Source organism: Variovorax boronicumulans NBRC 103145 (assembly GCF_001591345.1).
Classification (GTDB): domain Bacteria; phylum Pseudomonadota; class Gammaproteobacteria; order Burkholderiales; family Burkholderiaceae_C; genus Variovorax; species Variovorax boronicumulans.
In genome coordinates, this window is record NZ_BCUS01000001.1 from 1 (window position 1) to 111,165 (window position 111,165).

Below are 111,165 nucleotides of genomic sequence, written 5' to 3' on the forward strand. Positions count from 1 at the left end.
GCCGGCGTGACGGCGCTGGCGACCGCCACGGCCGCCGCCGCGCTGGCGGTGCGGCTCTGGCCGCGCCAGGCAACGTAGTCGCATCAGCCGCGGGCTAAAGCCCGCCTCCCCAGTCCGGTGCACCCGGACTGGCACGTCGCTTGCATAACCTGACCAGTTGCTCTGATTGATTGGTCAAATTCATGCACGTCCGCGTTGCCTGCCGTCTGTCGATGGAAACCAGCGCCCCCGCAGGCCCGGCGGAGGCGCGTTTCGCATGAACGCGCCCGCGCTGCTGGACAACGCACGGCTGCCGCGCTGGCTGCTGCCCGCCGACTGGCCGCAGCGCCACGGAGTGCCCGAACTCGCACGCATCGGCATCGAAGCCGGCCGCGTCCGCTCGGTGCAGCCCGCGAGGGACATCACGCCGGGCGCCGGCTGGGACCTCGCCGGCACGCTCGCCCTCCCCGCCTTCGTCGACGCGCACACGCACCTGGACAAGGCATTCACGCTGGCGCGCATGCAAAAGGTGCAGCCCGGCCTGCTCGGCGCAATCGACGCGATGCTGGCCGACCGCGTGCACTGGACGCCCGCCGACGTGCGCGAGCGTGCGTCGCGCGGCCTGCAATGGGCCTGGGCATGCGGCACCGCCCATGTGCGCACGCACGTCGACTGGTGGGAGCCCGATGCGCTGCCCACGGCCTGGCCCGTCATGGCCGAGCTGGCGCAGGAATGGGCCGGCCGGGTGCGGCTGGAGCAGGTCGCCCTCATCAAGCTGCCCCTGTTCGAAGACGCGTCGCAGGCGCTGCGCCTGGCGCGGCTGGTGAAGGCCACCGGACCGCACGCATTGCTCGGCGGCTTCGTTCACTCCACCAATTGGAGCGAGAACGCGCTGCGCAACCTGCTGCTGGCGGCGCAGGCCTGCGAGCTCGACATCGACCTGCACGTGGACGAGGAACTCGACGCCTCGGCCGTGGGCCTGCAGACCACCGCGCGCCTGCTGCGCGAGATCGGCTACGAAGGCCGCGTGGTCTGCGGCCACCTCTGCGCGCTGGCGGCCCAGCCCGAGGCGCAGGCCTTCGCCACGCTGGACGCCGTGGCACGCGCGCCGATCACCGTGGTGTCGCTGCCCGCGACCAACCTGCTGCTACAGGACGCCGTCACCGGGCGCACGCCGCGCCAGCGCGGCATCACGCTGGTCAAGGAAGCGCATGCGCGCGGCATTCCATTGCTGTTCGCGAGCGACAACGTGCAAGACCCGTTCTGCCGGCTCGGCAGCTTCGACCCCGTCGAGGCGCTGGGCACCGCTGCGCTGGTGGCACAGCTCGACGACCCCTTCGACACCTGGTCGCAGGCGCTGTGCCGCAGCGACTGGCTGGAACGCGCGCCCGCCACGACGACGCCCACGCTGGTCGGCGCGAAAGCCGACCTGGTGCTGTTCACGCAGGCCGACCGCCACGGCTGGCCCTCGCGCAGTGCCACCCGCGTGGTGCTGCGCGACGGCCGCGTGACGCACGGCGATGCATCGCCTTTCTTCCCTGAATAAAGAACAAGCAAGGACCCCCATGCTCCACGGCTACATCCCGCCCCACCGTTTCCTGCCCTACCTGAGCTGGACCGAAATCGCCGCGCTGCCCGACCGCGAGAACACCGTCATCGTGCTGCCGTGCGGCGCGATCGAGCAGCACGGCCCGCACCTGCCGTGCTCGGTCGACAGCGTGATCGCCTCGGGCGTGATGGGCAAGGCGCTGGAGAAGCTGCCGGCCGAGGTGCGCGCCTTTGCCCTGCCGCCCATCACCTACGGCAAGTCGGAAGAGCACCTGCACTTTCCCGGCACGGTGACGCTCACGGGCACCACGCTGCTGTCGACCGTGATCGAGATCGGCGAATCGGTGTACCGCTCGGGCTTTCGCAAGCTGCTGTTCGCCAACGGGCACGGCGGCCAGCCGCAGGTGCTGGAGATGGCGGCGCGCGAACTGCGCCTGCGCCATGGCGACTTCGTGATCGTGCCGCACGGCGTGTCGCGCCTGCCCAGCGCGGCGAGCCGGCAGGTGAGCGAGCAGGAGAAGAAGCTCGCGATGCACGCGGGCCATTCCGAAACCGCGCTGATGCTCGCGCTGGCGCCCGACACCGTGCACATGGAACGCGCGGTGGCCAACTTTCCGCCGCCCTTCCCGATCAAGCTGCTGTCGGCCGACGGCCGCCCGGCCTGCGCCTGGACCGCGCGCGACTTCGGCCCCAGCGGCGTGATCGGCGACCCGACCAGCGCCACGCGCGAACAGGGCCTGGAAATCCTGGACACGCTCTCGGACAGCTGGGCGCAGGCGCTGACCGAGCTTCATGCGCTGCGCTGGGTCGTGCGCGAGGAAGCCACCTGGGAGCGCGGCCACCAGCAGGGCTTCATCCAGCAGTCGTTCGTGCCGGCCTGAGGCGCGCTCCTTGCAACGGCTTCGTTCTTCTTTTTCATCCCGCCTTCGAGAGGTCCCCACCATGCGTTCCTTCGCTCTTTCCCTGGCCGGCGCCGCCGCGCTTTCGCTCCTCACGGCCGTTGCACCCGCACAGGCCCAGGACAAGTTCACCTACATGACCAACTGGTACGCGCAGGCCGAGCACGGCGGCTTCTACCAGGCGGTGGCGCAGGGCATCTACAAGAAGCACGGCCTGGACGTGACGATCCGCATGGGCGGCCCGCAGGTCAACATCACGCAGATGATGGCCGCGGGCCAGGCCGACTGCATCATGGGATCGAGCGACATCCAGATGATGCAGGTGCGCGAAGGCGGCGTGCCGGTGGTCAACGTGGCGGCCTTCTTCCAGAAGGACCCGCAAGTGCTGATCGCGCACGACGACGTCAAGAAGTTCGAGGACCTCAAGGGCAAGACGCTCCTGATCGGCGCGCAGGCCAACCGCGGCTACTGGCCGTGGCTCAAGGCCCGCTTCGGCCTGAAGGACGAACAGACGCGCCCCTACACCTTCAACATCCAGCCCTTCGTGGCCGACCCGAACACCGCGCAGCAGGGCTACCTGACCTCCGAGCCCTACGCCATCCAGAAGGCCGGCGTGAAGAGCACGGTGCTGATGTTCAGCGACCACGGCTATCCCTCCTACGCCGTCACCGTGTCGTGCATGGACAAGACGGTGAAGGAGCGCAGCAAGCAGGTCGCCGCCTTCGTGAAGGCCTCGGCCGAAGGCTGGAAGAGCTACCTGGCCGACCCGGCGCCGGCCAACGCGCTGATCAAGAAGGACAACCCCAACATGACCGACGACCAGCTGGCCTACAGCGTGGCCAAGCTCAAGGAGATGGGCATGGTCACCGGCGGCGACGCGGCCAAGCTGGGCATCGGCGTGATGACCGATGCGCGCGCCAAGGCGAGCTACGACTTCCTGGTGAACGCGAAGCTGCTCGACCCCGCCAAGGTCGACCTGGCCAAGACCTACACGACCGAGTTCGTGAAGGACGCCAAGGTGCTGCCCTGAACTTCGTCGCCTCTTCTTCATGAACCGCATCGACCCCCACACCCTCGCACCGCCGACCACCCCCGCCGTGCCGGCGGTGGAAGTGCTCTCGGCCGAGAAGACCTACGCCAACGGCACGCAGGCGCTGCTGCCGGTGGACCTGTCGATCGCCGAAGGCGAGTTCGTCACGCTGCTCGGCCCCTCGGGCTGCGGCAAGAGCACGCTGCTGAAGATGGTGGCGGGCATGCTCGAACCCAGCGACGGGCGCCTGCTGGTGTGGCGCAAGCCCGTGGCGCAGTTGCACGACTGCCCGCACAAATTGTCGTTCGTGTTCCAGTCGCCCACGCTGATGCCTTGGGCCAGCGTGCAGACCAATGTGCGGCTGCCGCTGGACCTGGCGGGCGTGCCCCGCAAGGAGGCCGATGCGCGGGTGACGGAATCGCTCGCGCTCGTGGGGCTGGAGAAGTTCGCCAGTGCGCTGCCGCGTGCGCTGTCGGGCGGCATGCAGATGCGCGTGTCGATCGCGCGCGGCCTGGTCACGCAGCCCGACCTGCTGCTGATGGACGAACCCTTCGGCGCACTCGACGAGATCACGCGCCACAAGCTCGACGCCGACCTGCTCGAGCTGTGGCGCAAGAAAAAGCTCACGGTGATCTTCGTGACGCACTCGATTCACGAGGCGGTGTTCCTCTCAAGCCGCGTGGTGATGATGGCCGCGCGGCCAGGTCGCGTGGTCGAGCAGTTCCAGATCGACGAGCCCTACCCGCGCCAGGCCGACTTCATGGTCACGCCCGCGTTCGCGCGCCACGCGAAGCAGTTGCAGGACAGCCTGCTGCGCGCCAGCACCACAGAAGAAGAGGAGGCCGCGCCATGAAGACAGCGACAAAGCCCGCGACGCCCCTGTTGAGTCAGCCGCGCGTGCAGCGCGTGCTCTACCCGGTGCTCATCGGCGTGGTGCTGGTCGCGCTGTGGCAGTGGATGGTGGTGGCCATGGAGCTGCCGCCCTACCTCGTGCCCTCGCCCTGGCTGATGATGCAGACGCTGGTGACCGACTGGGCGCCGCTGGGCAGCGCGCTCCTGGTCACGCTGAAGATCACGGTGCTGTCGTTCGCGCTGGCCACGGTGGCGGGCGTGCTGATCTCGTTCCTGTTCGTGCAGAGCAAGCGCATCGAGACCGCCCTCTTTCCGTACGCGGTGCTGCTGCAGGTGACGCCCATCGTGGCCGTGGCGCCGCTGATCATCATCTGGGTGAAGAACCCGGTGGCGGCCATGACGGTGTGCGCGGCGCTGGTGGCGCTGTTTCCCATCATCAGCAACACCACGCTGGGCCTGCGCAGCATCGACCCCGACCTGCAGAGCTACTTCAAGCTGAACCGCGCCACGCGCTGGCAGCAGCTGGTGCGACTGCGCATTCCGAGCGCGCTGCCCTACTTCTTCGGCGGGCTGCGCATCTCCAGCGGCCTGGCGCTGATCGGCGCGGTGGTGGCGGAGTTCGTGGCCGGCACGGGCGGCTCGGGCGCGGGGCTGGCCTACCAGATCCTGCAGGCGGGCTTCCAGCTGAACATTCCGCGCATGTTCGCGGCCTTGTTGCTCATCTCCCTCACCGGTGTCGCGCTCTTCGTGCTGATGGCCTGGCTCACCAAGGTGGCGCTGGGCTCGTGGCACGCGAGCGAACTTTCCCAGGATTGAAATCGACCATGAACGCTCCCGCTTGCGCCATCGAACAACTGCTGCTCGAACTCCCCGACCTCGACTGGATCACCGACGAAGGCCGCGTCACGCGCCTCTCGCAGGACTTCTCCTGGTTCAGCCCGGTGCTCACCCGCCAGCTGAAGGACAAGCGCGCCGACGTGGTGGTGCGCCCGCGCACCGAAGAAGACATCCGCGCGGTGGTGGGCGCCTGCGCGCGCCGCGGCGTGCCCATCACCATCCGCGGCAGCGGCACCGGCAACTACGGCCAGACCACGCCGCTCGCCGGCGGCGTGGTGCTCGACATGACGGGCTACAACGCCTGCCTGTGGGTGCAGCCCGGCGTGGCGCGCGCGCAAGCCGGCATCCGCCTGGGCGAACTCGAGAAGCAGACGAAACCCACCGGCCAGGAGATGCGCTGCGTGCCCTCGACCTACCGCAGCGCGACGCTGGGCGGCCTGTTCGGTGGCGGCTTCGGCGGTGTGGGCTCGATCAACTACGGGCCGCTGGGCGCCCCCGGCAATGTGCTGGGCATTCGCGCGATGACCATCGAGGCCGAGCCGCAGGTGATCGAACTGCGCGGCGCCGAGGCGATGCGCATGCACCACCTGTGGGGCACCAACGGCCTCGTGCTGGAGCTGGAGATCGCGCTGGCGCCCGCGCATCCGTGGCTCGAGACGCTGGTGACCTTCGACGACTTCGAGAACGCGCTGAACTTCGCGGACAAGCTCGCGCATGCGCCGGGCATCGTGAAGCGCGGCGTGACCTTCTTCGCCGCGCCCATCGCCGACCACCTCGCGCAGCTGGCGGCGCACCTGCCGAAGGGCTGCCACACGGTGCTGTCGCTGGTGGCCGAGCAGAGCGAGCCGGCCATGATGCTGCTGGTGCAAGCGCACGGCGGCACCGTGAGCTACCGCAAGACGGCCGCCGAAGTGCAGAAGAGCAACCGCACGCTGATGGAGTTCACCTGGAACCACACGACGCTGCACGCGCTGAAGATCGACCCGACGCTGACCTACCTGCAAAGCGGGTTCATCCCCGGCCGGCATGTCGAGCAGGTCATCGAGATGGAGAAACTGCTGGGCGGCGAGGTCATGATGCACGTCGAGTTCCTGCGCAACGCGGCGGGGCTGCTGACCTGCAGCGGGCTGCAGCTGGTGCGCTTCAGCACCGAGCAGCGGCTGAACGAGATCATCGACATCCACCGCACGCACCAGGTGCACATCAACAACCCGCACGTGAACATCGTGGAAGACGGCAAGGCCGGCGGGCCGCTGCCGCCGGAAGTCATCGAGGTGAAGCAGCGCTTCGATCCGATGGGCTTGCTGAACCCGGGCAAGTTGCGCGACTGGCCGGTGAAGGCGGCGACCGCGGCCTGAAAACGGCCTCAGCGAGCGTCCGTCATCCCTTGCGCGCCGCGCTGCTTCGCTGCGCCGGCGCCAGTGCCTTGAGCGCCTGCACGAACTCCTCGAGGAGTGGGGAGCGGTAGGTATTCGGACGTGAGAAAAGCGAAATGCGCCTCGGAATCGACAGCGCGTCGACGGGAATCACCTTGACGCCACGCGCCTGGGGCAGCGCGAGCACGGAGACCGGGACGATGCCCATCAGATCGGTCGCTGCAAGCACCGGCAGCGACCATGACGCATTGAAGTGCACCTCGATCGCGCCTTGCGGCGGCGTCGCGCCCGCGCAGCGAAATACCTCGTCCAGCTTCGCGCGTGCAGCCGAGTGAACGGACGGCAGCACCCAGGAGAACTTCGACAGATCGCCCATCGTGAGACGGCGACGCGCGAAGACCGGATGCCCCACGCGCGCCACGGCGACGAGCGCATCGGTCAGCAGATCCTCATGCACCAGGCCGTGCGGCATGGATTCATAGGTCGGAATCACGGCGACATCGAGCAGGCCCTGGCGCGTCCAGTCGATCAACTCGTCCGAAGACGCCACTTCCAGGCGCACATGCATGCCCGGGCGACGGGGCTGCAGGGCCGCAAGCGCCGGTGAGAGCACGGCATCCAGAACCGCCAGCGTCGCGCCCACGCGGATGAGCCCGGCACGTCCCGCGCGGACGTCGCCCGCATGACGAAGCGCCTCGTCGTGCTCGGACTTCATGCGTTGCGCACGTTCGCGGAACGCGACGCCGAACGGCGTGAGCGTCATGCCGTGGCCCGAGCGCTCGAAGAGGCCGAGCCCCATCTCGTCCTCCAGCCGGCGGATCGCCTTGGAAAGCGCCGCGGCCGTCACCGTCAGGCTGGTTGCTGCACGGGACAGCTGCCCATGGCGCGCCACTTCCAGGAAGTAGTCGAGGTCGCGTGCCGAGAAGGACATGAATAAAAGTTAACAAAGATTTCCCAATTGGAAACACCCGAATCCTAGCCGTTCCTAGACTGCAGTCGCAATGAGTCCCTCCATGAACCCACCCAACATCGTTCTCATCCTTGCCGACAACCTCGGCTGGGGCGAGCTCGGCTGCTACGGCGGCGGAGCGCTGCGGGGCGCGCCCACGCCACGCATCGACGCGCTCGCCAGCCAAGGCCTTCTGCTGCAGAACTTCAATGTCGAGAGCGATTGCGTGCCGACGCGCTCCGCGCTGATGAGCGGGCGGCACCCGATCCGCACGGGCTGCCTGCAGTCGGTGCCGCCCGGCCTGCCTCAGGGCCTGGCACGCCGCGAGATCACGCTGGCGCAGCTGCTCTCGGCACAGGGCTATGCGACTGCGCACTACGGCAAGTGGCACCTGGGCGATGTGGAAGGCCGTTTCCCGAGCGACCGGGGATTCGACGAGTGGTACGGCATTCCGCGCACCACGGACGAGAGCCAGTTCACGGCCAGCGTCGGCTACGACCCGAGCGTGGCGGACATCCCGTACATCATGCAGGGCCGTGCCGGTGCGCCTTCGCAGAACGTCGAGGAATACAACCTGGATTCGCGCCGGCGCATCGACGAGACGCTGACGAACCGGGCCCTGGCATTCATCCAGCGCAACCACGCGGTACAGAAGCCGTTCTTCCTTTACCTGCCGCTCACGCACCTGCACTTTCCCACCCTGCCTCACCGCGATTTCGCGGGCCGCACCGGCCATGGCGATTTCGCCGATTCCATGGTGGAGATGGACCACCGCGTGGGCCAGGTCATCGACGAGATCGAGCGCCTCGGCATGTCAGAAGACACCCTCTTCATCTTCGCGAGCGACAACGGCCCCGAGTTCCGCGCTCCGTACCGCGGCACGGCCGGCCCCTGGCGCGGCACCTATCACACGGCCATGGAAGGCAGCCTGCGCGTGCCGTGCATCGTGCGCTGGCCGGGCAAGATCGCCGCGGGTCGGGTGAGCAACGAGATCGTGCACGTCACGGACCTCTTCTCCACGCTGGCACGCGCGGGTGGCGCCCGCATTCCCGAGGACAGGCCGATCGACGGCATGGACCAGATGCCCTTCTTCCTCGGCGAGCAGAAGTCCTTGCGCGAGGGCTTTCTCTTCCATATCAAGAACGAGCTGCGCGCAGTGAAGTGGCGCGACTGGAAGCTGCATCTCTACTGGGAGCCCGAGGTGAACGAAGGCAAGGGCAAGCTCGAGTCGCCCTATCTCTTCAACATCACGCGCGACCCCAAGGAGGAGTCGGATGTGCTCGTCTACAACACGTGGGTCCTGGGGCCGATCCAGCGGATGGTCCGCGCCTTTCATCAGAGTGCGGCAGCACATCCTCACACGGCGCCGGGAGCGCCGGACTGAGGCCGCGGAATCCCCGACGCGCTCGCGCATCTCTCCACCGTCCCAGAAGGCTCACCCCATGTCCAAGCATCCAGGCGGCCGCCGAGGCCTCTTTCTGATCTTCTGCGCACTCACGGCGCTGGCGTCTTCTGCGACGCTCGCGCAAGAGAAGTACCCCTCGCGAGCGATCACCTGGGTCGTCGGCTACCCCCCCGGGGGCAGCGTCGATGTTGTCACGCGCCTCGTCGCCCGCAAGCTGGAAGCGACGCTCGGCCAGCCCATCGTGGTCGACAACAAGCCCGGCGCCACGGGCTCGCTCGCGCTGCGGTATGTGGCAACCCAGCCGGCCGACGGCTACACCCTGGTGACGGTTCCCGGCCCGGTGCTCACGAGCATCCCGATGCCGCAGATCGGCAAGGAGATGAGCGCCATCGCCATGCTCGCCAAAGGCTCCACCGTCCTCGTGGGACCGGCACGGCCCGATGCACCCAAGGACCTCAAGGCCTTGCTCGCAGACGCATCCGCCCACCCGGACAAGTACAGCTACGGCTCCTCCGGCAACGGCACCGGCCAGCACCTGACCGGGGAACTCATCCAGGCACTGACAGGCGTGACGATGACGCATGTGCCCTACAAAGGCGGCAACCAGGCGGTGACCGACGTGATCGGTGGACAGATCCCGCTGGCGGTACTGGGCATCACGCCCGTGCTCCCGCACATCAAGTCCGGCAAGCTCAAGGCGTACGGGGTTTCCACGGCGACCCGCTCTGCCTCCTTGCCCGAAGTGCCGACACTCAGGGAAGCGGGCATCGCCAACTTCGAGGCCAGTCAGTGGTTCGTCCTCGCTGCGCGCGCAGGCATCCCGGCAGACCGAAGCGATCGCCTCAACGAAGCGGTGGCACAAGCCCTGAAGGACCCGGAGGTGATGAAAGGCTTCGAGAACGTCGGCATGTTTCCTGAAGTCCACAGCGCGAAGCAGACCGCCGACTACATCCACACCGACATGCGGCGCTGGGCAGACCTCGTGAAGAAGAACAAGATCGCGATCGACTAGCTAGCGTGTGGAGTGAACCCCATCGACGGGACTGCAGGGGTCGTCATCCAGACGCAGACATCCCGAGTGAGACGGCGAAGCACAGTCAACAGCCGCCTGGCCAATGAAAAAGGGCGTTCACTGAATTTCAGTGAACGCCCTAGGTCGTTGTGTGGTGGAGCTGGGGGGATTTGAACCCCCGTCCGCAAGCCTTCATCGCGCAGTTCTACATGTGTAGTGATCTGATTTAAGTCTCGCTTCCGGAGTCGCGCAGTCACACGCTAAACCGGACGCCAGCACCCTATTTTCTCGCCCCGACCCAAGGTACCCGGATCGGAGCCAGCCCATGTAATTATCCTTGCAGCCGGGAGGTCAGGATTGCTCCAGACCCCCTTGCCCAGCCCATCGGCCAACTGTTGCAAGGCTCACTGGCAATTAAGCAGCGAGTGCGAAACGTTCGTCGTTTGCAGTTAGTTTGTTTGAATCTGTTTTACGAGCGCATTCAGCTCGACATGCCCCGCTGCGACTCCGAACCCACGTCGAAACCAGTGCAGCCCCAAGCGACTCATTTTAGGCGCTATTGAGTAACTTCAAGAGCTCCAGGGGCGAAGAGATTGAGGCATCGGCTTTCCACAGCGCCGCATCGGCCTGCGAACCCATGTAACCGTAGGTGGCCGCCACGGTTCCCATGCCCGCGGCGCGGCCCGCGATGATGTCGCGCTCGTCGTCCCCCACGTAGATGCAGGCCTCGGGCGCCACGCCGAGGCGACGCGCCGCCTCGTGCAACGGCTCGGGGTGCGGCTTGGCGAACGGCGTGGTGTCGCCGCTCACGATCGCGCCGGCGCTCGCGAAGAGCGGCATCGCGGCGGTCAGCGGTTCGGTGAAGCGGGCCGACTTGTTGGTGACCACGCCCCAGCGCAGGCCGCGCTCGCGGATCGCCTCGATCAGCGGCGCCACGCCGTCGAACACCAGGGTGTTGAGCAGCATGCGGCGCTCGTAGCCGACGTAGAACTCCTCGCGCAGCGCATCGAACTCCGGCGCCTCGGGCGTGATGCCGAAGGCAATGCCGAGCATGCCGCGTGCGCCGGCGCCGGCCATCGGGCGGTAGCGCTCCAGCGGATAAGGCGCCAGGCCGCGGTCGGTGCGCATCTTGTCAGCCGCCGCACCCAGGTCGGGCGCGCTGTCGATCAGCGTGCCGTCGAGGTCGAACAGGATGGCCTGTGTGGTCGCGCTCCCGATCTTCATCATCCCTGCGCCTCCGGCAGCGCCGGCTTCTGGGTCGCGAAGAGGTAGTTGACGCTGGTGTCGGCACTGAGCCAGTAGCGGCGGGTCAGCGGGTTGTATTCCATGCCCCGGGTGTGGCGCAGGTCCAGGCGGGCAGCGCGGCAGTAGCCGGCCAGTTCGCTGGGGCGGATCAGCTTCGGATACTCGTGCGTGCCGCGCGGCAGCATGCCCAGGACGTACTCGGCGCCCACGATCGCCAGCATGAAGGACTTCAGGTTGCGGTTGATGGTCGAGAAGAACACCCAGCCGCCCGGCTTCACCAGGGTGGCGCAGGCCTGGATCACCGATGCCGGATCGGGCACGTGCTCCAGCATTTCCATGCAGGTGACCACATCGAAGCTGCCAGGCTGCTCGGCCGCGAGCGCCTCGGCACTGATTTCGCGGTACTTGACGCCGCGCGTCCCGGCTTCGAGAGCGTGCAGTTGGGCGACCTTGAGCGCCTTGGTCGCGAGGTCGACGCCCAGCACGTCGGCGCCCTTGCGCGCCATCGAATCGGCCAGGATGCCGCCGCCGCAGCCGATATCGACCACGCGCTGGCCCGAAATAGGTGCAATACCGTCAATCCATTCCAGCCGCAATGGATTGATTTCGTGCAGCGGGCGGAATTCGCTCTCCAAATCCCACCACCGGTGTGCGAGTTCCGAAAACTTGGCCAGTTCGGCCGGGTCTGCATTCACGTTTTCTGTCATGGGGCAATTATGAAGCGAGCAAAGCCCGGCTCGAACGCAATGGGCTTGCATCAGGCACGGCCGCAAATACGGCAGGCATAAAAAAACCCCGCCGAGGCGGGGTTTTCATTCGTCGATGGAATCGATCGATCAGTTGGCGCGGGTGCCAACCACTTCGATTTCCACGCGACGGTTCTTGGCGCGGCCTTCCTTGGTGCGGTTGTCAGCCACAGGCTGCTTCTCGCCCTTGCCTTCGGTGTAGACGCGGTTGCGTTCGATGCCCTTCGAGACCAGGAAGGCCTTGACGGCTTCGGCGCGACGCACCGACAGACGCTGGTTGTAGGCGTCGGTACCGATGGAGTCGGTGTGACCCACAGCGATGATGACTTCGAGGTTCACGCCACGGATCTTCTCGACCAGGTCGGTCAGCTTGGCGCGACCTTCGGGCTTCAGCACCGACTTGTCGAAGTCGAAGAAGGCGTCAGCAGCGAAGGTGACCTTCGAAGCAGCGACTTGTGCGGCAGGCGGAGCGACCGGAGCGCCAGGCGTGGGAGCCACAGCAGCCGGAGCAGCCGGAACCAGAGCGCCGTCGCAACCGGCGGCAGCCGTTGCGGGCGTCCAGTTGGCATCGCGCCAGCACAGTTCGTTCGTGCCGTTCTTCCAGACCAGTTCGCCGGTGCCGTTTTGCCAGTTGTCGATCGTAGGACCGCCGTTCGCAGCGGTGACACGGGTCTGCGCGCCGGCGGCAGTGGCGAGCGCAGCGACTGCAAACATCATCGCCACTTTATTCAGTTTCTTCATGGTTCTCCTCTTGGGGAAAAAGCCGCAGCCGCGCTGCGAATCAAGGACGCTTTAAGTGACCACCACCCAAAACGTTGAGACGATTGTGCCATAGGGTCTTTGGCAAACAGGCCGCTGGACGCCCCTGAAGCGTAGGACGGAGGCGGAATAGAGCCCTTGTGTTGCGGCGGTGCGACACCCCTCACAGCGTAAAATTTCGCCTTCCTGCCGCCAGCCTCTTGCTCATGACCTCCTTCGCCAAAGAAACCCTGCCCATCAGTCTCGAAGAGGAAATGCGCAGCAGCTACCTCGATTACGCCATGAGCGTGATCGTCGGCCGGGCGCTTCCTGACGCCCGCGACGGCCTCAAGCCGGTGCACCGGCGCGTGCTGTACGCGATGCACGAGCTCAACAACGACTGGAACCGGCCGTACAAGAAGTCGGCCCGTATCGTCGGTGACGTGATCGGTAAGTACCACCCGCACGGCGACCAGTCGGTCTACGACACCATCGTCCGGCTGGCCCAGGACTTCTCGATGCGCCACATGCTGGTCGACGGCCAGGGCAACTTCGGGTCGGTCGACGGCGACAACGCCGCCGCAATGCGTTATACGGAAATCCGGCTGGCCAAAATTGCGCACGAAATGCTGGCCGATATCGACAAGGAAACTGTCGACTTTCAGGACAATTACGACGGCTCCGAAAAAGAACCGAAAGTTTTGCCCAGCCAGCTGCCGAATTTGCTGGTCAATGGCTCCGGCGGTATTGCGGTCGGCATGGCCACCAATATCCCGCCGCACAACCTGAATGAAGTGGTGGATGCCTGCCTGTATCTGCTGCGCAATCCGCAGGCGAGCATCGACGAACTGATGGAAATCGTGCCGGCGCCCGACTTCCCCACCGCCGGCATCATCTACGGCATCAACGGCGTGAAGGACGGCTACCGCACCGGCCGCGGCAAGGTCGTGATGCGCGCCAAGTGCCACTTCGAGGACATCGACCGCGGCCAGCGCCAGGCGATCATCGTCGACGAGCTCCCCTACCAGGTCAACAAGAAGACGCTGCAGGAGCGCATGGCCGAGCTGGTGCACGAGAAGAAGATCGAAGGCATCAGCCACATCCAGGACGAGTCCGACAAGTCGGGCATGCGCCTGGTGATCGAGCTCAAGCGCGGCGAAGTGCCCGAGGTGGTGCTCAACAACCTCTACAAGCAGACCCAGCTGCAGGACACCTTCGGCATCAACATGGTGGCGCTGGTCGACGGCCAGCCCAAGCTGTGCAACCTGAAGGACCTGATCGAGGTCTTCCTGCAGCACCGCCGCGAAGTGGTCACGCGCCGCACCGTCTTCACGCTGCGCAAGGCCCGCGAACGCGGCCACGTGCTCGAAGGCCTGGCGGTGGCGCTGGCCAACATCGACGAGTTCATCCGCATCATCCGCGAATCGCCCACCCCACCGGTCGCCAAGGCCGAGCTCATGACCCGCAGCTGGGACAGCAAGCTGGTGCGCGAAATGCTCACGCGTTCGCGCGCCGACGGCGGCGTGATCAACGCCGACGACTACCGCCCCGAAGGCCTCGAGCGTGAATACGGCATGGGCGGCGACGGCCTGTACCGCTTGTCGGAAACGCAAGCGCAGGAAATCCTGCAGATGCGTCTGCAGCGCCTGACCGGCCTCGAGCAGGACAAGATCGTCGCCGAGTACAAGGACGTCATGGCCGAGATCGACGACCTGCTCGACATCTTGGCCAAGCCCGAGCGCGTCTCGATCATCATTGGCGACGAACTCGGCGAGATCAAGCAGGAATTCGGCCAGTCGAAGATCGGCGCGCGCCGCAGCCTGGTCGAGCACAGTGCCTACGACCTCTCGACCGAAGACCTGATCACGCCGACCGACATGGTCGTCACGCTCTCGCACAGCGGCTACATCAAGAGCCAGCCGCTGGGCGAGTACCGCGCGCAAAAGCGCGGCGGGCGCGGCAAGCAGGCCACGTCCACCAAGGACGACGACTGGATCGATCAGCTCTTCATCGCCAACACGCACGACTACATCCTGTGCTTCTCCAACCGCGGCCGGCTGTACTGGCTCAAGGTGTGGGAAGTGCCGGCGGGTTCGCGCGGTTCGCGCGGACGCCCCATCGTCAACATGTTCCCGCTGCAGGAAGGCGAGAAGATCAACGTCGCGCTCGCCCTCACCGGCGAGAAGCGCAACTTCCCGGCCGACCAGTACGTGTTCATGGCGACCTCGATGGGCACGGTCAAGAAGACGGCGCTCGACGAATTCAGCAACCCGCGCAAGGGCGGCATCATTGCCGTGAACCTCGATGAAGGCGACTACCTCATCGGCGCGGCGCTGACCGACGGCAAGCACGACGTGATGCTCTTCAGCGATAACGGCAAGGCCGTGCGCTTCGACGAGGAAGACGTCCGCCCGCTGGGCCGCAACGCCCGCGGCGTGCGCGGCATGTCACTGGAGCCGGGCCAGGGCGTGATCGCCATGCTGGTGGCCGAGGACGAGCAGCAGAGCGTGCTCACCGCCACCGAAAATGGTTACGGAAAACGCACAAGCATTACCGAATACACGCGTCATGGCCGCGGAACCAAAGGCATGATCGCGATTCAACAGAGTGAGCGCAACGGCAAGGTCGTTGCCGCCACGCTCGTTCATGCGGACGATGAGATCATGCTCATCACCGACAAGGGTGTGCTCGTGCGCACCCGTGTGGCCGAGATTCGCGAACTGGGTCGGGCGACGCAAGGCGTCACGCTGATCGGGCTCGACGAAGGCGCCAAACTCAGCGGGCTTCAACGCATCGTCGAAAACGACGCGAACGGCGAAGGTGAGCCGGACGCAGACGACACTTCCACATCTTCAACGGAGAATCCTCAGTGAAAAAACAACTCAAGCTCGCACTCCTGACCGCTGCCCTCGCCGGCTCGTCCATGGCCGCCATGGCCCAGGACAAGGCCACGCTGATCAAGCAGTTCATCGAGATCCAGCGCCCCGGCATCGAGTCGCTGGCACGCGGCCTGATCGAGCAGTCGAGCGCCCCCATCGCGCAAGCCGGTTCGCAGTACCTGCAGACCCAGGTGCCCGAAGCCAAGCGCGAATCCGCCGCCAAGGCCGCTGACGCCGAGCTGAAGAAGTACTTCGACGACGCCTACCCGCTGGTGCGCGACAAGGCCGTGCAGATCGCCCCTGGCGCCCTCACGCCCATCCTCGAGCAGAACTTCAGCGAAGACGAGCTCAAGCAGCTGCTGGCCTGGATCAACTCGCCCCTGAGCAAGAAGTACCAGGAACTGAACCCGAAGATGCAGACCGCTCTGACGGAAAAGCTGGTGACCGAAACCCGCGCCACCATCGAACCCAAGATGCGCGCACTCGACACCAACGTCGCCAAGGCCCTCGGTGCTCCGACCGACGGCGCAGCAGCTCCCGCCAAGGCACCCGCTGCCAAGGCTCCCGCCAAGAAGTAAAGCAACGTGACCCAGCAGCAGACGCCGGCCGGCAAGCGCCCCTACAACTTTTCGGCCGGTCCGGCTGCCATGCCGGAGGCGGTGCTGCAACGCGCCGCTTCCGAAATGCTCGATTGGCAGGGCAGCGGCATGAGCGTGATGGAGATGAGCCATCGCGGCAAGGAATTCGGTGCCATCTGCACCCAGGCCGAAGCCGACATCCGTACGCTGCTGGCCATCCCCTCGCACTTTCACATCCTGTTCATGCAGGGTGGCGGCCTCGGCGAGAACGCCATCGTGCCGCTGAACCTGTCACGCGGCGGCGTTGCCGACTTCGTCGTCACCGGCAGCTGGAGCGCCAAGTCGCACAAGGAAGCGCAGCGCTACTGCACCGCCCGCGTGGCGGCCAGCAACGCCGACAACCAGCACACGAAGCTGCCCGATCCCGCCAGCTGGCAGCTGTCCGCCGAAGCCTCGTACGTGCACGTGTGCAGCAACGAGACCATCAACGGCATCGAGTTCCAGCAACTGCCCGACCTGGCCGCGCTCGGCAGCAAGGCGCCGCTGGTCATCGATTTTTCTTCCCACGTCGCCTCGCGCAGCGTCGACTGGAGCCGCGTCGGCCTGGCCTTCGGCGGCGCCCAGAAGAACCTCGGCCCCGCCGGCCTGACCATCGTGGTCGTGCGCGACGACCTGCTGGGGCACGCGCTCGAGATCTGCCCGAGCGCGTTCAACTACAAGACCGTGGCCGACAACCACTCCATGTACAACACCCCGCCGACCTGGGGCATCTACATGGCGGGGCTCACGTTCCAGTGGCTGCTGCAGCAGACCGAAGGCGCGCTCACCGGCGTTGCCGCCATGGAGCAGCGCAATGTCGAGAAGGCGAAGCTGCTGTACGACTTCATCGACGGCTCCGACTTCTACGCCAACCGCATCGACGCCAACTGTCGTTCGCGCATGAACGTGCCGTTCTTCCTGGCCGACGAGGGGCGCAACGAGGCCTTTCTGGCCGGCGCGCGCGAAGCCGGACTGCTGCAGCTCAAGGGCCACAAGTCGGTCGGCGGCATGCGCGCAAGCATCTACAACGCCATGCCGCTGGCAGGGGTGCAGGCCTTGGTGGCCTACATGAGAGAATTCGAGCGATCGCATGCGTAGGCGCATGCCCTGTTGCTCGCACCGATGACCGCCTCTGCCCCCACACCACCCACCACCCCCGACAATTCCGAAAGCCTGGCCGGTCTGCGCGTGCAGATCGACTCCCTCGACCAACGGCTGCTGAGCCTGCTCAATGAGCGTGCCCATGTGGCCGAGTTGGTCGGCGAGGTCAAGAAGCGCGAAGGCACACCCTTCTTCCGCCCCGACCGCGTCGCCGCGGTCATCGACAAGATGCAGAAAAGCAATGGCGGTCCGCTCAAGGACCTCCATGTCGCGGCCATCTGGCGCGAGATCATGTCGGCCTGCCTGGCACTCGAATCGCCCCAGCGCGTGGCGGTGCTTGGCCCCGAGGGCACCTTCTGCGAACAGGCCGCCATCGAGTACTTCGGCGGCGCCGCCGACCTGATCTACTGCGCCAGCTTCGATGAGGTGTTCCACGCCACCGCCGCGGGCAGCGCCCAGTACGGCGTGGTCGGCGTCGAAAACTCGACCGAAGGCGTGGTCACGCGCTCGCTCGACCTGTTCCTGCACTCGCCCACCCATGTCGTCGGCGAAGTCAGCCTGCTGGTGCGCCACCACCTGATGCGCAGCAGCAATTCGCTCGAAGGCGTCGAGGCCGTGCTGGCCCACCCGCAGGCACTGGCGCAGTGCCAGACCTGGCTGTCCAAGCACCTGCCCAACGCCGAGCGGCGCGCCGTGTCGAGCAACGCCGAAGGCGCGCGCCTCGCGGCCACCAACCCGGCCTGGGCCGCGCTGGCCGGCGAACGCGCCGCCACCCGCTTCGGCCTGCACATCGTGGCGCACGCCATCCAGGACGACTCGTACAACCGCACCCGCTTCTCGGTGATCTGCCTGCCGCAGACGCTGGCCATGCCGCCGGCCTCGGGCAAGGACTGCACGAGCCTGATCGTCTCGGTGCCCAACCGCCCCGGCGCGGTGCACGACCTGCTGGTGCCCCTGAAGGCCAACAACGTGTCGATGACGCGCTTCGAGTCGCGCCCCGCGCGCACCGGCCAGTGGGAGTACTACTTCTACATCGACCTCGACGGCCATCCCTCGCAGCCCAACGTGGCCGCGGCGCTGGCCGAACTGCGCGGCCTCTGCGCCTTCTACAAGGTGCTCGGCGCCTACCCGATCAAAGCCTGAGCCGAACGGACCGACGCGATGTTCGAGCAACTGGGATTGATCGGCTGCGGCCTCATGGGCGGCTCCTTTGCGCTCGCGCTCAAGCGCGCGAAGCTGGTGAAACGCGTGGTGGGCTACAGCAAGTCGCCCTCCACCACCGAACGGGCGCGCCAGCTCGGCGTGATCGACGTGGCGGCGCCCTCGGCGCTGCTGGCGGTGTCGGGCGCCGACATCGTGCTGCTGGCCGTGCCGGTGGCCGCCTCGGAAGCCACCTTCAAGGCCATCCGCCACGGCATCTCGGCCGACACGCTGGTGATGGACGTGGGCTCGACCAAGGGCGACGTGATCGAGGCCGCGCGCAACGGCCTGCAAAAGCAGTTCGCCAGCTTCGTGCCGGCGCACCCGATCGCCGGCAAGGAAGTCTCCGGCATCGAGCATGCCGAAGCCTCGCTGTTCACCGGCCGCCAGGTCGTGCTGACCCCCGTCAAGACCACGCTGCGCTCCAACGTGCAGCGCGCCTCGCAGGTGTGGAGCGGCATCGGCGCCAACGTCGTCACCATGACGCACGAAGAGCACGACGCCGCCTTCGCCGCCGTGAGCCACCTGCCGCACCTGCTGGCCTTTGCCTACACCAACGCCCTCATCGGCCAGCCGCAGGGCGACCGCTTCCTGAGCCTCGCGGGACCGGGCTTTCGCGACTTCTCGCGCATCGCCGCCAGCGACCCCGTCATGTGGCGCGACGTGCTGCTCGCCAACCGCGAGCAGGTGCTGCAGCAGTCGCAGGCCTTCCGCAAGGCGCTCGACGACCTCGAGACGCTGATGACCGCCGGCGACCTGCAGGGCCTGGAGCAATCCATCGCCGCCGCCAGCAAGGCACGCGCCGCCTGGCGGCCGAATTCGAGCACCGACGCTCTGGCCCAGCAGGACAGCTGACATGTTCTCGACCGCCTTCCTCGACCTCCCGCCCCTCGCGGGCGCCGCCGGCACGGTCCGGCTGCCGGGCTCCAAGAGCATCTCCAACCGCGTGCTGCTGCTGGCGGCGCTCGCCAGCGGCACCACCACGATCCACGACCTGCTCGATTCCGACGACACGCGCGTGATGCTCGACGCCCTGCGCGCGCTGGGCTGCGGCATCGAGCCGGCCGGCGCCTCGCTGCGCATCACGGGCCTGGGCGGCCAGCTGCCGCCGTCGCTGGGCGCGACGCTGCTGCCGCTGTTCCTGGGCAATGCCGGCACCGCCATGCGTCCGCTGACGGCGGCGCTGTCGCTGCTCGGCGGCGAATTCGAGCTCAGCGGCGTGCCGCGCATGCACGAGCGCCCGATCGGCGACCTGGTCGACGCCCTAACGCAGCTCGGCTGCCGCATCGACTACCTCGGCAATCCCGGCTACCCGCCGCTGCGCATCCACCCGGTGTCGCACGACGAGCTGGCGCTGGGCGCACCGATCCGCGTGCGCGGCGATGTGTCCAGCCAGTTCCTGACCGCCCTGCTGCTGGCGCTGCCGCTCGCGGCGGCCGACGACATCGTGATCGAGGTCGTCGGCGAGCTGATCTCCAAGCCCTACATCGAGATCACGCTGAACCTGCTGGCGCGCTTCGGCATCACGGTGCAGCGTGACGGCTGGGAGCGCTTCACCATCCCCGCCGGCAGCCGCTACAGCTCGCCGGGCGAGATCCACGTCGAGGCGGACGCCTCCTCTGCTAGCTATTTCATAGCACTCGGCGCCATTGCGACGGGCGTCTCGGGCCAGAACGGCATCCGCATCGAAGGCGTCGGCGCGGCCTCGATCCAGGGCGACATCCGCTTCATCGACGCTGCCCAGCAGATGGGCGCGCGGGTCGACAGCGGCCCGAACTGGCTCGAAATCCGCCGCGGCGCCTGGCCGCTCAAGGCCATCGATCTCGACGCGAACCACATCCCCGACGCCGCCATGACGCTGGCCGTCATGGCGTTGTACGCCGACGGCCCCACCACGCTGCGCAACATCGCGAGCTGGCGCGTGAAGGAAACCGACCGCATCGACGCCATGGCGAACGAGCTGCAAAAGCTCGGCGCGACGGTCGAGGCCGGGCCGGACTTCATCCGCGTCCACCCCCTGCCCGCCGCCGGCTGGCGGCCCGCCAGCATCCGCACCTACGACGACCACCGGGTCGCCATGTGCTTCTCGCTCGCGGCCTTCAACCCGGCCGGCGTGCCGGTGCGCATCCTCGAGCCGCACTGCGTCGCCAAGACCTTCCCCGACTACTTCGAGACCCTGTTCTCGGTGGCCGAGGCCGCCGAAGTGCCCGTGATCTGCATCGACGGCCCGACCGCCTCGGGCAAGGGCACGCTGGCCGCCGAGGTGGCGCGCCTGCTGGGCTACCACTACCTCGATTCGGGCTCGCTGTACCGCGTGACCGGGCTTGCCGCGCGCCGCGCCGGCCTGGAGGCCAACGCCGCGAACGAAGCGCAGATCGCCGCCCTCGCCGCCGTCCTGCCCCTGCGGTTCACCGAGGGCAAGGTGCTGCTGGCCGGCGAAGACGTGAGCGACGACATCCGCACCGAAGCCGCCGGCATGGACGCCTCGCGCGTCTCCGCGCTGCCCGCCGTGCGCGAGGCGCTGCAAGACCTGCAGCACCGCTTTCGCCGCCTGCCCGGCCTGGTGGCCGACGGGCGCGACATGGGCACCGTGATCTTCCCCGACGCAGCGCTCAAGGTGTTCCTCACGGCGGGTGCCGCCCAGCGCGCCGAACGGCGGCATAAGCAGTTGATTTCAAAGGGTATTTCGACTACACTCGACAGTCTTCGCTCCGACTTGGAAGCACGTGACGCCCGGGACTCTTCCCGCAGCGTTGCACCTCTGAAGCCGGCGCAGGACGCTCGCCACCTCGACAACTCCCAGCTGTCCATCGAACGCTCGATCGACACGGTGTTGAACTGGTGGCAGCAGGTTCAACCGTTCAAGTCCGCTTGAGCGGATTGAAGTGCAGCCTTTCAAGTCCGCTTGAAAGGCTTGCGTCTCCCGGGTGTTCCGGGTGGCGCCTACCGCTCCAGCAGGCTCCTTCCGCGCGACAGCGCACCGGCCTGCTGGTTGTTCAACCAACCGGGCTCACGCCCACAACCTAACCGCCGTCTACAGACCCACAGCAGCCGCACGCAATTTCGCAAGAGCGCCTGCCAACCCTGCCTGACGGAAGGAACCATAAATGTCTGAATCTTTTGCCGACCTATTCGAAGAGTCCCTGAAGCGTTCCGAAATGCGCAGCGGCGAGGTCATCACCGCCGAAGTCGTGCGCGTCGAACACAACCACGTCGTCGTCAACGCCGGTCTGAAGTCCGAAGCGTATGTGCCGATCGAAGAGTTCAAGAACGACAAGGGCGAACTCGAAGTCCAGGCCGGCGATTTCGTTTCCGTTGCCATCGGCAGCGTTGAAAACGGCTACGGCGACACCATCCTCTCGCGCGACACCGCCAAGCGTCTGGCTTCGTGGCTCGCCCTCGAGAAGGCCCTGGAATCGGGCGACTTCGTCACCGGCACCACCAGCGGCAAGGTCAAGGGCGGTCTCACCGTCCTGGTCAACGGCATCCGCGCGTTCCTGCCGGGTTCGCTGATCGACACGCGTCCGATCAAGGACCTGACCCCGTACGAAAACAAGACCCTCGAATTCAAGGTCATCAAGCTCGATCGCAAGCGCAACAACGTCGTGCTGTCGCGCCGTGCCGTGGTCGAAGCCAGCATGGGCGAAGAACGCGCCAAGCTGATGGAAACCCTGAAGGAAGGCGCAGTCGTGCGCGGCGTGGTCAAGAACATCACCGAATACGGTGCGTTCGTGGACCTCGGCGGCATCGACGGCCTGCTGCACATCACCGACATGGCATGGCGCCGTGTCCGCCACCCGAGCGAAGTCGTTCAGGCCGGCCAGGAAATCACCGCCAAGATCCTCAAGTTCGACACCGAAAAGAACCGTGTCTCGCTGGGTCTCAAGCAAATGGGTGACGACCCGTGGATGGGCGTTTCGCGCCGCTACCCGCAATCGACCCGCCTGTTCGGCAAGGTCACGAACATTGCCGACTACGGCGCGTTCGTCGAACTCGAACCCGGCATCGAAGGCCTGGTGCACGTCTCCGAAATGGACTGGACCAACAAGAACATCGCTCCGAACAAGATCGTCTCGCTGGGCGACGAAGTCGAAGTCATGGTCCTGGAAATCGACGAAGACAAGCGCCGCATCAGCCTGGGCATGAAGCAGTGCAAGGCCAACCCGTGGCAAGAGTTCGCCCAGAACACGAAGCGTGGCGACCGCGTCAAGGGCCCGATCAAGTCGATCACCGACTTCGGCGTGTTCGTGGGCCTGGCTGCCGGCATCGACGGCCTGGTTCACCTCTCGGACCTCTCGTGGAACGAAACCGGCGAAACCGCCGTTCGCAACTACAAGAAGGGCCAGGAAGTCGAAGCGATCGTGCTGGCTGTCGACGTCGACCGCGAACGCATCTCGCTGGGCATCAAGCAGCTCGACAGCGATCCGTTCACCACGTTCACCACCGTGAACGACAAGGGCCAGATCGTGACCGGCAAGGTCAAGACCGTGGACGCCCGCGGCGCTGAAATCGACCTCGGCGAAGACATCATCGGCTACCTGCGTGCTTCGGAAATCTCGCGCGACCGCGTCGAAGATGCCCGCAACGTGCTCAAGGAAGGCGACGAAGTCACGGCCATCGTGGTGAATGTGGATCGCAAGACCCGCAACATCCAGCTGTCGATCAAGCAGAAGGACATGGTCGACGAACAAGGCGCCATGGCCAGCCTGAGCCAGCAGTCGGCACGCGAAAACGCGGGCACGACCAGCCTGGGCGCCCTGCTGCGCGCCAAGCTCGACAACAGCGACAACAAGTAAGCTGAGTCCGAAGACAGAGGCAGGCCCCCGGGGCCGCTCTGTCTTTTTTTTCGTCCACGTTTTTCGTTTATGTTTGGCCTATGACCCGCTCAGACCTCGTCGAAGAACTCGCAGCCCGTTTCGCGCAGCTCACGCACCGCGATGCCGAATACGCCGTCAAGACCATCCTGGACGCCATGAGCGACGCGCTGGTGCGCGGCCACCGCATCGAGATCCGTGGCTTCGGCAGCTTCTCGGTTAACCGCCGTCCGCCGCGCATCGGCCGCAACCCGCGTTCGGGCGAGAGCGTGCAGATTCCCGAGAAGCGCGTGCCGCACTTCAAGCCGGGCAAGGCGCTGCGCGAAGCCGTCGACGCGAAGACCGCCGAGCTCGATGCAGGCAAGGAAGCCGCCGGCCGCAAGGCCTGATGCAAATGAATGCAAACGTAGAATGCTCCCGGCAACGGGAACAGCTATGAAATACCTCCTGTGGCTGCTCAAGGCAGCCATTTTTTTTACGCTCTTCGCCTTCGCGCTGAACAACCAGCACGACGCGACCGTCTACTTCTTCTTCGGAACCCACTGGCGCGCGCCGCTGGTGCTCGTCGTGCTCGCGGCCTTTGCCGGCGGGCTCGTGGTCGGCGCGCTGGGCATGCTGCCCGGCTGGTGGAAACACCGCGCCGCCGCGGCGCAAGTGCCTGCGACCACCGAAGCCCCCTCGCCCGCACCGCTGGCCACTGCGACCGCCTCCGCGGCAACGCCGTCCATCTCCGCCACCGACCTTCCCGCCGTACGTCAACATGGACTTTGATCCCAGCTGGCTGCTGATCGGCCTGCCCGTCGCCTTCGTGCTGGGCTGGCTCGCATCGCGCTTCGACATCCGCCAGCTCAAGCTCGAGAACCGGCAGGCGCCCAAGGCCTACTTTCGCGGCCTGAACTTCCTGCTCAACGAGCAGCAGGACCAGGCCATCGACGCCTTCATCGAGGCCGTGCAGAACGACCCCGACACGCAGGAGCTGCACTTCGCGCTCGGCAACCTGTTTCGCCGCCGCGGCGAGTACCAGCGCGCGGTGCGCGTGCACGAGCATCTGCTGGGCCGCGGCGACCTGAGCCGTGCCGACCGCGAGCGCGCGCAGCACGCGCTGGCGCAAGACTTCCTGCGCGCCGGCCTGCTCGACCGCGCCGAAGCGGCGCTGCAGAAGCTCGAAGGCACGCGCTACGAGAACGAGGCCCGGCTCGCGCTGCTGGCCATCTACGAACGCTCGCGCGAATGGGCGCAGGCCGCCGACGTGGCGCAAAAGCTCGACGAGTCCGACCAGGCCAGCTACAGCACGCGCCGCGCCCACCACCTGTGCGAGCAGGCCAACGAACGCGTGGCGGCCGGCGACCTGCAGGGCGCCGGCGACCTGCTCACGCAGGCCCGCGCCCTGGCGCCGCAGGCACCGCGCCCGGCCATCGACACCGCCACCTTGCAGCTGCGCAACGGCGAAGCCGCCGCGGCCTTCGACACGCTCGAAGGGCTCAGCGACACGGCGCCGCTGGCGCTGCCGCTGTACGCCGCGTCGCTGCAGAAGGCCGCCGTGGCCGCGCAGCGCGAAGGCGAGGCGCTGGCGCTGCTGCAGCGGCGCTATGCCGAGTCGCCGTCGATCGACGTGCTCGAGGCGCTGATCGCGCTCGGCGGCACGCCGGCCCGCACGGCATCGGACACGCCCGCCGAAGAAGCACCCGCCCCCACGCCGCGCGACAGCTACATCGCCCACCTCGCGCACCAACCCTCGCTGGTCGCGGCATCGCGCTGGCTGGCCGGCGAGCGCTTCGAGCACGAGCAGTTCCACCCGCAGGTGCAACGCGCACTCGACCAGGCGACCCGTCCGCTCATGCGCTACCGCTGCGCGGCCTGCGGCTTCGAGGCGCACCAGTACTTCTGGCACTGCCCCGGCTGCCAGGCCTGGGACAGCTATCCACCGCGGCGCGTGGAAGAACTCTGACCACGGTTCAGAACAATCGTCACACGGGGCCTCTGGCCCCGTTTTCACGTCAACTGCCGCGCGCGCCCTCTCGTTGAGCCGAAGCCGATATTCCTGTCGGCATAGCCATACCAACGATTGAAGAGGGAGTTTTCACCATGTTCAAGAAAGTCATCGCCACGCTCGCCATGTGCTTCGCGGCCGTCTCGTTTGCCGCCGTCGACGCCAACAAGGGCAGCGCCGCCGACCTCGACGGCCTCAAGGGCGTCGGCCCGTCGCTGTCCAAGCGCATCCTCGACGCGCGCAAGGAAGGCGAGTTCAAGGACTGGCCCGACCTCATGCAGCGCGTGAAGGGCGTGAAGGAAAAGAGCGCGGCCAAGCTGTCGGCCGAGGGCCTGACGGTCAACGGCCAGAGCTTCAACGGCGCGGCGGCACCGGCCAAGGCAAGCAAGGCCGCCAAGGTGGCCGAGGCGAAACCCGCCAAGCAGTGACGCCGACCTGAACCGAAGAAACCGCCCTCGAGGCGGTTTTTTCATGCCCGCACCGGGTGCCGCATCGACACCACATGGCAGGGAAATGCCTCAGCGAATGGCCCGGAATTTGCACGTATGCTTTTCTTTCATTCAGCTTTGACTACATTCCGGAGCGCGTCCATGAATCACAAGTTCGGCATTGCCCTGGCGGGCCTCACCCTTGGCGCCGCCGCCTTCGCGCAAACCAAGTGGGACCTGCCCACCGCCTACCCCGCGACCAACTACCACACCGAGAACATCACGCAGTTCGCCAAAGACGTGGACGCGGCCACCGGCGGCAAGCTGAAGATCACGGTGCACGCCAACGCGTCGCTGTTCAAGGCGCCCGAGATCAAGCGCGCCGTGCAAAGCGGCCAGGCCCAGGCCGGCGAGATCCTGCTGGCCAACTACGCCAATGAGAACCCGATCTACGCGCTGGACGGCGTGCCCTTCCTGGCCACCACCTATCCCGAAGCCCGCAAGCTCTACGACGCTTCCAAGCCCGCGATGGACAAGCTGCTGGCCGCGCAGGGCATCAAGGTGCTGTTCGTGGTGCCCTGGGCGCCGCAGGGCATCTACACCAAGAAGGAGATCGGCTCGGTGGCCGACCTGCGTGGCATCAAGTGGCGTGCCTACAGCCCGGCCACGGCCAAGATCGCCGAGCTCATCGGCGCGCAGCCCGTGCAGATCCAGCAGGCCGAACTCAGCGCCGCCATGGCCACCGGCGTGATCGAGAGCTACATGAGCTCGGGCTCCACCGGCTATGACACCAAGACCTTCGAGCACATCAAGAACTTCTACGACACGCAGGCCTGGATTCCGAAGAACGCGATCCTCGTGAATGCCAAGGCCTTCGACGCGCTCGATGCCGCCGGCAAGGCCGCCGTCACCAAGGCTGCCGCCGACGCGGAAGCACGCGGCTGGAAGGTCGCGCAGGAGAAGAACGACGAGTACAAGCGCCTGCTGGCCGAGCGCGGCATGAAGATCCACAAGCCCTCGCCCAAGCTGGACACCGACATGCGCCAGGTCGGCGGCATCATGCAGGCCGACTGGCTCAAGGCCGCGGGTGCCGACGGCGCCGCCATCGTCGACGCCTACAAGAAGAAGTAAACCGTGAGGCGCTTCCTAGACCGCCTGTACAACGGTGCCGGCGCGCTCGGTGCGTTCTGCGTCTTCCTGATCTTCGTGCTGATGATCGTGGCCGGCGTGGGCCGGCAGATGAACTGGCACGTGAGCGGGCTCAATGACGCGGTGGCGTGGCTGTGCGCGGCGGCGGCCTTCTTCGCGATGGCGCATGCGTTCCGGCACGGCGACTTCGTGCGCGTCACGCTGCTGCTCGATGCCGTGCCGCCGAAGGTGCGCCGCGTGCTCGACGTGGCCTGCCTGCTGGTCGCCGCCGTGTCGGTCGCCTACCTGACCTACTGGGCCACCAGCTTCACCTACGAGAGCTACGAGTTCAAGGAGATGGCCACGGGCCTGCTCGTGATCCCGATCTGGATTCCGCAATCGAGCTTCGTGATCGGCTGCTGGCTGCTCTTGATCGCCATGGTCGATGAGCTGGTGGGCGTGGTGCGCGGCGAGAAGCCCAGCTACCAGCGCGCCGTCGAAGAGCGCCACGCGGCGGGCGACTTCTCTTCCGACGTCTGAACGACAACAACAAAGACACCGATGCTCGAAACCCTTTTGATGGGCGCGCTGCTGCTCGGCATCATGCTGTTGCTGCTCGCCGGCGGCGTCTGGATCGCCATGACCCTGGCCATCGTCGGCTGGGTCGGCCAGGCCTTCTTCACCAACACGCTGCCCGGCAAGAACCTGTTCTCGGCCTTCTGGGAAAGCAACGCGAGCTGGGAGCTGGCGGCGCTGCCGCTGTTCATCTGGATGGGCGAGATCCTGTTCCGCACCAAGCTCAGCGAGGAGATGTTCGAAGGCCTGCGCCCGTGGCTCAACCGCGTGCCCGGCCGGCTCATGCACACCACCATCCTCGGCTGCGGCGTGTTCGGCTCGGTCTCGGGCTCCTCGGCCGCCACCTGCGCCACCATCGCCAAGGTGGCGCTGCCCGAGCTCAAGCGCCGCGGCTACAACGAGAAGCTGGCCATCGGCTCGCTGGCCACCGCCGGCACGCTGGGCATCCTGATCCCGCCCTCGATCACCATGGTGGTGTACGCGGTGGCGGCCGATGCTTCCATCATCCGCATCTTCCTGGCCGGCTTCCTGCCGGGCTTCCTGCTGATGCTGCTGTTCTCGGGCTACATCGGCTGGTGGAGCCTGCGCCACCCCGACCAGGTGCCGCCGGCCGACCCGCCCACCACCTTCAAGGAAAAGATCCGGCTGTCGGGCAACCTCATTCCCTGTGCGCTGCTGATCGTGTTCATCGTCTGGGTGCTGGTGGCCGGCTGGGCCACGGCCACCGAGTGCGCGGCCTTCGGCGTGCTGGGCTCGCTGGCCATCGCGGCCTACGGCAAGAGCCTGACCTGGCAGAACTTCAAGGACGGGATCATGGGCGCCACGCGCACCAGCTGCATGATCATGTTCATCCTGGCCGGGGCCGCGTTCCTCACCAAGACCATGGCCTTCACCGGCATCCCGCGCGAGCTGGCCGAGTGGGTCGACAGCATGCACCTGTCGCCCTACGCGCTCATCGGTGCGCTGGTGGTGGTGTACCTGGTGCTGGGCACGGCGCTGGACGGCATTTCGATGATCGTGCTGACCAGCGCCGTGGTACTGCCGATGATCCAGAAGGCGGGCTTCGACCTGGTCTGGTTCGGCATCTTCGTGGTGCTGCTGGTCGAGATCGCCGAGGTCACGCCGCCCGTCGGCTTCAACCTGTTCGTGCTGCAGAACATGACTGGAAAAGACAGCAACGTGATCGCCAAGGCGGCGATTCCGTTCTTCTTCTGCCTTGTGCTGTGCATCGCGCTGATCACGCTGTTCCCGGGTATCGTCACGATCCTGCCCGACCTGGTGATGGGCAAGGAGAAATGACAGTGCGACGACGACAAGGGAACGGATGCCTCCTCTATTGCCGGTTCTAGCGATCTGCGTGGGCGCCTCGTGCGGCGCCCTCGCCCGCTGGGGCCTGGGCCTGTGGCTCAACACCGGCGGCCCCGTGCCCTACGGCACGCTGGCCGCCAACCTCGTCGGCGGCTACCTCGTCGGCGTGGCGGTGGCCGTGTTCCAGGCGCTGCCGCAGCTCGACCCGGTGTGGCGGCTGCTGCTCATCACCGGCTTTCTCGGCGGGCTCACGACCTTCTCGAGCTTCTCGGCCGAAGTGGTCGCGCTGCTGCTCGGCGGACGACCGCTGCTGGCGCTGGGCACCGGCCTGCTGCACCTGTGCGGTTCGCTGGTGCTGACCTGGCTGGGCATCCGCAGCGTGCAGCTCGTGCTGGCTTCGTGACAGCGACAAAACTGCCCGTGCTCCTGCGGTTATAGACAGGGGCTCCCCAGAGGGTCGGTCGATAGAATCGACCCCCGATGCCCCTCGCCCTTCTCGTCGCACTCCCCTTTCTTGCCAGCGTGCTGGCCGCGTTGATGCCGTCCAACGCGCGCAACCGGGAGTCGACCCTTGCAGGGCTCGTCGCATTGGGCTGCGCGATCCAGGTCGCCTGGCTCTTTCCGCAGATCGCGCACGGCAACGTGCTGCGCCAGGAGATCGAGTGGCTGCCCGCCCTCGGCCTGAACCTCGTGTTCCGCCTCGACGGCTTCGCGTGGCTGTTCTGCATGCTGGTGCTGGGCATCGGCGCGCTGGTGGTGCTCTATGCGCGCTACTACATGTCGGCCTCCGACCCGGTGCCGCGCTTCTTCTCGTTCTTCCTCGCGTTCATGGGCGCGATGATGGGCGTGGTGCTCTCGGGCAACCTGATCCAGATGGTGCTGTTCTGGGAGCTCACCAGCCTGTTCTCCTTCCTGCTCATCGGCTACTGGCACCACCGGCGCGACGCGCGGCGCGGTGCGCGCATGGCGCTCACCGTCACCGGCGCGGGCGGGCTGTGCCTTTTGGCCGGCGTGCTCGTGCTGGGCCGCATCGTCGGCAGCTACGAGCTCGACATCGTGCTGGCCTCGGGCGACATCATCCGCGCACACGCGCTGTACCCGGTGGCGCTGGTGCTGATCCTGCTCGGCGCGTTCACCAAGAGCGCGCAGTTCCCGTTCCACTTCTGGCTGCCGCGCGCCATGGCCGCGCCCACGCCGGTGTCGGCCTACCTGCACTCGGCCACCATGGTGAAGCTGGGCGTGTTCCTGATGGCGCGGCTGTGGCCCGTGCTCTCGGGCACCGAGCAATGGTTCTGGATGGTGGGCGGCGCGGGCGCGATCACGCTGCTGCTGGGCGGCTTCGCGGCCATGTTCCAGCGCGACCTGAAGGCGCTGCTGGCCTACTCGACCATCTCGCACCTGGGCCTCATCACGCTGCTGCTGGGCCTGAACAGTCCGCTGGCGGCCGTCGCGGCCGTCTTCCACGTGATGAACCACGCGACCTTCAAGGCCTCGCTGTTCATGGCGGCCGGCATCATCGACCACGAGACCGGCACGCGCGACATTCGCAAGCTCAGCGGCCTGATGCGCCTCATGCCCATCACCGGCACGCTGGCCATCATCGCCAGCGCCTCGATGGCCGGCGTGCCGCTGCTCAACGGCTTTCTCTCGAAGGAGATGTTCTTCGCCGAGACCGTCTTCATCCAGGCCACGCCCTGGATCGACCTCAGCCTGCCGGTCATCGCCACCCTCGCGGGCATCTTCAGCGTGGCGTACTCGGCGCGCTTCGTGTTCGACGTGTTCTTCGGCCCTCCGTGTGGCCCCGACGTGCCCAAGCCCCCGCACGAGCCGCCGCACTGGATGCGCGTGCCGGTCGAGTTGCTGGTGCTGGTGTGCCTGGTGGTGGGCGTGGCGCCGGCCTGGTCGGTCGGCCCGATGCTCGCGGCCGCGGCCACGCCGGTGGTCGGCGGCACGCTGCCCGTCTACAGCCTGGCCGTGTGGCACGGCTTCAACCTGCCGCTGATGATGAGCTTCGTCGCGCTGGCAGGCGGCGCCGTGCTCTACCTGCTGCTGCGCCGTCCGCTGGGCAGCGGGCGCCTGGAGCACACGCCGCTGCTGCACCGCTTCGACGGGCAGCTCATCTTCGAACACCTGATCGCACTGCTGAGCGAAGCCGGCCGGCGCAGCCGCCGCCTCTTCGGCACGCGCCGCCTGCAGTGGCAGCTGCTGTGGCTGGTGGTGGTGGCCGTGGCGGGCGCCGCGGCCTCGCTGTGGGCCACGCCGGCCGATCGCGGCACGCGCGAGCTGCTGCCGTTCTCGCCGATGTTCGCGATGACCTGGCTCATCGGCTGCACCTGCGCCGTGGCCGCCGCCTGGCAGGCCAAGTTCCACCGGCTCGCGGCGCTGATGCTGGCCGCGGGCGCCGGGCTGGTCTCGTGCGTCACCTACATCTGGTTCTCGGCGCCCGACCTGGCGCTCACGCAGCTGGTGGTCGAGGCCGTGACCACCGTGCTGATCCTGCTGGGCCTGCGCTGGCTGCCGATGCGCAGCAAGGACGTGGTGCAGCCCGCGCGCATGCGGCTGCGCCCCTGGGGCCGCCGCGGGCGCGACCTGCTGGTGGCCACCATCGCCGGCTGCGGCATGGCGGCGCTGGCCTGGGCCATGATGACGCGCACCTTCCCGCAGAGCATCTCGCCCTTCTTCCTCGAACGCGCGCTCACCGAAGGCGGCGGCACCAACGTGGTCAACGTGATGCTGGTCGACTTCCGCGGCTTCGACACCTTCGGCGAGATCACGGTGCTGGGCATCGTGGCGCTCACCGTGTATGCGCTGCTGCGGCGCTTCCGCCCGGCCATCGAATCGATGGCGCTGCCCATTCAGCAGCGGCTGCAGGTCGACGACGGCAGCAGCGACCTGCTGAACCCGCGCCGCGCCACCGACTCCGCCATCGGCTACCTGATGGTGCCGGCCGTGCTGGTGCGCCTCGTGCTGCCCGTGGCCGTGCTGGTGTCGGTGTACTTCTTCATGCGCGGCCACAACGCGCCCGGCGGCGGCTTCGTCGCGGGGCTGGTGATGTCGGTCGCGCTGGTACTGCAGTTCATCGTCTCGGGCACCGAGTGGGTGGAAGAGCACCTGCGCATCTACCCGCGCCGCTGGATCGCCATCGGCCTGCTGTTCGCGCTCGCCACCGGCGGCGGCGCGATCGTGTTCGGCTACCCGTTCCTGACCACGCACACCGCGCACGTGCACGTGCCGCTGCTGGGCGACATGCACGTGCCCAGTGCCCTCTTCTTCGACATCGGCGTGTTCGCGCTGGTGCTCGGCGCCACCATGCTGATCCTGACCGCGCTGGCCCACCAGTCCATCCGAAGCCACCGCTGGGCCGACGAACAAGAAGAGAAAGAAGCGCAGGCCCGCGCGGCCGCCGAAGCCGAAGAAGCGGCTGCCGCCACCGGGGGGGCCCGCTGATGGAAATCGTGCTGGCCATCGCCATCGGCGTGCTCACCGGCTCGGGCGTGTACCTGCTGCTGCGCCCGCGCACCTTCCAGGTCATCATGGGCCTCACGCTCATCTCTTACGCGGTCAACCTGTTCATCTTCAGCATGGGCCGGCTCAAGGTCGACAGCGAGCCGGTGCTGGTCGAAGGCTTCAAGGCCACGCTGGCCAACACGGCCGACCCGATGCCGCAGGCGCTGGTGCTCACCGCCATCGTGATCGGCTTCGCCATGACCGCCCTGTTCCTCGTCGTCATGCTCGCCTCGCGCGGCCTGTCGGGCACCGACCACGTGGACGGTGAAGAGCGGGAGGCCGTCGAATGAACGACGTGTTCCACCTGCTCGACCGCTTCCTCGAGTTCAGCATGCCGCACCTGGTGGCGGTGCCCATCCTCGTGCCCATGCTCACGGCGGCGCTGATGCTGCTGATGAACGAGAACCACCGGCGCACCAAGTCCTTCCTCAGCGTGGTGTCGGGCCTGGTCGGCCTGCTGGCCGCGCTCGCGCTGCTGCGCTGGGTGAACGCGGCCGACACCGGCGGCGGCCCGGGCTCCATCGGCGTGTACCTGCCGGGCAACTGGCGCGCGCCCTTCGGCATCACGCTGGTGGCCGACCGGCTCTCGACCATGATGGTCGCGCTCACGGGCGTGGTGGCCTTCGCGGCCTCGATCTATTCCACCTCGCGCTGGGACCGCGCGGGCGTGCACTTTCATCCGCTGCTGCAGCTGCAGCTCATGGGCCTGAACGGCGCCTTCCTCACGGGCGACCTGTTCAACCTGTTCGTGTTCTTCGAGGTGATGCTGGCCGCCTCGTACGGTCTGCTGCTGCACGGCTCTGGCCGGCTGCGCGTGCGCGCCGGGCTGCACTACATCGCGATCAACCTCGCGGCCTCGTCGCTGTTCCTGATCGGCGCGGCCATCCTGTACGGCGTGACCGGCACGCTCAACATGGCCGACCTGGGCGCGCGCATCGCCGAACTGGCGCCGGGCGACCGCGGCCTGGTGCATGCGGCCGCGGCCATCCTGGCCACTGCGTTCTTCGCCAAAGCGGGCGCGTGGCCGCTCAACTTCTGGCTGGTGCCGGCCTACAGCGCGGCCGTGTCGCCGGTGGGCGCGGTGTTTGCGCTGCTCACCAAGCTCGGCGTGTACACCGTGCTGCGCCTGTGGACCGTGCTGTTCGCGCCCGACACCGGCGCCTCGGCCGCCTTCGGGCAGGCCGCGCTGGTGGGCGTGGGGCTGGCGACGCTGTTCGTGGGCGCCATAGGCATCGTCGGCACGCAGCGGTTGTCGAACCTCGCGGGCTTCAGCGTGCTGGTGTCGGCGGGCACGCTGCTGGCCGCCGTCGGGCTGGGCGATCCGGCCGTGTGGGCGGGCGCGCTGTACTACATGCTGAGCTCCACGCTCGCGGTGGCGGCCTTCTTCCTGCTGATCGACATGATCGAGCGCTGGCGCAACGCGGGCATGAGCGTCGCGCCGCACGAGGCGGCGGGCAACGCGCCCTTCCTGGCCGAAGACCTGCGCGCGCTCGACGACGTGAACCTCGACGACGATGCCCAGGCGCTCTACGGCCGCGCCATCCCGGCGGGCGTGGCCTTCCTGGGCCTGAGCTTCATGCTGTGCACGCTGCTGCTGGCGGGCCTGCCGCCGCTGTCGGGTTTTGTCGGCAAGTTCGCGATGCTCTCGGGCCTGCTCGACGGCAGGGCCGTGGCCTCGGCCGGCTGGACCTTCCTGGGCCTTCTGATCGTCTCGGGCTTTCTCTCGCTGATCGCGCTGAGCCGCACCGGCATCCGCCATTTCTGGACCCAGCACCACCCGACCATGCCCTCGCTGCCCGCGCTCGAGGTGCTGCCGGTGGCCGCCCTGCTCGCGGCCTGCGTCGCGCTCACCGTCTGGGCCGAGCCCGTGATGCAGCACGCGCAAGCCACCGCCGGCGGCCTGCGCACGCCCACCGCGTACCGCAACGCCGTGCTCGGTGCCAAGCAGGTGCCCAACCCGGTGCCCGCGAAAGCGGAGGCGAAGCCATGAAGCGCCTGATGCCGTCCCCGCCGCTGTCGTTCGCGCTGTTCGTCATCTGGCTGCTGCTCAACCAGTCGCTCGAAGCGGCCACGCTGCTGTCGGCCGCGCTGCTCGCCATTGCGGTGCCGCTGATCACCAAGGGCCTGCGCCCCGCCACCGTGCGCATGCGCCGGCCCGGCGTGGCGCTGCGGCTGTCGTTCCTCGTCACCTTCGACATGCTGAAGTCCGCGTACGACGTGGCGCGGCTGCTGCTCACGCGCCGCACCGCCGACATCTCGGCGCGCTTCGTGCAGATTCCGCTGGACATGCGCGACCCCAACGGCCTCGCCGTGCTCGCGATGATCATGTGCCTCACGCCCGGCACGGCCTGGGGCGAGGTGTCGTTCGACCGCACCACGCTGCTGATCCACGTGTTCGACCTCGAGGACGAGGCGGCCTTCATCGCCCTGATCAAGACCCGCTACGAACGTCCGCTGATGGAGATTTTCGAATCATGACGCCTGTTCTCTTCTGGGCCCTGAAGGCCGCGCTCTTCCTGCTGGCCGTGGCGATGCTGTGCGCGCTCTTTCGCCTGCTGGCCGGCCCGTCCGCGCAGGACCGCGTGATGGCGCTCGACTGCCTGTACATCAACGGCATGCTGATGATGCTGGTGCTCGGCATCAACTACGCGAGCAGCGTGTACTTCGAGGCGGCGATGCTGGTGGCGTTGTTCGGCTTCGTCGGGTCGACCTCGATCGCCAAGTTCTTGCTGCGCGGGGAGGTCATCGAATGAGCGCCACCGCACTTCCTCTTTGGGCGGAGATCATCACCGCCGTGTTCGCGGTGCTGGGCGCGGCCTTCGCGGCCATCGGCTCCTTCGGCCTGGTGCGCATGCCCACCTTCTTCCGCCGCATCCATGCGCCCACGCTGGGCGCCACGGTGGGCGCCTGGTGCCTGACGGTGGCCACCATCGCCTACTTCTCGGTGCAGGGCTTCAGCCTGTTCCTGCACGCGGTGCTGATCGTGCTGTTCATCGTGCTGACGGCGCCGATCACCACCATCTTCCTGATGCGTGCCGCCCTCTTCCGCGAACGGCAGAAGGGCAACACGAAGGTGCCGCCCTCCTCCGAGTCGCGCTGAAGCGGCTTCTTCCCATCAGTTGGGCGCCATGCGCACGCCCTTGTCGAGGAACTCGTTGGTGAACAGCGTCGCCGGGTCGTAGGCCTTGTCGATGCCGATCAGCGAGGACACGAGCTCGTAGTCGGCCTTCACGCGCGCACCGTCGAAGGCGCCGAGCGCCACCTTGGTGGTGGTGTCGTCGCGCATCAGCTGCTTGATGCGATTCCACTGGTCGCGCTGGTTGTCGGGCGTGAGGCCGCTCACGCTGGCCTGCAGCGCCTGCAGGCAGGGCTCGAAGCTCTTCACGCAGGCGTCGTAGGCGCGCTGGGTCACGGCCACGAACTTCTTCACCTGGCCGGGGTTCTTCGCGAGATACGGGCCGTTCACGATCAGCGAGTTGCCGTACACGTTCACGCCCGCGTCGCGCCACGGCTGGAAGCCCAGGTCGGCGCCGAACTCCCGCACCTTCAGGTCGTGCTCGTTGTAGAAGTCGCTGATGATGTCGACCGACTTGCTCTTCAGCGCCGCCACCTTGGCCTGCGGGCTCACGTTGACGAAGGTCACGCTGGCCGGGTCGAGCCCCACCTTCTTTGCGAAGGCCGGCCACATGAGGCGCGCGGCGTCGCCCGGCGGGTTGCCGATCTTGCGGCCCGCGAAATCTTTCGGCCCGTTGATGCCCGACGACTTGAGCCAGTAGAAGCCCTGCGGGCTGTTGGCGTAGATGACCATCACGGCCTTCACGTCGGCGCCCTTGCCCTTGGCCTGGATCGTGGTGGGCAGGTCGGAAATGCCCAGGTCGCTGCCGCCGGTGCCCACGCGCTGCGCCGACACGGCCGAGCCCTTGCCGGCCTCGATGTTCAGGTCGATTCCCGCCTCGGTGTACCAGCCCTTGGCCTTCGCGAAATAGATCGGCGCATGATCGGCCGTGGGTGTCCAGTTGAGCATCAGGCTCATGGCATCGGCCGCGAACGCGGCAGGGGCCGAGGCCATGAGCAAGGCGGTGGCGCCGGCGGCCGACAACAGCTTTTTCATGCGGAACACTCCAAAAGAAGGTAAAAACAGGTCCTGAAATTCATATTACCAACTGTTTGGTTGACAGGCAATCCAGATCATCCAGACTGCGTTGCCCCTGCCGGGAGAATCAAAAACACCATGACCGCCACCAAGCCCGCGAGCCCCGCCACCCCCGCCCGCACCGCCGTCGCCACGAAACGCGAGCGCGATCCCGTCGCCGCCAAGCAAGCCCTCATCGCCGCCGCGGTGGCCGAGTTCGCCACCAAGGGCTTCGCAGGCGCGCGCGTCGACGAGATCGCCGCCAACGCCGGCGTCAACAAGCAGCTCGTGTACCACTACTTCGACAGCAAGCAGGGGCTGTACCTGGTGGCGCTCGAGTCGGTCTATGCCGAGATCCGCGAGAAGGAACAGAAGCTCACGCTCGATGCACTCGAGCCGCTGGAGGCCATGAAACAGCTGGTGGCCTTCTCGTTCGACTACCTGGCCGAGCACCCCGAGTTCATCGCGCTGCTGGCCGACGAGAACCGCAACCACGGCGCGCACCTGCGCGAGTCGGAGCGGCTGCAGAAGATGCACTCGCCCTTCATCGAGATGCTCGAGGCCACGCTCGAGCGCGGCGTGGCGGCCGGCGTGTTCCGGCCCGACTTCGATGCGATCAACCTCTACATCTCGATCGCCGGCATCTCGTACTTCTTCTTCTCCAACAACCACACGCTGTCGGCCATCTTCGGCAAGCCGCTCGACGCGCGCGGCGCGCTGCTGCAGCGGCGCCGGCACGTGATCGAGTTCGCGCTCAACGCCCTGCGGCCCGACAAGGCTGTCGCATGAAAATTATCAACTAGTTGGTTGACTCGGGTCGTGGCGACTCCTATGATTCGCCGCATTGCTTCTTCCCTGACCCAGGAACAGACATGACGGCACCCGACGGCGCGCTGGCGCCCCTCGCTTCCACGCCCCTATCGGGCGAGCGCCCCGAATGGCAGCGCTGGTCCCTCGTGGTCGCGGTGCACCTGGCGGGCATCGTGCTGTGGGAACTCGCGGTGCGGGTCTTCGCGATCCAGCCCTTCATCCTGCCGGCGCCCTCGAAGGTGCTGGCCACCCTGGCCAATCCGAACTACAGCTGGCTCAAGAACACCGGCGTCACCGCGCTCGAAGTGTTCGGCGGCTACGCGCTGGGGCTGGTGCTCGGCATTCTTTGCGCGCTGCTCTTCATCACCAGCAAGCGGCTGATGCTGCTGGTGTTCCCGCTGCTGGTCACGCTCAACATGATCCCGAAGGTGGCGATGGGGCCGCTGGTGATCGTGTGGTTCAGCTACGGCATCGGGCCGAACATCCTGATCACGTTCAGCCTGTGCTTCTTCCCCATCTTGCTGACCACCATCCGCGGCCTGAACGAGACCGAGCCCGAGCTGCTCGACCTCGTGCGCGCGCTCAAGGGTTCGCGCTGGCAGCTGTTTCGCTACATCCAGCTGCCGGGCTCGCTGCCGTACGTGTTCTCGGGCATGAAGGTCGCCACCATCCTCGCCGTGGCGGGCGCGGTGGTGGGCGAATTCATCGCCTCGGAACGCGGCCTGGGCTATCTGATGATCCAGGTCCAGGCCTCGCTGGACACGCCCGCGGTCTTCATGGCCGTGCTGCTCATCACGGGCCTGGGCGTGCTGCTCTATCTGCTGGTGCTTCTGCTGGAGCGCCTCTTCATCACCCAGGACGCAAGAATCCAATGACCTCCACGCCTGTCCTCGACGACCTGCCCTTTCCCGAGCGCTTCGAGAGCGAAGCCACGCTTGAAGACTACCTGGCCACGCCCTCGCGCGACCTCGTGCGCGACATGGCCCGCCTCGACGGCGACCTGATGATCCTCGGCGTGGGCGGCAAGATGGGCCCCACGCTGGCCCGCCTCGCGAAGAACGCCATGCCCGGTCGCCGCGTGATCGCCGTCGCCCGCTTCAGCGAGGCCGGCGTGCGCGAGGCGCTCGAAGCGCACGGCATCGAGACCATCGCCTGCGACCTGCTCGACCGCGCCGCCATCGCCGCGCTGCCGCCGTGCGCCAACGTGGTCTTCATGGCCGGGCGCAAGTTCGGCGCCGACGCCGACAACCCGCTGACCTGGGCCATGAACGCGCACGTGCCGGCGCTGGTGGCCGAGCACTTCCACGCCTCGCGCATCGTCGCCTTCTCGACCGCCTGCGTGTATCCCTTCGTGCCCGTGACCAGCCAGGGCGCGAGCGAGAGCGACGCACCCAACCCGCCCGGCGAGTACGCCAACTCGTGCGTAGGCCGCGAGCGCATGTTCGAGTACTTCTCGCAGCGCCACGGCACGCCGGGGCGCCTGTTCCGCCTGAGCTACGCCATCGACCTGCGCTACGGCGTGCTGGCCGACGTGGCGCTCAAGGTGTGGCGCGGCGACCCGGTCGACGTGACCATGGGCCACGTCAACGTGATCTGGCAGGGCGACGCGAACGCGCAGGCGCTGCGCTGCCTCGCGGCGGCCACCGTGCCGACCTCGCCGCTCAACGTGAGCGGGCCCGAGACCACGTCGATCCGCTGGCTCGCCGAAGAGTTCGCGCGCCAGTTCGGCAAGCCCGTGACGATCAGCGGGCAAGAGGCGCCCACTGCCTGGCTGATGAACACCGGCGAAGCCGAGCGCCTGTTCGGCTACCCGCGCGTGCCGCTGGCACAGCAGATCCGCTGGGTGGCCGACTGGATCTCGCGCGAGCAGCGCCAGTACGGCAAGCCAACGAAATTCGAATCGCGCGACGGCAAGTACTGAGCCCATGACCATGCCCGCCGTCGAAGCCTTGTCGTCGATCACGCCCGGCATTGCCCCGATGCTGGACGCGCTGGTCGCCGCGAGCGGCTGGAACCAGACCGCGCACGACTGGCGGCTGTTCGAGCGGCTCGGCACGGTGCATGGCGTGCGCGACGGCGAGGGCCAGCTCGTCGCCAGCGGCGCCGTGCTGCCGATGGACGGCGTGGCCTGGATCAGCATGATCCTCGTGATGCCCGCCGCGCGCGGACAAGGCCTGGGCCGCGCGGTGTTCGCGCGGTGCCTAGAGCAGGTGAAGGCCGCCGGCCTCGTCGCCATGCTCGACGCCACGCCCCAGGGCGAGCCGCTCTATGCGAGCTTCGGCTTCACGCAGCTGTGGCGGCTCACGCGCTGGCAGCGCGAGGCCGCGCCCGCCACCGCATCGCTCAGCGCCGACAAACCCGCCCTCGACAACCTCGCCGCACTCGACGCGCAGGCGCTGGGCTTCGCGCGCCCCGCGGTGCTCGCCGACCTGCTCGGGCGCGAGGACAGCCGCTGCGTGCGCAACGGCCTGGGCTTCGGCCTCGTGCGCGCAGGCCGCACCGCACACCACATCGGACCGCTGCTGTCGTCCGACGAAGCTGTCGCCGCCGCGCTGCTGACGCAGGCCGCACGCGGCATCGACGGCCGCATCTATGTCGACGTGCCCGACGACCGCAAGGCCATGACCGCCGCATTGCGCGCCGCCGGCTTTACTCCGCAGCGCAGCTTCGCGCGCATGGCGCTGGCCACGCGCGACGGCGCGCAGCCGCCCACCGGACACCCCGCCTTCATCCACGCCATCGCCGGCCCCGAGTTCGCCTGAGGACCTTCGCCCATGCCATTGAACCGCTCCGACCTTCCCGCCGACGTGCTTGCGCTGCTGTCGCAAGGCACCGTCATCCCGGCGCACCCGCTCGCACTCGACGCGCATCGCCAGCTCGACCGCCAGCGCCAGCGCGCGCTCACGCGCTACTACGTCGATGCCGGCGTGGGCGGCCTCGCGGTGGGCGTGCACACCACGCAGTTCGCGATCCGCGAGCGCGGCCTGTACGCCACCGTGCTCGAGGCCGCGATGCAGGACCGCCTGGCCTGGAACGACCGCCCGATGGCGATGATCGCGGGCCTGTGCGGCCCGACCGCGCAGGCGCAGGCCGAGGCGCGCACCGCCGTCTCTTTGGGGTACCACGCGGGGCTGCTGAGCCTGGCGGCGCTGGCCGGTTCGTCGGAAGACGCGCTCATCGCCCACTGCGAGGCGGTGGCGCAGGAGATTCCGCTGATCGGCTTCTACCTGCAGACCGTGGTCGGCGGCCCGATCCTGTCGAGCGACTTCTGGCGCCGCTTCGCGCTCATTCCGAACGCGCTGGCGATCAAGGTCGCGCCCTTCAACCGCTACCGCAGCATCGACGTGGTGCGCGGGCTGGTCGATGCATGCGCCGAGGAGCGCGTGTTCCTCTACACCGGTAACGACGACCACATCGTGCTCGACCTCGCGCTGCCCTTTGCCGCGATGCGCGACGGCGCGCCCGTGCAGGTGCGCTTTCGTGGCGGCCTGCTGGGCCACTGGTCGGTGTGGACGTCGAGTGCGGTGCACCAGCTGCAGCAGATCAAGGCCGAGCTGGCCGCCAGCGGCGGCGCGCTGAGCCCCACCCTGCTCGCACTCGATTCGCGCGTGACCGACTGCAACGCCGCCTTCTTCGACGTGGCGAACAACTTCCACGGCTGCATCGCGGGCTGCCACGAGGTGCTGCGGCGCCAAGGTCTGCTCGAAGGCATCTGGTGCCTCGACCCCGAAGAAGGCCTGGGCCACGGGCAGTCGGCGGAGATCGACCGCGTCTACCGCCAGCACGGCGACCTGTCCGACGACGCCTTCGTGCGCGACAACCTCGCACGGTGGCTGGCATGAGCGCAGTACTCGCGCCCGCACAAGAGGCGCCGCTGATCCGCATGCGGCAGCTGCGCAAGGTCTACCGCAAGCGCAACGAAGAATTCCTCGCCGTCTCCGACGTCACGATGGACGTGCATGCGGGCGACATGATCTCGCTGGTCGGTCCCTCGGGCTGCGGCAAGTCGACGCTGCTGAAGATTCTCTCGGGCCTGCACGGCCACGACGGCGGCACGCTCGAGATCGGCGGCCCCGGCGGTGCGGGCTTCAACCCGGGCCGCGACGTCGGCATGGTGTTCCAGCAGCCGCTGCTGCTGAAGTGGCGCACCATTCTCGAGAACGTGCTGCTGCCCGCCGACATCCTCGGGCTGGACCGCAAGGCCGCCAAAGCGCGCGCGCACGAACTGCTCGACATGGTCGGCCTCACGGGCTTCGCCGACAAGCTGCCCTACGAACTCTCGGGCGGCATGCAGCAGCGCGCCGCGATCGCGCGTGCGCTCATCCACGACCCGAAGCTGGTGCTCATGGACGAGCCCTTCGGCGCGCTCGACGCGCTCACGCGCGAGAAGATGAACCTAGAGATGCTGCGCATCTGGGAGCGCAGCCGCAAGACCTTCATCGTGGTCACGCACAGCATCCAGGAGGCGGTGTTCCTGGGCTCGCACTGCGCCGTGCTCACGGCCGGGCCGGCGCGCATGGCCGACTTCTTCCGCATCGACCTGCCCGAGCCGCGCAAGCTGCACGTGAAGACCAGCCCGGCGTTCGGCGAGTACGTGCGCCGCATCTACGACCTGCTGGGCGTGGACTGAGCCTCGCGCAGCAGGTCGGTTCAGCTCAGCTCGGTTGCAGCTGCTGGATTTCCTTGGCGCGCGCCACTTCGACTTCGCGCGGCAAGGTCACCGCGTTCTTCACCGCCAGGATCTCCGCCATCACGCTCACCGCGATTTCGGGCGGCGTCTTGCTGCCGATGAAGATGCCGATGGGCCCGCGCAGGCGCGCGAGCGACTCGGCCGTCTGGTCGAAGTGCTCGATCATGCGGTCGCGCCGCGCGTCGGCGTTGCGGCGCGAGCCGATGGCGCCCACGTAGAAGGCCTCGCTCTGCAGCGCTTCGAGCAGCGCGAGGTCGTCTAGCTTGGGGTCGTGCGTGAGCGCGACCACGCAGCTGCGGCGGTCGGGCTTAAAGGCCAGCACGGCGTCGTCGGGCATCTCGGTGGTGATCGTCACGCCGGACAGCGTCCACGCGGTGCGGTACTCGGCGCGCGGGTCGCACAGCGTCACGGCGAAACCGCTGAACTTGGCCATGGTCGCCAGGTACTCGGCGAGCTGGCCGGCGCCGATGAGCAGCATGCGGTACTCGGGGCCGAAGGTGTTGGTGAGCTCGGTGTCGTTCACCGTGAGCTCGTCGGGCGCGGTCGCCTCGGCCAGCCGCACCGCGCCGGTGGCCAGCGTCACCGTGCGGCGCATGAGCTTGCCGCGTTCGAGTTCGGCGACCAGCGTGTCGAGCGCATCGGCGTCGGGCGCGTATTCGAGCAGCAGCTCGAGCGTGCCGCCGCAGGGCAAGCCGAAGCGGTGCGCCTCGTCGGCCGTGATGCCGTACTTGACGAGCGCGGGCGGCGCACCCAGCGGCACGTCTTCGCCCTTGCCGTGGGCATGGCTGTAGCGCGCGATGAGGTCGTCCTCGATGCAGCCGCCCGAGACCGAGCCGACCACGGCGCCGTCCTCGGCCAGCGCCATGATCGAGCCCACGGGCCGCGGCGACGAGCCCCAGGTGCGCACCACGGTGGTCAGCAGCGCGCGCTTGCCGGCACGCCGCCAGTCGCGCAGCGTGCGCAGCACCATGACGTCGAGGTTTTCCATGGCAGGACCCTGTGCGTCAGGCGGCGTCGCCCGGAGTGGAGGCGTCTTCGCCGTCCTTCTTGCCGAAGCCCATCTTCTTCATGAGACCCGACATCACGCCGGCCTTCTCGGCGGGCGCCTCGGCCGCCGCTTCCGCGGGCGGTGCGGGCGGCGGGCCGTAGCGGCTTTGCATCTCGGCCTCGAAGCGCTTGAAGAAATCGTCGGCGGTGGACTTGGCCGCGCCGTCGATCAGGCGCTGGCCGAGCTGGGCGATCTTGCCGCCGACCTGGGCCTGCACGGTGTAGTCGAGTTCGCAGCCGGCGGGTGCCGCAGCCACGGGGGCGGCTTCGGCAGCAGGTGCGCCCTCTGCGATGGGTGCGCTGTCGGCCACGGCCACCGGCTTGAGCGACACGCTCGACGAGCCCTTGGCAAACCCCGCCACGCCGCCCTGCCCCTCGAAAGTGAGCTTGTAGCCGTCGGGCGCGACGATGTCCGACAGCATCACCTTGCCGCTGAACTTGGCCGACACCGGGCCGATCTTCACGGCCAGCGCCACGCTGTAGGTGTTGTCGCCCGTGAGCTCGAACTTGTCGCAGCCGGGGATGCACTTCTTGAGCGTCTCGGGGTCGTTGAGCGCGTCCCAGGCCTGTTGTTGGGTGACGCCGAGGCGGCGGTTTCCGAGCATTTCCATGGTGGGTTTCCTTTGTTCCTTCCTGAGTCCGGTCCTAGCGACTGGCGCGCATCAGCGCGGCCAGGCTGGCGGCCAGCTGTTCGAGTGCATTCAGATTGTGGACCGCCAGCATCGCGTCCGCATGGCGGTGCAGCACGGCGGCCCCACGCGCCAGAGGGGCGTAGCCCTCGAAGCGCAGCAGCGGGTTGAGCCACAGCAGCCGGCGCGAATGGCGCTTCAGCCACTGCAGTTCGGTCTCGAGCTGCGCGGGCTCGCCCGTGTCGAGGCCGTCGCTGATCACCAGCACCAGCGTACGGCGGCCGATGAGCCGGCGTGCATGCGACTGGCGCAGCTCGGCCAGCGAACCGCCCAGCCGCGTGCCGCCCGCGAAGTCGTCGATGGCCAGGCTGGCGGCCCCCAGCATGGCGTCGGTGTCGGCCAGCCGGAAAGCCGGCGTGAGGTCGGTCAGCCGCGTGCCGAAGGCGAACACGTCGCGCCGGCCGGCGCGCCGCGTGGCGGCATGCAGAAAGGCCAGCAGCAGGCGCGCGTAGCGCTCCATCGACCCCGACACATCGACCAGCACCAGCAGCGGCAAGGGCTGCTCGCGCCGCGCCAACCGAGGCAGGCGCAGGATCTCGCCGCCGGTGCGTGCCGCTTCGTGCAGCACGCCGGGCCAGTGCATGCGGGCGTGCGCGCTGCCTGCGTCGCCGGCCGGGCGCAGGCGGCGCGTGGGCAGTTCGGGCACCGGCAAGCGGATGTCGCGCGCCAGCCGCTCGACCAGCCGGTACTCGGCCGCGCCCAGCGCGTTGAAGTCGGCATGCTGCAGCCGCTGGCGGTCGCTGGCAGTCATGGCGGCGTCGAACTTGATCTCTTCGTCGGGCTTGGTCGGTGCTGCGGGCTTCACGGCGTCGCGCGGCGGGCTCAGCGCCTCGCGCACGCGCGGGCGGCGCTTGGAAGGTTCGGCCTTGCCTTCGGCGCTGGGCAGCATCTGGGCGAGCAGCTTGTTGGCCAGCTCGGGGTCGCGGAACCACGCGTCGAAGAGTTCACGGAACACCAGCCGGTCCTGCTCGCGGCTGACCATCACGGCTTCCATCGCGGCGCTCAGGTCGAGCTTGTCTTCGACACCGACCAGCGTGACCGCCTCGGTCGCGAGTGCGATGCGCATGGCGTCGGTGCGCACGCCGGCGCGGCGCAGTGCGCGGCCGAAGGCGGCGATGTTGCCCGCCAGCTTGCCGCTGCGCACGTCGCCGAGTTGCTGGATGCCGGCCATGTAGGTGCCTCGGCCGCGCTCAGCTCGCGAGCGGTTCCTCGGGCCTCAGCAGGTCGGAGGCCAGCTCGTGCGTCAGCGCCGCCACGTCGTCGCGCTGCTTGAACAGGATGCCGGCGGTGTCGACGACCACTTCGGGGTCGAGTTCGACAGTGTCGAGCGCGATGAGCGCCCGCGCCCACTCCACGCTTTCGGCGATGCCGGGCGCGCGCTGGAAGGCGTTGACGAACGGCGCCGAGCGCAGCCGCGCGACAAACGCCGCCACCTGCGCCGACAGCACCTCGCCGGCCTGCGGTACCTGCGCGCGCACGATGGCGAGCTCGCGCTCGCGCTCGGGGTAGTCGAGCCAGTGGTAGAGGCAGCGCCGCTTCACGGCGTCGTTGAGTTCGCGCGTGCGGTTGCTGGTGAGCAAGGTGACCGGCGGCACCACGGCGCGCACGGTGCCCAGCTCAGGAATGCTGACCTGGTACTCGCCCAGGTATTCGAGCAGGAAGGCTTCGAAGGGCTCGTCGGCGCGGTCCACCTCGTCGATCAGCAGCACGGCACCGGGGGCCGGCGTCTGCAGCGCCTGCAGCAGCGGGCGGCGGATCAGGTAGTGCGGCTGGTAAACCTCGGCCTCCACGTCGCGCGCCGCACCCGTGGCCTCGGCCGCGCGCATGTGCAGCAGCTGCGCGGCATAGTTCCATTCATAGAGCGCCTCGCGCTGCTCCATGCCGTCGTAGCACTGCAGGCGCAGCAGCTCGCGGTTCAGGGCCGTCGACAGCGCCTTGGCCAGCTCGGTCTTGCCGACGCCGGGCTCCCCTTCGAGCAGCAGCGGGCGCTGCAGCTTGAGCGCGAGGAACACTGCAGTGGCCAGGCGGCGGTCGGCAAAGTAGCCGGCCTGCCGCAAGCCGTCGGAAAGGGCGTCGATGGTCGGGAAGATCATGGGCAAGCGTAGCGGAAGACGCGAGGGTGTCGCGCCTTCCGGTGGGCGGCGGCGCTGGGCTGCTTCAGCCGAGTGCTTTGGTGACGGCGCGCTGCGTCAGCACGCTGATCAGGTTCGCGCGGTAGGCGGCCGAGGCATGCAGGTCGCTGTTCAGGTCGCTCGCGTCGATCTTCACGGCCGCGGCGGACGCGGCGGTGAAGCTCTTGTTGAGCGCATCTTCGAGCCCGGCATGGCGGAACACGCCGTTGCCCGCGCCGGTGACGGCCACGCGCACGCCGCTGTCGTACTGCGCCAGGAAGATGCCGACCAGCGGGAAGTTGGAGGCCTTCTGGCGCAGCTTCTCGTACACCGCGCGCTTCGGAATCGGGAAGCGGATGGCGACGATCAGTTCGTCTTCTTCAAGTGCCGTGGTGAACAGGCCCTGGAAGAAGTCGTCGGCCGCAATCTCGCGCTTCGAGGTGATGACGGTCGCGCCCGAGGCCAGCACCGCGCTCGGGTAGCACGCCGCCGGGTCGTTGTTGGCCACCGAGCCGCCAACGGTGCCCATCGCGCGCACCTGCCGGTCGCCGATGCGCGACGCGAGGTCGGCCAGCGCGGGGTACGCGGCCTTCACGTCGGCGTTGTTCGCCACGTCGAGATGACGCGACATGGCGCCGACGGTGATCGCGCCGCCGTCCTTCTTGATGCCGGTGAGTTCCTTGATGCCGCCGAGGTCGACGAGCTGCTCGGGCGCCGACAGCCGCAGCTTCATCGAGGCCAGCAGGGTCTGTCCGCCGGCCAGTGGCTTGCCGCCCGCGGCGATGAGCCGGGCCGCGTCCGCCACGCTGGCGGGCCGTTCGAGTGTGAAGGCATACATGGGGTGATTCCTTCTCTGTTATTTCTTGTGTCGTTCAGGGCTTGGCGGCGGCCTGCATCGCTTCCCAGACGCGGCTGGACGAAGCGGGCATGTCGAAATCCTTGACGCCCAGCGGCGCCAGCGCGTCGAGCACGGCGTTGATGACGGCCGGCGGCGACCCGATGGCACCCGCCTCGCCGCAGCCCTTGGTGCCCAGCGGGTTGTGGGTGCAGGGGGTGCAGACGGTGTCGAGCTTGAACTGCGGGAAGTCGCCGGCGCGCGGCATGGCGTAGTCCATGAAGCTGCCGGTGAGCAGCTGGCCGGTTTCGTTGTCGTACACGCAGTTCTCGAGCAGCGCCTGGCCGATGCCCTGCACCAGCCCGCCGTGCACCTGGCCCTCGACGATCATCGGGTTGATGATGGTGCCGAAATCGTCCACCGCGGTGAAGCGGTCGACCTTGACCTCGCCGGTCTCTTTGTCGATCTCGACCTCGCAGATGTAGGTGCCGCCCGGGAAGGTGAAGTTGGTCGGGTCGTAGAAGGCGGTTTCGTTCAGGCCGGGCTCGAGCTTGTCGAGCGGGTAGTTGTGCGGCACGTAGGCCGTGAGCGCCACCTGGCCGAACGGGATCTTCTTGTCGGTGCCCTTGACCGTGAACTCGCCGTTGGCGAACTCGATGTCGGCGTCGCTCGCCTCCATCAGGTGCGCGGCGATCTTCTTGGCCTTGGTCTCGATCTTGTCGAGCGCCTTCATGATGGCCGCGCCGCCCACCGAGATGGAGCGCGAGCCGTAGGTGCCCATGCCGAAGGGCACGCGGCCGGTGTCGCCGTGCACCACGTCGACGTTCTCGACCGGAATGCCCAGGCGCGCGGCCACGACCTGCGCGAAGGTGGTTTCATGCCCCTGGCCGTGGCTGTGCGAGCCGGTGAACACCGTCACGCTGCCGGTCGGGTGCACGCGGATCTCGCCGCATTCGAACAGGCCCGCGCGCGCGCCGAGCGCCCCCGCGATGTTCGACGGCGCGATGCCGCAGGCCTCGATGTAGCTCGAATAGCCCATGCCGCGCAGCTTGCCCTTGGCCTCGGTCGCCGCCTTGCGCGCGGCATAACCGTCGACCTCGGCCAGCACCCGCGCCTTGTCCATGCAGGCATGGAAGTCGCCGGTGTCGTACTGCAGCGCCACGGGCGTCTGGTACGGGAAGCTGGTGATGAAGTTGCGCTTGCGGATTTCGTCCTGGCCCAGGTTCATTTCCCAGGCGCAGCGCGACACCAGGCGCTCCAGCAGGTAGGTGGCCTCGGGCCGCCCGGCCCCGCGGTACGCATCGACCGGCGAGGTGTTGGTGAACCAGGCATCGACCTCGACGTAGATCTGCGGCGTCGTGTACTGGCCCGCGAGCAGCGTGGCGTACAGGATGGTCGGCACCGCGGTCGAGAAGGTCGACAGGTAGGCGCCCAGGTTGGCGTCGGTGTGCACGCGCATGGCCAGGAACTTGCCGTCCTTGTCCATCGCCATCTCGGCGTGGCTCACGTGGTCGCGGCCGTGCGCGTCGGACAGGAAGCACTCCGAGCGCTCCGCCGTCCACTTGATGTTGCGGTTGAGCTGCTTGGCCGCCCAGGTCAGGCACACGTCTTCGGCGTACAGGAAGATCTTGGAGCCGAAGCCGCCGCCCACGTCGGGCGCGATCACGCGCACCTTGTGCTCGGGCAGGCCCAGCACGAAGGCCGTCATCAGAAGGCGCTCGACGTGCGGGTTCTGGTTCGACACGTAGAGCGTGTAGTCGTCGGTGCCGCGGCTGTAGCTGCCGATGGCCACGCGCGGCTCGATCGGGTTGGGAATCAGGCGGTTGTTGACGAGGTCGAGTTGGGTGACGTGCGCCGCCGTGGTGAACACGTTGTCGACCGCCGCCTTGTCGCCGAGCACCCACTTGTAGCACTGGTTGTCGGGCGCCTCGTCGTGCAGGGTGACGCCGCTGGCCTTCTTGGCGGCGTCGGCCACGCTCACCAGGGCGGGCAGCACGTCGTAGTCGACCACCACGGCCTCGGCCGCGTTCTTGGCCTGCTCGACCGTCTCGGCCACCACCATGGCGACGTGGTCGCCCACGTAGCGCACCTTGTTGATCGCCAGGATCGGGTGCATCGGCTCCTTCATGGGGGTGCCGTCGGGGTTGTTGATGAGCCAGCCGCAGGGCAGCCCGCCCATCTTTCCTTCGATGTCCTTGCCGCTGAAGATGCCGACCACGCCGGGCATCTTCGAGGCTTCGGCGATGTCGATCGACTTGATGACGGCATGCGCGTGCGGCGAGCGCACGAAAACGGCGTGGCTCTGGTTGGCCAGCGTGATGTCGTCGGTGTAGTTGCCCGCGCCGGTCAGGAAGCGGTAGTCTTCCTTGCGCCGCAATGCCTCGCCGATGTGCGGCAGGTTGGAGAAGTCGGAAGCGCCCATGTCGCTCTCCTCAGGCCGTGACCGTGGTTTGCTGGGTCGGCACCGGATTGCCCGATGCCATGGCCTCGCCGCCCATCTTCACGGCCTTGACGATGTTCTGGTAGCCCGTGCACCGGCACAGGTTGCCCTCGAGCAGCTCGCGGATTTCCGATTCGCTCGATTTGGGGTGGTGGGTGCACAGGTCGATGGCGCTCATGACCATCCCCGGGGTGCAGAAACCGCACTGCAGGCCGTGGCATTCCTTGAAGGCCGCCTGCATGGGGTGCATGGTGCCGTCGGCGGCGGCCACGCCCTCGATGGTGGTGACATCGGCGCCGGCCGCCTGCGCGACCAGGATGTTGCACGACTTGACCGCGCGGCCGTTCAGGTGGACCGTGCAGGCGCCGCACTGGGCGGTGTCGCAGCCGACGTGGGTGCCGGTGAGGTGGAGGTGCTCGCGGATCGCGTGCACAAGGAAGGTGTTGGGTGGGGCGTCGACCGTGACCGGCCGGCCGTTGACCTTGAAAGCGACCTGCATGTGGCTGTCTCCGTGAAAGGTGATGGCTGGTTCAGCGAGGCATCTTGGATGCCGCCCTTTCGCACTATCCTAGGCAAAAACCCTTGACACTTGCACAGAGCGCGGGAAATTCTCAAAATGAAACAGCTTGCCAACCGGCCGGCCCGCAAAAGCAGCCCTCCCCGCGCGAAGAAGAACTTTCACGATGATGTCCGCTTCCGCCGTCCCCCCTCCTGCTGAGCGCTCGCTGGCCATTGCGCAGGCGCGCCGCGAGCTGATCGACGGCGACGGCCCCCGCCCGCGCGGCAGCGTGCGGGTCGACCCGGGCATCACGCGCTCCTGGCAGCGCTGCCTGGAGGCCGGCCGCCGGCCCCAGCAGCGCGTGAGCTTCGAGCCCGTGAGCCGCACCGCCAGCCGCGAGGTCACGGAATGCAACCGGGCCCTGGTCACGGCGGCGCGTCCGGTGATCGAACGGCTCTCGCGCGCCATCGCCGACACCCGCTATTTCGCCATCCTGACCGACGCCCGCGGCATCGTGGTCGACGTGGGTACCTTGCCCGACGGCACCGACCCCGCCGCCCGCTATGCGCGCGACATCGGACGCATCGGCGTCGACCTGTCCGAAAGCGCCATCGGCACCAGCGCGATCGGCACGGCGCTGGCCGAGCAGGAATCGGTGTGGCTGCACCGGGGTGAACACTTTTTTGACGACACCAGTGTGTACAGCTGCGCCGGCGCCCCGCTCTTCGGGCCCCGGGGCGACTGCATCGGCATGCTCGACCTCACGGGCGTGCAGGTGGTCGAGCGGCCCGAGTTGCGCCACCTGGCCACGCTGTCGGCGCGCAGCATCGAGAACTTGCTGGTGCAGCGCGAACCCTGCGAGCTGCTGCTGCGGCTGCTCTGGCCCGGCTGCCCGAGCAGCGAGACCACCGAGGGCCTGCTGTGCATCGACGCCGCCGGCCATGTCACCGGCGCCAACGCGGCCGCCCGACAGATGCTGCACCAGCCGCTGGCCTGCCATGCCGGCGGCCTGCATTTCAACGACCTGTTCGCGCTGCCGCTGCACATGATGTTCGACGCCGCCCGGCGCGGCGACGCCATGCTCGAGGTGCCGCTGTGGTCGGGCCTGCGGGTGCAGGTGCGGGCCCAGCGCGGCGGCAGCGAGCATGGCGGCGTGCCGGGCATGCCCGGCGACGCCACCGACGGCCGCCCCCGCCTGCGCGACGTGGAAACCGCGCTGATCCGCAAGGCGGTGAGCGACGCGCGCGGCAATGTCGCCGAGGCGGCGCGCACGCTGGGCATCAGCCGCGCCACGGTCTACCGCAAACTCTGGCGCGGCCGGCCGGCGGGCGACTGACCCGCCTTATTCATCACGCGCCTGCGGGCACGCGGTCGAGAAAGCCCGTCACCGCGCGCAGCTTGCCCCCGTCGAGCTGGGCGAAGTCGGTGCCCTGGATCAGGTCGTCGGCGCCGCTCGGGCCCAGGGTCCACGAGAAGCGCAGGTTGTCGCCGTGCGCCTCGGCCTTGCCCAGCAGGTGGAAGCGAAAGCCCGGATAGCGCTGGTGCACCGCGCCGACCAGCGCGCTGATCTGCTCGCGGCCGCTGGCCTGCGCCATCGGGTCGACATAGCGGGCGTCGGCGGTCCAGCCGGCGTCGATGAGCGCGGCGCGGCGCGCGGCGTCGGTCTCGTTCCAGACGGCGATGTAGCCCGTGGCGATGGCATGGGCGTCGTGGGCGGCGGTGTTCATGGCGACTGTTCCTTTCGAGGGTTCGACCCGCAACAGCACGGGGTGAAGGAATGGTCGCGGGGCACGCGCCGCGCGTCGATGACGTGGCAGGTTATGCCGGCGCGTCCATCGCCGCGTTCGCATCGAGCGGAAACACCGGCCGGCGCACCTGGCTGAACGGGAACAGGCTGTAGTCCGAGCTCGTCACGCCCGGGCTGTCGCACTCCACCAGCGCCGCCGACAGCGGCTCGAACACCGGCCGGCAGTACATGCGCGACTTCAGCAGCAGGAAGCGCTCGGTGCGCGGGTCGAGCCCGGCGCACTCGAACACGCCGATGTCCCACGGCTCCTGCGTGCGCTCGGTGACGACGATGCGCGCCGCGCCGATGTCGAACAGCACGGTGCGTCCCATGCTGCTGCGCTGGCCGGTGTAGGTGGGGCCGGTGATCACGTACTCGCCGTCGCTGATGGTTCGCACCATGCCGGTCAGCCGCACGGGCGTTTTCTTCAGGCCGATGCCTTCCAGCGACACCTTGTTGCCCAGCGCCACCGTCACTTCGGCGCCCTCGCCCGCCGCGACCAGTGCGGCCACCGCCTCGGGGTCGCACAGCGGCCCGACGCCGATGCCGTCCAGGCCCTGCGCCAGCGCTTCCTGCAGCACGTCCATGGTGTCGCAGCTGCCGCCCGACATGCAGTTGTCGCCGTGGTCGAGCAGCAGCACCGGGCGCGTGGCACCGCCCGCGATGAGTTTCGCGCGCGCGACCGATTCAGCCAGCGGCTCGCTGCGGTAGATGAAGGCTTCGCGTTCGGCCCACATCTGCGCCGCGATGCGGTCGGCCGTGGCCTGCGCGCGTACGGGCGATTGCGCATCGACCGCGATCACGCTCATGCACGGCGCCGTGATGTCCGACAGCGAGAAGCCCGCCAGGATCGACACCGCCAGCGACTCGGATTCCTCCGCCGCGCGCGCCGCCTCGATGGCCCGCTGCATCGCGCCGGTGAACGAGGCGCTGCGCAGCGTGTGTGCCATCAGCGGCAGCTGGCGCCAGCGCATGTGCGGCTGGCTGCGCCCGGCCAGCAGGTCGAACAGCAGGCGGCCGGCGTGCTCGCCGGTCTCGTACATGTCGACGTGCGGGTAGGTCTTGAAGCCGACGATCACGTCGGCGTTCTCCACCATCGCGGGCGTCACGTTGGCGTGCAGGTCCAACGCCACGCCGATCGGCACGCCGGGCGCCGCGGCGCGCAGGCGCACCAGCAGGTCGCCTTCGCCGTCGGTGCTGTTCTGCGCCACCATTGCGCCGTGCAGGTCGAGCAGGATCGCGTCGCAGCCGGGCGCCGCATCGACGATGCATTGCGTGAGCGTGGTGTAGGCCTGCGCATCGACCGGCCCGCTCGGGTTGGCCGAGGCCGACACCGGCGTGACGAGCTGCGCGCCTGCCGCTTCGGCCAGGTCGATGAAGGCCGACATCGCGGTGCGCATGCCCTTGTTGTCGGTGTAGGCCTGTTCGCCGAAGGTCGGGCCGTCGGGCCCGAAGGCCGCGAGCGGCGTGGGCACGGGCGAGAAGGTGTTGGTCTCGTGGTTGAGACGTGCGATCAGGACTTTCATTGGGCAAACTTTCCGGCGCTGCCCAGCATGGTGATGTCGCCAAAGCTGGAGCCGTTGCGGTTGTCGGGACGGAACGCGACCGTGAAGCCATTGAGGTTCATGGGCGGCGAGTTCTCGATGCTGCGGCGCAGCGATTCGGTGGTGATCGGCCCCTTCACGCGCTGCAGCGATTCCGCAAAGGCCTTGGCCGTGATGTAGCCCTCCAGCCCCAGGTAGGAGCCTTCGCCTTCGCTGCCCGCGGCCTTCCTCGCGCGCTGGTATTCGTCGACGATGGGAAAGCGTGTCTTCCAGAACGGCGGTACCACCTGCGACAGCACGATGCCGCGGCTCTTGTCGCCGAGTTCCTTGTACAGAAGGAACGAGCTCGCCACCGAGTTCGTGTAGATCTGCGGATGGATGGGCGCGGCCACCAGCGAGCGGATGATGTTGATCGCCGGCGTGCCGGCCGCGATGACGTACACCGCCTGCGCCCCGCTCGCGATGACCTGCTGCGCGATGGCGGGATGGTCCTTTTCCTTCGGATCGAAGCGCAGCGACAGCAGGGCCGGCTGCCTGTTCTTCTCGAGCGCGGCCAGCGCGTCCTTCTCGATGCCCTTGCCGTAAGCGTCGTCGCTGGAGACGATGGCGATGCGCGTCACGCCGATGGTCGTCAGGTGGTTCATCACACGCGAGACCTCGTCGGCATACGACTCCCGCACGTGGTAGATCGGCACCTTCGGCCCGCGCAGCACCGCCGCGCCGGTCAGCCCGCCGAAGATGAAGCTGTCGTACTTCGCCGCCACCGGCACCATGGCCGCGCCGATGCCCGTGCCCATGGTTCCAAACAGGCAGACGACGCGGTCCGTGCCGAGCAGCTTCTCGGCATTGGCCGCGGCCTTCTCGGGGATGTAGGCGTCGTCGTAGGTGATCACCTTGACGGGCCGGCCACCGACGCCGCCCGCCTTGTTCAACTGGTCGAGGAACAGCGTCTGGCCTTCCATGAACGCGAGGCTGTTCGGCGTGAACGGGCCGGTGAGCACCGCAGACTGGCCGACCAGGATCGGCTCTCCTGCAGCGAGGGCGGCCGTCGACGCCGCGATCATGCCCATCGCCAGCACGCACTGAAGGCCGATGCGGCGAAGCGCCGCCTTCACGCGGCCACTCCCGCGCTCTGCAGCATCGCCTGCAGCAGCACGTTGCAGCCGGCTTCGAGGTGGTCGGGCTGCGCGTCCTCGATCTCGTTGTGGCTGATGCCGTCCAGGCAGGGCACGAAGATCATCGCCGCGGGGCACACGCGCGCGAGGTACACGGCGTCGTGGCCGGCGCCGCTGATCACGTTCATCCACGTCATGCCCTGGTCCTGCGCGGCCTCGCGCACGGCCGAGACCAGTGCGGGCGTGAACGGCTGCGGCGGGAAGTACACGACCTGTTCGGCCGTCGCCTCGACCTTGCCCTTCGTCGCGATGCGCTGCACGGCTTCCTTCAGTGCCGCGTCCATGGCCGACAGCACCACGTCGTCGGCCGCCCGCAGGTCGACGCTGAGCTTCACGCGGCCCGGGATCACGTTGCGCGAGTTCGGGTAGTTGTCGATCCAGCCGACCGTGCCGCGCCCGTGCGGCGCGTGTGCGAGCGCGATGCGGTTCACCTCGACCACGAGTTCGGCGGCGGCCAGCAGCGCATCTTTTCGCAGCTCCATCGGCGTGGGGCCGGCATGGGCTTCCATGCCCTGCACCACCACGTCGTACCAGCGCTGGCCCAGCGCGCCCTCGACCACGCCGATGACGCGCTCGTTGGCTTCGAGCACCGGGCCCTGTTCGATGTGCGCCTCGAAGTAGGCGCCGACCGGCGACGCCGCCGCCGAGGCGGGCACGGCCCCCGCATAGCCGATGGCCGACAGCGCATCCGCCACGCTCACGCCCTCGGTGTCGCGCTGCGCGAGCGCGTGCTCGAGCGTGAAGGCGCCGGCGAACACGCCCGAGCCCATCATCACGGGCACGAAGCGCGAGCCCTCTTCGTTGGTCCACACCGCCACTTCGAGCGGTGCCTCGGTTTCGATGCCCGCATCGTTCAGCGCGCGCACCACCTCGAGCCCCGCAAGCACGCCGTAGTTGCCGTCGAACTTGCCGCCCGTGGGCTGCGTGTCGATGTGGCTGCCGGTGGTGATGGGTGGCAGCGCGTTGTTGCGGCCCGCGCGGCGCGCAAAGATGTTGCCGATGGCGTCCACGCGCACCTCGCAGCCGGCCTCGCGCGCCCAGCGCGTGAAGAGGTCGCGGCCCTGTCGATCGAGGTCGGTGAGCGCGATGCGGCACACGCCGCCCTTCTCGGTGGCGCCGAGCTGCGCGAGCTGCATCAGCGAGTCCCAGAGACGCTGGCCGTTCACGCGCAGGGCGCGCACGTCCGTGGCGGCGGAAAGTTCGTTCGTTGTGTTCATGATTTTTGTGACGAATGAAGGGCGGTTCAGGCGAGACCGACGCCGAGGTATCTGTCTTTCACGTCGTAGTCGGCCATGAAGGCGGCGTTGCCGGCCTCGTGCACGATCACGCCCTGCTCCACGATGTAGTGGCGGTCGGCCAGCTGCACGCAGACCTCGAGGTTCTGCTCGACCAGCAGGATGGCCACGCCCGCGGCCTTGATGGTCTTGAGCTGCGCGACGATCTCTTCCACGATCACCGGCGCCAGGCCTTCCACGGGCTCGTCCAGGATCAGCAGGCGCGGGTGGTTCATGAGCGCGCGGCCGATGGCCAGCATCTGCTGCTCGCCGCCCGAGAGCTGCCCGCCGCCGTTGCGCCGGCGCTCCTTCAGGCGCGGAAAGATGCGGTAGATGTCGGCCAGCTGCCAGGGCGAATCGCGCCGCAGGCCGAGCAGCAGGTTCTCTTCCACCGTGAGCAGCTTGAAGATGCCGCGGTGCTCGGGCACGAGGCACACGCCGCGCGTGGCGATGCGGTGCGGCGGCTGGCCCGCGATGTCCGCGCCCTGGAAGCGCACGCGCCCTTTCGTGGGCGTGACGGCGCCGGCAATGCTCTTGAGCGTGGTCGACTTGCCCGCGCCGTTGCGCCCCAGCAGCGTGACCAGCTCGGCCTCGCCCACCGTGAGCGACACGCCCTGCAGCACATGGCTCTTGCCGTAGTGCGCGTGCAGGCCTTCGACTTCGAGGATGTTGCTCATGCCTTGCCTCCGGTGATCATGTTGCCCAGGTACGCGGTGCGCACGCGCGCGTCCGAGCGGATGTCGCCCGGCAGCCCCTCGGCCAGCACGCGGCCCAGCTGCATGACGGTCACGGTGTCGGAGATGTCCATCACGATGTTCATGTTGTGCTCGATCAGCACCACGGTGTGCCGGTCGCGCAGGCCGCGGATGAGATGCTTCATGTCGTCGAGGTCGTCGATGCCCATGCCCGAGGTCGGCTCGTCCAGGAAGATGGCCTTGGGCTTCGCAGCCAGCGCCATGCCCACTTCGAGGCGGCGCTGCTGGCCGTGCGAGAGCACGCTGGCGGGTGTGTCGGCCAGTCGCTCGAGGCCGACGCGCGCGAGCACCTCGGCCACCGTGTCGGCACAGGCGCGCTCGCCGATGGGGGCGCGCCAGCAGTTCATGGCCTGGCGCGGCGCAACGCCCTGCGCCGCCACGCGCAGGTTCTCGCGCACCGACAGGCTGGGGAACAGGCTCGTGACCTGGAACGAGCGCGCCATGCCGCGCTGCACGCGCTGGTGGTCGGGCTCGCGCGTCACGTCGTGGCCGTCGAACAGGATGCGCCCACCCGTGGTGGTGCCGGTGCCCGTGAGCATGTGAAAGAGCGTGGTCTTTCCCGCGCCGTTGGGCCCGATCACCGAGTGCACGGTGTTGCGCCTGATCTTCAGGTCGACCCCGCCGAGCGCGGCGAACTTGCCGTAGTGCTTGGTGACGCCGATGGCTTCGATGAGGATGTCGCTCATGCCTGTTCTCCTTGCACGGCCGGCGCCTTGGCCTCGGCCGCCGTCTTGCGGAACACCCGGCGCCAGGCGCTTTCGCCCAGGCCCCAGAGGCCGCGTTGCATGCCGATGCTCACGCCGATCAGCAGCAGGCCCAGCAGCAGCAGCCAGCGCGGCCACAGCGTGGAGAGCCAGTCGGCCAGCAGCACGTAGAAGGCCGAGCCCAGCACCGAGGCAAAGAGGTTGCCGGTGCCGCCGATCACGGTGATGACCAGGATCATCTCGCTCGTGTGGTACTCGGCGTTGGACAGCGGCGCGATGCCGGTCATCATGGCGTGCAGGCCGCCGGCGAGGCCGGTGACGGCGCCCGAGATCACGAAGGCCAGCAGCTTGAAGCGCTTCAGGTCGTAGCCCACGGCGGCGGCGCGGTCCTCGTTGTCGCGGATGGCGAGCAGCGTGCGGCCGAAGACCGAGTCGGTCACCTTGAGCAGCAGCGCGAACGCGGCCAGGAAGATCACCGCCACGAAGGCGTAGTACTTCCACGGCGTGTCCATGAAGGCCGGGCGCGGCACGTCGAGCAGGCCGTTGTCGCCGCCCGTGAGCCCCGAGGCCGTGTAGGCGATGAAATAGAACATCTGCGCGAAGGCCAGCGTGAGCATCACGAAGTAGGTGCCGCGCTGGCGGATGGCGACCCAGCCGACCACCGCCGCGCCCAGCGCGCCCATGCCGATGGCGGCGAGCAGCGCGAGCGGCATCGGCAGCTGCAGCCGCGTGAGCAGGATCGCGATGGTGTAGCTGCCCAGCCCGAAGAAGATGCCCTGGCCGAACGAGAGCAGCCCCGTGTAGCCCAGCAGCAGGTTGCAGCCCAGGGCCGCGAGCGCGTAGATGAGCACTTCGCTCGCGAGCGAGCCCGAGCGCATGAACAGCGGCAGCGCGAGTGCGACGATCAGCGCCAGCAGGAAGGTGTATTTCTTTGGCATGGCGCGTTCATCCTCTGCGGCCGAGCAGGCCATGCGGGCGCAGCAGCAGCACGGCGCCCATCGCGATGTAGATCATCAGGCTCGCCCCCGGCGGCCAGATAGTGCTCATGAGGCTTTGCACGATGCCGATCAGCACGCCGCCGACCAGCGCCCCGCTGAAGCTGCCGAGCCCGCCGATCACCACGACCACGAAGGCCACGCCCAGCGCCTCGACGCCCATGAAGGGCTCGGCCCCGCGGATGGGCGCGGCCAGCACACCGGCCAGCGCCGCCGTGGCCGCGCCGAGCGCGAACACCAGGCTGAACACGCGGAACACGTTGATGCCCAGCAGCGAGACCATCTCGGTCGATTCGCTGCCCGCACGCACCGCGCTGCCCAGGCGCGTGCCTTCGAGCACCCACCACAGCCCCACCGCGAGCACGGCGGTGAAACCGATCACGAAGAGCCGGTACTTCGGGTAGATGAAGCTGCCCCACATCACCACGCCCTGCAGCAGGTCGGGCGTGGGCACGCTGTTGCCCAGCGGGCCCCAGAACACGATGACGATCTCCTGCACCGCGAGCGCCAGGCCCACGGTCACGAGGATGTGGAACTCGTGCGGCTTGGCGTAGACGCGGCGCAGCAGCAGCTTTTCGGCCAGCCAGCCGAGCGCGCCGACGAACAGCGGCACCAGCACGAGCGCGGCCCAGAAATTGAGCCCCCACTGCATGGCCTGGAAGCACAGGTAGGCGCCCAGCAGGTAGAAAGCGCCGTGCGCGAAGTTCACGAAGCGCAGCAGGCCGAACACGATGGACAAGCCAACGGCCAGCAGGAAATACAGCATGCCGATGCCGATTCCGTTGATGGTCTGGAGCAGGTAGACGGACATAGGTGTCGTGGGGGTGGCAAACGTGCAGGCGGCACGCGCCCTGCCCGCGCCCAAAAACGGCGCGGGCGCGGCGCGAAGCCGGGCGGCGTCAGGCCAGCTTGCAGCCGGTCTTGTCGATCGGCAGGAACGACTTGCCGGAACTGACGACGTCCACGTAGTCGGCCGGGTTGGCCATCTTCGACTTCGCCTTGCCCTTGAGCAGGTAGTAGTCCTTGATCACCTGGTGGTCGGCCTTGCGGATTTCTTCCACGCCCGTGAGGCCGTCGAACTTCATGCCTTCGAGCGCGGCGATCACGGCCTTCTGGTCGACCGTGCCGGCTTTCACGATGCCGTCGATGAGGATCTTGGTGCAGATGTACGAGCCGGCCAGGCTGTAGTTGGGCACGATCTTCAGCTTGTCGGCGGTGCGCTTCACGAGGTCCTTGTTGAGCGGCGTGTCGACCGTGTGCCAGTACTGCGCACCGAAGTAGACGCCGTCGCACAGGTCGGCGCCCAGCTCGTCGAACTGCTCCAGGCCCGAGGCCCAGGCCATGAGGATCGTCATGTTCTTGTGCATGCCGAAGCTCACCGCCTGGCGCAGCGCGGCCGACGACTGCGCGCCGAAGTTCAGCAGCAGCAGCACGTCGGGCTTGGCGGCCATCGCGTTGGTGAGGTAGCCGCTGAACTCCTTGTCGTTGAGCGAGTGGTAGCTGTTGCCCACGTGCTCAATGCCCTTCTCCTGGAAGATGGTCTTGGCCGCGCTCAGCAGGCCGTCGCCGAACACGTACTGCGGCGTGATCGTGTACCAGCGCTTGGCCTTGGGCATCGACGCGATCAGCGGGCGCACCGTCTGCTCGATCGCACCGAAGGTGGGCACCGACCAGCGGAAGGTGGCGGGGTTGCAGTCCTTGCCCGTGATCTCGTCGGCGCCTGCGGTGGTGATGAACAGGCCGCCGGCCTTCTCGGCCTCCTTGCCCATGGCCAGTGCTTCCGACGACAGGATGCCGCCAGCGAAGAATTTCGCGCCCTGCTGCTGCGAGGCCTCCTGCACCTTGCGCACGGCGGTGGCCGGCTTGCCTTCGGTGTCCAGCAGCGTGTAGGCCAGCGGCCGGTTCAGCACCTTGCCGTACTGCTCGATCGCCAGCTTGGTGCCCAGGTCGGCGAACTTGCCGTTGGCCGCGAAGGCACCCGACATGGGCACCGGTGCACCGAAGCGGATCACGTCGGTGGCCTGGGCGATGGCCGAGCGGCTCATCAGGAGCGAGGCCGGGGCGGCCGACAGGGCGGCGAGCTGAAGAAGTTGTCTGCGTTGCATGGGGTTCTCCGGTCGTGGTGGGTGGAAAGTGGGGAAGAAAACACAGTGCCTGCGATCGCCGGCAATTTAAGCGGATAAATAGGATTAATATGTTGGTAAAAACCCGTTAGCAAGCCCCGTGCCCAAACCCAACCCGACCCTGCCGATGACGCCGTTAAGATCGCGCGCTGTTGCGCATCCCGCGCATCTCCCGATGTGCATGGATGGAGCGTTTTGATGAGAGTGGGGCACAACCCTCCGAAGCGGCAAAAGCTCTCGGACGTCATCGTCGAAGACGTCAAGCGATGGATCGTTGCCGAGCGCAAGCAGCCCGGCGACCGGCTACCGAACGAGAAGGAACTGATCGAGCTCTTCGGCTATTCGAAGAGCACGGTGCGCGAGGCGCTGAAGGCACTCGAGGTGCGCGGGCTGATCTCGATCCGCACCGGCCCCGGCGGCGGCGCGTACCTGCAACAGGTGTCGGTCGACCACGCGTCGGAGCCGCTGCGCAACTTCCTGCACTTTCACCACCTGGACGGCCACCACATCTACCAGCTGCGCAAGGCGCTGGAGCCCGAGCTGGCCGTGAGCGTGGTCGGGCGGCTCACGCCCGAGCAGTTCGCGCGGCTCGAAGACAACGTGCGCCTGTGCACCGTCGAGCCGACCAACGAAGACGAATTGCGTACGCAGCGCGAGGCCGAGCTGGCCTTTCACACGATGCTGGCCGAGGCCTGCCCCAACCCGGTGCTGTCCTTCATGTGCCGCTTTCTCAACGACCTGCTGCGCGACCTCGTCGTCTACAAGAAGGCGCTGGACCACCACCACTTCGGCGAGACCAACGTGGACTATCACACGCAGCTGCTGGCGGCCTACCGCAAGGAAGATGCGGACGAGGTGCGGCGGCTGATGGTGGAGCACATGGTGGATGCGGAGCACCACATGCATGAGATGGAAGCGCACATTGGCGCTAAGCATTTGTTGCTGCCCAGCGGGCAGCGATAGCACCACAAAGGTCTAGAAGACCTTGCGGAACCGCTCGGCGCTGCCGAAGCGCACGGCGACGGTGCCGTTCGCCTCGAACCCACAGCGCAAGTAGAACGACCCGGCGTGCGGATTGCCGGTGACGTGGAGTGCCGACGCACCCTGGCGCCGGGAAAGCTCGACACAGTGCGCGACCAATGCCTTGCCGATGCCGCGACGCCATGCCTCGGGCTCGACGAACAATCCATCGAGTTCGGCGCTGCCGTCATCGTTGGGCAGCACGACAGCGAATCCCGCCGTCACGCCATGGATCTCTGCCACGAACACCCGGCCATCGACGATCTGGGCCAGAGGCAGTTCGATGGCGTCCGGGTCGGACTGAATCGCCTCGCGATCGCCAGGGTTCGCGAGCGATGCGCGCCGCTGCAAGTCTTCGAGTGCCCGGTGTTCCGACGCAAGTGCAGGTCGAATACGCAGTGGTGTTTCGGTCATTTGGGGTGGTTTCAGTGCCTTCAGATCTTCGCACCGCCATGCGCCTGCTCCAGGCACGCCTGAAACGCCAGCACCGCCCGCGAAGGCTTCGGCGACCGCCGCAGCAGGCTCACGAACCGGCACGCATAGTTGAAGCGCGCCGGCAGCACCGCCTTCATCAGCCCGCGCTGCTCGAACACCTGCGCGTAGTGGTCGGGCAAGAAGCCCAGGAAGCGCCCCGACAGGATCAGCGTCGCAATCGCCTCCTGGTCGAACCCCGTCGCCTTGCGCGACAGCCTCGCCCGGTGGCTCAGCTCCATGTTCGGCGAGTGATACCCCAGCCCCGCGAAATGGTGCTCGCCCAGCTTCGACCACGTGAGCTTGCCGTGCGGGCTGTCGAACAGCGGATGCCCCTGGCCGCAGTACAGCAGCATGGTCTCGTCGAACAGGTCGGCATACACCAGGCTCTTCGAGCTGCGGTGCGCCGGGATGATGCCGATCTGGAAGTTGCCCTCCAGCACGCCCTGCTCGATGGCGTTGATGGAGCCCACGTGCACCGCCAGATTCACCTCGGGCGCGATCTCGGTGAAGCGGGCAATGGCCTCGCCGATGCGCGCCTTCGGGTTGGTCGCGGTCTTGTCGAACAGCGCCACGTCGAGCTGGCCGCCCATGCGGTTGTGGATGTCGTCGATGCTGCCGCGAAAGGCGTCGACCGAGGCCAGCAGCCGCAGCGTCTCGTCGTACACGCGCTGGCCCTCGGCCGTGAGCGCAAAGCCCGCCCGGCCGCGCCGGCACAGCACGAGGCCCAGGCGCGTTTCCAGGTCTTTCACGTGGCGGCTCACGGTCGAGGTGCCTATGTTCAGCTCCAGTTCGGCCGCCGCCATGCCGCCGCAGTCGACCACGCTCTTGAACACCTTGAGCAGGCGCAGGTCCATGTCGCTGAGCTGCCCCAGCACGGCGCGGTTGCGGGTGCCCTGGGCAGCGGTTTCGTCGGCGGGCGAGGCCTTGGCCTTTACTTGCATGAATCGTCAAGTGAACATTGATATTGCGCCATTCTCCACACTGAAGGGTCTGCGAACAATCGGCGCATCCCTTCACCCCTCGGAGCCCGCCTTGCGCGGGATGCGCCATGACCCTCGCCACACCCGCTATCGAACCCACGCCCACCGCGCGCACCGACGCCGCCTGGCTCGAGGCGCACTGGATGCCCTACACCGGCAACCGCAACTTCAAGGCCGATCCGCGGATCATCGTGGAGGCCAAGGGCGCCTACTTCACCGACAACGACGGCCGCAAGATCTTCGACGGCCTGTCGGGCCTGTGGTGCTCGGGCCTGGGCCATGGCCGCCCCGAGATCACCGAGGCGGTGAGCCGCCAGATCGCCAAGCTCGACTACTCGCCCGCCTTCCAGTTCGGCCACCCGCTCTCGTTCGAACTGGCCAACAAGATCAAGGAACTGACGCCCGCCGGCCTGGACTACGTGTTCTTCACCGGCTCGGGCTCCGAAGCCGCCGACACCTCGCTGAAGATGGCGCGCGCCTACTGGCGCACCAAGGGCCAGGCCGGCAAGACGCGCCTGATCGGCCGCGAGAAGGGCTACCACGGCGTGAACTACGGCGGCATCTCGGTGGGCGGCATCGCGGCCAACCGCAAGCTGTTCGGCCAGGGCGTCGAGGCCGACCACCTGCCGCACACGCAGCTGGCCAGCAATGCCTTCTCGCGCGGCATGCCCGAAAGCGGCGCCGAGCTGGCCGACCGCCTGCTCGACCTCATTGCGCTGCACGACGCCTCGACCATCGCGGCCGTGATCGTGGAGCCCTTCGCGGGTTCAGCCGGCGTGGTGATTCCGCCCAAGGGCTACCTGAAGCGCCTGCGCGACATCTGCACGGCGCACAACATCCTGCTGATTTTTGACGAAGTGATCACCGGGTTCGGCCGCTGCGGCGCGCTCACGGGCGCCGATGCCTTCGGCGTCACGCCCGACATCATGAACATCGCCAAGCAGGTCACCAACGGCGCGCAGCCGCTGGGCGCCGTGGTGGCCAGCAAGGACATCTACGACACCTTCATGGCCGCCGGCGGCCCCGAGTACATGCTCGAGTTCCCGCACGGCTACACCTACGGCGCGCACCCCGTGGCCTGCGCCGCCGGCATCGCCGCGCTCGACGTGCTGCAGAAGGAAGACATGATCGGCCGCGTGCAGACGCTGGCCCCGCACTTCGAGAACGCCGTGCACAGCCTGAAGGGCAGCAAGCACGTGGCCGACATCCGCAACTACGGCCTCGCCGCCGGCATCACCATCGCCGCGCTGCCGGGCGAGCCCGCACGCCGTCCCTACGAGATCGCGATGAACTGCTGGAAGAAGGGCTTCTACGTGCGCTACGGCGGCGACACGATCCAGCTCGCACCGCCCTTCATCGCCGAGAAGGCCGAGATCGACCGCATGGTCAACGCCCTCGCCGACGCCCTCGCCGAAACCAACTGATCCCCTTTCGAGACATCCACACATGCAACACGACAAGAACGTCACCGCCACCATCGGCCACTTCATCGACGGCAAGCACGTCGGCGGCGGCAGCCGCGTGCAGCCGGTGTTCGACCCCGCCACCGGCCTGTCGGCCAAGAGCGTCGCGCTCGCCGACAAGCTCACGGTCGAGCAGGCCATCGCTTCGGCGCAGGCCGCCTTCCCGGCCTGGCGCAACACGCCGCCGCTCAAGCGCGCCCGCGTGATGAGCCGCCTGAAGACGCTGCTCGAAGAAAACGCCGACACCATCGCCGCGCTGATCACCGCCGAACACGGCAAGGTGCTGGCCGACGCGCACGGCGAGCTGCAGCGCGGCATCGAGAACGTCGAGTACGCCAGCTACGTGCCCGAGCTGCTCAAGGGCGAGCACAGCAAGAACGTCGGCCCGTCGATCGACTCGTGGAGCGAGTTCCAGGCGATGGGCGTGGCGGCCGGCATCACGCCGTTCAACTTCCCGGTCATGGTGCCGCTGTGGATGTGGCCGATGGCCGTGGCCTGCGGCAACACCTTCGTGCTCAAGCCCTCGGAGCGCACGCCCTCCTCCACGCTGTTCATGGCCGAACTCGCGCTTCAGGCCGGCCTGCCGCCGGGCGTGCTGAACGTGGTCAACGGCGACAAGGAAGCGGTCGACACGCTGCTGATGGACCGCCGCGTGAAGGCCGTGAGCTTCGTGGGCTCCACGCCCATCGCCGAATACATCTACACCACGGGCACGGCCCACGGCAAGCGCGTGCAGGCACTCGGCGGCGCCAAGAACCACGCGGTGGTGATGCCTGATGCCGACATCGGCAACGCCGTGAGCGCGCTCATGGGCGCGGCCTACGGCTCGTGCGGCGAGCGCTGCATGGCGATCCCGCTGGTGGTGGCCGTGGGCGACGCCACGGCCGACGCGGTGGTCGAAGGCCTGAAGGTCGAGATCGCCAAGATGAAGGTCGGCCCCGGCACCGACAACGGCAACGACATGGGCCCGCTGGTCACCCAGCCGCACTTCGAGAAGGTCAAGGCCTTCGTCGACGCGGGCGTGGCCGCCGGCGCCAAGCTGGTGGTCGACGGCCGCGGCATCCAGGTCGAAGGCCACGAAGGCGGCTACTACCTGGGCGCCTGCCTGTTCGACCACGTCAAGCCCGGCATGACGATCTACCAGGAAGAAATCTTCGGCCCGGTGCTCGGCGTGGTGCGCGTGAAGACGCTGCAGGAGGCGATGGACCTGATCGACGCGCACGAGTACGGCAACGGCACCTGCATCTTCACGCGCGACGGCGAGGCCGCGCGCTGGTTCAGCGACAACATCCAGGTCGGCATGGTCGGCATCAACGTGCCGCTGCCGGTGCCCGTGGCCTACCACTCGTTCGGCGGCTGGAAGCGTTCGCTGTTCGGCGACCTGCACGCCTACGGCCCCGACGCCGTGCGCTTCTACACCAAGCGCAAGACCGTCACGCAGCGCTGGCCCTCGGCCGGCGTGCGCGAGGGCACGATGTTCTCGTTCCCCTCGAACCGTTGATGCGGTCTCCGCAGGTCAGGCCTTATCAGCCTTGCCTGCGGCGTTCGCGAGCTTGCTGAGCATGCGGTCCACCAGCCATGGCTGGCGGTCCTCATCCTCAGCGCGTTCCTTGCGGCGGATCGCGTTGCGCACGACGATCGAGCCCACATAGCGCATCGGCTCCGGCGGAAAGTAGCCCAGCGGCCCGTTCGTGATCGGGCTGCGCGTCCATGCGTTGTCCTGGTCGAGCACCAGCGACGACAGGATCTGCCCACCCATGTAGGTCGGCCCCACCCCATTGCCCGAGTAGCCGAAGCCGTAGTAGATGTGCGGCGCGCCGTCGAGCCTGCCGAAGAACGGAAAGCCCGTCACCGAGCGGTCGGACGGGCCGTTCCAGCTGGCGGTGATCGGCGTATTGCTCAATGCCGGGAAGAACGAATGCAGGGCCTGCGTGAGCTCGCCCTCGTACGGCGAGCGCTCGTCGAACACCTTGGCCATGCGACCACCCCACGCGAAGGTGTTGCCGCCCTTGCCCAGCATGATGCGGCCGTCGACCGTGCTGCGGTAGTAGTACACGAAGGTGCGCGAGTCGAGCACCGACACGCCGTCGGTCAGGCCGATCTGATGCAGCAGCTCCGGGCAGCGCTCGGTGATGATCATGTCGCTCGACACGATGGCGATGGTCCGCTCGAACTGCGGGAAGCGGCTGGCCATCCACGCATTCATCGCGAGCACCAGTTTCTTCGCACGCACGCGCCCGGTGGGCGTGTGCACCAGCACGGGCTGGTCGGTGCTGAAGTCGAGCATCGGCGTGCGCTCGTGGATGCGGATGCCCATGGCCAGCGCCACGCGCCGCAGCCCGCGCACCAGCTTGCCCGGGTGCACGGTGGCGGCGATCGGCGAGTACACGCCGGCCAGGTTGCGCGCCGAGCCCGAGCGCCGCGCCACCTCGTCGGGTGGCAGCGCGTGGTACGAGTGGATGCCGCGCGCCTCCAGCGCCTGCATCATCGGATCGAGCGTGCCGATCTGCGCCTGCGAGGTCGCGGTGTAGAGCGTGCCGTCGCGCCGCAGCTCGGCGTCGATGCCGTGCGCCGCGCAGAAGTCGGCGATGTGCCCCACCGCCGCTTCCGACGCCTTCACGAGACGCACCGCCTCGTCTTCGCCGAACAGCCGCCGCAGGGTCAGGAACTTGGCCGACCAGGTGAGCAGGCAACCGCCGTTGCGCCCGCTCGCACCGGCGCCGCACAGGTCGCTTTCGAGAATGACGATGTCGAGCGCGGGCGCCTGCAGCTTGGCCTGGATGGCCGTCCACAGGCCGGTGAAGCCGCCGCCGACGATGCAGACGTCGGCGCTGGTTTCACCTTGCAGCGCCGGTGCCAGATCGCCGTCGTTGAAGAGCGCTTGTTCGATCCAGAAGGGGCGCATCCGTGTGCCTTAAGCGGTGGTGAGGGCTTGCCGGTGTTCGGCGGAACTGATCTCGAGGTGGCGCACGAAGTGCGCGAGGCCAGGCATGTCGGCATCGGCCAGCTTGGCCGTGTCGTCCCACTGCCGCAGGCGCACTGCGTCCATTGCATACGGCAGCGTCTCGAAGGCGTTGGCCTGCGCCTCGTCGAAGACGCCGCCCTGCAGTTGCAGGCTGCGCTTCGAGTCGGGCGACAGCGCCTCCAGGTAGCCGGGCACGCGCGCGCACAGGAATCGCTTGGCGTCCACATGCAGCCGGATCGGCTCCAGCGTGGCCGGACCGAACAGCGCGCGCAGGAACGGCAGGCAGCGGTACTGGTGCAGGTCGTCCAGCCCCTGCTGCGTCGGCGTGCCACCGAAGTCGTGCAGCAGGTGGCCCAGGTCGTGCAGCAGGGCGGCGGCGATCAGCGCACTGTCCGCGCCCTCCTGCTCGGCCAGGTGCGCGGACTGCAGCGCGTGCTCCAGCTGCGTGACCGGCTCGCCGTCGTACTGCGCATGGCCCTTGGTCTCGAAGAGGCCGACGATGTCGGGGATGCTGAGGCTCATGGTTACCAGGGCAGCGAGTAGGTCTTGGTGTTGGTGAAGCTTTTCATCGCTTCGAGCACGCCTTCCTTGTAGCCCAGGCCCGAGTCCTTGATGCCGCCGAAGGGCGTGAGCTCCAGGCGGTAGCCCGGCACCTCGCGCACGTTGACGCTGCCCACGTTCAGCTCGCGGATGAAGCGCGTGATGTAGTCCAGCCGGTTGGTGCAGATCGAGGACGACAGGCCGTAGGCCGTGCCGTTGGAGATGCGGATCGCCTCGTCGATGTTCTTGAAGCGGATGACCGGCGACACGGGGCCGAAGGTCTCGTGCTTGGCGACGGTCATCTCGGGGTCGACGTGGTCGAGCACGGTGGGCGAGTACAGCGCACCGCGGCGTTCGTTGCCGTACAGGAGCTTGGCGCCGGCGGCGATGGCTTCGTTCACGACCGCTTCGAATTGCTTGGCCGCTGCTTCATCGATCACGGTGCCCATGTCGGTGTCGGGGTCCATCGGGTCGCCGTATTTCAGTGCGCGGGTCTTCTCGACCAGCAGCTCGACGAAACGATCAGCCACGGCCTCGTGCACCAGCATGCGCTTCACCGCCGTGCAGCGCTGCCCCGAGTTCTTGTAAGAACCATTGGCAGCCAGCGTCGCCGCCTCCTCGATGTCCGCGTCTTCCATCACGATGATCGGGTCATTGCCACCCAGCTCCAAAATCTGGCGCTTGTAGGTGGCCTTGCCCGCGATGTACTTGCCGATGGGCACGCCACCCGTAAAGGTGACGAGGTCGACGTCGGCATTGGTCAGCAGCTCGTCGGCGATCTCCTTCGGGTCACCCGTGAGCACCGACAGCATCTGCGGCGGCAGGCCGGCTTCGTACAGGATGTCGGCCAGCAGGAAGGCCGTGAGCGGCGTCTTCTCGCTGGGTTTGAGCACGATGCGGTTGTTGGTCGCAATGGCCGGCGCCACCTTGTGGATCACCTGGTTCAGCGGGTGGTTGAACGGCGTGATGGCGGTGATGGCGCCCAGGAGCGGCTCGCGCATCGTGTAGACCTTGCGGCTCTTGCCGTGGTGCGTGAGGTCGCAGGAGAACACCTGGCCGTCGTCCACCAGCGCCTGGTTGGCGGCGAACAGCAGCACGTCGGAGGCGCGGCCCACTTCGTACAGCGAGTCCTTGCGCGACAGGCCCGACTCGAGCGTGATGGTGCGCGACATCTCGTCCAGGCGCGAGGCGATGATCTCGCCGGCGCGCATGAGGATCTTGTAGCGCTCGTAGCGCGTGAGCGTGGGCTTGTAGTCGCGGGCGATGCGCAGGGCGTTGCGCACGTCGTCCAGCGTGGCCTTGGGCACGGTGGCGATCACTTCGCCGGTGTACGGGTAGGTGACCTCGATGGTGCGGTCGCGGTGGACTTTCTCGCCCGCGATGCGCAGGGCTTCGCGGTGGACGGTGCCTGGCTTCAGGATGGCTTGGCTCATGAGTGCTTGCTCCGTGCGGTGTCAGCGTGCGTGGTTCAGGGCGAGGTCGAGCGCATCGAAGTTGCGCAGCCGGCGGCCGGGGGCGATGCCTTCGACCGGGCGGTTGCAGATCAAGGGCACCTTCTGCTCCGACACACCACCGTGCGAGCGCAGCGGCACTTCGAGCGCCGACAGGTCGTGGCGGCTGGCGGCGGTGCCGATGACGGTGCTCTGCTCGCTCACCACCACGATGTCGCCGATGCGGTCCGGCGGCAGCTCGAAGCGCTTGGCGGCTTCGGCGCGCGAGAGCACGAGCTCCATGCCCGGGATGCCCTTGATGCGTTCGATCCAGCCCGGCACGCTGGCTTCGTCCGGTGCGTACACGGTGGCGAAGGAACCGAGCGCACCGTGGTGCACCACGTAGGGGTCGGTGATCGGCAGGATCACGCGGGCCTTTTCAGCGCCGTACCAGCCGTCGAGCACGTCCTGCAGGTAGATCACGTTCGGCGAGCCGTCCGCGCCATGCTTGTCGTTCATGCCGTGGTCGGCCGTGAGCACGATGGTCGCGCCCAGCGCGTCGAGCTGCGCGAGGTACCCATCCATCATTTGGTAGAAGGCATTCGCGGCGGGGCTTCCCGGCGCGGCCTTGTGCTGCACGTAGTCGGTGGTCGACAGGTACATCAGGTCGGGGCGCTGCGACTCCATCAGCTTCACGCCGGCGGCGAACACGAACTCCGAGAGTTCGGCGCTGTAGACCGAAGGCACCGGCATGCCGACCATGTCGAGCACGTTGTCGATGCCGTTCTCTTCCATCGTCACCTGGTCCGACTTCTCGGACGAGAAGCAGATGCCCTTCATCTTGTGGCCCAGCAGCTTGCGCAGCTTGTCCTTGGCCGTGACCACCGCGAGCTTGGCGCCCGCGTCGGCAAAGGCCGCGAGCACGGTGCCGGCGCGCAGGTACTTGGGGTCGTTCATCATCACTTCCTGGCCCAGCTCGCGGTCGAAGAAGTAGTTGCCGCAGATGCCGTGCACGGCCGGCGGCGCGCCGGTCACGATCGACAGGTTGTTGGGGTTGGTGAACGAGGGCACGACGCAATCGGCGAGCAGGTCGGCACCGTCCTTGCGCATGCGGGCGATGTACGGCGCCACGCCGGCTTCGATGGCCGCGTCGAGGTAGGCCGGCTCGCAGCCGTCCACGCACACGACCACGATCGGACGCGCCATCCAGCGATAGCTCCTGGCATTGACTTCAAGTGTCTCCGGTGTCATTTCAGACTTCCTTTTGGGGTGGGTGGTTCGGGGTAGCGGTGGTGTTGCTGGAAGTGGCCGCATCGCCGTCGATGCGGCCGAAGGCCTTGTGCATGCGCGCGCGGCTGCCGGCCACGTGTTCGCGCAGTGCGCGCCCTGCCGTGTCGGGGTTGCCGCTGGCGATGGCGTCGACGATGTGGCTGTGCTCGTCGGCCGAGACCCGCAGGCCGCCGCCGCTGTCGAGCGCGCGCATTCTGAAAAGGTGCAGCTCCTTGACGAGCCGCTTGTAGGTTTCGGTGAGCTTCTTGCTGCCGGCCGTGTCGAGCAGGATCTCGTGGAACTGCAGGTTGAGCTGCGCGTACTGCTCCACGTCCTGCGCCTGGGCCGCCGAGCGCATCGCGTCGACCATGGCGCGCAGGCGCTCCACCGCGTCGGGCTGGATGGCCAGGGCCACGCGCCGGCCGATGATTTCTTCCAGCGCCTCGCGCAGTTCGTAGATCTCGTCGGCCTCCTCGAACGCGATCTCGCGCACGAAGACACCGCGGTTCTTCTCGTTGCGCACGAGGCCCGCCTCTTCCAGTGCGCGCAACGCCTCGCGGATCGGGCCGCGGCTGGTGTTGAAGCGCTGCGAGAGCTCGCTCTCGTTGATGCGGCTGCCCACGGGGAGCTCGCCCGTCATGATCAAACGCTCGATTTCCTCCTGCATCAGCATCGGCAGCGAGCTGGACTGGAGGAACGCGAGGGCGGCGGAGTGATTGCTGGTGACCATGGGGCGTATTTTCCCGAAGGATCGTCAACTGTCAACAATTTTTTATTGACAGTCATCAATCAGCAACCTACATTGCAAACACCGGATGGCGTTGCCCACCCTCGCGCCGGCGCCAGCCCTCACCCTTCTTCAGTGACAGCCAGCCTTTCAGGAGAAACAGATGACGATGAAACAAAGCACGCGCCGTCTCACGGCCGCCCTGTGTGTTGCGGCCCTCGGCCTCGTGTCCGGCAGTGCGTGGGCGCAAAAGACGCCGCTCCTGGTCTACACGGCGCTCGAGACCGACGCCATGAAGCTCTACAAGGACGCGTTCGAGAAGGCCAACCCCGACATCGAGGTGAAGTGGGTGCGCGACTCCACCGGCATCGTCACCGCCAAGCTGCTGGCCGAAAAAGCCAACCCGCAGGCCGACGTGGTGGCCGGCCTGGCCGCCAGCAGCCTGGCGCTGCTGCAGCAGGAAGGCATGCTGCTTCCTTATGAGCCCAAGGGCTTCAAGGAGCTGAACCCCGCGTACTCCGACGCCGCGCGCCCGCCCGCCTGGGTCGGCATGGACGTGTGGGCCGCCACCATCTGCTTCAACACGGTCGAGGCCAAAAAGCTCGGCCTGCCCAAGCCCGAGAGCTGGAAGGACCTGACCAAGCCCGTCTACAAGGGCACGATCTCGATGCCGCACCCCGCCTCCAGCGGCACGGGCTACCTCGACGTGTCGTACTGGCTGCAGAACATGGGCGACGCCGAAGGCTGGAAGTACATGGACGCGCTGCACCAGAACATCGCGCAGTACGTGCACTCGGGCTCCAAGCCCTGCAAGCAGGCGGGCGCGGGCGAGTTCCCCATCGGCATCTCGTTCGAGTTCCGCGCGCACCAGGTGAAGAAGTCGGGCGCGCCGGTCGACCTGATCTTCCCCAAGGAAGGCCTGGGCTGGGACATCGAGGCCACCAGCCTCATGAAGACCAGCACGAAGCTGGCGCAGGGCAAGCGCTTTGCCGACTGGATGGCGAGCAAGGAGGCCAACCAGATCAGCGCGCGCTGGTGGGCCGTGGTGGCCTACCCAGGCGTGGTCTCCAAGCTGGAAGGCATTCCGGACAACTACGAGAAGCTGCTGGCCAAGAACGACCTGAACTGGGCTGCGAAAAACCGCGAACGCATCCTCGCTGAATGGAGCAAGCGCTACGAAGGCAAGGCTGAGCCCAAATAAGCCCGACGGCATCCCCCGGTTTTCAATTCAAGGGTGCCGCCGCAGCTGGTGACGCCCTCCAACGACGAGTGCGAAAAATGGACATGACCGACACCCGCTTCATCGCCAGCCAGTTGACTCCCACCTCGGCCCCGCCCGCGGCCCTCGAGATCGTCGGCGTTCGCAAGGACTTCGAGACCTTCAGCGCGCTGCGCGACGTGCACCTGCGCGTGAACCCGGGCGAGATGCTGTGCTTTCTCGGCCCCTCGGGCTGCGGCAAGACCACGCTGCTGCGCATCATCGCGGGCCTGGAGACACAGACCGCCGGGCAGATCCTGCAGAACGGCAAGGACGTCTCGTGGCTATCGCCGGACAAGCGCGACTACGGCATCGTGTTCCAGTCGTACGCGCTCTTTCCCAACCTGTCGATCGCCGAGAACGTGGGCTACGGCCTCGTCAACAGCCGCGCGAAGCGGGGCGAGATCAAGTCGCGTGTCGACGAGCTGCTGAAGCTGGTCGGCCTGCCGACCTCGGGCGCCAAGTACCCGAGCCAGCTCTCGGGCGGCCAGCAACAGCGCGTGGCCCTGGCCCGCGCGCTGGCCACGCGGCCCGGCCTGTTGCTGCTGGACGAGCCGCTGTCGGCGCTCGACGCGCTGGAGCGCATCCGCCTGCGCGGCGAGATCCGCCGGCTGCAGAAGCAGGTCGGCATCACGACCATCATGGTCACGCACGACCAGGAAGAAGCGCTGTCGATGGCCGACCGCATCGTGGTGATGAACCACGGCGTGATCGAGCAGGTCGGCACGCCGATGGAAATCTACGAACAGCCGGCCACGCCCTTCGTGGCCGACTTCGTGGGCAAGGTCAACGTGCTGCGCGCGATGGCGCTGGGCAACCAGCGCTTCCAGGTCGGCGACATGGAGCTGCAGTGCGACGCCTGCGACGGCGCCTTCGAGCCCGGCGACGCGGTCAACCTGTACCTGCGGCCCGAAGACCGCGCGGTGGAGCACCTGCGCGAGGACACGCCGAACCGCCTGCAGGCCAAGGTCACGAAGGTCGAGTTCCTGGGCGGCCTGTGCATTGCCGAAGTGACGGCCGACGCGCTGCACGGCCAGACGCTGGGCCTGCACTTCTCGCTGAACCAGCTGCACGACCTGGACATCCGCGAAGGCAACATCATCGACATCGCCTTGCGCGCCAACCGCATCCGCGCCTTTGCCGCGCGCACGTCGAAGCCATGAACACGCTGGCACACCCCCGCCCGGCATTCACCGCGCGCCCTGCCCTTCGCTGGAGCCGCGACGAGACCATCGCGCGCGCCATCCTGTTCGTGGTGATGGCGATGCTGTTCGTGTTCCTCATCGCGCCGCTGCTGACCATCCTGGCCCACGCGGTGCAGGACAAGAACGGCCGCTTCGTCGGCCTGGCCCACTTCATCACCTACTTCCAGACGCCGAGCCTGCTGCGCGCGGCGTGGAATTCGATCTGGGTGTCGGCTGCGGTGGTGATGATCTCGGTGCCCACGGCCTTCGTGTTCGCCTACGCGCTCACGCGCAGCCGCATGCCGGCGCCGCTGAAGGCGGTGTTCCGGCTCATCGCGCTCATTCCGCTGCTCGCGCCCTCGCTGCTGTCGGCCATTTCGTTCGTGCAGTGGTTCGGCAACCAGGGCGCGCTCAAGTTCCTGCTGGGCGGCGCCTCGATCTACGGCGCGCCCGGGATCATCCTGGCCGAGGTCTACAACACCTTCCCGCACGCGCTGATGATCCTGGTCACCGCACTGTCGCTGGCCGACGGCCGGCTGTACGAGGCGGCCACCGCCCTGCGCACACGGCCCCTGCGTCAGTTCATGACGATCACCCTGCCCTCGTGCAAGTACGGCCTGATCAGCGCGGCCACCGTGGTCTTCACCTACGTGGTGAGCGACTTCGGCGCGCCCAAGGTCATCGGCGGCAACTTCAACGTGCTGTCGGTCGACGTGTTCAAGCAGGTGGTGGGCCAGCACAACTTCTCCATCGGCGCGGTGGTGGGCATGCTGCTGCTCGTTCCGTCGATCATTTCCTTCGTGATCGACTACGTGGTGCGGCGCAAGCTGAAGGCGCAGCTCACGGCGCGCTCGGTGCCCTACACGCCCAAGCCCCGCAAGGTGGCCGATGCGCTGCTCACGCTGTTCTGCACCGTGGTCTGCAGCCTGCTGCTGGCGACCATCGGCATGGCGATCTACACCTCGGCGATCTCGCTGTGGCCCTACGACCTGTCGTTCACGCTCAAGCACTACCACTTCGTGCTGGTGGAAAGCGACATGGCCGCCGCCTACGGCAACAGCCTGCTCGTGGCCATGGTCACCGCGGTGGCGGGCTCGCTCATCGTGTTCGTGGGCGCCTACCTGATCGAGAAGACGCGCAACCTGGGCCTCATGCGCAAGGGCATGCACCTGATGGCGGTGCTGTCGATGGCGGTGCCGGGCCTGGTGCTGGGCCTGGGCTACGTGATGTTCTTCAACCATCCGTCCAACCCGCTGAACTTCCTGTACCAGACGATGGCGATCCTGGTCATCTCGATGGTGGTGCACTACTACACCTCGAGCCACCTCACGGCGGTGACGGCGCTCAAGCAGATCGACAACGAGTTCGAGGCCGTGTCGGCCTCGCTCAAAGTGCCGTTTTTCAAGACCTTCCTGCGCGTGACGGTGCCGGTGTGCCTGCCGGCCATCCTGGACATCGGGCGCTACTTCTTCGTGGTGTCGATGGCCAGCCTCTCGTGCGCCATCTTCCTGTACACGCCGGAGACCATCCTCGCGTCGGTCGCGATCATGCACCTGGACGACGCCGGCGACATCGGCCCGGCCGCCGCGCTGGCCAGCCTGATCGTCGTCACCTCGACGCTGGTGTGCATCGCCTACGCGCTGCTCACGCGCGTGCTGCTCGCACGCACGCAGGCCTGGCGCAACCTCGGCCGCGGCTGAACGAACCCCTTCCCTCTCGCCCCTCATTTCCTTTCCCTGCCTGGAGACACCATGAGTCAAGCCGCCCACCCCATCCTGCTCACGCCCGGCCCCCTGACCACCTCGGACCGCACCCGCCAAGCGATGCTGCGCGACTGGGGGTCATGGGACGCCGACTTCAACCAGATCACGGCGCGCATCCGCAAGGAGGTGCTGAACATCGTGCACGGCACGGGCACGCACGAATGCGTGCCCCTGCAAGGCAGCGGCACCTTCTCGGTCGAAGCGGCCATCGGCACCATCGTGCCGCGCAACGGCCATGTGCTGGTGCCGAGCAACGGCGCCTACTGCCAGCGCCTGGCCAAGATCTGCAAGGTGCTCGGCCGCAAGCTCACCACCATCGACTACACCGAAGAGAAGCAGGTTTCGCCCGCCGACGTCGACCGCGCGCTCGCGGCCGACCCGTCCATCACCCACGTCGCCGTGGTGCACTGCGAAACCGGCGCGGGCGTGCTCAATCCGCTGCACGAGATCGCGCTGGTCGTCGCCAAGCATGGGCGCGGCCTGATCATCGATGCCATGAGCTCCTTCGGCGCGCTGGAGATCGATGCACGCAAGACGCCCTTCGACGCCGTGGTCGCGGCCTCGGGCAAGTGCCTCGAAGGCGTGCCGGGCATGGGCTTCGTGGTCATCAAGCGCAACACGCTGGAAAAATGCGAAGGCAACTGCCACTCGCTGAGCATGGACCTGTACGACCAGTGGGTCTACATGGAGAAGACCACGCAGTGGCGCTTCACGCCGCCCACGCACGTGGTGGCCGCGCTCGACACCGCCATCGCGCAGTACATCGAGGAAGGCGGCCTGCCCGCGCGCGGCGGGCGCTACACGCGCAACTGCAAGGCGCTGGTCGACGGCCTCGCCACGCTGGGCTTCCGGCCTTTTCTCGACCCGGCCATCCAGGCGCCGATCATCGTCACCTTCCATGCGCCCGACGATGCCAACTACGACTTCAAGACCTTCTATCAAGAGGTGAAGAAGCGCGGCTACATCCTCTACCCCGGCAAGCTGACGCAGGTCGAGACCTTCCGCGTGGGCTGCATGGGGCACTTCGGCGACGCAGGCATTCCGGGCGCGGTGGCGGCCATTGCCGACACGCTAAAAGCCATGGGCATCCGGCAGGTGACGGCGGCCGTCGCGGCCTGAAGAAGCTCTGCGCAGACCGGCGCATTGCAGCGCCGGTCCTACAACGCCGGGGTGATGCGCTTCGCATAATGCCCCGCATGACGGTTCTGCGCAGCGACATCCCTGCCCGCCTGGACCGCCTGCCGTGGTCGCGCTGGCACTGGCGCGTGGTGATCGCGCTGGGCGTGGCCTGGATCCTCGACGGCCTCGAGGTCACGCTGGTGGGCTCCATCGGCGCGGTGCTGGAGCGGCCCGACACGCTCGGGCTCACGGCCGCAGAGATCGGCTGGTCGGGCTCGATCTACATCGCGGGCGCGGTGATCGGCGCGCTGATCTTCGGCCGGCTCACCGACCGGCTCGGGCGCAAGAAGCTCTTCCTGCTCACGCTCGTGGTCTACACGCTGGGCACGCTGGCCACGGCCTTCTCCCCCCACTTCGCCTTCTTCGCGCTGTGCCGCTTCGTCACCGGGCTGGGCATCGGCGGCGAGTACGCGGCCATCAACTCGGCCATCGACGAGCTCATTCCGGCGCGCGTGCGCGGGCGCGTCAACCTCGCGATCAACGGCAGCTTCTGGATCGGTGCGGCGCTCGGCGCGGCGCTGAGCCTGGTGCTGCTCGATGCGCGCGTGATCGGCCCCGTGTGGGGCTGGCGCGCGGGCTTCGCGCTGGGCGCGGTGCTGGCGGTGGCGATCCTGCTGGTGCGTCGGCACGTGCCCGAGAGTCCGCGCTGGCTCATCGCGCACGGGCGCGCGGATGAAGCCGAGCGTATCGTCGCGGGCATCGAGCGCGAAGTCGAAATGCAGCACGGCCCGCTGCCCGCCGCGCGCGGCCACGTGATGTACACCGCCGCGCGCCCCAACAGCCCGCCGATGCGCGAAGTGGCGCGCGTGCTGCTGCGGCGCTACCCGGCGCGCAGCGTGGTGGCGACGGCGCTCATGGTGTCGCAGGCCTTTTTCTACAACGCGATCTTCTTCACCTACGCGCTGGTGCTCACGCGCTTCTACGGCGTGGCCGAAGGCCGCGTGGCGCTGTACATCTTTCCGTTCGCGCTGGGCAATGTGCTCGGGCCGCTGCTGCTGGGCCCGCTGTTCGACAGCGTGGGCCGGCGCAGGATGATTGCGCTGACCTATGTGCTGGCCGGCGTGGGCCTGGCGCTCACGGGCTGGGCCTTCATGCAGGGCTGGCTCGACGCGCGCAGCCAGGCGCTGTGCTGGTCGGCGGTGTTCTTCCTGGCCTCGGCGGCGGCCAGCTCGGCCTACCTGACGGTGAGCGAGGTGTTCCCGCTGGAGATGCGCGCCATGGCCATCGCGATCTTCTACGCCATCGGCATGGGCGCGGGCGGCTTCGCGGCGCCGGTGCTGTTCGGGATGCTGATCGAGACCGGCAGCCGCGGTGCGGTGATGGTGGGCTATCTGATCGGCGCCGTGCTGGTCATCGTCGCGGGACTGCTGGCGTTGCGCTACGCGGCCGATGCGGAACGCAAGCCGCTGGAGGAAGTGGCGCCGCCGCTGTCGTCGGAAGCCGGCGGCGAGCGGCCCTGAAGACGGCTACAGCGCGCAGGTGCGGAAACCGAAGAAACCGTCGTCGCTATCAGGCAACGCAAAGCCACGGCGACGTGGCGAGCGCAGGCGCGCACGCGTCGCGAACGAGGCGCCGCGCAGCACGCGCGCGCGGCCGAAGGCGGCCACCGGATCGAACTCGCCGCCGGCGCTCCACGGATCGGCCCGGAAGCCCGGCCAGGGCTGCAGCGTGCCCGCGGTCCACTCGTGCACGTCGGCCCAGCGGAAGCCCCGCCGCGCGGCCGTGTGGGCCGCGATTTCCCATTCGACCTCGGTCGCGATGCGGCGGCCAGCCCAGCGCGCCCAGGCGTCGGCCTCCCACCAGCTCAGGTGCACGGCGCTGTGGTGCCCGGCCGCGCGCACGGTGACACCGAAACGCTGCTGCAACACCGAGCCGCCGGTGCCGTTGCGGGCCACGCCGATCTGCTCCACATGGCGCGGCCCGCGCCGGCCTTCGGTCTGCGCGGCGAGCCAGCGCCAGCCGTCGCCGTGCCACAGCTCCTCGCGGTCGTAGCCGCCGTCGTCGACGAACTCGATGTACTGGTCCCAGGTGACGGGCTGGGCGTCGATCTCGAACTCGGGCACGTCGACGCGGTGCGCCGCGCCCTCTTGCGCAAACAGGAAGCCGCTGTGCTCGGGCAGGCCAAGCTCCCAGCGCGTGGCCGGCAGCAGCAGCGGCTCGCGCGTGACGGCGGTGGGCGGCTGCTCGATGTTCAGCGGCAGGCCCAGCGTCTGCGCCAGCACCACGAGCTGTTCGCCGCGCAGGTCTTCATGGAAGAGCGCGAGCCGGTAGAAGTACAGGCCGGCATCGGTCTCGGCGGCGTTCTCTAGCAGCTCGAGCGTGCTTTCGAGGGTTTCGAGCAGGTAGGCCTTGGTCTGGCCCAGGCCGGGCAGGTCGGGCGACCAGCAGCGCTCGGCCGCACCCTGGGCCGGGTTCCACCAGTCGTCGGCGTCGGGGTCGATGGCGGCCAGCCGCGTGGGGCGCACGGGGCAGTCGATGCCGAAGGCGCGCTGGGTGTTGCGCCCGATCCACCATTCGGCGAACCAGCCGATGTGGCCGGCCAGCCAGACCGGCGGCAGCACGGCAGGCTGCTGCGGCACGCGCATGCTTTCGCCCAGCGCCTGTTCGAACAGGGACAGCAGGTGCAGCGTGTGGTTACGGGCGTCGATGAGGGCCAGCGAGAGCAGGTCGCGGCCGGCGCGGCGCATGTCGGGCGAGTCGATCGACAGGGGCGGGCTCGCCGCACCGAAGGGCGTCGAAGGCGGCGGGCTCGAAGACATGGGCCATTATGGCGACCGCCCGACAGGCCCTCTGCCGACGCGGATTCCGGGTAAACCCGAGTTTGTGTCAAGGCAATACTAAGGTTCACCGAGATACCATTGCGGGCTTTGCGCGCAGCCCCCACCAGGGGCCGGCGCTTCACCTTGGGCTTCGCGGGAGACACCCCTTGTCTGTATTCCTCAAATTCGCGGCCGTCATGGACTGGGTCAGCGAAAAATTCGGCAAATTTGCCGGCTATGCGGTTCTGGCCGCGTCGCTCATCTCGGCCGCCAACGCCTTCGTCCGGTACGGCTTCGACTTCAGCAACAACGCCTTCCTCGAGATCCAGTGGTATCTGTTCGCCGCCACCGTGATGCTCGGTGCGCCGGTGGTGCTGCGCTACAACGAGCACGTGCGCGTGGACATCCTCTACGGCAAGCTCAAGGGCCACGGGCCGGTGTATGTCGACCTGTTCGGCCTGACCTTCTTCCTGCTGCCGGTGATGGGCCTCATGACCTACCTCACCTGGCCGTTCTTCTGGAACACCTGGGTGTCGGGCGAGATGTCGGGCAACATCGGCGGGCTGATCCGCTGGCCCGCCGCGCTGCTGATGCCCGTGGGTTTCTGCACGATGTTCCTGCAAGGTGTCGCCGAGATCATCAAGCGCATCGCCTACCTGCGCGGACTGATCGAGATGAACACGCACTACGAGAAGCCGGTGCAGTGATGGCGTTCGTCGCGCTTCGCCAGACCGCCCCGACCTTTCCCGCACCGCAGGACACGTAGACATCATGCACATGGAAAATTTTGCCCCGATCATGTTCGCGGGGCTCGTGGTGATCATGCTGATCGGGTTTCCGGTCGCGTTTTCGCTCTCGGCCCTTGGCCTGATCTGCGGCTTCTTCGCCATCGAGATGGGCTGGTTCCCGGCCGGCTTCATGGCCAACCTGCCGCTCAACGTGTTCGGCATTTTGTCGAACGAGACGCTGCTGGCCATTCCGTTCTTCACGCTCATGGGAGCGGTGTTGGAGAAATGCGGGCTCGCCGAGGACATGCTCGACTCGATGGGCCAGCTCTTCGGCCCGATCCGCGGCGGCCTGGGCTACTCGGTGATCATCGTGGGCTTCATCCTCGGCGCCATCACCGGCACGGTGGCCGGCCAGGTGATCGCGATGGCGATGATCTCGCTGCCGGTCATGATGCGCTACGGCTACAACATGCGCTACTCGACCGGCGTGCTCGCCGCCTCGGGAACCATCACGCAGCTGGTGCCGCCCTCGCTGGTGCTGATCGTCATGGCCGACCAGCTCGGCACCGACGTCGGCCAGATGTACAAGGGCGCCTGGGGCCCGTCGATCCTGCAGGTGGTGATCTTCGCGATCTACACCTTCCTGGTCTCGCGCATCCGCCCGCACTACGTGCCCGGCCTGCCCGCCACGGCGCGCACGCTGCACGGCTGGGCGCTGTGGGGCAAGTGCCTGCGCGGCATCATCCCCTCGGCCATCCTGATCTTCGCGGTGCTCGGTTCGATGGGCGGCCTGCCCTTCATGGACAAGGCCATCGCCACGCCGACCGAGGCCGGCGCCATGGGCGCGGTGGGCGCGCTGGTGCTGGCGCTCATTCACCGGCGCCTGAACTGGGCGCTGATGAAGGACGCGATGGAAGGCACCATGCGCCTCACGGCGATGGTGGTGTTCATCCTGATCGGCTCGCGCGTGTTCTCGCTGGTGTTCCAGGGCGTGGACGGCGCCAAGTGGATCGAGCACATGCTCTCGGGCCTGCCGGGCGGCCAGATCGGCTTCCTGATCGCGGTCAACATCTTCGTGTTCTTCCTGGCGTTCTTCCTCGACTTCTTCGAGATCGCCTTCATCATCCTGCCGCTGCTGGGCCCCGTGGCCCACAAGCTGGGCATCGACATGGTGTGGTTCGGCGTGCTGCTGTGCGTGAACATGCAGACCTCGTTCATGCATCCGCCGTTCGGCTTTGCGCTGTTCTACTTGCGGGGCATCGCCGACACCCTGTTCAAGAACGGGGCGCTGCCCAAGAAGGTGGAGTCGCGCGACATCTACCTGGGCGCCGTGCCCTGGGTCGTGATGCAGCTGCTGCTGGTGGCCATCGTGATCTTCTTCCCGCAGACGGTGACCGTGTTCCTCGAGAAGGAAAAGGTCGTCGATATCGACAAGGTCAACCTCGACATGCCGGTCGACCCGAACGCGCCGCCCGCCACCGACAACGGCGTGAACATGGAAGACCCGTTCGGCAACCAGAAGACGCCCGAGGAAACGCCGGCGCCGGCGGCCCCGGCGGCGGGCGAAGCTTCCAAGCCGTGAGCGACGCCCGCCCCGGCGACGCCCCGAACGACCACCCCGCGACGACAGAAGGCGGCCCGCTCGAAAGCGCCGCCTTCCCGCCGCTGCTGCGCACGCTGGCAGTGGTGCTGGTGGTCGATCTCTTCGCTTTCGCGCTGTGGAGCCTGCCCTCGCTGCGCACCACCAGCTGGTCGGCCACCAGCCTGTTCGTCTTCGGCGTGGCGGGCCTGTGCGTGATCTGGGTCGGCTACTGGATCGTCTACAGCCGCACCCGCCTCGAAGGCGACGTGCTGACGCAGACCTGGCTGTGGAACAAGCGCGTGAGCGCGCAGGACGTGGCGCAGCTCAAGCTGGTGCACATCCGCATGCTCGAGCGCGTGATCGCACCGCGCCTGCTGGTGCGCCGGCGCTTCGGCGGCATCACCTGGTTCCATGCCTACGATCCGCAGGTGCTGATCGCGTTCGGCGAACAGGTGGCGATGCGCACGCTGCCCTCCGCGCCACCGCCCTCCCCCGAACCTGACCCTGAGCCCAAATGAAAAAAGCCCCGCCGAAACCGGCGGGGCTTTTTTCTTGTGAGGTGCGAAGCGCCGGGTTGCGGCGCCGCGTGCCTTACAGCTTCTGCTGTTGCATGAAGCGGTCGAAGGTGCCTTCGGTGTAGCGGAACCAGGCGTTCTGGTCGGCCAGGAACTTGGACCAGTCGCTGTAGATCTTCTTCCACTCGGGGTTGCTGTTGTTCAGGTCCGAGTAGATCTGCTGGGCCGACTTGAAAGCGGCGTTCATCACGTCCTGCGAGAACGGACGCAGCTTGGTGCCCGAGCCCACGAGCTGCTTGAGCGCGATCGGGTTCTTGGCGTCGTACTTGGCCGTCATCGTGATGTTGGCGTGCGCGGCAGCCGCTTCGACCACGGCCTTGAAATCGGCCGACAGGCTTTCCCATGCCTTGGTGTTGATGTAGAAGTCGAGCTCGGGGCCGCCTTCCCACCAGCCGGGGTAGTAGTAGAACGGGGCGATCTTGTTGAAGCCCAGCTTCTGGTCGTCGTACGGGCCGACCCATTCCAGGCCGTCCAGCGTGCCCTTTTCGAGCGCGGGGTACAGGTCGGCGCCGGGGATCGATTGCGGGATCACGCCGAAGGGCTCGAGCACCTTGCCGGCGAACGGGTTGGTGCGGAACTTCAGGCCCTTCAGGTCGGCGACCGACTTGATTTCCTTGCGGAACCAGCCGCCCATCTGCGCGCCCGTGTTGCCGCCCGGCAGGTTGATGATGTTGTACTTGGCGTAGAAGGCGCGCATCAGCTTCAGGCCGTTGCCTTCGTACATCCAGGCGTTCTGCTGGCGGGTGTTCATGCCGAAGGGCACGGCGCAACCCAGGCAGAAGGTCGGGTCCTTGCCGTAGAAGTAGTAAGGTGCCGTGTGCGCCATTTCGACCGCGCCGCTCTGGATGCCGTCGACCACGCCGAAAGCGGGCATCAGCTCGCCGCCCGCGTGCACGGAGATCTGGAACTTGCCGCCCGTCATGTCGCTCACGCTCTTCGAGAACACCTCGGCGGTGCCGAAGATGGTGTCCAGCGACTTGGGAAAGCTCGATGCGAGACGCCAGCGAACGGTGGCTTGCGCGTGAACCGCGGGCGCGATGCCGGCAGCCAGAACGCCCGCGATGCCGGCGTTTTTGATGAGGGAACGACGATCCATTGAATTCACTCCGAGTGCTTTGGAAAAAACAAAACGCGGCTTGTGACCGCGTCAGGGACTTTTGTGAGTCCTTTTGATTGTAAAAACGCGCTTACACGCGGTCGGCGGGGGTTTACCCTGCGACCTCTTGTCAAACGAAGCGTTTCTTGATCGCGGCAGTAATGCCGTCGGCATCGAGACCGATCGATGCGAGCAGCTTGGCCGGATCGCCGTGCTCGATGAAGCGGTCGGGCAGGCCCAGTTGCAGCACCGGCTTCTGCACGCCCGCAGCCTGCAGGGCCTCGACCACCGCACTGCCCGCGCCGCCCATGATGGCACCCTCTTCGAGCGTGACGAGCGCATCGTGCGTGCCCGCGACCTGCAGCAGCAATTCGACGTCGAGCGGCTTGGCCCAGCGCATGTTGACCACGGTGGCGTCGAGCGACTCGGCCGCGGTGAGCGCCGGGTACAGCAAGGTGCCGAACGCGAGGATGGCGATGCGCTGGCCTTCGCGGCGGACTTCGCCCTTGCCGAAGGGCAGCGCGTCGAGCGTGAGGTGCGGCGTGGTGCCGGCGCCCGCGCCGCGCGGGTAGCGCACGGCCACCGGGTGGTTCTGTTCGTAGGCGCTCGTCAGCAGCTGGCGGCACTCGCGCTCGTCGGCCGGGCAGGCGATGCTCATGTTGGGAATACAGCGCAGGAACGGGATGTCGTACGCGCCCGCGTGCGTGGCGCCGTCGGCGCCCACGAGGCCCGCGCGGTCGAGCGCGAACACCACGGGCAGGTTCTGGATCGCCACGTCGTGGATCAGCTGGTCGTAGGCGCGCTGCAGGAAGGTCGAGTAGATCGCCACCACGGGCTTCAGGCCCTCGCAGGCCAGGCCGGCGGCGAACGTGACCGCGTGCTGCTCGGCGATGCCGACGTCGTAGTAGCGGTCAGGGAAGCGCTTTTCGAACTCCACGAGCCCCGAGCCTTCGCGCATCGCGGGCGTGATGCCCACGAGGCGGCCGTCGTGCGCGGCCGTGTCGCACAGCCACTGGCCGAAGACCTGCGTGAAGGTCTGCTTGGCCGCCGTGGTCGACTTGACCAGGCCCACCTGCGGATCGAACTTGCCCGGGCCGTGGTAGGCCACCGGGTCGGCTTCGGCCAGCTTGTAGCCCTGCCCTTTTTTCGTGACCACGTGCAGGAACTGCGGGCCGTCCAGGTGCTTGAGGTTCTCGAGCGTGGGCACCAGCGAGTCGATGTCGTGGCCGTCGATGGGGCCGACGTAGTTGAAGCCGAACTGCTCGAACAGCGTGGCCGGCACGACCATGCCCTTGGCATGCTGCTCCAGGCGCTTGGCCAGCTCGAACAGCGGCGGCGCATTGCGCAGCACGCTCTTGCCGACGCTCTTGGCGGCGGCGTAGAAGTTGCCGCTCATGAGCTGCGCGAGGTAGCGGTTGAGCGCGCCCACCGGCGGGCTGATCGACATGTCGTTGTCGTTCAGGATGACCAGCAGCTTGCAGTCGCACACGCCCGCGTTGTTGAGCGCCTCGAAGGCCATGCCGGCCGTGAGCGCGCCGTCGCCGATGATGGCCACGGCATGGCGCTTCTCGCCCTTCTGCTTGGCGGCCATGGCCATGCCGAGCGCGGCCGAGATGCTGGTCGACGAGTGGGCGGTGCCGAAGGTGTCGTACTCGCTCTCGGTGCGCTGCGGAAAGCCCGAGATGCCGCCGAGCTGGCGCAACGTGGGCATGCGCTCGCGCCGGCCCGTGAGGATCTTGTGCGGGTAGGTCTGGTGGCCCACGTCCCACACCAGCCGGTCGTGCGGCGTGTTGAACACATGGTGCAGCGCCACCGTCAGCTCGACCGTGCCGAGGTTGGAGCTCAGGTGGCCGCCGGTGCGCGAGACGTTGTCAAGCACGCAGGCGCGCACCTCGTCGGACAGCTGCTTGAGCTGGGCCCGGTCGTACTGGCGGATCGGCGAAGGGTCGTGGAGAGTGGGAAGCAGCGGAGCCATGGAGGTGGGTTCTTTTTTCTTCTCAGCGGTCGCGGTCGACCACCATGTGGGCCAGGGCGCGCAATGCGGCAGTGTCGGGCAGGCCGCTCTTGTTCAGCGCGGCGATGGCATCGGCGAGCAGCTGGCTCGCCTGCGCGCGCGCGCCGTCCAGGCCGAGCAGCGACACGTAGGTGGGCTTGTCGGCCGCGGCATCCTTGCCGGCGGTCTTGCCCAGGGTTTGCGAGTCGGCGGTGACGTCGAGGATGTCGTCGACCACCTGGAACGCCAGGCCGATGGCGGCGCCGTAGTCGCGCAGTGCGGCCAGCGCGGCCGGCGACACGGTGCCGCAGGCGGCGCCCATCTCGACGCTGCCCTGCAGCAGCGCGCCGGTCTTCAGGCGGTGCATTTCGCGCAGCTGGGTTTCGTTCAGTGCGATGCCGACGCTGGCCAGGTCGATGGCCTGGCCGCCGGCCATGCCCTGGCTGCCAGCGGCGCGCGCCAGCAGGCGGCACAGCAGGGCCTGCATGGCCGCGGGCACCTCGTCGCCTTCGGGCGCGAGCAGTTCGAAGGCCAGCGCCTGCAGCGCGTCGCCCGCGAGCAATGCGTCGGCTTCGCCGAACTTCACGTGCACGGTGGGCTTGCCGCGACGCAGCACGTCGTTGTCCATGCACGGCAGGTCGTCGTGCACCAGCGAATAGGCGTGGATGAGTTCGGTGGCGCAGGCCGCTCGCAGCGCGGCGTGGGCGTTGCCGCCGACCGCTTCATTGGCCGCGAGCACCAGCAGCGGCCGCAGCCGCTTGCCGCCGTCGAGCACGGCATAGCGCATGGCGTCACCCAGCAGCACCGGCGCATCGACGCCGACCCAGCGCGACAGCGCCGCTTCGACCGTGGCCAGATGGGGCTCGGCCCAGTTGGCCAGCGTCTTCGCGTCCCAGGGGGTGGTGGCGGTGGAAGTCATCGGGACGGCGCTCATTCGGCCGTCCAGGGCTTGAGGCTGCCCGCGTCGAGCACCTTGATCTGGTCCTCGACCGCCTGCAGCTTGTCGCGGCAGAAGCCGAGCAATGCGGCGCCGCGCTGGTAGCTGCCCAGCAGCTGGTCCAGCGGGAGCTGGCCCGATTCGAGTTCTGCAACCAGTTGTTCCAGTTCCTGGAGCCCGGCTTCGTAGCTGGCGGGCAGCGGCCCGGTGTCGGGCGTGGCCGCCGGGCTGGTCGTGGAAGGAGAAGGCACCTTGGGCATGCAACGAATCGTGGATGAAACGGAACATTTTAGGGCGGGGGCGCAACGAACCGCCGGGCAGCCTGCGCACGCGCGCGCGACCCTTTGCAACACCCTGTATGACGCCCGGGGATGCGGGGCCAAAACCCGGCGGGCGCAAAAATGCCCCGCGGGTACAATCCCCGCTTCCCCCGCCGGTCACGCTGGCACACCTCTTCGGGCCGTCACCCTTGCAGACGGCGCCTTCCGTTTTTTCTTTTTTTCTCCCTGTGGGGAGCTTGGTCAGGTCCTCCATGTCTGATTTAAGTCTTCAACTGCAGCAGGCCGCGAGCCAACTTCCAGTTACCGCGTATTTCGACGAGGCCTTGTACGCCCGCGAAATGCAGAACCTTTTCGCGCGAGGGCCCCGCTACGTCGGGCACCGACTGGCCGTGCCCGAGCCGGGTGACTTCCACACCCTGCCGCAAGAGCACCAGGGCCGCGCGCTGGTCCACACGCCCAAGGGCGTGGAGCTCATCTCGAACGTCTGCCGCCACCGCCAGGCCCTGATCCTGCAGGGCCGCGGCCAGCTCGACACCCAGACCGGCGGCAACATCGTCTGCCCGCTGCACCGCTGGACCTACGCCGCCAAAGACGCGCGCACCACCGGCACGCTGATCGGCGCCCCGCATTTCGACCAGGACCCGTGCCTGAACCTGCACAACTACCCGCTCACCGAATGGAACGGTCTTCTGTTCGAGAAGAACGCCGACGGCAGCGGCCGTGACGTGGCGGCCGACATGGCGGGCCTGGGCCCGCAGGCCGACCTCGACTTCTCGGGCTACGCGCTCGACCGCGTCGAGCTGCACGAGTGCAACTACAACTGGAAGACCTTCATCGAGGTCTACCTCGAGGACTACCACGTCGGCCCGTTCCACCCCGGCCTGGGCAGCTTCGTCACCTGCGACGACCTGCGCTGGGAGTTCAAGCCCGAGTTCTCGGTGCAGACGGTGGGCGTGGCCAACCGCCTGGGCCGCGCGGGCAGCCCGGTCTACCAGAAGTGGCAGGAACAGCTGCTCAAGTACCGCGACGGCAAGCCGCCGAAGTACGGCGCGATCTGGCTCACCTACTACCCGCACGTGATGATCGAGTGGTACCCGCACGTGCTCACCGTGTCGACGCTGCACCCGGTGAGCCCGACCAGGACGCTCAACATGGTCGAGTTCTTCTACCCCGAGGAAATCGTCGCCTTCGAGCGCGAATTCGTCGAGGCCCAGCAGGCCGCCTACATGGAAACCTGCGTGGAAGACGACGAAATCGCCGAGCGCATGGACGCCGGGCGCCGCGCGCTCATGCTGCGCGGCGACAACGAAACCGGCCCCTACCAGAGCCCCATGGAAGACGGCATGCAGCAGTTCCACGAGTGGTACCGCAACGCGATGCAACAACCACGCGCCTGAACGCCGCCCGCCCCGCACCCGCCGGGGCTTTCTTTTTTCTGATCTGGATGTCAATCGATGCAAGCGCTGTGGATGGTGCTCGGGGCCTTTCTGTTCGCCACCATGAGCGTGGTCGTGAAGGTGGCCTCCGAATGGTTCAACAGCGGTGAGATGGTCCTGGGGCGCGGCCTCATCGGCATCGTGTTCCTCTGGCTGCTGGCGCGCAACCGCGGCACCTCGCTGGCCACCAAATACCCCGGCATGCATGCCTGGCGCAGCACCATCGGCGTGGTGTCGCTGGGCGCGTGGTTCTACGCCATCGCCCACATGCCGCTAGCCACGGCCGTCACGCTCAACTACATGAGCAGCGTGTGGGTCGCGGCCTTCCTGGTCGGCGGCGCGCTGCTGGCCTGGGTGCCGGTGCCCGGGCGCGACGGCCGCATCGAGCGCCCGCCGCTGCAGGGCCCGCTGGTGATGACGGTGCTCGCGGGCTTTGCCGGCGTGGTGCTCATGCTCAAGCCCACGGTGGGCGGCGGCGACGGCTTCGCGGGCATGCTGGGCCTGCTGTCGGGCGTCACGGCCGCCTTTGCCTACATGCAGGTGGTGGCGCTGTCGCGCATCGGCGAACCCGAGCTGCGCACGGTCTTCTACTTCGCGGTCGGCTCGGCCGTGGCCGGCGCCTTCGCCACGGCCGCGACCGGGTTTTCGGGCGGCAGCTCGTGGACGTGGCAGCATGCGCTGTGGCTGCTGCCGATCGGCCTGCTGGCCGCCCTCGGACAGCTGTGCATGACCCGCGCCTACGCCACCGCCAAGACCCAGGCCGGCACACTGGTGGTGGCGAACCTGCAATATTCGGGCATCGTGTTCGCGGCCTTCTACAGCGTGGTGCTGTTCGACGACCGCATCGACGCCGCGGGCTGGGCCGGCATGGCGCTGATCATCGCCAGCGGCATCGCGGCCACCGTGCTGCGCCAGCGGGCCGTGCCGAAGGCGCCGGCCGAGGAACACTGAACGCAGCAGCCACGGCACCCATCGCCGAACCATTTTTCGAAGGAGCTCCCGCCATGTACACCACCCTCATCTCCGTCGAACAACTCAGGCAGCTGCGCGAGGGCGACTCGCCCCTCATGGTATTCGACTGCAGCTTCGACCTCATGAAGCCCGAGGCCGGCGCGCAGCTGTATGCCGCTGCGCACATCCCGGGCGCGCAGTACGCCAACCTGGACACCGACCTCAGCGCCAAGCATGGCCTGCCCGGCGCGCGCGGCGACGTGGTGGTGGCGCAGGACGACGGCGTGCCCGCCTCGGGCGGGCGCCATCCGCTGCCCAGCCGCGAGAAGTTCGCGGCCTGGCTGTCGTCGGTGGGTTTTTCCAACACGATGCAGGCCGTGGTGTACGACCGCAACGGCGCCAACTACTGCGGGCGCCTGTGGTGGATGCTCAAGTGGATGGGCCACGACGCCGTGGCCGTGCTCGACGGCGGCCTGCAGGCCTGGCAGGCCGCGGGCGGCGAAGTGACCGACCGCGAGGAGCCCGCGCGCTTCCAGTCGAATTTCGTACAGGGCGAGCCGATCGCCAGGCTCGTGACCACCGACACCGTGGTGCGCCGGCTCGGCCAGCCTGACCAGAACCTGATCGACGCGCGTGCCGGTGCACGTTACCGCGGCGAAGTGGAACCTCTGGACCCGATCGCGGGTCACATCCCCGGGGCCCTGAACCGGCCCTTCGCCGACAACATCGGTCCCGACGGCAAGTTCAAGCCCGCCGCGCAACTGCGCGCCGAGTTCGAAGCACTGCTCGCAGGGCGCGATGCGGCGACCGTCGTCCACCAGTGCGGCAGCGGCGTGAGCGCCGTGCCCAACCTGCTCGCGATGCAGATCGCGGGGTTCGGGACGACCGCGCTCTATGCCGGCAGCTGGAGCGAATGGAGCAACACGCCGGGGCTGCCGACCCGGCAAGGCGCAGAACCATGATGCACACCCTGCACACCCGACTTCGACGCACGTCGTCCGGCTTCGCACTGACCGCCGCCGCGCTGTTCGCGGCCGCCGCCCTTCCCGCACACGCCCAGCAACAGCACGCGCATGTGCACGGCCAGCTCAAGCTCGACGTGGCCATCGACGGGCCCACCATCGTGATCGCCATGGAATCGCCGCTGGACAACATCGTCGGCTTCGAGCGCGCGTCCAAGACCGACGCCGAGAAGAAGACCGTCGAAGCCGCCATCGCCCAGCTGCGCGCGGCCGACAAGCTCTTCACCATCGACCCCGCCGCCAACTGCAAGCTCGGCCCCGTCGACCTGCGCTCCGGCGCGCTCGGCCTGGGCAACCCCGACCCGGCCGAATCGAGCGGGCACGCGGACCTCGACGCCTCTTTTTCGTTCAACTGCACCCAGGCCGCCGCCGCGAAGTTCATCGACCTGAACCTGTTCTCGGCCTTCAAGGGCGCACGCCAGATCGACGTGCAGATCGCCAGTGCGCAAGGCCAGTTCAAGCGCCAGCTGAAGCGCCCGAGCGGCGCGCAGGCGGCGCAGCCTTCCCGCCTGACGCTGGGCAAGTGACAGCGTGAGCACCCTCCCGCAGGCCGAGACCACGCACTTGCGCGTCGTGCTCGCCGCCGAAGCCCTGCGCTTCACCTGGCCCGGCGTGAAGACACCCTGCATCGACATCGAGGCCCTGCGCATCACGGCGGGTGAGTCCGTGTTCCTGCACGGCCCGAGCGGCTGCGGCAAGAGCACGCTGCTGTCGCTCTTGGCCGGCGTGCTGGTGGCCGACGAAGGCCGCGTCACGCTGCTGGGCCACGACTGGGCCAAGCTCTCGGGCACGCAGCGCGACCGCGCCCGCGTGGCGCACGTGGGCTACATCTTCCAGCAGTTCAACCTGCTGCCCTACCTGAGCGTGCTCGACAACGTGCTGCTGCCCTGCCGTTTCTCGGCGCGGCGCGAGGCACAGGCTGCGCGCAACGGCAGCTCGCGCGACGAAGCAGAGCACCTGCTCGACCAGATGGGTCTGGACCGCGCGCTGTGGAAGCGCCAGGCGCTGCAGCTCTCGGTGGGCCAGCAGCAGCGCGTGGCCGCGGCGCGCGCGCTCATCGGCCAGCCCGAGGTCGTCATTGCCGACGAGCCCACCTCCGCACTCGACGAAGACCGGCGCGAAGCCTTCCTCGACGTGCTGCTCACGGCCTGCGCCGTGAACCACAGCGCGCTCGTGTTCGTGAGCCACGACCAGCGCATCGCACCACGCTTCGCGCGGCATGTGCTGCTGCCGGAGATCAACCGTGCGGCGAGCAACGCGATGGCGGTGGACGCATGAGAGCCCTCTTTTCCATTGCGTGGCGCAGCGCCTGGAACCGCCGCTTCACGCTCGCGCTGACGGTGTTCTCGATCGCGCTGTCGACCTTCCTGCTGCTGGGCGTCGAGCGCATCCGCACCGAGCTGCGCGAGAACTTCGCGTCGTCGGTCTCGGGCACCGACCTCATCGTGGGCGCGCGCACCGGCTCCACGCAGCTGCTGCTGTACTCGGTGTTCCGCATCGGCGCGGCCACCAACAACATCTCATGGAAGAGCGTGCAGGCCTTGCAGGCGCACCTCGGCGTCGACTGGGTGGTGCCGCTGTCGCTGGGCGATTCGCACCGCGGCTTCTCGGTGCTGGCGACCACGCCCGACTACTTCTCGCACTTCCGCTACGGCGACCGGCAGACGTTGAAGCTGCGCGAGGGCAAGCCCTTCGACGCGCTGTTCGATGCCGTGGTCGGTGCCGAGGTGGCCGACAAGCTCGGCTACCACGTGGGCCAGAAGATCACGCTGGCCCACGGCAGCGGCGAGCTCAACGTGGCCGAGCATGCCGACAAGCCCTTCACCGTGGTGGGCGTGCTCGCGCGCACCGGCACGCCGGTCGACCGCACGGTGCACATCGGCCTCGCTGCGATGGAAGCCATCCACCTCGAATGGGTGGGCGGCGCGCCGATGCCGGGCGTGAAGATCCCGGCCGAGCAGGTGCGCAAGTTCGACCTCACGCCCAAGAACGTGACGGCCGCGCTCGTGGGCCTGAAGAACCGCGCCGCCGTGTTCGGCGTGCAGCGCTGGATTTCGACGTACACCGGCGAGCCGCTGATGGCCATCCTGCCCGGCGTGGCGCTCGACGAACTGTGGAGCGTGATCGGCATCGGCGAGAACGCGCTGCTGCTGATGTCGGCCCTGGTCGCGCTCGTGAGCCTCGCGGGGCTGGTGTCGGTGGTGATGGCGGGCCTGAACGAACGCCGCCGCGAGCTCGCCGTGCTGCGCGCCGTGGGCGCGGGCCTGCGCCATGTGCTGGCGCTGCTGGCGCTCGAAGGCGCACTGGTCACCGTGCTGGGCGTGCTGCTGGGCGTGACGATGGCGGTGCTCGGCATCGCCCTGCTCTCGCCATGGCTGCAGGCGCAGTTCGGGCTGACGCTGAGCCTGTCCGAACCTACACTGAACGAATGGCTGCTGACGGCGAGCCTGCTGGTCGCCGGCTGGCTCGCGAGCCTGCTGCCCGGCATCCGGGCCTACCGACTGTCGCTGGCCGACGGCCTTTCTCCGAGAATCTGACCATGACGAAGACCTCCACACCCCGCGTGCTCACCGCCCTGTCGATGCTGCTGGCCGGCGCCGGCCTCGCAGCCGCCGCCTGGGCCGCCGAGCCCGCACCGAAGGACACCACTGCGACCAACCCGCTGGGCGGCAAGCCGGCCGCAGCCGCGCCGCAGGCCGCGTCGGGCCAGCCGCGCCAGATCAGCTGGGAAGAACTGGTGCCCAAGGACTGGGACCCGGCCAAGGCCTTCAAGGGCATCGACCTGAGCACGCTCGACGACGGCGACCCGCGCGCCAACGAGCTGCTGATGAAGATGCAGGAAGTGTCGAACAACGCGCCCACCAACCCCGCGCTCAACGGCGTGGAAGTGAAGATTCCCGGCTTCATCGTGCCGCTCGAAGAAGCCAAGGGCGAGGTCACCGAGTTCCTGCTCGTGCCCTACTTCGGCGCCTGCATCCACACGCCGCCGCCGCCGGCCAACCAGATCCTGCACGTCATTCCGCAAAAGGGCGCCAAGTTCCGCGCCATGGACACCGTGTGGGTCACCGGCAAGCTGCAGACGCTGCGCAACGACTCGATGATGGGCGTGAGCGGGTACCACGTGAAGGCCAGCAGCGTCACCAAGTATTCGGGCGGCGCCAAGTAACGACAGAGGTTCTTCCCCGGGCGATCGCCACGTCGCCCGGTGGTCTCGTGGTCCTGCGCCGACAGGACGGGCGGCGCACCGCCGACACAGACCGTTGCATCCGGGGCGCAGGCTGTGTCATCGCCTGCTCTGGCCCGCCGTTGAAGGAGTTCCGGGCACCCTGCCGGCGTCTTCAGGACATGCCAGATGACACCCTCTCCCCACCGCCCCCTCCTTCAGCGGCGCCTCATGGCTTCGCTGTGCGTCGCAGCGTTGTTCGTTGCAGGCTGCGACAAGCCCGCACCGCCGCCTCCCACCGCTGAAGCACCGGCCACCCAGGCCCCCGCGCCCGTCGCCGCGCCGGTGCCCGCCGCCTACACGCCGCCTTCGGCCGAGCAGCTCTACCAGCTGGTCGCGCCGATTGCGCTGTACCCCGACAAGCTCGTCGCGCAGATCCTGGCCGGTGCCACCTACCCCGATCAGATCACCGCGGCCCACGGCTGGCTGCAGCAGAACCCCACGCTCAAGGCCGGCCCGCTCGCCGATGCCGCCAACCAGCAGCCGTGGGACCCGAGCGTGAAGTCGCTCACCGCGTTCCGGCCCGTGATGGACCAGATGGCCGGCAACATCGCGTGGACCACCTCACTGGGCAAGGCCTACTACAACGACCCGGCCGACGTGATGAACGCGATCCAGGTGATGCGCCAGCGCGCATCGAAGGCCGGCCGCCTCAAGAACAACGACAAGCTGCGCGTGGCGCGCGCCGCAACACCGCCCAACTACACGCCCGCGCCCGACATGCAGCCGATGTACGCGGGCCCCCTGGTGATCGAGCCGCCCGAGGAACTCATCACCATCGAGCCCGTGCAGCCCGACGTGGTGTACGTGCCGCGCTACGACCCGCAGGTGGTGTACGACATGCCCGTGGCCGTCTACCCCGGCTATGCCTATGCACCGCCGCCGGTGGTGGTCGAGCCCGGCTACAGCCGCGGCCAGGTGGCCGCGGTGGGCGCGCTGGCCTTCGGCAGCGGCGTGATCGTCGGCTCGGCGCTGGAGCGCCACGGCTGGGGCTGGAACGCCTGGAACATGAACTGGGGCGCACCGCGCTGGCGCGACCGCGCGGCACCGCCGCCCCCGGCCTACCGGCCTGCGGTGGTCTACAACAACAGCACGTATGTCTCGCGCTCGACCACGGTGGTCAACAACGTGCGCAACGTCTACAACAACAACTACGCAGGCGATCGCAGCGGCGCGCCGATCGGCGCGCCGGCATGGCAGGCGGCGCAGCAGCAAGAGGAGCTGCAGCAACAGGCGCGTGCCCAGCAACAGCAGCAGCAACAACAAGCGCTGATGCAGCAGCAGGCAGCCCAGAACCAGGTGCGCGAACAACAGCAGGCGCAACAGGAACAGGCACGGCGCCAGCAACAGGTGCAGCAGGAACAGGCCTTGCGCCAGCGCCAGGACCAGCAGGAGCAAGCCCGTCGACAGCAGATGCAGCAGCAACAAGCGGCACAGAACCAGCAGCGCCAACAACAGGCCCAGCAAGAGCAGGCGCGTCGCCAGCAGCAGATGCAGCAGGACCAGGCCCTGCGCCAACGCCAGGATCAGCAGGAACAAGCCCGTCGCCAGCAGATGCAGCAACAGCAGGCCACGCAAGAACCGCAGCGTCAACAACAGGCCCAGCAGGAGCAAGCCCGTCGCCAACAGATGCAGCAACAGCAGGCCGTGCAGGACCAGCAACGTCAACAACAGGCGCAGCAGGAACAGGCACGGCGTCAGCAGCAAGCGCAACAGGAGCAGGCACTGCGTCAACGCCAGGACCCGCAGGACCAAGCCCGTCGCCAGCAGATGCAGCAGCAACAGCAGGCCGCGCAAGAGCAGCAGCGCCAACAACAGGCCCAGCAAGAGCAGGCGCGTCGCCAGCAGCAGGCGCAGCAACAGGAACAGGCGTTGCGCCAACAACGCCAGGACCAGCAGGAGCAGGGCCGCCGCCAACAGATGCAGCAGCAACAGGCGCAACAGGAACAGCTACGTCGCCAGCAGGAACAGCAGCAGGCCCAGGCCGCCCAGCAACAGCAACGGCAGGCGCAGCAGGAACAGGCCCGGCGCGCGCAGCAGATGCAGCAGCAGGCTCAACAGGAACAGGCCCAGCGAGCGCAGCAGATGCAGCAACAGGTTCAACAGGAGCAGGCCCGTCGCCAGCAGCAGCAGCAACAGCAACAACAGGCGCAGGCCCAGGCCGCGCAGCAGCAACGCCAGGCCCAGATGGAACAGGCGCGCCAGATGCAGATGCAACAGCAGCAAGCCGCCCAGGCCCAGCAACGCCAGCAACAGGAGCAGATGCAGCGCCAGCAGATGCAGCAACAACAGCAGGCCGCGCAGAACCAGGCCCGCCAGCAGCAGCACCAGCAGGAACAGATGCAACGCCAGCAGGCGCAACAGCAGCAAGCCCAGGCTCAGGCCGCCGCGGCGGCAGCTGCCGCCCATCGCCGCCGCCCGGGCGATCCCAACGCACCGCAGTGAACCCGCGGCTCCTGCCGCGGGCGCACTGCGCGCTACGAACTCAGTTCTTGCCGATCTCGGTCAGCAGCCGCGTCACGAGGTACAGGCGCGGCACGATCGAGTCGACCTCGATGTACTCGTCGCGCGCGTGGTAGCCGAAGCCCGCGAGGCCGAAGCTCTCGACCACCGTGGCCTTGCCCGAGCGGCCCGCGAAGCCCGCGTCGGTGCCGCCGCCGGTCATCGGCGTCAGCGCCAGTTCGCGGTCGAGCTCCTTGTAGATCGCCTGCGCCTTCTCGGCCAGCGCGCGGCCCTTGGCGCCCGCGACGAAGGCCGGGCGGCCCACCTCGACCTTCACCGTGGTCTCGGTGTCGGGAATCAGCTTGCCGCTGGCGATCTTGGCCTGCAGCGCCTCGGTGAGTTTCTTCTCGGCGCCGGGCTGGGTGATGCGGATGTCGCCCAGCGCCTGCGCCTTCTCGGTGATCTGGTTGATCGGGCCGGTGGCGCGCGCCACGGTCCAGTTCAGCGTCACGCCGGGGATGTCCTTGGCGAGGTCCTTGGTCTGCAGCATCTGGTACGACAGCTCGTACAGCGCGTTGCGGCCCAGCTCGGGCGCGGCGCCGGCGTGCGCCGCGCGGCCCTTCACCTCGAGCGTGGCCTGCGCGATGCCGGCGGCGCCGAGCAGCAGCGACTCGCCCTTGGCCACCGCCTTGGCGGCCGTCGGCTCGAAAGACAGCACCGTGTCGTGCAGGTCGGCCGTCGTGGCGATGAGTTCGCCCGAGCCCACCGAGCCCACCTCTTCGTCGGGGTTCACGAGCACGGTGAGCGTGTCGTAGTCGCGCCAGCCCGCGTCGGCCAGGATCTTCAGCGACGCCATCATCACCGCGAGGCCGCCCTTGTCGTCGGCGATGCCGGGGCCGTAGATGCGGTTGCCGTCCACCTTGTAGGGCTGGCTGTTCAGGATGCCCGGCGCGTACACCGTGTCCATGTGGCCCTGCAGCATGATCTTGCGCTTGCCCGTGCCCTTGATCGTGCCGATGACGATGTCGGCCCCCGCACCGGCCGATGCCTTGCGGCGCTCCGTCTTGAAGCCGGCCGCCTTCAGGCGCCCTTCGATCACGTCGGCCATCTTCATCAGGCCCTCGACATTCAGGCTGCCCGACTCGATGGACACCATCTCCTTCAGGTTGTCGATGACGGCGGGCTGCGCCTTCTCGGCAGCGGCCAGGAGCTTCGCATCGGGTGCCGCCTGCGCGGTGGCCACGGCGCCGAGCGCCAGGCCGCAGGCCAGGGCGACGGAACGCAGGGAGAAGAAAGACGAGGTACGCATGGTCATGAGAGTCTCTTTTCCTAGAGTGATTGGCGGGCGCCAGCATAGCGACATGGCGGGCGAAGCGGCGCAAATCGGCGACAGCGCCCGGGCGGCGGTTTACAGTGCGCCGCATCCTTCCACACGCCGCCTGTCCAAGACCATGAGCCTCGCGAACGACGCCAGATTCTGGGACCGCAGCTCGCGCCGCTACGCCAAGAGCGCCATCGCGGACGAGGCCGGCTACGCGCGCACGCTCGAGCGGACCCGCGCCCTGTTCAAGCCCGACGCGCGCGTGCTCGAACTGGGCTGCGGCACCGGCACGACGGCCCTGCGCCTTGCGGGCCACGTCCGCGCGTACCTGGCGACGGACATCGCCGAAGGCATGATCGCCATCGCCGAAGAGAAGCACGCCGCCGCCCCGGTCCCCGGCCTGGCGTTCCGCGTGGCGACCGCCGAGACGCTGGCACCGAACGAAGGCCCCTTCGACGCCGTGCTGGGCTTCAACTACCTCCACCTGGTGCGCGACCTGCCCGGCACGCTGCGCCGCATCCACGCCCTGCTCGCACCGCAGGGCCTCTTCGTCTCCAAGACGCCCTGCCTCGGCGACATGACCCCGCTGCTGCGGCTGGCCTTGCTGCCCGCGATGCGTGCGATCGGGCTGGCGCCGCATGCCGGTGTGTTCCGGGCGGCGGAGCTGGGGGCTCATCTGCAGGCGGCCGGCTTCGAGGTGCTTGCGAGCGAGAACCACGCGACGAAGGGTGGCGAGAACCGCCCTTTCATCGTGGCGCGCAAGCGGTGACCCGGGCTTCGGCGCGTGGCGTCGCCCCGCCCCCATCCGCTACCATCCGAGCCGCGGTGCAAGCCGCGCCCGGGCCCGCGGGAAGGGTTGAACCCACTTGCCTTCTTCATGACGATCCACAGCCTTTTGTGCAGCCGGATTTGCGGGTCATCGGCGCCTGATGCACGGAGGTTTCCATGAAGCGCATTCCCGCCCGGCCCGACATCGGCCACCTGAAGAAGCAGGCCAAGGAACTGATTGCCCTCTACCGAAGCAACGACCCCGAGGCCTTTCACCGGTTTCGCAGCGCCTTGCCGGCTGCGTCGGGCAAGACCGATGCCGCCCTCGCAGCCCAGGGCTTGCGCCTGCACGATGCGCAGTCGTGCGTGGCGCGCGAGTACGGCTTCGCCTCGTGGGCCGACCTGCAGGGCTTTGTCCACGCCCGCAGGGCGCAGGCCGATGACCCGGCCCAAGCAGTGCTCCATTGGCTGCGCCTCGTGTACGCGGGCGACATCGCCGGCGGCACGAACCGCGCACGGCCCGCGGTGGCCTTGCGTATGCGCGACGAGAACCCTGCCCTCGCGGCGGGTGGCGACCCTTGGGTGGCCTGCGCCATCGGCGACGAAGCCGCGCTGCGCCACGCCACCGCGCAAGACCCGGCATGGGTCCATCGCGCGGGTGGCCCGCTGCACCTGCCGCCGCTCGTGGCCGTCACGCATTCCGGCCTGATGCGACTGCCCGGCCATCGCGAACGCCTGCACGCGTGCGCGAAGTTCCTGCTCGACGCCGGCGCCTCGCCCGATCAGTCCGCCGGCAACCGCTGGCCTCCCGCATCGCTCGAAGCGCCGGCCGACACCGAGCGGCTTTCCGCGCTGTACGGCGCGGCCGGCCAGAACCACGACCCTGAGCTGACGAAGCTGCTGCTCGATGCAGGAGCCGACCCGAACGACGGCGAATCGCTGTACCACTCGCTGGACCAGCCTGCCTGCACGAAGCTGCTGCTGGAAGCCGGCGCGCGCGTGACGGGTTCGAACGCGCTGTACCGGGTGCTCGACCTGGACGACGTCCAGACGCTGCGCCTCCTGCTCGCACACGGCGGCGACGCGAACGAGCCGCCGCAGGGCCCGCCCATCTCGGACTGGGGTTCGCCGCTGCTGTGGGCCCTTCGTCGCCGCCGCTCGCCCGCACACATCGAAGCCCTGCTGACCGCCGGTGCACAACCGAACGTGTCCACGCCGGATGGCACGCCCGCACACACCATCGCCCTGCGCTTCGGGCTGACCGAGGTCGCACAGCTGCTGCAGGCCGCGAGCGGCGACCCGGCGCCACTCCCCACCAGCGAGGCCTTCATCGCCGCATGCGCGCGCGGCGACGAAGCCACGGCGCGCAAGCTGCAAGCGCAGCACCCTGGCCTCATCGGCTCGCTCGAGCCCACGCAGCTTCGCCTGCTGCCCGAGCTCGCGGCCCAGGGCTGCAGCGATGCGGTGAAGGCGATGGTCGCGCTCGGCTGGCCGCTCGAAGTGCGTGGTGGCGACTGGGACGCCTCGGCGCTCAACCACGCCGTGTTCTGCGGCGATGCGGCGCTCACCCGGTTCCTGCTCGACCACGGTGCCGACTGGCAGGCGCCGCACGGCTTCGGCGACAACGCCTGCGGCACCTTGTCGTGGGCCTCGCTCAACGAGCCCGTCGAAGGCGGCGACTGGGTCGGCTGCGCCCAGGCCCTGGTGGCGCACGGCATGCCTCCGGCGCGGCCCGACCCGCAGAACGCGGACGGCGTGCTCCTCGGGGCGCGGCGCAGCGTGTTCTCGGACGAGGTCACGGACTTCCTGCTGGGCGCATCGATGGCGTGAAGCGGGACGGTGCCGCGCGCTCAGCGCACCACCATCGCCCCGAACACCACGATCAGCAAGACCAGGTAGACCTTGGCGTGGATGCGGTCCGGAATGCGCCCGATCCACAGCGCGGCGACGCGGATGCCGATCCACGAGCCCACCACGAGCGCCGCCGCCGCGCGCACGTCGACATACCCGACATGCCACGGCCCGAACGCCGGCGTCGAGGTGGCGGACAGGGCCACATAGGTGGCCGTGCCCGCCAGCGCCACCGGCAGGGACAGCGGGTTGGCCATGGCCGTCGCGCGGCTCATCTCGATGCCGCGACGGCGCATGAGCGGCACCGTCATCACGCTGCCGCCGACACCGAGAAACGCGGCAACCCAACCGATCGCCAGGCCCGACAGCGCCGTGGCCGCGGGAGAGAGCGCCGCCTTGCTCGCCACGGGCGGCGAAAGAAAGCCGGGGCGCAGCCAGCAGTCCACGATCGTCAGCGCCAGGTACGCGGCAAATGCCCAGCGCAGCCATTCCCCGTGGACCGCCGTGGCGGCCATCGCACCCAGCACCGCACCGGCACCGATGACGCCCAGCAGCGGCCGGATGTGCGACCAGTCCAGCGTTCCTGCGCGCTGATGGCGCCATGTGGCCAGCAGCGCGCCGAAGACCATCACGCAGGTGGAGGTGGCCACCGCGATCTGCATGGCCGACTGCCCGACGGCGCTGTCGGCCGCATTCAGCTGGGACAGCAGCTGGTAGAGCAACGGGACCACGACGAATCCGCCGCCGAAACCGAACAGCACGGTGGTCACGCCCGTCAGGCATCCGCACACCACCAACATCACATACAACGACACAAGGCACTCCATCGACACGGAAAGAAGCCTCGAGGCTAGAGTTCGAGGGGCTGGCGCGCTTGCGATGTTCGGTCAACAATATTTGCGTTCCGGCCAACCCACCGACCCGCTGCCGTGCGCAACCAGCCTCTCGACACCCTCGACCCCACGCCCCGCGCCGTGCTGGCCATCGGCACCGACTACGCGCCCGGCACCCTGCTCGAAATGCACAGCCACCGCCGCGCCCAGTTTCTCTACGGCGCGACCGGGCTGATGGAGGTGGGCACGGACGACGGCGCCTGGGTCGTGCCGCCGCACAGCGGTGTCTGGATTCCGGCCGGCAAGCCGCACCGGGTGCGGATGGTGGGCGTCAGCACCCGCAGCCTCTACATCGAGCCGGCCGCCGCGCCGCGCGGCGGTCCGCAGTGCGAAGTGCTGGCGGTGTCGCCGCTGCTGCGGCAGCTGCTGATCGAGGCCATCGACGTGCCGGCGCTGTACGACGAACGCGGCCGCGACGGCCTGTTGATGGCGCTGGTGCTGAAGGAAGTCGGCCGCGCGGCGGCCCTGCCCTTCTTTGCGCCGCTGCCGGGCGAGCCGCGGCTGGCGGCGCTGTGCATCGCCTTCCTCCACGCGCCCGACGTGCGCACCTCGCCCCTGGCCTGGGCACGGCAGCTGCACCAGAGCGAACGCACCTTCAGCCGGTTCTTCCGCCTGCACACCGGAATGGCGTTCGCCGAATGGCGCAGCCAGGCCTGCCTGCTCTCGGCCATGGCCCAGCTGGCGATGGGCCGGCCGGTGACCGCGGTGGCGCTTCAGCTGGGCTACGACAGCCCGGGCGCCTTCTCCACCATGTTCCGCAAGCGGCTCGGGCAGAAGCCGTCGGCGTTCATCGCGGCCTGAGGCGCAGGTTCTCGCCCGCGGCGATGCATGGCATTCTTCGCCTGCTTGCCACCGATTCACAGGGAGTGAAACCAATGAAGCCTCGTCTGCCCAAGCACCGCGCCGTGCTGGCATGCCGCCTCGTCGCCTCCGCCTGCGCTGCGGCGACCTTGCTGACTGCAGTCCCCGCACAAGCCGCCGACACCTGGACCGAAATCGCCACCACCCCTCGCAAGCAGGTGCTGCTGCAACGCGATTCGGTCAAGCCGCATGGCGATGCCGTGGAAGCGTGGACGCTCTACCGCTACGACGAGCTGCAGACCGATGTGGGCAAGACCCCGTTTCGCACCTCGCGCTATCTCTACGACTACGACTGCAAGGGCCGGCGCGAAAAGATGCGCCGTGTCGTCAGCCACAACGGGCCGCTGGAAGTGCACGACATCGACCTCGCCCGGCGCAGCGAGTGGAAGGCCGTTGGCGGCCCGACCACGGTGAGCGGGATCGTGTTCAAGCGCGTGTGCGCGCAAGTGCGCTGACCAAAAAAACGCACGGGTGCGTTCCAGCAATGTGAAGAGGGCCTGAGGGCCTCACGTTGCCAGCAGGAACGGCCACTGCTACGATGCCCTTCCGCGGGAAAACAGCCTCCCGCGCTGCAAAGCAAGACGGTGTCCCGTCCAAGCGCTGGTGACCCTCAACGGAGTTTTCCGTGGACACCGCCTTGCCTGACGCCTCCTCTGCGCTTCCTGCGCCCCCTGCCCCCATTTCCTTTGCCGAAGCGCTTCGCTTCTGGCTCAAGCTCGGCTTCATCAGTTTCGGCGGGCCCGCCGGGCAGATTGCGATCATGCATGCGGAGCTGGTCGAGCGGCGGCGCTGGATCAGCGAGAAGCGCTTCCTGCATGCGCTGAACTTCTGCATGCTGCTGCCTGGCCCCGAGGCGCAGCAACTGGCCACCTACATCGGCTGGCTCATGCACCGCACGCGCGGCGGCCTCGCGGCCGGCGTCCTGTTCGTGCTGCCCTCGCTGTTCATCCTCATCGCGCTGTCGTGGGTCTACCTGCGCTTCGGCAACGTGCCGGTGGTGGCGGGCATCTTCTACGGCATCAAGCCGGCGGTGACCGCGCTGGTGCTGCATGCGGCGCACCGCATCGGCAGCCGCGCGCTGAAGAACCGGTGGATGTGGGGCATCGCCGCCGCGGCCTTCGTCGCCATCTTCGCGTTCGATGCGCCGTTTCCGGCGATCGTGCTGGCCGCCGGCCTCATCGGCCACTTCGGCGCGCGACGGGCGCCCGAGGTGTTCGCACTCGGCGGCGGCCATGGCAGCGCGCAGCAGCACTACGGCCCGGCGCTGATCGACGACGACACGCCCACGCCGGCACACGCGCGCTTTTCGCGCGCGCACCTGCTGAAGATCCTGGGCATCGGCCTGGGCCTGTGGCTGCTGGCCATGGGCGTGCTCGTCGCGACCCAGGGCCTGCACGGCACGCTCACGCAGATGGGCGGGTTCTTCACCAAGGCCGCGCTGCTGACCTTCGGCGGCGCCTATGCCGTGCTGCCCTACGTCTACCAGGGGGCCGTCGAGCAGTACCATTGGCTTTCGGGCGCGCAGATGATCGACGGGCTGGCGCTGGGAGAAACCACGCCGGGCCCGCTCATCATGGTCGTGGCCTTCGTCGGCTTTGTCGGTGGCTGGCTGACGCAGGTGCTGGGGCCCGATTCGCTGTTCCTCGGCGGCGCGCTGGCGGCGACCGTCGTCACCTTCTTCACCTTCCTGCCCTCGTTCATCTTCATCCTGGCCGGCGGGCCCGCCATCGAGGCCACGCACGGCCGGCTGGGCTTCACGGCGCCGCTGTCGGCGATCACCGCGGCGGTGGTGGGCGTGATCCTGAACCTGGCGCTGTTCTTCGCGTACCACGTGCTCTGGCCGCACGGCTTCGCAGGCCGCTTCGACGCGATCTCGGCGGTGATGGCCGTGGCCGCGGTCATCGCCCTGTTCCGCTTCAAGGTCGGCGTGATGACGTTGCTCGGTGCCTGCGCGGCCATCGGGTTGGCGCTCACGTGGCTGTCTTCCTTGCCGCGCTGAAGGAGTTCCCATGGACGCCCGACCCCAACCATTGCCCTTCGACCCCGCCACGCTGCGCGGCCTGTCGCAGAAGCTTCTGAACAGCCACCACCAGAACAACTATGGCGGCGCCGTCAAGCGCCTCAACGCCATCCGCGCGCAGCTCGCCACGGCATCTTTCGCCGCCATGCCCGGCTTCGCGCTCAACGGCCTCAAGCGCGAAGAGCTCATCGCCAGCAACTCGATGCTGCTGCACGAGCTGTACTTCGCCTCGCTCGGCGGCGACGGCCGGACGATGGAGCCCGCCATGGCGCTCGCCCTGGCGGCAAGCTTCGGCAGCGTCGACCGATGGCGCGAAGAGTTCGCCGCCATGGGCAAGGCGCTCGGCGGCGGCTCGGGCTGGGTGCTGCTCACCTTCCAGCCGCGCGAGGGCACGCTCGTCAACCAATGGGCTGCTGGCCACACCCATGCGCTGGCAGGCGGCACGCCGCTCCTGGCGCTGGACATGTACGAGCACGCCTACCACCTGGACCACGGCGCCGCCGCCGGCGCGTACGTCGATGCCTTCATGGCGAACGTCGACTGGGCCCCGGTGTACGCGCGCTACCAGCAGGCGGTGCACGCCGCCAGCGAATCCTTCGGCGCGGCGCAGGACGACGTGGCCGGCTCGATGCTGCTCGACGTGCGCCGTGCCGGCGTGTTCGCGCAGGCCACGTCGATGCTCCCCGGCGCCCGCTGGCGCGACCCGGCGGCGGTCGAGCACTGGGCCGCCGAACTGCCGGCCGACCGCGCGCTCGTCGTCTACTGCGTGTACGGCCACGAGGTGGGGCGCAGCACGGCCCTGCGGCTGCGCGCCGCGGGCCTGGATGCACGTTATCTGCGCGGCGGCATCGACGGCTGGCAGGCCGCCGGCCGGCCGCTCCAGCCCAAGCCTGCCGACCCAGGAGCCACGCCATGAAATGGATCACCCGCGAACGCCCGAAGATCGACCGCATCGCCTGCCCGTGGTTGATCCTGCGCTTCATCGACCGCGAGGCCGAGTTTCTCTACGTGCCGCCGGCCGACGTGCTGGCCATGGCGCAAAGCACCGGCGCCACGCCCTACGACATTCCGGGCGTGGAGATGAGCCACGTCGGCGAGCGCTGCAGCTTCGATGCCTTCCTCGCGAAGTACCGGCTCGCCGACCCTGCGCTGCACCAGATGGCCGACATCGTGCGCGGTGCGGACACCTCGCGGCTCGACCTCACGCCGCAGTCGGCAGGGCTCTACGCCATCTCGCTGGGCCTGTCGCGCGTGTTTGCCGACGACCACGCCATGCTGCAGCACGGGCTGGTGATGTACGACGCTCTGTATGCGTGGTGCAGCGAAGGCCGCGGCGAGACGCACAACTGGCCGCCGAAGATGCCGGGTTGAAACGGATCGACGAACGACGAACCAACACGGGTGACGATGGCCTGTCTTGCCGGAAGCACGCTAACATTTCGCCCGGCTCCGCCGCACCACCCGGGTCGGACCCTTGAGCGCACAGCGACAACCCAGGGTGTCACCGCAAATGGAGCGTCCCGATGTGGAGCATCCTGGCCGACCTTGTCGTCGGCATCTTCGATTTCGTTCTCGATGTCCTGCTGTTCCGCGGCCTGCGCCGCAAGCACGGCCAGCGCAACCGCAGCGTGGCGGAAGACACCGTCGAGGTCGCGCGCTTCGATTTCGTCACGCTGACTTTCATCGCGCTGGTCAGCGTCGGCTTGATGCTGATCCTGGCGATCGGATTCGATGTGCCGGTGGGCTGGAGCGTGGGCATCGGCATCACCGTCGGCGCAATCTGGGGCCTCTGGCGGTACGCCCAGCTGGTTCGTGAGTGAGTGATGCGCACATGAAGCATTCAAGAGGGTCAACGATGCAGGGCACGGCTCGTTTCGCACGCCTGGTCACCGGGGTTTCGATCGCAGCGGCCGCCTTGCTGATCGCCAGTTCCGCGGCAGCACAGTCCCTCGCCTGCAACGGCTACCTCGTCGGAAAAGGGGCGTCGCCCGCGACCTTGCTCCAGACCTGCGGCGAGCCGGTCTACCGGCAAGCGGTCTGCGTGCCGATGGTGCAGCTCGGCTGGGTCCTCACGCCCTATCGGCCGGGCAGCCCCGAGGCGGTGCTGGCCAATCAATGCGTACCGATGGAGGAATGGACCTACGACCGCGGGCCGGGCACCTTCTTCGGCATCGTGCGCATCTACAACGGCACGATCGAATCGGTGCGCGATGGGGACCGCGGCCGTTAGGGAGCGGTCGACCGATCGGCGCGCCCGAAACGCCCGGCAACATCTCCGGTACCCACTACAGGGGAGGACGCCCGCGCAACGGCGTTGACGACGATGCCTGGCAGGGCCACCATGGCCCATCGTCCCCGTCACGCATGCCCGAACAGGCAACGGACTCGTTGGAGCAAGGGAGCAGGCCCGCTCTGTTCAGAGCTTTCAAGGAGTTCCCATGGCCGACGAAAGCGACAAGGTGTTCGCGGGCTCGATCCCGAAGTTCTACGACACGCTGATGGTCCCCCTGATCTTCGAGGGCTACGCCGTCGACGCGGCCGCCCTGGTCGCTGCGTTCTCGCCCGGCGCGGTGCTGGAAACGGCGGCCGGCAGCGGCGCGGTCACGCGGATGCTGGCACCCCAGCTTGGCGCCGGTGCGCGCTACGTGGTGACCGACCTCAACCCCGCCATGCTCGACTACGCCGTCACCCGGCAGGCGAGGGACAACCGCATCGAATGGCGGCAGGCCGACGCGCTCGCCCTGCCGTTCGAGAACGCCTCCTTCGATGTGGTCCTGTGCCAGTTCGGCGCCATGTTCTTCCCGGACCGGGTCGCCGGCTACAGCGAGGCGCGTCGCGTGCTCAAGCCCGGCGGGCGCTTCGTGTTCAGCGTCTGGGACCGCATCGAAGACAACGCCTTCGCCGACGACGTCACCCGCGCCGTCGCCACCGTGTTCCCGGACGACCCGCCGCGCTTTCTCGCGCGCACGCCGCATGGCTACCACGACGTCGCGCAGATCCGCGACGACCTGCGCCGCGCGGGGTTCACCGACATCGAGGTCCAGACGCACGAGAAGCTGAGCCACTCGCCCTCGGCACGCGAGGTGGCGGTGGCCTACTGCCAGGGCACGCCGCTGCGCAACGAGATCGAGGCGCGCGATGCGAGCCTGCTCCAGCTTGCGACCGACCGCGCGGAGGAGGCGATTGCCAGCCGGCATGGCACCGGGCCGGTGGCGGGCAAGATCCAGGCGCACGTCATCGTGGCGACGGGCTAGACACGCGCAACGCGCGGGCTACGTCCGCAAGATCTTCTCGATCGCCTTGCCCTTGGCCAGCTCGTCGACCAGCTTGTCCATGTAGCGGATCTTCTGCATCAGCGGGTCTTCGACTTCCTCGACGCGCACGCCGCACACCACGCCCTTGATCAGCGCGCGGTTCGGGTGCAGTGCCGGGGCCTGCGCGAAGAAGGTCCTGAAATCGTTCTGCTGTTCGATCTGCTGCTGCAGCCCCGCGGGGTCGTAGCCGGTGAGCCAGCAGATGACCTGATCGACTTCGTCCTTCGTGCGCTGCTTGCGCTCCGCTTTCTGGACGTACATCGGGTACACCTTCGCGAACGGCATCGCGAAAATCTTGTGCTCAGGCATCGTCATTGCTCCTTCATGTCGGCCGGATGGTCGATTCTGGCCGGGTGCTCGTGGCTACGGATACCAGACGACCGAGCACCCCTCATCGAATGCGCCTTCGTAGTGTTTCCGGAACGCGTGCATCCGAGGATCGTTCAGCGCCTCGACATCCACCGGGCGCCCTTCCCAAAGGCGAAGGTCGACGAATCCGAATTTCGCGAGCTCCGACACAGCATCCTCTTCGCGAGGGACGTCTTCACTTTGCGCCAGGAAGAGCATGAGCTTGTGCCTGCCACCCACGGCCGGTGCATCCCACTCGAAGTCGCCGACGCCGCTGTAGGTCGCTTCGGCGCCGTAGACATAGACCCGGACCATGCCGGTCGGCGACGAGCTCACCCCTTCCCGCCCCGACCGGTCTTCTTCACCGCCACAGTCTTGCGCGCCGGCTTCATCGCAGGCGCCTCGCGCGCCGACTTCATGTGCCCGCTCTCCCCCGAGGTCATGCCCACGATCTTCGCGAGCTGGCGGCTCACGCTCACGTAGGCGTGGCCGAGGCGGCTGTCGAAGTACAGCGAGTCGCCGCGCGCCAGGCGCACCACCTCGCCGTTGTCGAAGTACACGTCGATCTCGCCCGACAGCACGTAGGCGAACTCTTCGCCCGTGTGCCGCACGAAGTCCTCGGGGCCGTTGATGCGGCGCGCGTGCACGGTGCCGACGATGGGGCTCATCTGCTTGCCGGCCGCGGTGGTGCCCAGGAACTCGTAGGCGATGGCCAGCCCCTTGTAGACCACGCCCTTGCCCGCGCGCGTGACGACCGGGCCGTCAAGCTGCTCGGGCTTGACGCCGGCGCCCGCGAACATGGCGTTCATGTCCATCTCGAGCGCGCGGCCCAGCGCGGTGAAGTTCTCATAGCCGAGCGCGAGCTGGCCGCGCTCGGCGCGCGAGATGGTGGTGATCGACACGCCGGAGCGCTCGGCCAGTTGCGCCAGCGTCCAGCCGAAACGCTTGCGCGCGGTGCGCAGGCGATGGCCGAAAGTGGTGCGGTCCAGCGTGGGCGGCTCTTCCTTCGGCTTCGCCCCGCCCCGGTTCCCTGTGTGTGGAGTCACGCTTGGCTTTCTCTAGGTATGCCGGGCGATTCTGCCAGCCCCGCGCCCGGCCGGCCACGCACGGCGCGACAGCCCCGGCATGCGTTTTGCGTATGCGCAAATTGCGTGTACGCAAATTTCACCTCGGTGGTGCACCCATGGTTTCCCCTTGGTTGGCGCAAATCAATTTGCGTATCCGCAAATTTCTACCTACACTTTTCGGCGATGACAACAAACACAACCACTCCCGTCGTGGCCGACTACCTCGTGATCGGCGGCGGCATCGCCGGGGCCTCGGTGGCCCACTGGCTCGCCCCGCATGCCCGCGTGATCCTGCTCGAACGCGAAGCCCAGCCGGGCTACCACTCCACCGGCCGTTCGGCCGCGCTCTTCATGGAGAGCTACGGCACGCCGCAGGTGCGTGCCCTCACCATGGCCAGCCGCGCCTTCCTCGAACACCCGCCCGAAGGCTTTGCCGAGCACCCGCTGCTCACGCCGCGCGGCGCGATGATGGTCGCGGGCACCGAGCACCTGCACGAGCTCGAAGCGCACTGGGAGCTGCTGCGCGCCATGGACGTCGGCGCCCAGCGCCTCGACGGCGAGCAGGCGCGCGAGATGGTGCCGGCGCTGCGCCCCGAGCAGGTGGCCGGCGCGGTGTACGAACCCGACGCCTCCGACATGGACGTGCACGCCATCCACCAGGGCTACCTGCGCGGCATGCGCCAGGCCGGCGGCAAGCTGGTGTGCGACGCCGACGTCACGGCCATGGAGCGCATCGGCGACCGCTGGCGCGTGACGGCCGGCGACGCGGTGTACGAAGCGCCCGTGGTGCTCAACGCAGCGGGCGCCTGGGTCGACACCATCGCGCAGCTGGCCGGCGTGCGCCCGCTGGGCATCGAGCCGCGTCGCCGCTCGGCCTTCATCTTCGCGCCGCCCGAGGGCCAGAGCGTGGCCCACTGGCCGATGGTGTTCGCCGCCGACGAGGGCTGGTACATCAAGCCCGACGCGGGCATGTTGCTCGGCTCGCCGGCCAACGCCGACCCGGTCGAGCCGCAGGACGTGCAGCCCGAAGAGATGGACATCGCCATCGCCATGCACCGCATCGAGGAAGCGACCACGCTCGCCATCCGCCGCCCCACACGCACCTGGGCCGGCCTGCGCTCCTTCGTGGCCGACGGCGACCTGGTGGGCGGCTTCGCGCCCGACGCGCCCGGCTTCTTCTGGGTCGCGGCGCAAGGCGGCTACGGCATCCAGACCTCGGCCGCCATGGGCGAGGCCTGCGCCGCGCTGGCACGCGGCCTGCCGCTGCCCGAGCGCATCGCGGGCTTCGGGCTCACGGTCGAGATGCTCGGCCCGCAGCGGCTGCGCACGGCCGGCTGATCCGCATTCCTTCCCCCACCAATCTTCCCCACGAGAAATCACCATGCGTGTCTTCAGTGCCTCCCTCGCGACCGAAACCAACACCTTCGGCCCGATGCCGACCGGCATCGCCTCCTTCAAGGACCGCGGCTACTTCCCCGCCGGCCAGCATCCCGATGCGCTGACGATCTACTCGGGTCCGCTGTGGGCCGCGCGCATCCGCGGCAAGGAAAAGGGCTGGACGCTGCTCGAAGGCATGGTGGCGGGCGCGCAGCCCAGCGGCATCACCACGCGCCACGCGTACGAAACGCTGCGCGACGAGATGCTGAACGACCTGCGCGCCGCGCTGCCGGTCGACATGGTGCTGCTCGGCCTGCACGGCGCGATGGTGGCCGACGGCTACGACGACTGCGAAGGCGACATGCTGGCGCGCGTGCGCCAGATCGTGGGCCCTGACGTGGTGATCGGTGCGGAGCTCGACCCACACAACCACCTCACGCCCGCCATGGTGGACAACGCCAACGTGATGGTCTCCTTCAAGGAGTACCCGCACACCGACGTGCTCGAACGCGGGTTGGAGCTGGTCGACATCTGCGCCGCGGCCGTGGAAGGCAAAGTCAAGCCGGTGGTCGCGATGGTCGACTGCGACATCATCGTCACCGTCCACACCTCGCGCGAACCGGCGCGCAGCTTCGTGCAGCGCATGCAGGCGCTCGAAGGCAAGGACGGCGTCCTCTCGGTCTCGCTCACGCACGGCTTCTCGTGGGGCGACGTGCCCGAGATGGGCACCAAGGTGCTGGTCTACACCGACGGCGACCAGGCCAAGGCGAATGCACTCGCACGCCAGCTGGCCGACGAAGTCATCAGCATGCGCGACGGCCTCACGGTCAACTACCCCAGCATCGACGACTCGCTCGACGAGGCCCTGGCCTTCGACGGCGGCCCCGTGGTGCTGGCCGACGGCGCCGACAACCCCGGCGGCGGCGCGGCGAGCGACTCCACCTTCATCCTGCGCCGCATGCTGGAGCGCGGCATCACCAACGCGGCCCTGGGCCCGATGTGGGACCCGATCGCCGTGCGCATCGCCTTCGACGCCGGCGTGGGCGCCAGGCTGCAGATGCGCATCGGCGGCAAGATCAGCCCGCTGTCGGGCGATCCGCTCGACCTTGAATGCACCGTGAAGGCGCTGCAGGAAGACCTGGTGATGACGGGCCTGTCGAACACGCCCACCGCCATGGGCGACTGCGCGCTGGTCGAGGTGAACGGCATCGACATCGTGCTGATCACACGGCGCAACCAGGCCATGGGCACCGACCTGTTCACGCAGCTGGGCTGCGACCTGGCGGCCAAGAAGATCGTCGTGGTCAAGTCGTCGCAGCACTTCTACGCCTCGTACTCGCAGGTGGCCAAGCATGTGATCTACGCCGGCGCACCCGGCGCCGTGACGCTCGACCTCACCACCCTGCCGTACCGCAAGGCTCGCCTGCCGAAGTGGCCCATCGGCGTCGCCGCCTGAACTCCCTCTTCTTCTTTTTTGTTTCGCCCCACCGACCGGAGAACCGACGATGACCCGACGAACGCTTGCTGCCCTCGCTGCCCTGGCCCTTTCGGCCGCCAGCCTTCCCGCGCTCGCCCAGACGCCGCCCAAGACACTCAAGGTGGTGGCGCATGCCGACCTGAAGATCCTCGACCCGACCTTCACCACGGCCTACATCTCGCGCAACTTCGGCCACATGGTGTACGACACGTTGTTCGCGCAGGATGCCACCGGCAAGCCGCAGCCGCAGATGGTCGAGAAGTACACGACTTCCAAGGACGGCAAGCAGTGGAGCTTCACGCTGCGCCCCGGCCTGAAGTTCTCCGACGGCGCCGCCGTGACCTCGGCCGACGCCGTGGCCTCGCTGCAGCGCTGGGCGGCGCGCGACAGCCTGGGCCGCGCCATGACGGCCGTCGGCGCCGAGTGGAAGGCGACCGACGCGCGCAACTTCACGCTCACGCTCAACGAGCCCTTCGGCATGGTGCTCGACGCGCTGGCCAAGCCCTCGGGCTTTCCGCCGGTGATCCTGCCCGAGCGCATCGCCAAGCTGCCGGCCACCGCGCCTCTCACCGAGGTCGTCGGCTCGGGGCCCTTCATCTTCAAGCGTGACGAGTGGGTGCCGGGCAACAAGACGGTGTTCGTGCGCAACCCGAACTACGTGGCGCGCAGCGAGCCGCCCAGCGGCCTGGCCGGCAGCAAGAAGACCAGCCTCGACCGCGTCGAATGGCTCTACCTGCCCGACGCCAACAGCGCGATCTCGGCGCTCAAGCGCGGCGAGGTCGACTACATCGAGCAGCTGCCGCCCGACTACATCGCGC

The 111,165-nt window shown here is 68.0% G+C and carries 106 protein-coding genes and 1 other RNA gene (1 of these 107 only partly in view); 68 read left to right on the forward strand and 39 right to left on the reverse strand.

The features are described from left to right. Nucleotides 1-256 precede the first annotated feature (256 nt). The 6 genes from VBO01S_RS00005 to VBO01S_RS00030 all read left to right on the forward strand — a co-directional run bounded on the left by VBO01S_RS00005 (nt 257) and on the right by VBO01S_RS00030 (nt 6,503). Nucleotides 257-1,525 carry an amidohydrolase family protein gene (locus VBO01S_RS00005; RefSeq protein ID WP_062468627.1) on the forward strand — a complete coding sequence of 423 codons (1,269 nt, stop codon included), beginning with the start codon at nt 257-259 and terminating at the stop codon, nt 1,523-1,525. Between the two features lie 19 nt (nt 1,526-1,544). Continuing rightward, nucleotides 1,545-2,408, forward strand: coding sequence for a creatininase family protein (locus VBO01S_RS00010; protein ID WP_062468630.1), 864 nt, complete (start codon nt 1,545-1,547; stop codon nt 2,406-2,408). 61 nt (nt 2,409-2,469) lie between these two features. Next, nucleotides 2,470-3,456: an ABC transporter substrate-binding protein gene (locus VBO01S_RS00015; protein ID WP_062468632.1), complete on the forward strand. Its 987-nt coding sequence runs from the start codon at nt 2,470-2,472 to the stop codon at nt 3,454-3,456. Between the two features lie 19 nt (nt 3,457-3,475). Continuing rightward, nucleotides 3,476-4,309, forward strand: a complete 834-nt coding sequence (locus VBO01S_RS00020) for an ABC transporter ATP-binding protein (protein WP_062468636.1) — start codon at nt 3,476-3,478, stop codon at nt 4,307-4,309. Further along, nucleotides 4,306-5,124 carry an ABC transporter permease gene (locus VBO01S_RS00025; protein ID WP_062468638.1) on the forward strand — a complete coding sequence of 273 codons (819 nt, stop codon included), beginning with the start codon at nt 4,306-4,308 and terminating at the stop codon, nt 5,122-5,124. The genes VBO01S_RS00020 and VBO01S_RS00025 overlap by 4 nt, the downstream gene beginning before the upstream one ends. An 8-nt stretch (nt 5,125-5,132) precedes the next feature. Beyond that, nucleotides 5,133-6,503, forward strand: coding sequence for an FAD-binding oxidoreductase (locus VBO01S_RS00030; protein WP_062468640.1), 1,371 nt, complete (start codon nt 5,133-5,135; stop codon nt 6,501-6,503). 22 nt (nt 6,504-6,525) lie between these two features. Here VBO01S_RS00030 and VBO01S_RS00035 read toward each other — a convergent pair whose 3' ends face one another. Further along, entirely contained in the window at nt 6,526-7,452 is a 927-nt protein-coding gene (locus tag VBO01S_RS00035) for a LysR family transcriptional regulator (protein ID WP_062468642.1), read from the reverse strand. A gap of 82 nt (nt 7,453-7,534) precedes the next feature. On the opposite strand from VBO01S_RS00035, the gene VBO01S_RS00040 reads away from it, so the two are divergent. Continuing rightward, nucleotides 7,535-8,854, forward strand: coding sequence for an arylsulfatase (locus VBO01S_RS00040; protein WP_062468644.1), 1,320 nt, complete (start codon nt 7,535-7,537; stop codon nt 8,852-8,854). Between the two features lie 58 nt (nt 8,855-8,912). Beyond that, nucleotides 8,913-9,887, forward strand: a complete 975-nt coding sequence (locus VBO01S_RS00045) for a Bug family tripartite tricarboxylate transporter substrate binding protein (protein WP_062468646.1) — start codon at nt 8,913-8,915, stop codon at nt 9,885-9,887. 152 nt (nt 9,888-10,039) lie between these two features. Here VBO01S_RS00045 and ssrA read toward each other — a convergent pair. From ssrA to ompA, 4 genes are all read right to left on the reverse strand, one after another. Continuing rightward, nucleotides 10,040-10,424, reverse strand: a transfer-messenger RNA (tmRNA) gene (gene ssrA, locus VBO01S_RS00050). A 12-nt stretch (nt 10,425-10,436) separates the two neighbouring features. Further along, nucleotides 10,437-11,111 (reverse strand): HAD family hydrolase, encoded by a 675-nt coding sequence (locus tag VBO01S_RS00055; protein ID WP_157627227.1) that lies wholly within the window; start codon nt 11,109-11,111, stop codon nt 10,437-10,439. Further along, on the reverse strand, nt 11,111-11,839 hold the full coding sequence (gene ubiG / locus VBO01S_RS00060) for a bifunctional 2-polyprenyl-6-hydroxyphenol methylase/3-demethylubiquinol 3-O-methyltransferase UbiG (protein ID WP_062468650.1): 729 nt from the start codon (nt 11,837-11,839) through the stop codon (nt 11,111-11,113). Before ubiG ends, VBO01S_RS00055 begins: the two co-directional genes overlap by 1 nt. A 129-nt stretch (nt 11,840-11,968) precedes the next feature. Beyond that, nucleotides 11,969-12,619, reverse strand: a complete 651-nt coding sequence (gene ompA, locus VBO01S_RS00065) for an outer membrane protein OmpA (protein WP_062468651.1) — start codon at nt 12,617-12,619, stop codon at nt 11,969-11,971. Nucleotides 12,620-12,843: 224 nt separating this feature from the next. Between ompA and gyrA the strand changes: the two genes are divergently transcribed. The 21 genes from gyrA (at nt 12,844) to mnhG (ending at nt 35,264) form a co-directional block, all read left to right on the forward strand. After that, nucleotides 12,844-15,489, forward strand: coding sequence for a DNA gyrase subunit A (gene gyrA / locus VBO01S_RS00070; protein ID WP_062468652.1), 2,646 nt, complete (start codon nt 12,844-12,846; stop codon nt 15,487-15,489). Next, nucleotides 15,486-16,073, forward strand: coding sequence for a DUF2059 domain-containing protein (locus VBO01S_RS00075; protein WP_235926701.1), 588 nt, complete (start codon nt 15,486-15,488; stop codon nt 16,071-16,073). Before gyrA ends, VBO01S_RS00075 begins: the two co-directional genes overlap by 4 nt. A gap of 6 nt (nt 16,074-16,079) precedes the next feature. Continuing rightward, nucleotides 16,080-17,210 carry a 3-phosphoserine/phosphohydroxythreonine transaminase gene (gene serC, locus VBO01S_RS00080; protein ID WP_062468654.1) on the forward strand — a complete coding sequence of 377 codons (1,131 nt, stop codon included), beginning with the start codon at nt 16,080-16,082 and terminating at the stop codon, nt 17,208-17,210. A 24-nt stretch (nt 17,211-17,234) separates the two neighbouring features. Then, complete coding sequence (gene pheA / locus VBO01S_RS00085) at nt 17,235-18,356, forward strand: prephenate dehydratase (protein ID WP_062468655.1); 1,122 nt, start codon at nt 17,235-17,237, stop codon at nt 18,354-18,356. 18 nt (nt 18,357-18,374) lie between these two features. Then, nucleotides 18,375-19,268, forward strand: coding sequence for a prephenate dehydrogenase (locus VBO01S_RS00090; protein WP_062468658.1), 894 nt, complete (start codon nt 18,375-18,377; stop codon nt 19,266-19,268). Between the two features lies 1 nt (nt 19,269). Further along, a complete protein-coding gene (locus tag VBO01S_RS00095; protein ID WP_062468661.1) occupies nt 19,270-21,288 on the forward strand; it encodes a bifunctional 3-phosphoshikimate 1-carboxyvinyltransferase/cytidylate kinase in 2,019 nt (672 codons plus the stop codon). A 232-nt stretch (nt 21,289-21,520) separates the two neighbouring features. Then, nucleotides 21,521-23,209: a 30S ribosomal protein S1 gene (gene rpsA, locus VBO01S_RS00100; protein ID WP_062468664.1), complete on the forward strand. Its 1,689-nt coding sequence runs from the start codon at nt 21,521-21,523 to the stop codon at nt 23,207-23,209. An 80-nt stretch (nt 23,210-23,289) separates the two neighbouring features. Further along, entirely contained in the window at nt 23,290-23,616 is a 327-nt protein-coding gene (locus VBO01S_RS00105; protein ID WP_056582668.1) for an integration host factor subunit beta, read from the forward strand. A gap of 46 nt (nt 23,617-23,662) precedes the next feature. Beyond that, entirely contained in the window at nt 23,663-23,998 is a 336-nt protein-coding gene (locus VBO01S_RS00110) for a LapA family protein (protein ID WP_062468665.1), read from the forward strand. Next, a complete protein-coding gene (gene lapB, locus VBO01S_RS00115; protein WP_062468668.1) occupies nt 23,988-25,175 on the forward strand; it encodes a lipopolysaccharide assembly protein LapB in 1,188 nt (395 codons plus the stop codon). The genes VBO01S_RS00110 and lapB overlap by 11 nt, the downstream gene beginning before the upstream one ends. A gap of 137 nt (nt 25,176-25,312) precedes the next feature. Further along, the gene (locus tag VBO01S_RS00120) at nt 25,313-25,645 is read left to right on the forward strand and encodes a ComEA family DNA-binding protein (protein ID WP_062468671.1); all 333 of its coding nucleotides are present in this window, start codon (nt 25,313-25,315) and stop codon (nt 25,643-25,645) included. 162 nt (nt 25,646-25,807) lie between these two features. Then, nucleotides 25,808-26,776 carry a TRAP transporter substrate-binding protein gene (locus VBO01S_RS00125; RefSeq protein WP_062468673.1) on the forward strand — a complete coding sequence of 323 codons (969 nt, stop codon included), beginning with the start codon at nt 25,808-25,810 and terminating at the stop codon, nt 26,774-26,776. Between the two features lie 3 nt (nt 26,777-26,779). Beyond that, nucleotides 26,780-27,313: a TRAP transporter small permease gene (locus VBO01S_RS00130; RefSeq protein WP_062468676.1), complete on the forward strand. Its 534-nt coding sequence runs from the start codon at nt 26,780-26,782 to the stop codon at nt 27,311-27,313. A gap of 21 nt (nt 27,314-27,334) precedes the next feature. Then, a complete protein-coding gene (locus VBO01S_RS00135; RefSeq protein ID WP_174543614.1) occupies nt 27,335-28,648 on the forward strand; it encodes a TRAP transporter large permease in 1,314 nt (437 codons plus the stop codon). Between the two features lie 25 nt (nt 28,649-28,673). Continuing rightward, entirely contained in the window at nt 28,674-29,060 is a 387-nt protein-coding gene (gene crcB, locus VBO01S_RS00140; RefSeq protein ID WP_062468679.1) for a fluoride efflux transporter CrcB, read from the forward strand. Between the two features lie 77 nt (nt 29,061-29,137). Then, nucleotides 29,138-32,104, forward strand: a complete 2,967-nt coding sequence (locus VBO01S_RS00145; protein ID WP_062468682.1) for a monovalent cation/H+ antiporter subunit A — start codon at nt 29,138-29,140, stop codon at nt 32,102-32,104. Beyond that, nucleotides 32,104-32,454 carry a Na+/H+ antiporter subunit C gene (locus VBO01S_RS00150; protein ID WP_056582686.1) on the forward strand — a complete coding sequence of 117 codons (351 nt, stop codon included), beginning with the start codon at nt 32,104-32,106 and terminating at the stop codon, nt 32,452-32,454. Before VBO01S_RS00145 ends, VBO01S_RS00150 begins: the two co-directional genes overlap by 1 nt. Then, nucleotides 32,451-34,154 carry a monovalent cation/H+ antiporter subunit D gene (locus tag VBO01S_RS00155; protein WP_062468685.1) on the forward strand — a complete coding sequence of 568 codons (1,704 nt, stop codon included), beginning with the start codon at nt 32,451-32,453 and terminating at the stop codon, nt 34,152-34,154. Before VBO01S_RS00150 ends, VBO01S_RS00155 begins: the two co-directional genes overlap by 4 nt. Continuing rightward, on the forward strand, nt 34,151-34,642 hold the full coding sequence (locus tag VBO01S_RS00160) for a Na+/H+ antiporter subunit E (protein WP_062468688.1): 492 nt from the start codon (nt 34,151-34,153) through the stop codon (nt 34,640-34,642). Before VBO01S_RS00155 ends, VBO01S_RS00160 begins: the two co-directional genes overlap by 4 nt. Then, entirely contained in the window at nt 34,639-34,917 is a 279-nt protein-coding gene (locus VBO01S_RS00165) for a K+/H+ antiporter subunit F (RefSeq protein WP_062468691.1), read from the forward strand. The genes VBO01S_RS00160 and VBO01S_RS00165 overlap by 4 nt, the downstream gene beginning before the upstream one ends. Next, on the forward strand, nt 34,914-35,264 hold the full coding sequence (gene mnhG / locus VBO01S_RS00170) for a monovalent cation/H(+) antiporter subunit G (protein WP_062468694.1): 351 nt from the start codon (nt 34,914-34,916) through the stop codon (nt 35,262-35,264). The genes VBO01S_RS00165 and mnhG overlap by 4 nt, the downstream gene beginning before the upstream one ends. Nucleotides 35,265-35,279: 15 nt before the next feature. Here the strand turns inward: mnhG and VBO01S_RS00175 are convergent, their stop codons facing one another. Continuing rightward, nucleotides 35,280-36,275, reverse strand: a complete 996-nt coding sequence (locus VBO01S_RS00175) for an ABC transporter substrate-binding protein (RefSeq protein WP_062468697.1) — start codon at nt 36,273-36,275, stop codon at nt 35,280-35,282. 120 nt (nt 36,276-36,395) lie between these two features. Between VBO01S_RS00175 and VBO01S_RS00180 the strand changes: the two genes are divergently transcribed. From VBO01S_RS00180 to VBO01S_RS00205, 6 genes are all read left to right on the forward strand, one after another. Further along, a complete protein-coding gene (locus tag VBO01S_RS00180) occupies nt 36,396-37,085 on the forward strand; it encodes a TetR family transcriptional regulator (RefSeq protein ID WP_062468700.1) in 690 nt (229 codons plus the stop codon). A gap of 83 nt (nt 37,086-37,168) precedes the next feature. Further along, nucleotides 37,169-37,981, forward strand: coding sequence for an ABC transporter permease (locus VBO01S_RS00185; protein ID WP_062468702.1), 813 nt, complete (start codon nt 37,169-37,171; stop codon nt 37,979-37,981). Continuing rightward, the gene (locus tag VBO01S_RS00190; protein WP_062468704.1) at nt 37,978-39,027 is read left to right on the forward strand and encodes an NAD-dependent epimerase/dehydratase family protein; all 1,050 of its coding nucleotides are present in this window, start codon (nt 37,978-37,980) and stop codon (nt 39,025-39,027) included. Before VBO01S_RS00185 ends, VBO01S_RS00190 begins: the two co-directional genes overlap by 4 nt. A gap of 4 nt (nt 39,028-39,031) precedes the next feature. Continuing rightward, entirely contained in the window at nt 39,032-39,868 is an 837-nt protein-coding gene (locus tag VBO01S_RS00195; protein WP_062468707.1) for a GNAT family N-acetyltransferase, read from the forward strand. Between the two features lie 12 nt (nt 39,869-39,880). Beyond that, nucleotides 39,881-40,948 carry a dihydrodipicolinate synthase family protein gene (locus tag VBO01S_RS00200; protein WP_157627228.1) on the forward strand — a complete coding sequence of 356 codons (1,068 nt, stop codon included), beginning with the start codon at nt 39,881-39,883 and terminating at the stop codon, nt 40,946-40,948. Beyond that, complete coding sequence (locus VBO01S_RS00205) at nt 40,945-41,736, forward strand: ABC transporter ATP-binding protein (RefSeq protein ID WP_062468713.1); 792 nt, start codon at nt 40,945-40,947, stop codon at nt 41,734-41,736. The genes VBO01S_RS00200 and VBO01S_RS00205 overlap by 4 nt, the downstream gene beginning before the upstream one ends. A 25-nt stretch (nt 41,737-41,761) precedes the next feature. Here VBO01S_RS00205 and VBO01S_RS00210 read toward each other — a convergent pair whose 3' ends face one another. The 7 genes from VBO01S_RS00210 to VBO01S_RS00240 all read right to left on the reverse strand — a co-directional run bounded on the left by VBO01S_RS00210 (nt 41,762) and on the right by VBO01S_RS00240 (nt 49,417). Further along, complete coding sequence (locus VBO01S_RS00210; protein WP_062468715.1) at nt 41,762-42,784, reverse strand: XdhC family protein; 1,023 nt, start codon at nt 42,782-42,784, stop codon at nt 41,762-41,764. 16 nt (nt 42,785-42,800) lie between these two features. Next, nucleotides 42,801-43,454, reverse strand: a complete 654-nt coding sequence (locus tag VBO01S_RS00215; RefSeq protein WP_062468718.1) for an SRPBCC family protein — start codon at nt 43,452-43,454, stop codon at nt 42,801-42,803. Nucleotides 43,455-43,488: 34 nt separating this feature from the next. Continuing rightward, entirely contained in the window at nt 43,489-44,703 is a 1,215-nt protein-coding gene (locus VBO01S_RS00220) for a vWA domain-containing protein (RefSeq protein WP_062468720.1), read from the reverse strand. 19 nt (nt 44,704-44,722) lie between these two features. After that, the gene (locus VBO01S_RS00225) at nt 44,723-45,625 is read right to left on the reverse strand and encodes an AAA family ATPase (protein ID WP_062468723.1); all 903 of its coding nucleotides are present in this window, start codon (nt 45,623-45,625) and stop codon (nt 44,723-44,725) included. Nucleotides 45,626-45,689: 64 nt separating this feature from the next. Further along, entirely contained in the window at nt 45,690-46,481 is a 792-nt protein-coding gene (locus VBO01S_RS00230) for an FAD binding domain-containing protein (protein WP_062468725.1), read from the reverse strand. A 34-nt stretch (nt 46,482-46,515) separates the two neighbouring features. Next, entirely contained in the window at nt 46,516-48,900 is a 2,385-nt protein-coding gene (locus VBO01S_RS00235) for a xanthine dehydrogenase family protein molybdopterin-binding subunit (protein WP_062468727.1), read from the reverse strand. A 10-nt stretch (nt 48,901-48,910) separates the two neighbouring features. Further along, nucleotides 48,911-49,417, reverse strand: a complete 507-nt coding sequence (locus tag VBO01S_RS00240; RefSeq protein ID WP_062468730.1) for a (2Fe-2S)-binding protein — start codon at nt 49,415-49,417, stop codon at nt 48,911-48,913. A 187-nt stretch (nt 49,418-49,604) separates the two neighbouring features. Between VBO01S_RS00240 and VBO01S_RS00245 the strand changes: the two genes are divergently transcribed. Further along, on the forward strand, nt 49,605-50,753 hold the full coding sequence (locus VBO01S_RS00245; RefSeq protein ID WP_062469028.1) for a helix-turn-helix domain-containing protein: 1,149 nt from the start codon (nt 49,605-49,607) through the stop codon (nt 50,751-50,753). Nucleotides 50,754-50,766: 13 nt separating this feature from the next. Here the strand turns inward: VBO01S_RS00245 and VBO01S_RS00250 are convergent, their stop codons facing one another. The 9 genes from VBO01S_RS00250 to VBO01S_RS00290 form a co-directional block, all read right to left on the reverse strand. Then, nucleotides 50,767-51,144, reverse strand: a complete 378-nt coding sequence (locus VBO01S_RS00250) for a nuclear transport factor 2 family protein (protein ID WP_062468732.1) — start codon at nt 51,142-51,144, stop codon at nt 50,767-50,769. Between the two features lie 91 nt (nt 51,145-51,235). Continuing rightward, nucleotides 51,236-52,729 carry a M81 family metallopeptidase gene (locus VBO01S_RS00255; protein WP_062468734.1) on the reverse strand — a complete coding sequence of 498 codons (1,494 nt, stop codon included), beginning with the start codon at nt 52,727-52,729 and terminating at the stop codon, nt 51,236-51,238. After that, nucleotides 52,726-53,862, reverse strand: coding sequence for an ABC transporter substrate-binding protein (locus VBO01S_RS00260; protein ID WP_062468736.1), 1,137 nt, complete (start codon nt 53,860-53,862; stop codon nt 52,726-52,728). The genes VBO01S_RS00255 and VBO01S_RS00260 overlap by 4 nt, the downstream gene beginning before the upstream one ends. Beyond that, the gene (locus VBO01S_RS00265; protein WP_062468739.1) at nt 53,859-55,139 is read right to left on the reverse strand and encodes a Zn-dependent hydrolase; all 1,281 of its coding nucleotides are present in this window, start codon (nt 55,137-55,139) and stop codon (nt 53,859-53,861) included. Before VBO01S_RS00265 ends, VBO01S_RS00260 begins: the two co-directional genes overlap by 4 nt. Nucleotides 55,140-55,165: 26 nt before the next feature. Next, nucleotides 55,166-55,873 carry an ABC transporter ATP-binding protein gene (locus tag VBO01S_RS00270; protein ID WP_062468742.1) on the reverse strand — a complete coding sequence of 236 codons (708 nt, stop codon included), beginning with the start codon at nt 55,871-55,873 and terminating at the stop codon, nt 55,166-55,168. After that, a complete protein-coding gene (locus VBO01S_RS00275; RefSeq protein ID WP_062468745.1) occupies nt 55,870-56,637 on the reverse strand; it encodes an ABC transporter ATP-binding protein in 768 nt (255 codons plus the stop codon). The genes VBO01S_RS00270 and VBO01S_RS00275 overlap by 4 nt, the downstream gene beginning before the upstream one ends. Then, the gene (locus VBO01S_RS00280; RefSeq protein WP_062468748.1) at nt 56,634-57,593 is read right to left on the reverse strand and encodes a branched-chain amino acid ABC transporter permease; all 960 of its coding nucleotides are present in this window, start codon (nt 57,591-57,593) and stop codon (nt 56,634-56,636) included. The genes VBO01S_RS00275 and VBO01S_RS00280 overlap by 4 nt, the downstream gene beginning before the upstream one ends. Before the next feature lie 7 nt (nt 57,594-57,600). Continuing rightward, nucleotides 57,601-58,461 (reverse strand): branched-chain amino acid ABC transporter permease, encoded by an 861-nt coding sequence (locus tag VBO01S_RS00285; RefSeq protein WP_062468750.1) that lies wholly within the window; start codon nt 58,459-58,461, stop codon nt 57,601-57,603. Between the two features lie 88 nt (nt 58,462-58,549). Further along, nucleotides 58,550-59,755: an ABC transporter substrate-binding protein gene (locus VBO01S_RS00290; RefSeq protein WP_062468752.1), complete on the reverse strand. Its 1,206-nt coding sequence runs from the start codon at nt 59,753-59,755 to the stop codon at nt 58,550-58,552. A 216-nt stretch (nt 59,756-59,971) separates the two neighbouring features. On the opposite strand from VBO01S_RS00290, the gene VBO01S_RS00295 reads away from it, so the two are divergent. After that, nucleotides 59,972-60,736 (forward strand): FadR/GntR family transcriptional regulator, encoded by a 765-nt coding sequence (locus tag VBO01S_RS00295; RefSeq protein ID WP_062468755.1) that lies wholly within the window; start codon nt 59,972-59,974, stop codon nt 60,734-60,736. Between the two features lie 12 nt (nt 60,737-60,748). Here the strand turns inward: VBO01S_RS00295 and VBO01S_RS00300 are convergent, their stop codons facing one another. Further along, nucleotides 60,749-61,207 (reverse strand): GNAT family N-acetyltransferase, encoded by a 459-nt coding sequence (locus VBO01S_RS00300; protein WP_062468758.1) that lies wholly within the window; start codon nt 61,205-61,207, stop codon nt 60,749-60,751. Nucleotides 61,208-61,227: 20 nt separating this feature from the next. Further along, a complete protein-coding gene (locus VBO01S_RS00305) occupies nt 61,228-62,208 on the reverse strand; it encodes a LysR family transcriptional regulator (RefSeq protein ID WP_062468761.1) in 981 nt (326 codons plus the stop codon). 107 nt (nt 62,209-62,315) lie between these two features. Here VBO01S_RS00305 and aptA point away from each other — a divergent pair, with 107 nt between their 5' ends. Both aptA and VBO01S_RS00315 read left to right on the forward strand, forming a co-directional pair. Then, complete coding sequence (aptA, locus tag VBO01S_RS00310; RefSeq protein WP_062468764.1) at nt 62,316-63,671, forward strand: omega-aminotransferase AptA; 1,356 nt, start codon at nt 62,316-62,318, stop codon at nt 63,669-63,671. A gap of 22 nt (nt 63,672-63,693) precedes the next feature. Further along, nucleotides 63,694-65,211 (forward strand): CoA-acylating methylmalonate-semialdehyde dehydrogenase, encoded by a 1,518-nt coding sequence (locus VBO01S_RS00315; protein ID WP_062468767.1) that lies wholly within the window; start codon nt 63,694-63,696, stop codon nt 65,209-65,211. Nucleotides 65,212-65,226: 15 nt separating this feature from the next. On the opposite strand, the gene VBO01S_RS00320 is transcribed toward VBO01S_RS00315, so the two are convergent. The 5 genes from VBO01S_RS00320 to VBO01S_RS00340 are packed head-to-tail and all read right to left on the reverse strand — an operon-like array spanning nt 65,227 to nt 70,644. Further along, nucleotides 65,227-66,615 carry an FAD-dependent oxidoreductase gene (locus tag VBO01S_RS00320; protein WP_062468770.1) on the reverse strand — a complete coding sequence of 463 codons (1,389 nt, stop codon included), beginning with the start codon at nt 66,613-66,615 and terminating at the stop codon, nt 65,227-65,229. A 9-nt stretch (nt 66,616-66,624) separates the two neighbouring features. Continuing rightward, entirely contained in the window at nt 66,625-67,197 is a 573-nt protein-coding gene (locus VBO01S_RS00325) for a phosphonate degradation HD-domain oxygenase (protein WP_062468773.1), read from the reverse strand. A gap of 2 nt (nt 67,198-67,199) precedes the next feature. Further along, nucleotides 67,200-68,648, reverse strand: coding sequence for a phosphonoacetaldehyde dehydrogenase (gene phnY, locus VBO01S_RS00330; RefSeq protein WP_062468776.1), 1,449 nt, complete (start codon nt 68,646-68,648; stop codon nt 67,200-67,202). Nucleotides 68,649-68,669: 21 nt separating this feature from the next. After that, nucleotides 68,670-69,896 (reverse strand): phosphonoacetate hydrolase, encoded by a 1,227-nt coding sequence (gene phnA, locus VBO01S_RS00335; protein WP_062468779.1) that lies wholly within the window; start codon nt 69,894-69,896, stop codon nt 68,670-68,672. A gap of 1 nt (nt 69,897) precedes the next feature. After that, nucleotides 69,898-70,644 (reverse strand): phosphonate utilization associated transcriptional regulator, encoded by a 747-nt coding sequence (locus VBO01S_RS00340; RefSeq protein ID WP_062468781.1) that lies wholly within the window; start codon nt 70,642-70,644, stop codon nt 69,898-69,900. 160 nt (nt 70,645-70,804) lie between these two features. Here VBO01S_RS00340 and VBO01S_RS00345 point away from each other — a divergent pair, with 160 nt between their 5' ends. From VBO01S_RS00345 to VBO01S_RS00365, 5 genes are all read left to right on the forward strand, one after another. Then, nucleotides 70,805-71,842: a putative 2-aminoethylphosphonate ABC transporter substrate-binding protein gene (locus VBO01S_RS00345; RefSeq protein WP_062468784.1), complete on the forward strand. Its 1,038-nt coding sequence runs from the start codon at nt 70,805-70,807 to the stop codon at nt 71,840-71,842. A 77-nt stretch (nt 71,843-71,919) separates the two neighbouring features. Next, complete coding sequence (locus VBO01S_RS00350) at nt 71,920-73,062, forward strand: putative 2-aminoethylphosphonate ABC transporter ATP-binding protein (protein WP_062468787.1); 1,143 nt, start codon at nt 71,920-71,922, stop codon at nt 73,060-73,062. After that, nucleotides 73,059-74,783 (forward strand): putative 2-aminoethylphosphonate ABC transporter permease subunit, encoded by a 1,725-nt coding sequence (locus VBO01S_RS00355; RefSeq protein ID WP_062468790.1) that lies wholly within the window; start codon nt 73,059-73,061, stop codon nt 74,781-74,783. The genes VBO01S_RS00350 and VBO01S_RS00355 overlap by 4 nt, the downstream gene beginning before the upstream one ends. Nucleotides 74,784-74,834: 51 nt before the next feature. Continuing rightward, entirely contained in the window at nt 74,835-75,965 is a 1,131-nt protein-coding gene (locus VBO01S_RS00360; RefSeq protein ID WP_062468793.1) for a 2-aminoethylphosphonate--pyruvate transaminase, read from the forward strand. Nucleotides 75,966-76,042: 77 nt separating this feature from the next. Then, a complete protein-coding gene (locus VBO01S_RS00365) occupies nt 76,043-77,485 on the forward strand; it encodes an MFS transporter (protein WP_062468796.1) in 1,443 nt (480 codons plus the stop codon). 6 nt (nt 77,486-77,491) lie between these two features. Here VBO01S_RS00365 and VBO01S_RS00370 read toward each other — a convergent pair whose 3' ends face one another. Continuing rightward, the gene (locus tag VBO01S_RS00370; protein WP_062468799.1) at nt 77,492-78,784 is read right to left on the reverse strand and encodes an SUMF1/EgtB/PvdO family nonheme iron enzyme; all 1,293 of its coding nucleotides are present in this window, start codon (nt 78,782-78,784) and stop codon (nt 77,492-77,494) included. A 167-nt stretch (nt 78,785-78,951) separates the two neighbouring features. On the opposite strand from VBO01S_RS00370, the gene VBO01S_RS00375 reads away from it, so the two are divergent. From VBO01S_RS00375 to VBO01S_RS00385, 3 genes are all read left to right on the forward strand, one after another. Then, complete coding sequence (locus VBO01S_RS00375) at nt 78,952-79,491, forward strand: TRAP transporter small permease subunit (protein ID WP_062468802.1); 540 nt, start codon at nt 78,952-78,954, stop codon at nt 79,489-79,491. A 64-nt stretch (nt 79,492-79,555) separates the two neighbouring features. Next, nucleotides 79,556-81,094 (forward strand): TRAP transporter large permease, encoded by a 1,539-nt coding sequence (locus tag VBO01S_RS00380; RefSeq protein ID WP_062468805.1) that lies wholly within the window; start codon nt 79,556-79,558, stop codon nt 81,092-81,094. After that, entirely contained in the window at nt 81,091-81,612 is a 522-nt protein-coding gene (locus VBO01S_RS00385) for a hypothetical protein (RefSeq protein WP_082817903.1), read from the forward strand. Before VBO01S_RS00380 ends, VBO01S_RS00385 begins: the two co-directional genes overlap by 4 nt. Before the next feature lie 73 nt (nt 81,613-81,685). Here the strand turns inward: VBO01S_RS00385 and VBO01S_RS00390 are convergent, their stop codons facing one another. The 4 genes from VBO01S_RS00390 to xseB all read right to left on the reverse strand — a co-directional run bounded on the left by VBO01S_RS00390 (nt 81,686) and on the right by xseB (nt 85,955). Beyond that, nucleotides 81,686-82,765 (reverse strand): TRAP transporter substrate-binding protein, encoded by a 1,080-nt coding sequence (locus VBO01S_RS00390; RefSeq protein ID WP_062468808.1) that lies wholly within the window; start codon nt 82,763-82,765, stop codon nt 81,686-81,688. A gap of 130 nt (nt 82,766-82,895) precedes the next feature. Next, nucleotides 82,896-84,740, reverse strand: a complete 1,845-nt coding sequence (gene dxs / locus VBO01S_RS00395; RefSeq protein WP_062468811.1) for a 1-deoxy-D-xylulose-5-phosphate synthase — start codon at nt 84,738-84,740, stop codon at nt 82,896-82,898. A 22-nt stretch (nt 84,741-84,762) separates the two neighbouring features. Further along, entirely contained in the window at nt 84,763-85,677 is a 915-nt protein-coding gene (locus VBO01S_RS00400; protein WP_062468814.1) for a polyprenyl synthetase family protein, read from the reverse strand. Between the two features lie 11 nt (nt 85,678-85,688). Beyond that, nucleotides 85,689-85,955 (reverse strand): exodeoxyribonuclease VII small subunit, encoded by a 267-nt coding sequence (gene xseB, locus VBO01S_RS00405; RefSeq protein WP_062468817.1) that lies wholly within the window; start codon nt 85,953-85,955, stop codon nt 85,689-85,691. 272 nt (nt 85,956-86,227) lie between these two features. Between xseB and VBO01S_RS00410 the strand changes: the two genes are divergently transcribed. From VBO01S_RS00410 to VBO01S_RS00445, 8 genes are all read left to right on the forward strand, one after another. After that, nucleotides 86,228-87,373: an aromatic ring-hydroxylating oxygenase subunit alpha gene (locus tag VBO01S_RS00410; RefSeq protein ID WP_062468820.1), complete on the forward strand. Its 1,146-nt coding sequence runs from the start codon at nt 86,228-86,230 to the stop codon at nt 87,371-87,373. A 57-nt stretch (nt 87,374-87,430) separates the two neighbouring features. Further along, nucleotides 87,431-88,363, forward strand: coding sequence for a DMT family transporter (locus VBO01S_RS00415; RefSeq protein WP_062468822.1), 933 nt, complete (start codon nt 87,431-87,433; stop codon nt 88,361-88,363). Nucleotides 88,364-88,416: 53 nt separating this feature from the next. Continuing rightward, a complete protein-coding gene (locus VBO01S_RS00420) occupies nt 88,417-89,325 on the forward strand; it encodes a sulfurtransferase (RefSeq protein WP_062468825.1) in 909 nt (302 codons plus the stop codon). Next, nucleotides 89,322-89,912, forward strand: coding sequence for a DUF2796 domain-containing protein (locus VBO01S_RS00425; RefSeq protein WP_255221024.1), 591 nt, complete (start codon nt 89,322-89,324; stop codon nt 89,910-89,912). The genes VBO01S_RS00420 and VBO01S_RS00425 overlap by 4 nt, the downstream gene beginning before the upstream one ends. Nucleotides 89,913-89,916: 4 nt before the next feature. Then, the gene (locus VBO01S_RS00430) at nt 89,917-90,663 is read left to right on the forward strand and encodes an ABC transporter ATP-binding protein (protein ID WP_062468827.1); all 747 of its coding nucleotides are present in this window, start codon (nt 89,917-89,919) and stop codon (nt 90,661-90,663) included. Further along, complete coding sequence (locus VBO01S_RS00435; protein WP_062468829.1) at nt 90,660-91,922, forward strand: ABC transporter permease; 1,263 nt, start codon at nt 90,660-90,662, stop codon at nt 91,920-91,922. The genes VBO01S_RS00430 and VBO01S_RS00435 overlap by 4 nt, the downstream gene beginning before the upstream one ends. 2 nt (nt 91,923-91,924) lie before the next feature. Beyond that, the gene (locus VBO01S_RS00440; protein WP_062468832.1) at nt 91,925-92,551 is read left to right on the forward strand and encodes a DUF3299 domain-containing protein; all 627 of its coding nucleotides are present in this window, start codon (nt 91,925-91,927) and stop codon (nt 92,549-92,551) included. Between the two features lie 186 nt (nt 92,552-92,737). Continuing rightward, nucleotides 92,738-95,053 (forward strand): DUF3300 domain-containing protein, encoded by a 2,316-nt coding sequence (locus VBO01S_RS00445; protein WP_062468834.1) that lies wholly within the window; start codon nt 92,738-92,740, stop codon nt 95,051-95,053. Nucleotides 95,054-95,093: 40 nt separating this feature from the next. Here the strand turns inward: VBO01S_RS00445 and VBO01S_RS00450 are convergent, their stop codons facing one another. Beyond that, the gene (locus tag VBO01S_RS00450) at nt 95,094-96,365 is read right to left on the reverse strand and encodes a M20/M25/M40 family metallo-hydrolase (protein WP_062468836.1); all 1,272 of its coding nucleotides are present in this window, start codon (nt 96,363-96,365) and stop codon (nt 95,094-95,096) included. A 136-nt stretch (nt 96,366-96,501) separates the two neighbouring features. Here VBO01S_RS00450 and VBO01S_RS00455 point away from each other — a divergent pair, with 136 nt between their 5' ends. Both VBO01S_RS00455 and VBO01S_RS00460 read left to right on the forward strand, forming a co-directional pair. After that, a complete protein-coding gene (locus VBO01S_RS00455; RefSeq protein ID WP_062469036.1) occupies nt 96,502-97,140 on the forward strand; it encodes a class I SAM-dependent methyltransferase in 639 nt (212 codons plus the stop codon). 176 nt (nt 97,141-97,316) lie between these two features. Then, complete coding sequence (locus tag VBO01S_RS00460) at nt 97,317-98,969, forward strand: ankyrin repeat domain-containing protein (RefSeq protein WP_062468839.1); 1,653 nt, start codon at nt 97,317-97,319, stop codon at nt 98,967-98,969. Nucleotides 98,970-98,989: 20 nt separating this feature from the next. Here VBO01S_RS00460 and VBO01S_RS00465 read toward each other — a convergent pair whose 3' ends face one another. After that, complete coding sequence (locus tag VBO01S_RS00465) at nt 98,990-99,817, reverse strand: sulfite exporter TauE/SafE family protein (RefSeq protein ID WP_062468842.1); 828 nt, start codon at nt 99,815-99,817, stop codon at nt 98,990-98,992. Nucleotides 99,818-99,919: 102 nt separating this feature from the next. On the opposite strand from VBO01S_RS00465, the gene VBO01S_RS00470 reads away from it, so the two are divergent. The 8 genes from VBO01S_RS00470 (at nt 99,920) to VBO01S_RS00505 (ending at nt 106,018) form a co-directional block, all read left to right on the forward strand. Next, the gene (locus tag VBO01S_RS00470; protein ID WP_062468844.1) at nt 99,920-100,684 is read left to right on the forward strand and encodes an AraC family transcriptional regulator; all 765 of its coding nucleotides are present in this window, start codon (nt 99,920-99,922) and stop codon (nt 100,682-100,684) included. Nucleotides 100,685-100,758: 74 nt separating this feature from the next. After that, on the forward strand, nt 100,759-101,199 hold the full coding sequence (locus VBO01S_RS00475; RefSeq protein ID WP_062468846.1) for a surface-adhesin E family protein: 441 nt from the start codon (nt 100,759-100,761) through the stop codon (nt 101,197-101,199). Nucleotides 101,200-101,369: 170 nt separating this feature from the next. After that, nucleotides 101,370-102,743 carry a chromate efflux transporter gene (gene chrA, locus VBO01S_RS00480; RefSeq protein ID WP_062468851.1) on the forward strand — a complete coding sequence of 458 codons (1,374 nt, stop codon included), beginning with the start codon at nt 101,370-101,372 and terminating at the stop codon, nt 102,741-102,743. Between the two features lie 10 nt (nt 102,744-102,753). Beyond that, nucleotides 102,754-103,680 carry a Fe-Mn family superoxide dismutase gene (locus tag VBO01S_RS00485; RefSeq protein WP_062468854.1) on the forward strand — a complete coding sequence of 309 codons (927 nt, stop codon included), beginning with the start codon at nt 102,754-102,756 and terminating at the stop codon, nt 103,678-103,680. Beyond that, the gene (locus VBO01S_RS00490) at nt 103,677-104,135 is read left to right on the forward strand and encodes a chromate resistance protein ChrB domain-containing protein (protein WP_062468855.1); all 459 of its coding nucleotides are present in this window, start codon (nt 103,677-103,679) and stop codon (nt 104,133-104,135) included. The genes VBO01S_RS00485 and VBO01S_RS00490 overlap by 4 nt, the downstream gene beginning before the upstream one ends. Nucleotides 104,136-104,287: 152 nt before the next feature. Further along, a complete protein-coding gene (locus VBO01S_RS00495; RefSeq protein ID WP_062468858.1) occupies nt 104,288-104,584 on the forward strand; it encodes a hypothetical protein in 297 nt (98 codons plus the stop codon). Between the two features lie 35 nt (nt 104,585-104,619). Then, nucleotides 104,620-104,994, forward strand: a complete 375-nt coding sequence (locus VBO01S_RS00500) for a DUF2845 domain-containing protein (RefSeq protein ID WP_062468861.1) — start codon at nt 104,620-104,622, stop codon at nt 104,992-104,994. 208 nt (nt 104,995-105,202) lie between these two features. Beyond that, nucleotides 105,203-106,018 (forward strand): class I SAM-dependent methyltransferase, encoded by an 816-nt coding sequence (locus VBO01S_RS00505; protein ID WP_062468863.1) that lies wholly within the window; start codon nt 105,203-105,205, stop codon nt 106,016-106,018. Nucleotides 106,019-106,036: 18 nt separating this feature from the next. Here the strand turns inward: VBO01S_RS00505 and VBO01S_RS00510 are convergent, their stop codons facing one another. Genes VBO01S_RS00510 through VBO01S_RS00520 form a run of 3 tightly spaced genes read right to left on the reverse strand, consistent with a single transcriptional unit; the run spans nt 106,037 to nt 107,472 of the window. Further along, nucleotides 106,037-106,387, reverse strand: a complete 351-nt coding sequence (locus VBO01S_RS00510) for a DUF2200 domain-containing protein (protein WP_062469039.1) — start codon at nt 106,385-106,387, stop codon at nt 106,037-106,039. Nucleotides 106,388-106,441: 54 nt separating this feature from the next. Next, nucleotides 106,442-106,741, reverse strand: coding sequence for a hypothetical protein (locus VBO01S_RS00515; protein WP_218005374.1), 300 nt, complete (start codon nt 106,739-106,741; stop codon nt 106,442-106,444). Between the two features lie 17 nt (nt 106,742-106,758). Continuing rightward, entirely contained in the window at nt 106,759-107,472 is a 714-nt protein-coding gene (locus VBO01S_RS00520; protein WP_062468870.1) for a helix-turn-helix domain-containing protein, read from the reverse strand. Nucleotides 107,473-107,676: 204 nt separating this feature from the next. Between VBO01S_RS00520 and VBO01S_RS00525 the strand changes: the two genes are divergently transcribed. The 3 genes in view from VBO01S_RS00525 to VBO01S_RS00535 are tightly spaced (at most 49 nt apart) and all read left to right on the forward strand, a layout consistent with a single transcriptional unit that may run on beyond the window. Further along, nucleotides 107,677-108,831, forward strand: coding sequence for an NAD(P)/FAD-dependent oxidoreductase (locus VBO01S_RS00525; protein ID WP_062468873.1), 1,155 nt, complete (start codon nt 107,677-107,679; stop codon nt 108,829-108,831). Between the two features lie 43 nt (nt 108,832-108,874). After that, nucleotides 108,875-110,326: a M81 family metallopeptidase gene (locus VBO01S_RS00530; protein WP_062468876.1), complete on the forward strand. Its 1,452-nt coding sequence runs from the start codon at nt 108,875-108,877 to the stop codon at nt 110,324-110,326. Nucleotides 110,327-110,375: 49 nt separating this feature from the next. Continuing rightward, nucleotides 110,376-111,165, forward strand: the 5' portion of a protein-coding gene (locus VBO01S_RS00535) for an ABC transporter substrate-binding protein (protein WP_062468879.1). The gene runs 788 nt beyond the window's last position; only the first 790 of its 1,578 coding nucleotides appear in the window; it begins with the start codon at nt 110,376-110,378; its stop codon lies off the right edge, out of view.

Bases quoted from the DNA above. Each gene is read 5' to 3' on its own strand.
- dxs (WP_062468811.1), bottom strand. From the start codon at position 84,740: ATGGCTCCGCTGCTTCCCACTCTCCACGACCCTTCGCCGATCCGCCAG.
- VBO01S_RS00525 (WP_062468873.1), top strand. From the start codon at position 107,677: ATGACAACAAACACAACCACTCCCGTCGTGGCCGACTACCTCGTGATC.
- VBO01S_RS00370 (WP_062468799.1), bottom strand. From the start codon at position 78,784: ATGTCTTCGAGCCCGCCGCCTTCGACGCCCTTCGGTGCGGCGAGCCCG.
- VBO01S_RS00475 (WP_062468846.1), top strand. From the start codon at position 100,759: ATGAAGCCTCGTCTGCCCAAGCACCGCGCCGTGCTGGCATGCCGCCTC.
- VBO01S_RS00305 (WP_062468761.1), bottom strand. From the start codon at position 62,208: ATGCAAGTAAAGGCCAAGGCCTCGCCCGCCGACGAAACCGCTGCCCAG.
- VBO01S_RS00175 (WP_062468697.1), bottom strand. From the start codon at position 36,275: ATGAAAAAGCTGTTGTCGGCCGCCGGCGCCACCGCCTTGCTCATGGCC.
- VBO01S_RS00365 (WP_062468796.1), top strand. From the start codon at position 76,043: ATGACGGTTCTGCGCAGCGACATCCCTGCCCGCCTGGACCGCCTGCCG.
- VBO01S_RS00020 (WP_062468636.1), top strand. From the start codon at position 3,476: ATGAACCGCATCGACCCCCACACCCTCGCACCGCCGACCACCCCCGCC.
- VBO01S_RS00090 (WP_062468658.1), top strand. From the start codon at position 18,375: ATGTTCGAGCAACTGGGATTGATCGGCTGCGGCCTCATGGGCGGCTCC.
- VBO01S_RS00040 (WP_062468644.1), top strand. From the start codon at position 7,535: ATGAACCCACCCAACATCGTTCTCATCCTTGCCGACAACCTCGGCTGG.
- VBO01S_RS00275 (WP_062468745.1), bottom strand. From the start codon at position 56,637: ATGAGCGACATCCTCATCGAAGCCATCGGCGTCACCAAGCACTACGGC.
- VBO01S_RS00145 (WP_062468682.1), top strand. From the start codon at position 29,138: ATGCCCCTCGCCCTTCTCGTCGCACTCCCCTTTCTTGCCAGCGTGCTG.
- VBO01S_RS00450 (WP_062468836.1), bottom strand. From the start codon at position 96,365: ATGACCATGCGTACCTCGTCTTTCTTCTCCCTGCGTTCCGTCGCCCTG.
- VBO01S_RS00455 (WP_062469036.1), top strand. From the start codon at position 96,502: ATGAGCCTCGCGAACGACGCCAGATTCTGGGACCGCAGCTCGCGCCGC.
- VBO01S_RS00460 (WP_062468839.1), top strand. From the start codon at position 97,317: ATGAAGCGCATTCCCGCCCGGCCCGACATCGGCCACCTGAAGAAGCAG.
- VBO01S_RS00240 (WP_062468730.1), bottom strand. From the start codon at position 49,417: ATGCAGGTCGCTTTCAAGGTCAACGGCCGGCCGGTCACGGTCGACGCC.
- VBO01S_RS00280 (WP_062468748.1), bottom strand. From the start codon at position 57,593: ATGCCAAAGAAATACACCTTCCTGCTGGCGCTGATCGTCGCACTCGCG.
- VBO01S_RS00185 (WP_062468702.1), top strand. From the start codon at position 37,169: ATGACGGCACCCGACGGCGCGCTGGCGCCCCTCGCTTCCACGCCCCTA.
- gyrA (WP_062468652.1), top strand. From the start codon at position 12,844: ATGACCTCCTTCGCCAAAGAAACCCTGCCCATCAGTCTCGAAGAGGAA.
- VBO01S_RS00530 (WP_062468876.1), top strand. From the start codon at position 108,875: ATGCGTGTCTTCAGTGCCTCCCTCGCGACCGAAACCAACACCTTCGGC.
- crcB (WP_062468679.1), top strand. From the start codon at position 28,674: ATGCCTCCTCTATTGCCGGTTCTAGCGATCTGCGTGGGCGCCTCGTGC.
- pheA (WP_062468655.1), top strand. From the start codon at position 17,235: ATGACCGCCTCTGCCCCCACACCACCCACCACCCCCGACAATTCCGAA.
- VBO01S_RS00485 (WP_062468854.1), top strand. From the start codon at position 102,754: ATGGACGCCCGACCCCAACCATTGCCCTTCGACCCCGCCACGCTGCGC.
- VBO01S_RS00285 (WP_062468750.1), bottom strand. From the start codon at position 58,461: ATGTCCGTCTACCTGCTCCAGACCATCAACGGAATCGGCATCGGCATG.
- VBO01S_RS00500 (WP_062468861.1), top strand. From the start codon at position 104,620: ATGCAGGGCACGGCTCGTTTCGCACGCCTGGTCACCGGGGTTTCGATC.
- VBO01S_RS00155 (WP_062468685.1), top strand. From the start codon at position 32,451: ATGAACGACGTGTTCCACCTGCTCGACCGCTTCCTCGAGTTCAGCATG.
- lapB (WP_062468668.1), top strand. From the start codon at position 23,988: ATGGACTTTGATCCCAGCTGGCTGCTGATCGGCCTGCCCGTCGCCTTC.
- phnA (WP_062468779.1), bottom strand. From the start codon at position 69,896: ATGACACCGGAGACACTTGAAGTCAATGCCAGGAGCTATCGCTGGATG.
- xseB (WP_062468817.1), bottom strand. From the start codon at position 85,955: ATGCCCAAGGTGCCTTCTCCTTCCACGACCAGCCCGGCGGCCACGCCC.
- VBO01S_RS00465 (WP_062468842.1), bottom strand. From the start codon at position 99,817: ATGGAGTGCCTTGTGTCGTTGTATGTGATGTTGGTGGTGTGCGGATGC.
- VBO01S_RS00015 (WP_062468632.1), top strand. From the start codon at position 2,470: ATGCGTTCCTTCGCTCTTTCCCTGGCCGGCGCCGCCGCGCTTTCGCTC.
- VBO01S_RS00290 (WP_062468752.1), bottom strand. From the start codon at position 59,755: ATGCAACGCAGACAACTTCTTCAGCTCGCCGCCCTGTCGGCCGCCCCG.
- VBO01S_RS00325 (WP_062468773.1), bottom strand. From the start codon at position 67,197: ATGAGCCTCAGCATCCCCGACATCGTCGGCCTCTTCGAGACCAAGGGC.
- VBO01S_RS00315 (WP_062468767.1), top strand. From the start codon at position 63,694: ATGCAACACGACAAGAACGTCACCGCCACCATCGGCCACTTCATCGAC.
- VBO01S_RS00095 (WP_062468661.1), top strand. From the start codon at position 19,270: ATGTTCTCGACCGCCTTCCTCGACCTCCCGCCCCTCGCGGGCGCCGCC.
- VBO01S_RS00230 (WP_062468725.1), bottom strand. From the start codon at position 46,481: ATGTATGCCTTCACACTCGAACGGCCCGCCAGCGTGGCGGACGCGGCC.
- VBO01S_RS00055 (WP_157627227.1), bottom strand. From the start codon at position 11,111: ATGAAGATCGGGAGCGCGACCACACAGGCCATCCTGTTCGACCTCGAC.
- aptA (WP_062468764.1), top strand. From the start codon at position 62,316: ATGACCCTCGCCACACCCGCTATCGAACCCACGCCCACCGCGCGCACC.
- VBO01S_RS00125 (WP_062468673.1), top strand. From the start codon at position 25,808: ATGAATCACAAGTTCGGCATTGCCCTGGCGGGCCTCACCCTTGGCGCC.
- VBO01S_RS00025 (WP_062468638.1), top strand. From the start codon at position 4,306: ATGAAGACAGCGACAAAGCCCGCGACGCCCCTGTTGAGTCAGCCGCGC.
- VBO01S_RS00215 (WP_062468718.1), bottom strand. From the start codon at position 43,454: ATGGAAATGCTCGGAAACCGCCGCCTCGGCGTCACCCAACAACAGGCC.
- rpsA (WP_062468664.1), top strand. From the start codon at position 21,521: ATGTCTGAATCTTTTGCCGACCTATTCGAAGAGTCCCTGAAGCGTTCC.
- VBO01S_RS00120 (WP_062468671.1), top strand. From the start codon at position 25,313: ATGTTCAAGAAAGTCATCGCCACGCTCGCCATGTGCTTCGCGGCCGTC.
- VBO01S_RS00355 (WP_062468790.1), top strand. From the start codon at position 73,059: ATGAACACGCTGGCACACCCCCGCCCGGCATTCACCGCGCGCCCTGCC.
- VBO01S_RS00295 (WP_062468755.1), top strand. From the start codon at position 59,972: ATGAGAGTGGGGCACAACCCTCCGAAGCGGCAAAAGCTCTCGGACGTC.
- VBO01S_RS00105 (WP_056582668.1), top strand. From the start codon at position 23,290: ATGACCCGCTCAGACCTCGTCGAAGAACTCGCAGCCCGTTTCGCGCAG.
- VBO01S_RS00135 (WP_174543614.1), top strand. From the start codon at position 27,335: ATGCTCGAAACCCTTTTGATGGGCGCGCTGCTGCTCGGCATCATGCTG.
- VBO01S_RS00045 (WP_062468646.1), top strand. From the start codon at position 8,913: ATGTCCAAGCATCCAGGCGGCCGCCGAGGCCTCTTTCTGATCTTCTGC.
- VBO01S_RS00225 (WP_062468723.1), bottom strand. From the start codon at position 45,625: ATGATCTTCCCGACCATCGACGCCCTTTCCGACGGCTTGCGGCAGGCC.
- VBO01S_RS00440 (WP_062468832.1), top strand. From the start codon at position 91,925: ATGACGAAGACCTCCACACCCCGCGTGCTCACCGCCCTGTCGATGCTG.
- VBO01S_RS00110 (WP_062468665.1), top strand. From the start codon at position 23,663: ATGAAATACCTCCTGTGGCTGCTCAAGGCAGCCATTTTTTTTACGCTC.
- VBO01S_RS00420 (WP_062468825.1), top strand. From the start codon at position 88,417: ATGTACACCACCCTCATCTCCGTCGAACAACTCAGGCAGCTGCGCGAG.
- VBO01S_RS00030 (WP_062468640.1), top strand. From the start codon at position 5,133: ATGAACGCTCCCGCTTGCGCCATCGAACAACTGCTGCTCGAACTCCCC.
- VBO01S_RS00165 (WP_062468691.1), top strand. From the start codon at position 34,639: ATGACGCCTGTTCTCTTCTGGGCCCTGAAGGCCGCGCTCTTCCTGCTG.
- VBO01S_RS00250 (WP_062468732.1), bottom strand. From the start codon at position 51,144: ATGAACACCGCCGCCCACGACGCCCATGCCATCGCCACGGGCTACATC.
- VBO01S_RS00390 (WP_062468808.1), bottom strand. From the start codon at position 82,765: ATGGATCGTCGTTCCCTCATCAAAAACGCCGGCATCGCGGGCGTTCTG.
- VBO01S_RS00505 (WP_062468863.1), top strand. From the start codon at position 105,203: ATGGCCGACGAAAGCGACAAGGTGTTCGCGGGCTCGATCCCGAAGTTC.
- VBO01S_RS00210 (WP_062468715.1), bottom strand. From the start codon at position 42,784: ATGGAAAACCTCGACGTCATGGTGCTGCGCACGCTGCGCGACTGGCGG.
- ompA (WP_062468651.1), bottom strand. From the start codon at position 12,619: ATGAAGAAACTGAATAAAGTGGCGATGATGTTTGCAGTCGCTGCGCTC.
- VBO01S_RS00190 (WP_062468704.1), top strand. From the start codon at position 37,978: ATGACCTCCACGCCTGTCCTCGACGACCTGCCCTTTCCCGAGCGCTTC.
- VBO01S_RS00245 (WP_062469028.1), top strand. From the start codon at position 49,605: ATGTCCGCTTCCGCCGTCCCCCCTCCTGCTGAGCGCTCGCTGGCCATT.
- VBO01S_RS00515 (WP_218005374.1), bottom strand. From the start codon at position 106,741: ATGGTCCGGGTCTATGTCTACGGCGCCGAAGCGACCTACAGCGGCGTC.
- VBO01S_RS00180 (WP_062468700.1), top strand. From the start codon at position 36,396: ATGACCGCCACCAAGCCCGCGAGCCCCGCCACCCCCGCCCGCACCGCC.
- VBO01S_RS00255 (WP_062468734.1), bottom strand. From the start codon at position 52,729: ATGAAAGTCCTGATCGCACGTCTCAACCACGAGACCAACACCTTCTCG.
- VBO01S_RS00495 (WP_062468858.1), top strand. From the start codon at position 104,288: ATGTGGAGCATCCTGGCCGACCTTGTCGTCGGCATCTTCGATTTCGTT.
- VBO01S_RS00035 (WP_062468642.1), bottom strand. From the start codon at position 7,452: ATGTCCTTCTCGGCACGCGACCTCGACTACTTCCTGGAAGTGGCGCGC.
- VBO01S_RS00510 (WP_062469039.1), bottom strand. From the start codon at position 106,387: ATGCCTGAGCACAAGATTTTCGCGATGCCGTTCGCGAAGGTGTACCCG.
- VBO01S_RS00425 (WP_255221024.1), top strand. From the start codon at position 89,322: ATGATGCACACCCTGCACACCCGACTTCGACGCACGTCGTCCGGCTTC.
- VBO01S_RS00265 (WP_062468739.1), bottom strand. From the start codon at position 55,139: ATGAACACAACGAACGAACTTTCCGCCGCCACGGACGTGCGCGCCCTG.
- VBO01S_RS00445 (WP_062468834.1), top strand. From the start codon at position 92,738: ATGACACCCTCTCCCCACCGCCCCCTCCTTCAGCGGCGCCTCATGGCT.
- VBO01S_RS00235 (WP_062468727.1), bottom strand. From the start codon at position 48,900: ATGGGCGCTTCCGACTTCTCCAACCTGCCGCACATCGGCGAGGCATTG.
- VBO01S_RS00010 (WP_062468630.1), top strand. From the start codon at position 1,545: ATGCTCCACGGCTACATCCCGCCCCACCGTTTCCTGCCCTACCTGAGC.
- VBO01S_RS00415 (WP_062468822.1), top strand. From the start codon at position 87,431: ATGCAAGCGCTGTGGATGGTGCTCGGGGCCTTTCTGTTCGCCACCATG.
- VBO01S_RS00410 (WP_062468820.1), top strand. From the start codon at position 86,228: ATGTCTGATTTAAGTCTTCAACTGCAGCAGGCCGCGAGCCAACTTCCA.
- mnhG (WP_062468694.1), top strand. From the start codon at position 34,914: ATGAGCGCCACCGCACTTCCTCTTTGGGCGGAGATCATCACCGCCGTG.
- VBO01S_RS00300 (WP_062468758.1), bottom strand. From the start codon at position 61,207: ATGACCGAAACACCACTGCGTATTCGACCTGCACTTGCGTCGGAACAC.
- VBO01S_RS00320 (WP_062468770.1), bottom strand. From the start codon at position 66,615: ATGCGCCCCTTCTGGATCGAACAAGCGCTCTTCAACGACGGCGATCTG.
- VBO01S_RS00435 (WP_062468829.1), top strand. From the start codon at position 90,660: ATGAGAGCCCTCTTTTCCATTGCGTGGCGCAGCGCCTGGAACCGCCGC.
- VBO01S_RS00490 (WP_062468855.1), top strand. From the start codon at position 103,677: ATGAAATGGATCACCCGCGAACGCCCGAAGATCGACCGCATCGCCTGC.
- VBO01S_RS00350 (WP_062468787.1), top strand. From the start codon at position 71,920: ATGGACATGACCGACACCCGCTTCATCGCCAGCCAGTTGACTCCCACC.
- VBO01S_RS00345 (WP_062468784.1), top strand. From the start codon at position 70,805: ATGACGATGAAACAAAGCACGCGCCGTCTCACGGCCGCCCTGTGTGTT.
- VBO01S_RS00400 (WP_062468814.1), bottom strand. From the start codon at position 85,677: ATGACTTCCACCGCCACCACCCCCTGGGACGCGAAGACGCTGGCCAAC.
- phnY (WP_062468776.1), bottom strand. From the start codon at position 68,648: ATGAGCCAAGCCATCCTGAAGCCAGGCACCGTCCACCGCGAAGCCCTG.
- VBO01S_RS00360 (WP_062468793.1), top strand. From the start codon at position 74,835: ATGAGTCAAGCCGCCCACCCCATCCTGCTCACGCCCGGCCCCCTGACC.
- VBO01S_RS00270 (WP_062468742.1), bottom strand. From the start codon at position 55,873: ATGAGCAACATCCTCGAAGTCGAAGGCCTGCACGCGCACTACGGCAAG.
- VBO01S_RS00200 (WP_157627228.1), top strand. From the start codon at position 39,881: ATGCCATTGAACCGCTCCGACCTTCCCGCCGACGTGCTTGCGCTGCTG.
- VBO01S_RS00160 (WP_062468688.1), top strand. From the start codon at position 34,151: ATGAAGCGCCTGATGCCGTCCCCGCCGCTGTCGTTCGCGCTGTTCGTC.
- VBO01S_RS00340 (WP_062468781.1), bottom strand. From the start codon at position 70,644: ATGGTCACCAGCAATCACTCCGCCGCCCTCGCGTTCCTCCAGTCCAGC.
- VBO01S_RS00195 (WP_062468707.1), top strand. From the start codon at position 39,032: ATGACCATGCCCGCCGTCGAAGCCTTGTCGTCGATCACGCCCGGCATT.
- VBO01S_RS00150 (WP_056582686.1), top strand. From the start codon at position 32,104: ATGGAAATCGTGCTGGCCATCGCCATCGGCGTGCTCACCGGCTCGGGC.
- VBO01S_RS00380 (WP_062468805.1), top strand. From the start codon at position 79,556: ATGCACATGGAAAATTTTGCCCCGATCATGTTCGCGGGGCTCGTGGTG.
- VBO01S_RS00005 (WP_062468627.1), top strand. From the start codon at position 257: ATGAACGCGCCCGCGCTGCTGGACAACGCACGGCTGCCGCGCTGGCTG.
- ubiG (WP_062468650.1), bottom strand. From the start codon at position 11,839: ATGACAGAAAACGTGAATGCAGACCCGGCCGAACTGGCCAAGTTTTCG.
- VBO01S_RS00220 (WP_062468720.1), bottom strand. From the start codon at position 44,703: ATGGCCGGCATCCAGCAACTCGGCGACGTGCGCAGCGGCAAGCTGGCG.
- VBO01S_RS00205 (WP_062468713.1), top strand. From the start codon at position 40,945: ATGAGCGCAGTACTCGCGCCCGCACAAGAGGCGCCGCTGATCCGCATG.